109 protein-coding genes (2 of these 109 running past the window's edge) are annotated in these 115,343 nt (G+C 66.4%); 66 read left to right on the top strand and 43 right to left on the bottom strand.

The window, feature by feature from the left end; all coding sequences use genetic code 11:
• Positions 1-637, bottom strand: partial view of an acetyl-CoA C-acetyltransferase gene (locus tag EGT50_RS08985; RefSeq protein WP_127953189.1) — the 5' portion only. 581 nt of this gene lie to the left of the window's left edge; 637 of the gene's 1,218 nt are visible here — the first part of the coding sequence; it begins with the start codon at positions 635-637; its stop codon lies off the left edge, out of view.
• A gap of 279 nt (positions 638-916) precedes the next feature.
• Here EGT50_RS08985 and EGT50_RS08980 point away from each other — a divergent pair, with 279 nt between their 5' ends.
• The 3 genes from EGT50_RS08980 (at position 917) to EGT50_RS08970 (ending at position 4,948) form a co-directional block, all read left to right on the top strand.
• Complete coding sequence (locus EGT50_RS08980; protein ID WP_127953187.1) at positions 917-2,302, top strand: cystathionine beta-synthase; 1,386 nt, start codon at positions 917-919, stop codon at positions 2,300-2,302.
• Positions 2,303-2,364: 62 nt separating this feature from the next.
• Positions 2,365-3,507, top strand: a complete 1,143-nt coding sequence (locus tag EGT50_RS08975) for a cystathionine gamma-synthase (RefSeq protein ID WP_127953185.1) — start codon at positions 2,365-2,367, stop codon at positions 3,505-3,507.
• A 109-nt stretch (positions 3,508-3,616) separates the two neighbouring features.
• Positions 3,617-4,948 carry a C40 family peptidase gene (locus tag EGT50_RS08970; RefSeq protein WP_127953183.1) on the top strand — a complete coding sequence of 444 codons (1,332 nt, stop codon included), beginning with the start codon at positions 3,617-3,619 and terminating at the stop codon, positions 4,946-4,948.
• A 73-nt stretch (positions 4,949-5,021) separates the two neighbouring features.
• Here EGT50_RS08970 and greA read toward each other — a convergent pair whose 3' ends face one another.
• On the bottom strand, positions 5,022-5,516 hold the full coding sequence (gene greA, locus EGT50_RS08965; protein WP_127945053.1) for a transcription elongation factor GreA: 495 nt from the start codon (positions 5,514-5,516) through the stop codon (positions 5,022-5,024).
• 249 nt (positions 5,517-5,765) lie between these two features.
• Positions 5,766-6,191 carry a DUF4307 domain-containing protein gene (locus EGT50_RS08960; RefSeq protein ID WP_127953181.1) on the bottom strand — a complete coding sequence of 142 codons (426 nt, stop codon included), beginning with the start codon at positions 6,189-6,191 and terminating at the stop codon, positions 5,766-5,768.
• Positions 6,192-6,392: 201 nt separating this feature from the next.
• Between EGT50_RS08960 and mca the strand changes: the two genes are divergently transcribed.
• From mca to EGT50_RS08945, 3 genes are read left to right on the top strand one after another with little or no spacing between them, the layout of a single operon-like run.
• Entirely contained in the window at positions 6,393-7,271 is an 879-nt protein-coding gene (mca, locus tag EGT50_RS08955; protein ID WP_127953179.1) for a mycothiol conjugate amidase Mca, read from the top strand.
• Entirely contained in the window at positions 7,271-7,576 is a 306-nt protein-coding gene (locus EGT50_RS08950) for a hypothetical protein (RefSeq protein WP_127953175.1), read from the top strand. The genes mca and EGT50_RS08950 overlap by 1 nt, the downstream gene beginning before the upstream one ends.
• Before the next feature lie 10 nt (positions 7,577-7,586).
• Positions 7,587-9,608 carry a thioredoxin domain-containing protein gene (locus EGT50_RS08945; protein WP_127953173.1) on the top strand — a complete coding sequence of 674 codons (2,022 nt, stop codon included), beginning with the start codon at positions 7,587-7,589 and terminating at the stop codon, positions 9,606-9,608.
• A gap of 64 nt (positions 9,609-9,672) precedes the next feature.
• Here the strand turns inward: EGT50_RS08945 and EGT50_RS16995 are convergent, their stop codons facing one another.
• The 3 genes from EGT50_RS16995 to trhA form a co-directional block, all read right to left on the bottom strand.
• Positions 9,673-9,834 carry a hypothetical protein gene (locus EGT50_RS16995; protein WP_164873370.1) on the bottom strand — a complete coding sequence of 54 codons (162 nt, stop codon included), beginning with the start codon at positions 9,832-9,834 and terminating at the stop codon, positions 9,673-9,675.
• Positions 9,835-9,945: 111 nt separating this feature from the next.
• Entirely contained in the window at positions 9,946-10,083 is a 138-nt protein-coding gene (locus EGT50_RS16990; protein WP_164873369.1) for a hypothetical protein, read from the bottom strand.
• Between the two features lie 117 nt (positions 10,084-10,200).
• Positions 10,201-10,881 (bottom strand): PAQR family membrane homeostasis protein TrhA, encoded by a 681-nt coding sequence (gene trhA, locus EGT50_RS08940; protein ID WP_127953170.1) that lies wholly within the window; start codon positions 10,879-10,881, stop codon positions 10,201-10,203.
• 116 nt (positions 10,882-10,997) lie between these two features.
• Between trhA and EGT50_RS08935 the strand changes: the two genes are divergently transcribed.
• Together EGT50_RS08935 and EGT50_RS08930 are read left to right on the top strand one after the other, a co-directional pair.
• Positions 10,998-12,029, top strand: a complete 1,032-nt coding sequence (locus tag EGT50_RS08935) for an RNA-guided endonuclease InsQ/TnpB family protein (protein ID WP_127953167.1) — start codon at positions 10,998-11,000, stop codon at positions 12,027-12,029.
• Positions 12,030-12,238: 209 nt separating this feature from the next.
• Entirely contained in the window at positions 12,239-13,006 is a 768-nt protein-coding gene (locus tag EGT50_RS08930; RefSeq protein WP_127953164.1) for an isoprenyl transferase, read from the top strand.
• Positions 13,007-13,012: 6 nt separating this feature from the next.
• On the opposite strand, the gene EGT50_RS08925 is transcribed toward EGT50_RS08930, so the two are convergent.
• On the bottom strand, positions 13,013-13,642 hold the full coding sequence (locus tag EGT50_RS08925) for a TetR/AcrR family transcriptional regulator (RefSeq protein WP_127953161.1): 630 nt from the start codon (positions 13,640-13,642) through the stop codon (positions 13,013-13,015).
• A 145-nt stretch (positions 13,643-13,787) separates the two neighbouring features.
• Between EGT50_RS08925 and EGT50_RS08920 the strand changes: the two genes are divergently transcribed.
• Both EGT50_RS08920 and EGT50_RS08915 read left to right on the top strand, forming a co-directional pair.
• Complete coding sequence (locus EGT50_RS08920) at positions 13,788-15,122, top strand: flavin-containing monooxygenase (RefSeq protein WP_127953158.1); 1,335 nt, start codon at positions 13,788-13,790, stop codon at positions 15,120-15,122.
• A complete protein-coding gene (locus EGT50_RS08915; protein ID WP_127953155.1) occupies positions 15,119-16,258 on the top strand; it encodes a serine hydrolase domain-containing protein in 1,140 nt (379 codons plus the stop codon). Before EGT50_RS08920 ends, EGT50_RS08915 begins: the two co-directional genes overlap by 4 nt.
• A 51-nt stretch (positions 16,259-16,309) precedes the next feature.
• On the opposite strand, the gene coaA is transcribed toward EGT50_RS08915, so the two are convergent.
• Positions 16,310-17,242 carry a type I pantothenate kinase gene (coaA, locus tag EGT50_RS08910; protein WP_127953151.1) on the bottom strand — a complete coding sequence of 311 codons (933 nt, stop codon included), beginning with the start codon at positions 17,240-17,242 and terminating at the stop codon, positions 16,310-16,312.
• A gap of 176 nt (positions 17,243-17,418) precedes the next feature.
• Here coaA and EGT50_RS08905 point away from each other — a divergent pair, with 176 nt between their 5' ends.
• The 4 genes from EGT50_RS08905 (at position 17,419) to kstD (ending at position 23,435) form a co-directional block, all read left to right on the top strand.
• Positions 17,419-18,648, top strand: coding sequence for a DUF885 domain-containing protein (locus EGT50_RS08905; RefSeq protein ID WP_127953147.1), 1,230 nt, complete (start codon positions 17,419-17,421; stop codon positions 18,646-18,648).
• Between the two features lie 58 nt (positions 18,649-18,706).
• Positions 18,707-20,017: a serine hydroxymethyltransferase gene (gene glyA / locus EGT50_RS08900; RefSeq protein ID WP_127953144.1), complete on the top strand. Its 1,311-nt coding sequence runs from the start codon at positions 18,707-18,709 to the stop codon at positions 20,015-20,017.
• 303 nt (positions 20,018-20,320) lie between these two features.
• On the top strand, positions 20,321-21,631 hold the full coding sequence (locus EGT50_RS08895; RefSeq protein ID WP_127953142.1) for a PhoH family protein: 1,311 nt from the start codon (positions 20,321-20,323) through the stop codon (positions 21,629-21,631).
• Positions 21,632-21,731: 100 nt separating this feature from the next.
• Complete coding sequence (kstD, locus tag EGT50_RS08890; RefSeq protein WP_127953139.1) at positions 21,732-23,435, top strand: 3-oxosteroid 1-dehydrogenase; 1,704 nt, start codon at positions 21,732-21,734, stop codon at positions 23,433-23,435.
• Between the two features lie 43 nt (positions 23,436-23,478).
• On the opposite strand, the gene EGT50_RS08885 is transcribed toward kstD, so the two are convergent.
• The 4 genes from EGT50_RS08885 to glpX form a co-directional block, all read right to left on the bottom strand.
• Positions 23,479-23,916 carry a limonene-1,2-epoxide hydrolase family protein gene (locus tag EGT50_RS08885; protein WP_127953136.1) on the bottom strand — a complete coding sequence of 146 codons (438 nt, stop codon included), beginning with the start codon at positions 23,914-23,916 and terminating at the stop codon, positions 23,479-23,481.
• Complete coding sequence (locus tag EGT50_RS08880) at positions 23,913-25,505, bottom strand: serine hydrolase (protein WP_127953133.1); 1,593 nt, start codon at positions 25,503-25,505, stop codon at positions 23,913-23,915. Before EGT50_RS08880 ends, EGT50_RS08885 begins: the two co-directional genes overlap by 4 nt.
• A 63-nt stretch (positions 25,506-25,568) precedes the next feature.
• Positions 25,569-26,978 (bottom strand): class II fumarate hydratase, encoded by a 1,410-nt coding sequence (locus EGT50_RS08875; RefSeq protein ID WP_127953130.1) that lies wholly within the window; start codon positions 26,976-26,978, stop codon positions 25,569-25,571.
• An 86-nt stretch (positions 26,979-27,064) separates the two neighbouring features.
• The gene (glpX, locus tag EGT50_RS08870; protein WP_127945007.1) at positions 27,065-28,105 is read right to left on the bottom strand and encodes a class II fructose-bisphosphatase; all 1,041 of its coding nucleotides are present in this window, start codon (positions 28,103-28,105) and stop codon (positions 27,065-27,067) included.
• A 178-nt stretch (positions 28,106-28,283) separates the two neighbouring features.
• Between glpX and EGT50_RS08865 the strand changes: the two genes are divergently transcribed.
• Positions 28,284-28,853, top strand: coding sequence for a DUF4245 domain-containing protein (locus tag EGT50_RS08865; RefSeq protein ID WP_164873368.1), 570 nt, complete (start codon positions 28,284-28,286; stop codon positions 28,851-28,853).
• Between the two features lie 12 nt (positions 28,854-28,865).
• Here EGT50_RS08865 and EGT50_RS08860 read toward each other — a convergent pair whose 3' ends face one another.
• From EGT50_RS08860 to EGT50_RS08850, 3 genes are read right to left on the bottom strand one after another with little or no spacing between them, the layout of a single operon-like run.
• A complete protein-coding gene (locus tag EGT50_RS08860) occupies positions 28,866-29,132 on the bottom strand; it encodes an exodeoxyribonuclease VII small subunit (RefSeq protein WP_127953125.1) in 267 nt (88 codons plus the stop codon).
• 6 nt (positions 29,133-29,138) lie between these two features.
• Positions 29,139-30,404, bottom strand: coding sequence for an exodeoxyribonuclease VII large subunit (gene xseA / locus EGT50_RS08855; RefSeq protein ID WP_127953121.1), 1,266 nt, complete (start codon positions 30,402-30,404; stop codon positions 29,139-29,141).
• Positions 30,401-30,994 (bottom strand): lipid droplet-associated protein, encoded by a 594-nt coding sequence (locus EGT50_RS08850; protein ID WP_127953118.1) that lies wholly within the window; start codon positions 30,992-30,994, stop codon positions 30,401-30,403. The genes xseA and EGT50_RS08850 overlap by 4 nt, the downstream gene beginning before the upstream one ends.
• 98 nt (positions 30,995-31,092) lie before the next feature.
• On the opposite strand from EGT50_RS08850, the gene EGT50_RS08845 reads away from it, so the two are divergent.
• The gene (locus tag EGT50_RS08845) at positions 31,093-32,097 is read left to right on the top strand and encodes a 4-hydroxy-3-methylbut-2-enyl diphosphate reductase (RefSeq protein ID WP_127953115.1); all 1,005 of its coding nucleotides are present in this window, start codon (positions 31,093-31,095) and stop codon (positions 32,095-32,097) included.
• Positions 32,098-32,180: 83 nt separating this feature from the next.
• On the opposite strand, the gene EGT50_RS08840 is transcribed toward EGT50_RS08845, so the two are convergent.
• Positions 32,181-32,987, bottom strand: coding sequence for a DUF6542 domain-containing protein (locus EGT50_RS08840; RefSeq protein ID WP_127953111.1), 807 nt, complete (start codon positions 32,985-32,987; stop codon positions 32,181-32,183).
• Between the two features lie 150 nt (positions 32,988-33,137).
• Between EGT50_RS08840 and EGT50_RS08835 the strand changes: the two genes are divergently transcribed.
• The gene (locus EGT50_RS08835) at positions 33,138-34,334 is read left to right on the top strand and encodes a metallophosphoesterase family protein (protein ID WP_127953109.1); all 1,197 of its coding nucleotides are present in this window, start codon (positions 33,138-33,140) and stop codon (positions 34,332-34,334) included.
• Positions 34,331-37,312 carry an AAA family ATPase gene (locus tag EGT50_RS08830; RefSeq protein WP_127953106.1) on the top strand — a complete coding sequence of 994 codons (2,982 nt, stop codon included), beginning with the start codon at positions 34,331-34,333 and terminating at the stop codon, positions 37,310-37,312. The genes EGT50_RS08835 and EGT50_RS08830 overlap by 4 nt, the downstream gene beginning before the upstream one ends.
• Here the strand turns inward: EGT50_RS08830 and EGT50_RS08825 are convergent.
• Positions 37,309-38,553: an AI-2E family transporter gene (locus EGT50_RS08825; protein ID WP_127953922.1), complete on the bottom strand. Its 1,245-nt coding sequence runs from the start codon at positions 38,551-38,553 to the stop codon at positions 37,309-37,311. The two genes, EGT50_RS08830 and EGT50_RS08825, sit on opposite strands and share 4 nt — an antisense overlap.
• A gap of 182 nt (positions 38,554-38,735) precedes the next feature.
• Between EGT50_RS08825 and EGT50_RS08820 the strand changes: the two genes are divergently transcribed.
• From EGT50_RS08820 to ychF, 5 genes are all read left to right on the top strand, one after another.
• Positions 38,736-39,233, top strand: coding sequence for a hypothetical protein (locus EGT50_RS08820; protein WP_127953104.1), 498 nt, complete (start codon positions 38,736-38,738; stop codon positions 39,231-39,233).
• Positions 39,234-39,329: 96 nt separating this feature from the next.
• Positions 39,330-39,761 (top strand): MarR family winged helix-turn-helix transcriptional regulator, encoded by a 432-nt coding sequence (locus EGT50_RS08815; protein ID WP_127953100.1) that lies wholly within the window; start codon positions 39,330-39,332, stop codon positions 39,759-39,761.
• Between the two features lie 67 nt (positions 39,762-39,828).
• Positions 39,829-40,416 (top strand): class I SAM-dependent methyltransferase, encoded by a 588-nt coding sequence (locus tag EGT50_RS08810; protein ID WP_164873367.1) that lies wholly within the window; start codon positions 39,829-39,831, stop codon positions 40,414-40,416.
• 67 nt (positions 40,417-40,483) lie between these two features.
• Positions 40,484-40,915 (top strand): CD225/dispanin family protein, encoded by a 432-nt coding sequence (locus EGT50_RS08805; protein WP_127953093.1) that lies wholly within the window; start codon positions 40,484-40,486, stop codon positions 40,913-40,915.
• Positions 40,916-40,989: 74 nt separating this feature from the next.
• A complete protein-coding gene (gene ychF / locus EGT50_RS08800) occupies positions 40,990-42,069 on the top strand; it encodes a redox-regulated ATPase YchF (RefSeq protein ID WP_127953090.1) in 1,080 nt (359 codons plus the stop codon).
• A 747-nt stretch (positions 42,070-42,816) separates the two neighbouring features.
• On the opposite strand, the gene EGT50_RS08795 is transcribed toward ychF, so the two are convergent.
• The 5 genes from EGT50_RS08795 to EGT50_RS08775 form a co-directional block, all read right to left on the bottom strand.
• A complete protein-coding gene (locus tag EGT50_RS08795) occupies positions 42,817-43,092 on the bottom strand; it encodes a hypothetical protein (RefSeq protein WP_127953087.1) in 276 nt (91 codons plus the stop codon).
• Between the two features lie 387 nt (positions 43,093-43,479).
• Positions 43,480-43,878, bottom strand: coding sequence for a YbaB/EbfC family nucleoid-associated protein (locus tag EGT50_RS08790; protein ID WP_127953084.1), 399 nt, complete (start codon positions 43,876-43,878; stop codon positions 43,480-43,482).
• Between the two features lie 57 nt (positions 43,879-43,935).
• Positions 43,936-44,493: an LppA family lipoprotein gene (locus tag EGT50_RS08785; RefSeq protein WP_127953081.1), complete on the bottom strand. Its 558-nt coding sequence runs from the start codon at positions 44,491-44,493 to the stop codon at positions 43,936-43,938.
• On the bottom strand, positions 44,493-46,178 hold the full coding sequence (locus tag EGT50_RS08780; protein ID WP_127953078.1) for an alpha/beta hydrolase: 1,686 nt from the start codon (positions 46,176-46,178) through the stop codon (positions 44,493-44,495). Before EGT50_RS08780 ends, EGT50_RS08785 begins: the two co-directional genes overlap by 1 nt.
• Positions 46,179-46,484: a type VII secretion target gene (locus EGT50_RS08775; RefSeq protein WP_127953075.1), complete on the bottom strand. Its 306-nt coding sequence runs from the start codon at positions 46,482-46,484 to the stop codon at positions 46,179-46,181.
• A 533-nt stretch (positions 46,485-47,017) separates the two neighbouring features.
• Here EGT50_RS08775 and EGT50_RS08770 point away from each other — a divergent pair.
• From EGT50_RS08770 to EGT50_RS08730, 9 genes are all read left to right on the top strand, one after another.
• Positions 47,018-48,538, top strand: coding sequence for a xylulokinase (locus EGT50_RS08770; protein WP_127953072.1), 1,521 nt, complete (start codon positions 47,018-47,020; stop codon positions 48,536-48,538).
• A gap of 597 nt (positions 48,539-49,135) precedes the next feature.
• Complete coding sequence (locus EGT50_RS08765) at positions 49,136-50,863, top strand: multicopper oxidase family protein (RefSeq protein ID WP_164873366.1); 1,728 nt, start codon at positions 49,136-49,138, stop codon at positions 50,861-50,863.
• A gap of 336 nt (positions 50,864-51,199) precedes the next feature.
• Positions 51,200-52,981, top strand: coding sequence for a DUF3556 domain-containing protein (locus EGT50_RS08760; RefSeq protein ID WP_127953066.1), 1,782 nt, complete (start codon positions 51,200-51,202; stop codon positions 52,979-52,981).
• A complete protein-coding gene (locus tag EGT50_RS08755; protein ID WP_127953063.1) occupies positions 52,978-54,399 on the top strand; it encodes a phytoene desaturase family protein in 1,422 nt (473 codons plus the stop codon). The genes EGT50_RS08760 and EGT50_RS08755 overlap by 4 nt, the downstream gene beginning before the upstream one ends.
• Positions 54,396-55,673: a PucR family transcriptional regulator gene (locus tag EGT50_RS08750; RefSeq protein ID WP_127953060.1), complete on the top strand. Its 1,278-nt coding sequence runs from the start codon at positions 54,396-54,398 to the stop codon at positions 55,671-55,673. The genes EGT50_RS08755 and EGT50_RS08750 overlap by 4 nt, the downstream gene beginning before the upstream one ends.
• 51 nt (positions 55,674-55,724) lie before the next feature.
• Positions 55,725-55,976, top strand: coding sequence for an FBP domain-containing protein (locus tag EGT50_RS17390; RefSeq protein WP_127953058.1), 252 nt, complete (start codon positions 55,725-55,727; stop codon positions 55,974-55,976).
• A 21-nt stretch (positions 55,977-55,997) separates the two neighbouring features.
• Positions 55,998-57,194, top strand: coding sequence for an RtcB family protein (locus tag EGT50_RS08740; protein ID WP_127953055.1), 1,197 nt, complete (start codon positions 55,998-56,000; stop codon positions 57,192-57,194).
• 393 nt (positions 57,195-57,587) lie between these two features.
• Complete coding sequence (locus tag EGT50_RS08735) at positions 57,588-58,157, top strand: mismatch-specific DNA-glycosylase (protein ID WP_127953052.1); 570 nt, start codon at positions 57,588-57,590, stop codon at positions 58,155-58,157.
• Between the two features lie 101 nt (positions 58,158-58,258).
• Positions 58,259-58,861, top strand: coding sequence for a methyltransferase family protein (locus EGT50_RS08730; RefSeq protein WP_127953049.1), 603 nt, complete (start codon positions 58,259-58,261; stop codon positions 58,859-58,861).
• 71 nt (positions 58,862-58,932) lie between these two features.
• On the opposite strand, the gene EGT50_RS08725 is transcribed toward EGT50_RS08730, so the two are convergent.
• On the bottom strand, positions 58,933-60,630 hold the full coding sequence (locus tag EGT50_RS08725) for a fumarate hydratase (protein WP_127953047.1): 1,698 nt from the start codon (positions 60,628-60,630) through the stop codon (positions 58,933-58,935).
• 539 nt (positions 60,631-61,169) lie between these two features.
• Between EGT50_RS08725 and EGT50_RS08720 the strand changes: the two genes are divergently transcribed.
• The gene (locus tag EGT50_RS08720) at positions 61,170-61,931 is read left to right on the top strand and encodes a CPBP family intramembrane glutamic endopeptidase (protein ID WP_127953044.1); all 762 of its coding nucleotides are present in this window, start codon (positions 61,170-61,172) and stop codon (positions 61,929-61,931) included.
• A gap of 7 nt (positions 61,932-61,938) precedes the next feature.
• Here EGT50_RS08720 and EGT50_RS08715 read toward each other — a convergent pair whose 3' ends face one another.
• From EGT50_RS08715 to EGT50_RS08700, 4 genes are all read right to left on the bottom strand, one after another.
• Entirely contained in the window at positions 61,939-62,859 is a 921-nt protein-coding gene (locus EGT50_RS08715) for a bifunctional helix-turn-helix transcriptional regulator/GNAT family N-acetyltransferase (RefSeq protein WP_206615785.1), read from the bottom strand.
• 77 nt (positions 62,860-62,936) lie between these two features.
• Positions 62,937-64,121, bottom strand: a complete 1,185-nt coding sequence (locus tag EGT50_RS08710) for a CaiB/BaiF CoA transferase family protein (protein ID WP_127953041.1) — start codon at positions 64,119-64,121, stop codon at positions 62,937-62,939.
• The gene (gene oxc / locus EGT50_RS08705) at positions 64,118-65,818 is read right to left on the bottom strand and encodes an oxalyl-CoA decarboxylase (protein WP_127953038.1); all 1,701 of its coding nucleotides are present in this window, start codon (positions 65,816-65,818) and stop codon (positions 64,118-64,120) included. The genes EGT50_RS08710 and oxc overlap by 4 nt, the downstream gene beginning before the upstream one ends.
• 339 nt (positions 65,819-66,157) lie before the next feature.
• On the bottom strand, positions 66,158-67,627 hold the full coding sequence (locus EGT50_RS08700; RefSeq protein ID WP_127953035.1) for an FAD-dependent oxidoreductase: 1,470 nt from the start codon (positions 67,625-67,627) through the stop codon (positions 66,158-66,160).
• Positions 67,628-67,847: 220 nt separating this feature from the next.
• Between EGT50_RS08700 and EGT50_RS08695 the strand changes: the two genes are divergently transcribed.
• The 3 genes from EGT50_RS08695 to EGT50_RS08685 all read left to right on the top strand — a co-directional run bounded on the left by EGT50_RS08695 (position 67,848) and on the right by EGT50_RS08685 (position 70,152).
• The gene (locus EGT50_RS08695) at positions 67,848-68,819 is read left to right on the top strand and encodes a restriction endonuclease (protein WP_127953032.1); all 972 of its coding nucleotides are present in this window, start codon (positions 67,848-67,850) and stop codon (positions 68,817-68,819) included.
• A gap of 150 nt (positions 68,820-68,969) precedes the next feature.
• The gene (locus EGT50_RS08690) at positions 68,970-69,704 is read left to right on the top strand and encodes a DUF1906 domain-containing protein (protein WP_127953029.1); all 735 of its coding nucleotides are present in this window, start codon (positions 68,970-68,972) and stop codon (positions 69,702-69,704) included.
• Positions 69,705-69,795: 91 nt separating this feature from the next.
• Positions 69,796-70,152 (top strand): hypothetical protein, encoded by a 357-nt coding sequence (locus tag EGT50_RS08685; protein ID WP_127953025.1) that lies wholly within the window; start codon positions 69,796-69,798, stop codon positions 70,150-70,152.
• 181 nt (positions 70,153-70,333) lie between these two features.
• Here the strand turns inward: EGT50_RS08685 and EGT50_RS08680 are convergent, their stop codons facing one another.
• The 3 genes from EGT50_RS08680 to EGT50_RS08670 all read right to left on the bottom strand — a co-directional run bounded on the left by EGT50_RS08680 (position 70,334) and on the right by EGT50_RS08670 (position 72,084).
• Complete coding sequence (locus EGT50_RS08680; protein WP_127953022.1) at positions 70,334-70,573, bottom strand: maltose regulon activator MalT; 240 nt, start codon at positions 70,571-70,573, stop codon at positions 70,334-70,336.
• A gap of 342 nt (positions 70,574-70,915) precedes the next feature.
• Positions 70,916-71,254 carry a hypothetical protein gene (locus EGT50_RS08675; protein ID WP_127953019.1) on the bottom strand — a complete coding sequence of 113 codons (339 nt, stop codon included), beginning with the start codon at positions 71,252-71,254 and terminating at the stop codon, positions 70,916-70,918.
• A gap of 101 nt (positions 71,255-71,355) precedes the next feature.
• The gene (locus tag EGT50_RS08670; RefSeq protein ID WP_127953913.1) at positions 71,356-72,084 is read right to left on the bottom strand and encodes an Rv1157c family protein; all 729 of its coding nucleotides are present in this window, start codon (positions 72,082-72,084) and stop codon (positions 71,356-71,358) included.
• Between the two features lie 359 nt (positions 72,085-72,443).
• Here EGT50_RS08670 and EGT50_RS08665 point away from each other — a divergent pair, with 359 nt between their 5' ends.
• Positions 72,444-73,727, top strand: coding sequence for a mannosyltransferase (locus EGT50_RS08665; RefSeq protein ID WP_408014620.1), 1,284 nt, complete (start codon positions 72,444-72,446; stop codon positions 73,725-73,727).
• Here EGT50_RS08665 and EGT50_RS08660 read toward each other — a convergent pair.
• Positions 73,669-73,959, bottom strand: coding sequence for a 4a-hydroxytetrahydrobiopterin dehydratase (locus EGT50_RS08660; protein WP_127953016.1), 291 nt, complete (start codon positions 73,957-73,959; stop codon positions 73,669-73,671). The two genes, EGT50_RS08665 and EGT50_RS08660, sit on opposite strands and share 59 nt — an antisense overlap.
• Before the next feature lie 33 nt (positions 73,960-73,992).
• Between EGT50_RS08660 and EGT50_RS08655 the strand changes: the two genes are divergently transcribed.
• The gene (locus tag EGT50_RS08655) at positions 73,993-74,394 is read left to right on the top strand and encodes a (deoxy)nucleoside triphosphate pyrophosphohydrolase (RefSeq protein ID WP_127953013.1); all 402 of its coding nucleotides are present in this window, start codon (positions 73,993-73,995) and stop codon (positions 74,392-74,394) included.
• Between the two features lie 24 nt (positions 74,395-74,418).
• Here the strand turns inward: EGT50_RS08655 and EGT50_RS08650 are convergent, their stop codons facing one another.
• A complete protein-coding gene (locus EGT50_RS08650) occupies positions 74,419-74,601 on the bottom strand; it encodes a hypothetical protein (RefSeq protein ID WP_127944867.1) in 183 nt (60 codons plus the stop codon).
• A gap of 378 nt (positions 74,602-74,979) precedes the next feature.
• Here EGT50_RS08650 and typA point away from each other — a divergent pair, with 378 nt between their 5' ends.
• The 4 genes from typA (at position 74,980) to EGT50_RS08630 (ending at position 80,148) form a co-directional block, all read left to right on the top strand.
• Positions 74,980-76,875 (top strand): translational GTPase TypA, encoded by a 1,896-nt coding sequence (gene typA, locus EGT50_RS08645; protein WP_127953010.1) that lies wholly within the window; start codon positions 74,980-74,982, stop codon positions 76,873-76,875.
• Between the two features lie 108 nt (positions 76,876-76,983).
• Positions 76,984-78,777 carry an ABC transporter family substrate-binding protein gene (locus tag EGT50_RS08640; RefSeq protein ID WP_408014619.1) on the top strand — a complete coding sequence of 598 codons (1,794 nt, stop codon included), beginning with the start codon at positions 76,984-76,986 and terminating at the stop codon, positions 78,775-78,777.
• A gap of 35 nt (positions 78,778-78,812) precedes the next feature.
• On the top strand, positions 78,813-79,733 hold the full coding sequence (gene mshB / locus EGT50_RS08635; RefSeq protein ID WP_127953007.1) for an N-acetyl-1-D-myo-inositol-2-amino-2-deoxy-alpha-D-glucopyranoside deacetylase: 921 nt from the start codon (positions 78,813-78,815) through the stop codon (positions 79,731-79,733).
• A 7-nt stretch (positions 79,734-79,740) separates the two neighbouring features.
• A complete protein-coding gene (locus EGT50_RS08630) occupies positions 79,741-80,148 on the top strand; it encodes a hypothetical protein (RefSeq protein WP_206615784.1) in 408 nt (135 codons plus the stop codon).
• A gap of 38 nt (positions 80,149-80,186) precedes the next feature.
• On the opposite strand, the gene EGT50_RS08625 is transcribed toward EGT50_RS08630, so the two are convergent.
• Both EGT50_RS08625 and EGT50_RS08620 read right to left on the bottom strand, forming a co-directional pair.
• On the bottom strand, positions 80,187-81,725 hold the full coding sequence (locus EGT50_RS08625; protein ID WP_127953001.1) for a PH domain-containing protein: 1,539 nt from the start codon (positions 81,723-81,725) through the stop codon (positions 80,187-80,189).
• Positions 81,722-82,198, bottom strand: coding sequence for a PH domain-containing protein (locus EGT50_RS08620; RefSeq protein WP_127953904.1), 477 nt, complete (start codon positions 82,196-82,198; stop codon positions 81,722-81,724). Before EGT50_RS08620 ends, EGT50_RS08625 begins: the two co-directional genes overlap by 4 nt.
• Positions 82,199-82,335: 137 nt before the next feature.
• On the opposite strand from EGT50_RS08620, the gene EGT50_RS08615 reads away from it, so the two are divergent.
• The 8 genes from EGT50_RS08615 (at position 82,336) to EGT50_RS08580 (ending at position 92,065) form a co-directional block, all read left to right on the top strand.
• Entirely contained in the window at positions 82,336-82,545 is a 210-nt protein-coding gene (locus tag EGT50_RS08615; RefSeq protein WP_127952998.1) for a hypothetical protein, read from the top strand.
• A gap of 118 nt (positions 82,546-82,663) precedes the next feature.
• On the top strand, positions 82,664-85,201 hold the full coding sequence (locus tag EGT50_RS08610; protein ID WP_235870681.1) for a bifunctional FO biosynthesis protein CofGH: 2,538 nt from the start codon (positions 82,664-82,666) through the stop codon (positions 85,199-85,201).
• Between the two features lie 181 nt (positions 85,202-85,382).
• Positions 85,383-85,706: a ferredoxin gene (gene fdxA / locus EGT50_RS08605; protein WP_127944842.1), complete on the top strand. Its 324-nt coding sequence runs from the start codon at positions 85,383-85,385 to the stop codon at positions 85,704-85,706.
• A 33-nt stretch (positions 85,707-85,739) separates the two neighbouring features.
• A complete protein-coding gene (gene dapC, locus EGT50_RS08600) occupies positions 85,740-86,840 on the top strand; it encodes a succinyldiaminopimelate transaminase (RefSeq protein ID WP_408014629.1) in 1,101 nt (366 codons plus the stop codon).
• A gap of 112 nt (positions 86,841-86,952) precedes the next feature.
• The gene (gene pruA / locus EGT50_RS08595) at positions 86,953-88,602 is read left to right on the top strand and encodes an L-glutamate gamma-semialdehyde dehydrogenase (protein ID WP_127952988.1); all 1,650 of its coding nucleotides are present in this window, start codon (positions 86,953-86,955) and stop codon (positions 88,600-88,602) included.
• The gene (locus tag EGT50_RS08590) at positions 88,599-89,567 is read left to right on the top strand and encodes a proline dehydrogenase family protein (RefSeq protein ID WP_127952985.1); all 969 of its coding nucleotides are present in this window, start codon (positions 88,599-88,601) and stop codon (positions 89,565-89,567) included. Before pruA ends, EGT50_RS08590 begins: the two co-directional genes overlap by 4 nt.
• 26 nt (positions 89,568-89,593) lie before the next feature.
• Positions 89,594-91,000 (top strand): acyl-CoA synthetase, encoded by a 1,407-nt coding sequence (locus EGT50_RS08585; protein WP_127952982.1) that lies wholly within the window; start codon positions 89,594-89,596, stop codon positions 90,998-91,000.
• Between the two features lie 30 nt (positions 91,001-91,030).
• Positions 91,031-92,065: an NADP-dependent oxidoreductase gene (locus EGT50_RS08580; RefSeq protein ID WP_127952979.1), complete on the top strand. Its 1,035-nt coding sequence runs from the start codon at positions 91,031-91,033 to the stop codon at positions 92,063-92,065.
• Between the two features lie 44 nt (positions 92,066-92,109).
• Here EGT50_RS08580 and EGT50_RS08575 read toward each other — a convergent pair whose 3' ends face one another.
• The 3 genes from EGT50_RS08575 to dapD all read right to left on the bottom strand — a co-directional run bounded on the left by EGT50_RS08575 (position 92,110) and on the right by dapD (position 95,334).
• Positions 92,110-92,919, bottom strand: coding sequence for an enoyl-CoA hydratase (locus tag EGT50_RS08575; protein WP_127952975.1), 810 nt, complete (start codon positions 92,917-92,919; stop codon positions 92,110-92,112).
• Positions 92,920-92,998: 79 nt separating this feature from the next.
• Positions 92,999-94,321: an amino acid permease gene (locus EGT50_RS08570; protein ID WP_235870680.1), complete on the bottom strand. Its 1,323-nt coding sequence runs from the start codon at positions 94,319-94,321 to the stop codon at positions 92,999-93,001.
• Between the two features lie 59 nt (positions 94,322-94,380).
• The gene (gene dapD / locus EGT50_RS08565) at positions 94,381-95,334 is read right to left on the bottom strand and encodes a 2,3,4,5-tetrahydropyridine-2,6-dicarboxylate N-succinyltransferase (RefSeq protein ID WP_127952970.1); all 954 of its coding nucleotides are present in this window, start codon (positions 95,332-95,334) and stop codon (positions 94,381-94,383) included.
• A 116-nt stretch (positions 95,335-95,450) separates the two neighbouring features.
• Here dapD and dapE point away from each other — a divergent pair, with 116 nt between their 5' ends.
• From dapE to EGT50_RS08515, 10 genes are all read left to right on the top strand, one after another.
• Entirely contained in the window at positions 95,451-96,548 is a 1,098-nt protein-coding gene (gene dapE, locus EGT50_RS08560) for a succinyl-diaminopimelate desuccinylase (RefSeq protein ID WP_127952968.1), read from the top strand.
• An 18-nt stretch (positions 96,549-96,566) separates the two neighbouring features.
• Positions 96,567-97,385 carry an LOG family protein gene (locus EGT50_RS08555; RefSeq protein WP_127952964.1) on the top strand — a complete coding sequence of 273 codons (819 nt, stop codon included), beginning with the start codon at positions 96,567-96,569 and terminating at the stop codon, positions 97,383-97,385.
• Complete coding sequence (locus tag EGT50_RS08550) at positions 97,382-97,939, top strand: LOG family protein (RefSeq protein ID WP_408014618.1); 558 nt, start codon at positions 97,382-97,384, stop codon at positions 97,937-97,939. The genes EGT50_RS08555 and EGT50_RS08550 overlap by 4 nt, the downstream gene beginning before the upstream one ends.
• 17 nt (positions 97,940-97,956) lie before the next feature.
• A complete protein-coding gene (locus EGT50_RS08545; protein ID WP_127952957.1) occupies positions 97,957-99,729 on the top strand; it encodes a long-chain-acyl-CoA synthetase in 1,773 nt (590 codons plus the stop codon).
• A gap of 30 nt (positions 99,730-99,759) precedes the next feature.
• The gene (gene folP, locus EGT50_RS08540) at positions 99,760-100,671 is read left to right on the top strand and encodes a dihydropteroate synthase (protein WP_127952954.1); all 912 of its coding nucleotides are present in this window, start codon (positions 99,760-99,762) and stop codon (positions 100,669-100,671) included.
• A complete protein-coding gene (locus EGT50_RS08535) occupies positions 100,668-101,636 on the top strand; it encodes a glucosyl-3-phosphoglycerate synthase (protein ID WP_127952951.1) in 969 nt (322 codons plus the stop codon). Before folP ends, EGT50_RS08535 begins: the two co-directional genes overlap by 4 nt.
• Before the next feature lie 12 nt (positions 101,637-101,648).
• Positions 101,649-101,990: a DivIVA domain-containing protein gene (locus tag EGT50_RS08530; RefSeq protein WP_127952948.1), complete on the top strand. Its 342-nt coding sequence runs from the start codon at positions 101,649-101,651 to the stop codon at positions 101,988-101,990.
• Positions 101,990-102,589, top strand: coding sequence for a DNA-3-methyladenine glycosylase I (locus EGT50_RS08525; RefSeq protein ID WP_127952945.1), 600 nt, complete (start codon positions 101,990-101,992; stop codon positions 102,587-102,589). Before EGT50_RS08530 ends, EGT50_RS08525 begins: the two co-directional genes overlap by 1 nt.
• A gap of 151 nt (positions 102,590-102,740) precedes the next feature.
• A complete protein-coding gene (locus EGT50_RS08520) occupies positions 102,741-102,908 on the top strand; it encodes a DUF3117 domain-containing protein (RefSeq protein ID WP_003931055.1) in 168 nt (55 codons plus the stop codon).
• A 133-nt stretch (positions 102,909-103,041) separates the two neighbouring features.
• On the top strand, positions 103,042-103,905 hold the full coding sequence (locus tag EGT50_RS08515; RefSeq protein ID WP_127952943.1) for a putative RNA methyltransferase: 864 nt from the start codon (positions 103,042-103,044) through the stop codon (positions 103,903-103,905).
• A 12-nt stretch (positions 103,906-103,917) separates the two neighbouring features.
• Here EGT50_RS08515 and glgA read toward each other — a convergent pair whose 3' ends face one another.
• A complete protein-coding gene (gene glgA / locus EGT50_RS08510; RefSeq protein WP_127952940.1) occupies positions 103,918-105,090 on the bottom strand; it encodes a glycogen synthase in 1,173 nt (390 codons plus the stop codon).
• A 98-nt stretch (positions 105,091-105,188) separates the two neighbouring features.
• On the opposite strand from glgA, the gene glgC reads away from it, so the two are divergent.
• A complete protein-coding gene (gene glgC, locus EGT50_RS08505; protein WP_127952937.1) occupies positions 105,189-106,403 on the top strand; it encodes a glucose-1-phosphate adenylyltransferase in 1,215 nt (404 codons plus the stop codon).
• Between the two features lie 3 nt (positions 106,404-106,406).
• Here the strand turns inward: glgC and EGT50_RS08500 are convergent, their stop codons facing one another.
• Positions 106,407-107,039: an O-methyltransferase gene (locus EGT50_RS08500; protein ID WP_127952934.1), complete on the bottom strand. Its 633-nt coding sequence runs from the start codon at positions 107,037-107,039 to the stop codon at positions 106,407-106,409.
• A 269-nt stretch (positions 107,040-107,308) separates the two neighbouring features.
• On the opposite strand from EGT50_RS08500, the gene sigE reads away from it, so the two are divergent.
• The 4 genes from sigE (at position 107,309) to tatB (ending at position 110,445) form a co-directional block, all read left to right on the top strand.
• Positions 107,309-107,956 carry an RNA polymerase sigma factor SigE gene (gene sigE, locus EGT50_RS08495; RefSeq protein ID WP_127952931.1) on the top strand — a complete coding sequence of 216 codons (648 nt, stop codon included), beginning with the start codon at positions 107,309-107,311 and terminating at the stop codon, positions 107,954-107,956.
• 14 nt (positions 107,957-107,970) lie between these two features.
• The gene (locus EGT50_RS08490; RefSeq protein ID WP_235870655.1) at positions 107,971-108,330 is read left to right on the top strand and encodes a zf-HC2 domain-containing protein; all 360 of its coding nucleotides are present in this window, start codon (positions 107,971-107,973) and stop codon (positions 108,328-108,330) included.
• A gap of 101 nt (positions 108,331-108,431) precedes the next feature.
• Complete coding sequence (locus tag EGT50_RS08485; protein ID WP_127952928.1) at positions 108,432-109,940, top strand: S1C family serine protease; 1,509 nt, start codon at positions 108,432-108,434, stop codon at positions 109,938-109,940.
• Between the two features lie 79 nt (positions 109,941-110,019).
• Positions 110,020-110,445 carry a Sec-independent protein translocase protein TatB gene (gene tatB / locus EGT50_RS08480; protein ID WP_127952924.1) on the top strand — a complete coding sequence of 142 codons (426 nt, stop codon included), beginning with the start codon at positions 110,020-110,022 and terminating at the stop codon, positions 110,443-110,445.
• Positions 110,446-110,461: 16 nt separating this feature from the next.
• Here tatB and EGT50_RS08475 read toward each other — a convergent pair whose 3' ends face one another.
• The 4 genes from EGT50_RS08475 to EGT50_RS08460 all read right to left on the bottom strand — a co-directional run bounded on the left by EGT50_RS08475 (position 110,462) and on the right by EGT50_RS08460 (position 114,608).
• Positions 110,462-111,598 (bottom strand): Mrp/NBP35 family ATP-binding protein, encoded by a 1,137-nt coding sequence (locus tag EGT50_RS08475; protein ID WP_127952920.1) that lies wholly within the window; start codon positions 111,596-111,598, stop codon positions 110,462-110,464.
• 35 nt (positions 111,599-111,633) lie between these two features.
• A complete protein-coding gene (locus EGT50_RS08470) occupies positions 111,634-112,596 on the bottom strand; it encodes a lytic transglycosylase domain-containing protein (RefSeq protein WP_127953898.1) in 963 nt (320 codons plus the stop codon).
• 214 nt (positions 112,597-112,810) lie between these two features.
• Complete coding sequence (locus tag EGT50_RS08465) at positions 112,811-113,341, bottom strand: DUF1003 domain-containing protein (RefSeq protein ID WP_127952916.1); 531 nt, start codon at positions 113,339-113,341, stop codon at positions 112,811-112,813.
• A complete protein-coding gene (locus tag EGT50_RS08460; protein ID WP_127952913.1) occupies positions 113,334-114,608 on the bottom strand; it encodes a magnesium transporter MgtE N-terminal domain-containing protein in 1,275 nt (424 codons plus the stop codon). Before EGT50_RS08460 ends, EGT50_RS08465 begins: the two co-directional genes overlap by 8 nt.
• A gap of 56 nt (positions 114,609-114,664) precedes the next feature.
• On the opposite strand from EGT50_RS08460, the gene EGT50_RS08455 reads away from it, so the two are divergent.
• Positions 114,665-115,343 carry the 5' portion of an HpcH/HpaI aldolase/citrate lyase family protein gene (locus EGT50_RS08455; RefSeq protein WP_127952909.1) on the top strand. It continues 284 nt past the right edge of the window, so only the first 679 of its 963 coding nucleotides appear in the window; the start codon lies at positions 114,665-114,667; the stop codon falls past the right edge of the window.

The following is a 115,343-nucleotide window of genomic DNA, read 5'->3' as shown; positions in this document are numbered from 1 at the left end:
CACGCTCGAAGAAGCCTGCCTTGATGGCCTCCTCGGCGCGGTTCTGCGACCGGACGCCCCACTGGTCCTGCTCCTCGCGGGTGATGCCGGTCAGCTGTGCGACGTTCTCGGCGGTCTGGCCCATCGCGATGTATGCGTCGGGGGCAATTCCGTCCTCGCGCGGGTCGTGCCACTGCACGCCGCCCTGTGCGGCGACCGTGGTGCGCTCCATGGCGTCGGCGAAGAACGGGTTCTTCGTGTCGGGCAGGGAGTCCGAGTTTCCGGCCGCGAAACTCGACACGGACTCGACACCGGCGGAGATGAAGACGTCGCCCTCGCCGGCCTTGATGGCGTGCAGCGCCATGCGGGTGGTCTGCAAGGACGACGAGCAGTAGCGGGTGATGGTGGTGCCGGGCAGGGTGTCGTAGCCCAGCTTGATGGCCACGATACGACCCATGTTGAACCCGGCCTTGCCGCCCGGCAGGCCACAGCCCAGGAGCAGGTCGTCGATCTCGGCGGGATCGAGCTCGGGGACTTTGGCGATCGCGGCGGCGACCATCTGCGCGGCGAGATCGTCTGGACGCATGCCGGCCAGCGTGCCCTTCATGGCACGGCCGATCGGCGAGCGGGCAACGGAGACAATGACTGCCTCGGGCATGGGAACTCCTTCTGCGATTGGTCTCTTCGATCATTGAACTTACGTTGCCGCTGTGAGATCTCAACGGGCCACCTCCCAGCTCGGCCTGCAGGAACGACTTCACGCGGGTTTCAGGGCCGCGAACAGCCTGTGAACTGGAGAAACAGGCCCCATGCCGAAATGTATTGTGCATCGTGTGGGGACAGGCACCCGGCCCACCGCGCGCAGGGGCACCCCTGGACGAACCGGCTTGTCCCGATCCGGTCGGCGTGTCCGATTCCGATCTGGGAACATGGGACCATGCGCATTGCGGATCATGTCGTCGACCTCATCGGCAACACCCCTCTCGTCAAGCTGTCCTCCGTGGTCGGCGAGGGCTACGGGTCGGTTGCGGCGAAGGTCGAGTACCTCAACCCGGGCGGCAGCTCCAAGGACCGCATCGCGGTCAAGATGATCGACGCCGCCGAAGCGTCGGGCGAGCTGAAGCCCGGGGGCACAATCGTCGAACCCACGTCCGGCAACACCGGCGTCGGCCTGGCGCTGGTCGCGCAGAAGCGCGGCTACCGGTGCGTGTTCGTCTGCCCCGACAAGGTCAGCGAGGACAAGCGCAACGTGCTGCGTGCGTACGGGGCCGAGGTCGTGGTGTGCCCGACCGCGGTGGCACCCGACCACCCCGACAGCTACTACAGCGTCTCCGACCGTCTTGTACGGGAGATTCCCGGCGCGTGGAAGCCCAACCAGTACGCCAATCCGGGCGGCCCGGACAGCCACTACGAGACCACCGGTCCGGAGATCTGGCGCGACACGAACGGCAAGGTGACGCACTTCGTTGCCGGTGTCGGCACGGGCGGCACCATCACCGGGACCGGCCGCTACCTCAAGGAGGTCTCCGGCGGCAAGGTCAAGATCGTCGGCGCCGATCCCGAGGGTTCGGTCTACTCGGGCGGCACCGGCCGGCCGTACCTGGTCGAGGGTGTCGGCGAGGACTTCTGGCCCAGCGCCTACGACCCGAGCGTGCCCGACGAGATCATCGCTGTGTCCGACGCAGACTCGTTCGATATGACGCGCCGCCTCGCCCGCGAGGAGGGTCTGCTGGTCGGCGGCTCCTGCGGTATGGCTGTCGTCGCGGCCCTCGAGGTCGCCAAGCGTGAGGGTCCGGACGCGCTCGTGGTCGTGCTGCTGCCGGACGGCGGCCGCGGCTACCTGTCGAAGATCTTCAACGACGAGTGGATGGCTTCCTACGGCTTCCTGCGCACCCCGCTCACCGGTGACGCCGCCGAGCCGACCGTCGGGCACGTGCTGCGCGGCAAGTCCGGTGAGCTTCCCGACCTGGTGCACACGCATCCGGGCGAGACGCTTCGCGATGCGATCGAGATCCTGCGCGAGTACGGCGTTTCGCAGATGCCCGTCGTCGGGGCGGAGCCGCCGGTCATGGCCGGCGAGGTCGCGGGCAGCGTGTCCGAGCGAGACCTGCTGAGCGCGGTCTTCGAGGGCCGCGCGGCGCTGGCAGACCCGGTCGAGAAGCACATGTCCAAGCCGTTCCCGATGATCGGTGCGCAGGAGCCGGTGTCGGCTGCCACGAAGGCCCTGGGTGACACCGACGCCCTCATGGTGGTCGACGACGGCAAGCCGGCCGGGGTCATCACCCGACACGACCTGCTCGGGTTCCTCAGTTCCGGAGCCTGACCGTCGGTTGGACGGGTACATCGCGGATTCGGTAGTAGAAGGCGGTCGCTAGGCTGGTCGGCATGAGTGAGCAGGGTTTCTCCACCAGGGCCGTCCACGCCGGATACGAGCCCGATCCGCAGACCGGCGCCGTCAACGTACCGATCTATGCCAGTTCGACGTTCGCGCAGGACGGTGTCGGTGGCATGCGGGGCGGGTTCGAGTATGCGCGCACCGGCAACCCGACGCGTCAGCCGCTCGAGGCCAACCTGGCCGCACTCGAGTCGGGCACGTTCGGGCGGGCGTTCGGATCCGGGATGGCGGCCACGGATTGTGTCCTGCGGTCGTTGTTGCGTCCCGGTGACCATCTGGTCATCCCCGATGACGCCTACGGTGGCACGTTCCGCCTCATCGACAAGGTGTTCACACAGTGGGGGATCGAGTACACCCCGGTCGCGGTGTCCGATGTCGATGCGGTTCGCGCCGCGATCCGTCCGAGCACCAAGCTTGTGTGGGTCGAAACGCCGACAAACCCGCTCCTCAACATCGGCGACATCGCAGCGACCGCAGAGGTGGCGCACTCGGCTGGGGCGAAGTTGTTGGTGGACAACACCTTTGCGTCACCGTACTTGCAGCAACCACTGGCATTGGGCGCGGACATCGCGCTGCACTCGACGACCAAGTACATCGGTGGGCACTCCGATGTGGTGGGCGGGGCGCTCGTGACCAGCGACGAGGACCTCGACGCCAAGTTCGCCTTCCTGCAGAACGGCGCGGGTGCGGTGCCCGGTCCATTCGACGCGTTCTTGACGATGCGCGGTATCAAGACCCTCGCACTACGTATGGAACGGCACAGCGACAACGCCGAAAAGATCGTCGATCTGCTGTCGGGGCACTCGGCGATCGGCCAGGTCACCTACCCGGGTCTGGAGTCGCATCCCGGTCATGTGGTGGCGGCCAAGCAGATGCGCCGCTTCGGAGGCATGATTTCGGTGCGGTTGAAGGGCGGCAAGCAGGCCGCGCTCGACTTCTGCGCACGCACGCAGATCTTCACGCTCGCAGAGTCACTCGGCGGCGTCGAGTCGCTCATCGAGCATCCGGGTGCGATGACGCACGCGTCCACCGCTGGTTCCGCACTCGAGGTGCCGGAGGACCTGGTGCGCCTGTCCGTGGGCATCGAAGATGCGACGGACCTGCTTGCCGACATCGAGCAGGCTCTGGGCTGATCGGCTTCCGACTCGAAGGGCCGAGTGTTTCCCGAATCTCGCCCGCGACAGTCGGATTGCCCGATACCGTGTGTGTTCTCAGAACAACGCACGAGTCCAGGAACGGTGAATGTCATTGGATCCCACAGCCATTATCGTGGCCATCACCGCAGCAGCAGTTGCAGCAATACAGGGAACCGATGTTCCAGTGCCCGTCAAAGATTATGCCGCCGATACGATTCAGGCCATCGATCAGCTAGCGCCCGATTTGGGAGAGCAAGTCGACAGCCTGATCGGGTTGCTGCCGTCGGAGGTGCGGCCGCAGGCCGAGCGGGCTCTCGTGGACTTCGCGTCGACCATTCCCGGCGTCCGGGTCCCTGATCCCCCGACGCCGGAAGCCCTTGCAGCCGAAGCATCTCCGGAACATGCCACACCGGCGGCCGCTGCACCGGTCGTTCGGGTGCCCGCACCCATTGCCGGCCCGGTTGTGACGGTGCCCGCGGTCGGCAGCAGCGAGCTAGCGTCCCTTCCTGCGATCCTGCCGCCGAACATGACTCTGGGGCAGGTGGGTTCGGTCGCGGTGTTCGCGCCGTGGCTGAAGAAGGCGGGGGAGATCTGCGACGGCGTCAACACGCCTACCCTGGCGGCGCTGTTCGCCGTGGAAAACGACTTCCGCTACGGTCCGACGGCGCCTGTGTCACTCGCCGGCGGTCGCGGCCCAGCCAAGTTCATGCCCAGCGAGTGGTCCAAGTACGGCAGGGACGCCGACGGTGACGGCACCGCCGAGATTCTCGGTGTTGCCGATTCCGTCATGGCGGCCGGACACATGTTGTGCGACAACTACGCTCAGATGGACACCTGGAAGAAGGAGGGCCTGGTCGCGGGCGACACCCTCGACCTCGCACTCGCCGCGTTCAACGCCGGCACCCGCGCGGTCCGCAAGGCGGGCGGTGTCCCGTCCGGCATCGATGACGCCGCCGACCAGAGTGGCCCGTACGTCCAGGCGATCCGCGGATCCGAGGAGCAGTTCGAGACGTTGCTGTCGCCGTTCGCGAACTCGAGCCTCGACATCAACCTGCCGACTGCCGGGATCGGCGGTGCGGCCGTCCAACTGGCGATGCGGTTCCTCGGCCTGCCGTACGTGTGGGGCGGTGGGGACATCAGCGGACCCACGATGGGCGGGTTCGACTGCTCGGGTCTGACGTCGGCGGCCGTGTTCGCGGCCAGCGGCGGCAAGATAGTCCTGCCGCGCACGTCGGAGGAACAGTGGGGGGTCGGCACCGAGGTCCCGATAGCCGCCGCGCAGCCTGGCGATCTGGTGTTCGGCAACTGGCAGGAGGACGGTCCCAGCCATGTCGGTGTCTACATGGGCAACGGCCTGATGGTCCACGCCCCGACGTTCGGTGAGGTCGTCAAGATCGGCCCCGTCCTAGCGGAAGTGAAGGCGCGCCGGGTGCTCTGACCAGGCCGCCGGAACGCGAGAACCCCGGTCCGGGCAAGTTGCCCGAGCCGGGGTTCCTCGTACCGGTCTCCGATCAGGCGTGGTACGGCTCCGCGCTGACGAGAGTGACCTTCATCAGGCTGCCGTTGGGCAGGGTGTACTCCCGAGTCTCGCCCACCTTGGCGTCGATAAGCGCGCCGCCCAGCGGGGAGTTCGGCGAATAGACCTCTAGCTTGTCGTTGCGGGCGCCCTCCTCGCGGGTCGCGATGAGGAACGTCTCGGTGTCGGTCTCGTCGCCGTCGTAGTAGACCTTGACGACCGAGCCGGGCAGCGCTATGCCCGACTGCGTCGGAGCCTCGCCGACCTTCGCGTTGTTCAGCAATTCCTGCAGTTGGCGAATGCGCGCCTCCTGCTGGCCCTGCTCTTCCCGCGCAGCGTGATAGCCGCCGTTCTCCTTGAGGTCGCCCTCCTCGCGGCGTTCGTTGATCTCGGCGGCAATGACCGGACGATTGGCGATGAGCTGGTCGAGCTCAGCCTTGAGCCTGTCGTGAGACTCCTGAGTAAGCCAGGTCACCTGGGTCTCGGTCATTGTCGATCACTCCTTCGTAAGTCGAAGCCCTCGTGCTGTTCTCCCCCCGGGCAGATCGCTGCGAACAGCAACGACCAACGGGCAGGCCGTTCCAGTCCGTGGCGAAGATCCCCCAGCACGCCTACCTCGTGAGCAGACTCGTCCTGCCGTCAATGCAGCAATACACGGCTCCAGTGGAACCGTGCATCGATCCATTTTAGCACGCGACGGGCCGTCGAACCGCGAAACAAGGACCGGTCGGTCCGGTCCTCAGCCCGCGTGGAGATAGCCTGGGACGTCCAGACTACATCCGTATAGATCACCCATCGCCGGTGGTTGCGAGGCCTGGACGGGGGCTGTGACTTTGACCGTCGAATCCGTCGATGGTGCGATGTACACCTCGCGGCGACCGGTCTCGGATCCGTCCTTCGAACGGGTGCGGATGATGCACACCGCCGGCTGCGACGGGTCGTCGCGGGTGACGGTGAACTCGATGTCCATCGTGCGGTTGTCGATGATGTCGAAGTAGATCTGCTTTCCCTCGATCTCGTTGACAGCGAACTTGTTGTAGCCAATGAAGGCGATGCCGATGCCGGCGACAACCACCAGCCCCGTGAGCACCCATTTGACCCAGGTCCCCGACCGAAGTGTTCTGGGCGCGGATCCGTAACGGTCGGTGGGAGGTGTACTGCTCATCACTTCGCTCTCGAGCGGGTTCGGTGGTGCACAATGGGCCGTCGGGGTCGGGATACCGTGCGTAGCAGGGGTACGACCGACCCTTGTGGGTGCCAGGTGGAACTATAGGGGAAGGACGACCAGGCGCCGCACGAGGTGGCGGTCGACCGCTACAGGTGACACGCCACGACGGTGACACGCGAAGCTGAGGTGAAGACACACGTGAGCGGATTCCGACTCATGGCCGTTCATGCCCATCCCGACGACGAGTCGAGCAAGGGCGCTGCGACGATGGCTCGCTACGCCAGCGAGGGCAACGAGGTCCTGGTGGTAACCCTGACGGGCGGTGAACGTGGAGACATTCTGAACCCCGCGATGGACGTGCCTGGGATCCGCGAGCGGATGCATGACGTGCGTCGTGAGGAGATGGCCGAGGCCGCCCGCATCCTCGGGGTGCAGCAGATGTGGCTCGGGTTCGTCGACTCCGGTCTGCCGGAAGGTGACCCCACGCCGCCACTGCCCCCGGGGTGCTTCGCGCTCGAGCCGCTCGAGGTGCCCACCGCGGCGCTGGTGAAGGTGATCCGCGATTTCCGTCCGCATGTGATGACCACGTACGACGAGAACGGCGGCTACCCGCACCCGGACCACATCAAGTGCCATGAGGTCTCGATGGCCGCGTTCGAGGCGGCGGCTGACCCCGAGCAGTTCCCCGATGCCGGGAGGCCGTGGGAGGTCAAGAAGGTCTACTACAACCACGGCTTCATTCGGAAACGCCTGGTCCTGTTCAAGGAGGAGTACGAGCGTCGTGGGGAGGAGTTCCCCATGGCGGAGTGGCTCGCGAAGTGGAAGACCGAGCAGGGTGACTTGATGGCGCGCGTGACGACGCAGATCCAGTGCGGCGACTTCTTCCCGCAGCGGGACGACGCCCTACGCGCCCACGCCACGCAGATCGACCCGAACGGCTCTTTCTTCGCCGTACCGCTGGATATTCAGCAGAAGATCTGGCCGACAGAGGAGTTCGAACTCGCCAAGACACGGGTGCATACGGCCATCCCGGAGGACGACTTCTTCGCGGGCATTTCGAAGGATGAGACGCAGTGATGACGACGTTGGCAATGACGACGTTGGCGGGGGAATTTCTCGCGCAGGGTACCCCGAGCAACCCGTCGGGTCCCGAGTTCGGCAAGGCTTCGCCGCTGGGTTTGGTGCTCATCGTGGCGCTACTGATCGGCACGGTCCTGCTGGTCCGGTCGATGAACAAGCAGCTGAAGAAGCTGCCGGATACATTCCAGCCGGAAAATCCGGAGGCTGATCAGGCGGCCGACGACGGCACGGACCGCGGCGCCACGAGTACCGAGCAGGATCGGCCCACCGAGAACGATCCGCCTGCGAGACCGGCGAGTTAGGGGAGGGGTCGTGTCGCTCGAGCGGAACACCCTAGGTGGCGCGACCAGCCCGTATCTGCGGCAGCACGCCGACAATCCGGTCCACTGGCAGCAGTGGGGTCCGGAGGCGCTCGCCTGGGCCCGCGAGCGAAACGTCCCGATCCTCCTGTCGATCGGGTACGCATCGTGCCACTGGTGCCATGTGATGGCACACGAGTCGTTCGAGGACGCCGATACTGCCGCGGTGATGAACGAGCACTTCGTGTGCATCAAGGTCGATCGCGAGGAGCGCCCCGACCTGGATTCGGTCTACATGAACGCGACCGTCGCGATGACGGGTCAGGGCGGCTGGCCGATGACATGCTTTCTCACCCCGGACGGCGCCCCGTTCTATTGCGGCACCTATTACCCGGCGCAGCCGCGCGGCGGGATGCCCTCGTTCACCCAGTTGCTGAACGCGATCACGGACACCTGGCGCACCCGCCGTGGCGACGTCGACAACGCCGCCGCATCGGTGGTAACCGAACTTCGTCGCAGCAGCGGGGCACTGCCCGCAGGCGGGCCGCCCGTGGACGTCACGCTTCTGTCGGGAGCTGTCGCGAGCGTGCTCCGCGACGAGGATCGCGATCACGGAGGGTTTGGTGGCGCTCCCAAGTTCCCGCCGGCGATGCTGCTCGAGGGTCTGCTCCGCTCGTACGAACGGACCGGCGCCGCGCCGGTACTGCACGCGTCGATGCGCACCGCCGAGGCGATGGCCCGCGGTGGCATCTACGACCAGATCGGTGGCGGCTTCGCCCGCTACTCGGTCGACGCCGAGTGGGTCGTCCCGCACTTCGAGAAGATGCTCTACGACAACGCGCTGCTGTTGCGTTTCTACGCACACCTGGCACGCCGTACGGATTCCGCACTCGCGCGGCGGGTCACCGAAGAGACCGCCGAGTTCATGCTGCGCGACCTACGTACCGGCGCGGGCGCGTTCGCTTCGGCGCTCGACGCCGATACCAATGGCGAAGAGGGCCTGACCTACGCGTGGACGCGCACCCAACTGACCGAGGCGCTCGGACCCGACGAGGGTGCATGGGCCGCGGAGACTTTCGCGGTGACGCAGGAGGGGACGTTCGAACGCGGATCCTCGGTTCTGCAACTGCTCGACGACCCATCCGACGACGCGCGGTTCGCCGACGTGCGGGCACGCCTGTTCGCGGCACGAGCGCGTCGCCCACAGCCGGCACGGGACGACAAGGTGGTCACCGCGTGGAACGGGCTCGCGATCACCGCGTTCGCGGAGGCCGGAGCCACCCTCGACCGACCCGAATGGGTATGGGCGGCAGAGGAATGCGCGCGCGTCCTCCTCACTACCCACGTCGTTGACGGACGACTGCGACGGGCGTCGCTCGCCGGGGTGGCAGGGGCGTCTGCGGGGATCCTCGAGGACTACGGCGCGCTGGCGACCGGACTTCTGGCGCTGCACCAGGTGACGGGCGCGGATGAATGGCTGGATGCGGCAACCGAGTTGCTGGACACAGCGATCGGCCACTTCTCGGACCCCGATCAGGACGGGAGTTGGTTCGACACCGCCGACGACGCCGAAACCCTGGTGAGCCGTCCACGTGATCCGCTCGACGGCGCAACGCCCTCGGGCGGGTCGGTGACGACGGAGGCGCTGCTGACCGCGTCGTCGTTGGTGGGTATGGATCGGTCGACGAAGTACGCAGCGGCTGCGGCGGAGTCACTGGGCCGCGCGGCGGTAGTTCTGCAGCGTGCACCACGGTCTGCGGGGCACTGGCTCGCGGTCGCCGAGGCGTCGGTGCGAGGGCCCCTCCAGATCGCAGTGTCCGAGGACTCGCTGGACTCGCCTTCCGAGCTGGCCAGGCAGGCGCGTCGACTGGCACCCGGCGGCGCGGTCGTGGTTGCGGGTCTAGCCGATTCGATGCCGCTGCTCGCGGATCGGCCGCCGATCGGCGGGGCCCCGACCGCCTACGTGTGCCGGGGATTCGTGTGCGACCGGCCGGTGACCGACCTCGAGGATCTGCGCGAACTCGCCAGTCTGTGAACGGACACGGCCCGTGCAGCGTTGCTGCACGGGCCGTGTCGCGTGGTTGCCCAGGAGGTCCTGGTCAGGACTGGCCGACGGATTGGCCGCCGGACTCGCTGCTGCCGGCGAAGATCTCGCTCACGCTCGCCAGAACGAATTCGATCGACTCGAAGACCGCGATGCTCACGATTTCGATGCTGCCGGGGATGATGGCGAAGATTTCCACTATCGAGCCTGTGTCCATGATCTACCTCCAGGGTTGCGGCAGATCCGATCGTTCGGTCTGCCTGGGATAGGAATGCGCAGTCTTCGCGAGCGAAGCGCGATACCCGTCGCGTGCTACCGCTGTGGTGTTTCAGCTCCCGAAGAAGCCCGGGTACGGCTCGCCGATGGTGATATCCAGGCCGAGCAGTTCGGCGATCGAGGTCATGGGCTTCTCCCTGTAAAGCGGTCGATACGGGTCTTCCGTTTCGCGGGCGAGCTGTGCGTCCAAGCCGAATGGCTTGCACCGCATGAGAGAGTAACAATCAGTCGGTATCGTTGGCGGGATTTCGGCGATTCCCGAATTCGCGTGTCATCCGAATTCGCGTGTCAAAGGCGCCAGTGCGGGCTACCCGAACACCACCAGGTACACCGCAATGAAATGACACAGGGCTGCGATCGCGGTGGCGGCGTGAAAGAACTCGTGATGCCCGAAGGTCCGCGGCCACGGGTTCGGCCACTTGGTGGCGTAGAGCACCGCGCCGACGCTGTAGAAGACGCCGCCGACCGCGAGCAGGACGAGTGGCGCAACGCCGGCCTGGTGGACGAGTTCTCCCGCTACCGGGACGACCGCCCAGCCGAGCAGCAGATACAGGGGCACGCCCACCCAGCGCGGAGCGTGCGGCCACGACATCTTCAGCACGACCCCCGCAAGGGCACCGACCCAGACGACGGTGAGCAGGATCGCACCGGTGTTCGGCGGCAGCGCGAGGAGGCTGAACGGTGTGTAGCTACCGGCGATGAACAGGAAGATCATCGAGTGGTCAGCGCGCTTCATCCGGGTCCGGGCTTCGACAGTGTGCCAATGGATCCGGTGGTACGTCGTGCTCACCGCGAACAGGCCGCACACGGTGGCGCCGTAAACGGCGGTCGCTATGCCGGCCCGGGCGGACTCGAGAGTGAACGCGAGCGCGATCAGAGTCACGCTCGCGATCGACGCGACCACGAGGGACCAGGCGTGGATCCAGCCGCGCATCCGCGGTTTGACCGGTAAGCCCGACGCGAGGTCGTCGAGTCCCAGAACTGTCATCGAGCACCGCCCGGGACGCCCCCGGCTTCAATCGTGGGGAGGGAAGAGCGGTCAGGTCTTTCGTCCGACATGCGGTTTCTCCTGTTGTGTCGGTGGGGGCGGTTAGTTTTCCGCTCATGGGGGGAGAGGTGGTGCGGTACGCGTATCGTCTGCGCCCCGGCGCGCGGGCCGAGCGTGCGTTGCTCGATGTGTGGCATCGCTGCCGGTTCCTGTGGAACGAGGCCGTCCACCAGCACAAGTTGGGTCAGAAGCCGACGTTCGGGAAGCTGTCGAAACTCCTTACTGCCGCCCGCGGCTCGAACACGTGGCTGCGTAAGGGTTCCCAGGTCGCGCAGCAGCAGACGCTCCGCACCTACAGTCAGGCCCTGGACCACTCGTTCACGGTACGCGGCCGGGGACGGCCGCAGCCAAAGTCGCGTAAGAAGGCATTGCCGTCGCTCGAGTACACCACCCGCGGATTCTCCATCCGGGACCGGAGGCTGGTGCTGTCGAAGGGGGTGAGCGTGCCGGTGGTGTGGTCGCAGGAGCTGCCGTCCACGCCCACTTCCGTCCGGGTGTATCGGGACAGCCTGGGGCACTGGTACGCCTCGTTCGTCGTCCGCCGTGAAGCCCGAACCGCCCCGGTCGTGGACGGTGGAATCGGTGTCGACTGGGGTGTCACCACGACGGCGACCAGCTACCAGCGCGCCCGCCGGCAGGCGGCGAAGCTCCACAAGAAAACGGCCCGGCAAACGAAACACGACTCGCGGGTGTGGGCCAAGAAGGTCGTCGACAACCACCAGTTGATCGCGGTGGAGGACTTCAGACCGAGGTTCCTGGCCCGCTCCACGATGGCCCGCAAGGCCGCCGACGCGGCCATCGGGGCTGCCAAACGAGAACTGATCGACCGTGCCGGGCGGGCCGGACGGAAGGTGGTGATCTTTCAGCCCGCGTACACGACGATGACGTGTTCGAGTTGCTTCGCGAGAGCCAAGCAGCAACTCGAACGCGACGAACGCATCTTCCGGTGCCAGACCTGCGGACACACCGATAGTCGGGACCGGAACGCCGCCAGAGTTGTTCTGGCTGTGGCAGAACGGGGCCACACCAGCGTCGACGGCATAAGTCACTTTCGGCCCCCTCCTAGGTCGGTTGACGGTGCAGCCTGAGCTGGAAATCCCCCGGCTTCAGCCGTGGGAACCGTTAAGACACGCCCCTGTCCCCGGCTCCAACCGGGATCAACCATCAAATGCGGGAACCGTAACCTACGGTGACGTAGGTGCGGTAGGGCAGGCGGGTGAGGCGTGCACGACACTGGGCGGGCGTCGCCGGCACCCGAGGCTCGCGGCGTAGTCTTTGATCCCGTGGTGATGTCCAGGTGAAGGTGCGCGGCCTGCTGTACAGCATCTATGAACGACGGCTCCTTCGCCGGCTCGACGGTTTACAGCATCCGCGCCATGTGGCGGTGATGTGCGACGGAAATCGACGTTGGGCTCGTGAGAACGGGTTCACCGACGTCAGTCATGGTCACCGAATGGGTGCCCGCAAGATCGCGGAACTGCTTCGCTGGTGCGACGCTGCCGGCATCGAGATGGCCACGATCTACCTGCTGTCCACGGAGAACCTCCGCCGCGAGCCGGAGGAGCTCGACACCCTCCTCGAGATCATCACCGAGGTGGTCGAGGAGATTTCCGGCGCGGGCCAGAACTGGAGCGTGAAGATCGTCGGCACTCTCGATCTGTTGCCCGAGGACCAGGCGCGGCGGCTGCGTGAGGCTGCCGAGGGCACGCAGGGCCGGACAGGCACCCATGTCAATGTGGCGGTGGGGTACGGCGGGCGGCAGGAGATCGCCGACGCCGTTCGGGCGCTGCTGCGCGACAAGCTAGGCCAGGGACTCACCGGGGACGACCTCCTGGAGGCCATGAGCGTCGAGGGCATCGAAGGCCACCTCTACACGTCGGGTCAGCCGGATCCCGATCTGGTCATCCGTACGTCGGGGGAGCAGCGCCTGTCAGGGTTCCTGTTGTGGCAGAGCGCATACTCCGAGATCTGGTTCACCGAGGCCTACTGGCCGGAGTTCCGGCGTGTCGACTTCCTCCGCGCGCTGCGCGACTACGCAGCCCGGCACCGTCGCTTCGGAGCTTGAGAGCCCTCACGCGTGTGGCGGCGTGAGGGCCGGGAACCAGATGTCGGTGAGGACCTCCGCGGCCTCGTCGCGGGAAATTTCGATCGTGCCCTGCACGGCCCATCGGGTGAAGAACCGCTCCAGTTGGGTAACCAGCAGTTGGATCCGTAGTCGGGCCTCGCGCTCACGGTCATCGCCCCAGCGCGCCAGGTAGGACGGCATCGCATCCGGCAGCGCCGCGATCGCCTCCCTTGCGGGCTCCCGGAAAGCCGGCTCGAGGACCAGCGCCTCGTCCCAGGCCGGCAGGATCGCCCGGTTGCGGTCGAACCACTCGATGGCTCGCTCGATCCACTGCGTGAACTCCTCCCGCGTTGCGTTGTCGAGCACTGCGTCGAGGTCGGCGTAGACCGACACCGGCCTCGGGTCCATCGACTCGGAGCCGATTTTGCGGAGGATGTCGGTCTTGCCGGAGAAGTGCAGGTAGAACGTACCGCGGCTGCAGCCGGCCGCGGTCGCGATGTCCTCGATCTTCACGGCTGCGTACCCGTTGGCTGCGAACAGTTCTCGGGCGCAGTCGAGGAGGCGCCGTCGTGTCTGCCGCTTCTGTTCGGCCCGCAGCGTCGGTTTGGTCCTGGGCACCCCATGAATCTGGTTCACCGCATACCTCCGATTGCATCGTACGGACGCGCTCGATTCGACCTTCGGCCGTTCGCTTGACAGTGTGTCAGCGAATCCGGTTCTATGACGTAAATCACATCGAATGCGATGTCCGATTCGAACTCGATCGACGGGAGGTAACTGAATGCCCCAGCTGCCCACAGTGTGCATCATCGGTGCCGGCTGTTCTGGCTTCACCACGGCGAAACGCCTCAAGGATCATGGCATCCCGTACGACTGCTTCGAGGCGTCCGACGACGTCGGTGGCAACTGGTATTACAAGAATCCGACGGGGATGTCGGCGTGCTACGAGAGCCTGCACATCGACACGTCGTCGACGCGTCTTCAGTTCGAGGACTTCCCGGTCCCCGCGGACTGGCCGCATTTCCCACACCACTCGCTGATGCACAGCTACTTTCGCGACTACGTTGAGAAATTCGATCTGCGCGACACCATCACATTTCGGACGATGGTCCAAAAGGCTGAGCGTCTCGAGGACGGTCGATGGTCTGTCACTCTCGACAACGGCGACGTCCGCACGTACGACGCGCTCGTCGTGGCAAACGGTCACCACTGGGACCCGCGGATGCCTGAGTACCCGGGCAAGTTCGACGGCCAGGTAATCCACAGCCACGAATATCTCAACGCCCTCGATCCGATAGACATGCGTGGCAAGAACATCGTGGTGGTCGGCATGGGCAACTCGGCGCTGGACATCGCGTCGGAGCTGTCGCACCGGTCGATCGCAGCGCACGTGTGGGTATCCGCGCGGCGGGGGGTCTGGGTCCTCGCGAAGTACCGGGAAGGCATGCCGGCCGACAAGATGATGATGCCGCCGTGGATGCCCAGGAAGCTGGGATTGGCGATCGCCCGGCGCAAGATCAAGAAGGCGCTCGGCCGAATGCAGGACTACGGTCTGCCCGAACCCGACCACGAACCGCTCAGCGCGCATCCGTCGGTGAGTATCGACTTCCTCGCCAAGGCAGGATCAGGTGATCTGACGTGCGTTCCGGCGATCGAAGCGCTCGACGGTGACCATGTTCGGCTCGTCGACGGACGTCGGATCCCCGCCGACGTCATCGTGTGCGCGACCGGCTACAAGATGAGCTTCCCCTTCTTCCGTGATCCGGCGTTGAATCCCGATGACCAGCACCGTTTCCCGCTGTTCAAGCGGATCATGCAGCCTGGCACCGACAACCTCTTCTTCATGGGCCTCGCCCAGTCATCCCCGACGATCGTCAATCTCGCCGAGCAGCAGAGCAAACTGGTGGCCGGAGTGCTCACAGGCGCGTACACGCCGCCCTCGGACGACGAGATGCGCCAGATCATCGCCGTCGACGATGCGGCCAGCCTCGCGCAGTACTACCAGGCGCCGCGGCACACCATCCAGGTCGACTTCGCGCGGTATGTGCGCGACCTGAAGAAGGAGATCACTGCCGGCGAGAAGAGGGCTCAGCGCACCCCGGTGGGTGTCCGGTGACCGCCGCCGAGGGGTTCGCGGCTTCCGAGTTCGACTGTCTCCGAGATCTGTTGCAGCGCAACCTGGAAGACGGCACCGACGTCGGAGCCTCGGTGTGCGTCGTGGTCGACGGGGAGACCGTGGTGGACCTGTGGGGTGGCGTCTCGGACGTCGATACCGGCGGGCGCTGGGTCAAGGACACCATCGCCAACACGTACTCGCTGACGAAGACGATGACCGCGCTCGTGGCCCTGCTGCTTGTCGACCGCGGGCAACTCGATCTCGAGGCTCCGGTCGCTCGATACTGGCCGGAGTTCGCAGCGAACGGCAAGGAGGGCGTACTGGTGCGCCATATCCTCGGCCACACATCCGGAGTGAGCGGTTGGCAGCAGTCGGTCACGATCGCAGACATCTGTGAGGCCGTCCGCTCGGAAGATCTGCTCGCGGAACAGGCGCCGTGGTGGCAGCCCGGCACGGCGTCCGGCTATCACGCGACCAACTACGGGCACCTGGTGGGCGGCATGCTTCGTCGGATCACCGGGGTGGGCCTCGGCGAGTTCTTCGCTACCGAGGTCGCAGAGGCCTGCGGCGCCGACTACTTCATCAGCACGCCCGTCGACGTCGACCCGAGGATCGCTCCTCTGATCGCACCACCGCCAACGGGATTCGATTACTCGGCGTTGCCGCCCGACGGCGTCTTCGTCAAGACGATGACGAATCCGATGATCCCGGTGCCGGAGACATCGAGCCGGATGTGGCGCGGCGCGGAGATCGGCGCTGTGAACGGCCATGGCAACGCGCGGTCGGTAGCCCTCATCCAATCGGTTGTCTCGCACGGCGGGAAGACCTTGTCGGGGGAGCAGTTGCTGCGACCCGAGACGGTAGACCGGATCTACGACGTGCAGGCCGACGGCGTCGACCAGGTACTCGGTGTGCCACTGCGTTTCGGCCTCGGGTACGCGCTGTCGGCTTCACCCGTCTACCCGTCGATCCCCGAAGGACGGGTCTGCTGGTGGTCCGGGTACGGCGGGTCGATAGTCGTCAACGACCTCGACCGCAGGATGACGTTCGCGTACGTGATGAACAAGATGACCCCTCAACTCCTGGGTGCACCGCGCACTGAGGAGTATCTCGCGCAGGCCTACGCGGCGCTGTAGACCCGGGTGTCCTTTGCGTCTGGAGGGGGGCGCAAAGGACACCCTTCTCGGTCAAAGCTTGCGCAGGCGCAGGCGGTTGATCGTGTGGTCGGCATCCTTGCGTAGCACCAGCGTCGCACGCGGACGGGTGGGCAGAATGTTCTCGACCAGATTCGGCCGGTTGATGGAGTTCCAGATGTCCTCGGCAGCGAGCGTCGCGTGCTCGTCCGAGAGCGCGGCGTAATGGTGGAAGTGCGCGTTCGGGTCGGAGAAGGACGTCTTGCGCAGCGCCAGGAAACGCTTGATGTACCAGTTCTCGATGTCCTCGATCCGCGCGTCGACGTAGATCGAGAAGTCGAAGAGATCCGAGACCATCAGTCGTGGACCGGTCTGCAGCACGTTTAGACCCTCGATGATGAGGATGTCGGGCTGCCGAACGAGGTGGTACTGGCCGGGCACGATGTCATACGAGACGTGCGAATACACCGGCGCTGCAACCTCTTCCGCACCGGACTTGACCTCGGTGACGAACCGTAGCAGTTTGCGGCGGTCGTAGCTCTCGGGAAAACCCTTGCGGTGCATGATGCCCCGGCGGGTCAGTTCGGCGGTGGGGTAGAGGAATCCGTCGGTGGTGACGAGGTCTACCCGCGGGTGATGTTCCCAGCGGGCGAGCAGCGCCTGCAGCACACGGGCGGTGGTCGACTTGCCGACCGCCACGCTACCGGCGACGCCGATGACGAACGGCACCTGACGATCGGGGTGCTTCTCCCCGAGGAAGGTCGCGGTAGCGGCGAACAGGCGCTGGCGGGCGGCGACCTGCAAGTGGATCAGACGAGCGAGCGGAAGATAGACCTCGGCAACCTCGTCGAGGTCGATCTGTTCACCGAGGCCTCGGAGCCCGACGAGCTCTTCGGCAGTGAGAACGAGCGGTGTCGACTTGCGGAGCTTTCGCCACTGCTTGCGGTCGAACTCGACATAGGGACTCGATTCGCTCACCCGCGCCATCGCCGCTCCTCCCGCGAGAGGGTCGTTGCTTGCGACCGGTCCATGCGCGTGCTGGGGGAAGGCAGGTGCATAGGGCAAATTGTGCTCGCAGCCACACACGCCTGCTGCGGCGGGTCCGGATCACGGCGGAAACCACAGGTGAGCGACCAGGGCCCGCACCGGCTAGGGTCCCGACCATGGAACCGGACGAATTGGTACGCGACTACCTTCTGCTGGGTCTGAAATTCGACCGCCTCGAGGAGGGCTTCGTCGATGCCTACACCGGCGACCCGGCCCTTCGCCAGCAGGTGGAGAACGAGCCGACGCCCGATCCCCGTCGGCTGGCTGCGGACGCTCGTGCGCTGCGCTCCGATCTCGCATCTGCGGGGCTCGCGGGAGAGCGCACCCGTTTCCTCGACGCCCATCTGACAGCGCTGGAGTGTTCGGCACGCAAGTTTGCGGGCGACGACATCGGCTTCGTCGACGAGGTCTCGGCCTACTTCGACGTGCGAATCGAAGTGGGCAACGAGGACGAGTACCGCGAGGCGCACCGCCGCATGGACGCCGTCCTGCCTGGTCCGGGGACGCTTGTCGAACGGATGGAGGCGCATCGGGCGGCCGACCGTAACCCGCCGAACCGGCTGCGCGAGTGTGTCGAGGCGTTCAACAGCGCGCTGCGGGACCGGGTGCGCGTGGAGTACACGCTGCCCGAGACCGAACGGGTCGATTACGAGGTAGTCGGTGACAAGCCGTGGTCCGGGTTCAACTACTACCTCGGCGGATACCGGTCCACCGTCGCGATCAACTCCGATCTCGACCAGCAGATGGCGAACCTGCCGCGGTTGATCGCACACGAGTCCTACCCGGGTCACCACACCGAGCACTGCCGCAAGGAGACCGGTCTCGTCGGGACCGGACAACTCGAGCAGACGCTCTTCGTCGTCAACACCCCGCAGTGCCTCATGGCTGAGGGGTTGGCGGACCTGGCGTTGGAATCGGTCATCGGTCCGGGGTGGGGTCGGTGGGCGCAGGAGATCTACGCCGATCTGGGAATGCGGTTCGACGGCGAACGAGCCGAGCAGTTGTCCGCGGCGGCGAGTGGGCTGCTGTCGGTGCGACAGGACGCCGCGCTGATGCTGCACGACCGCGGCGCGAGCCCGGAGAAGGTCGAGGCGTTCCTGCAGCAGTGGACGCTGTCGAGTCCGAAACGCGCGAAGCAGAGCCTGCGGTTCTTGTCCTCGCCGCTGTGGCGCGCCTACATCAGCACCTACGTGGAGGGCTACCGGCTGCTCGGGAGTTGGCTGGCGCAGACGCCGGTCGGCTCGCAGCGGTCCGCGCGGTTCAAGCGGCTGCTCGACGAACCTCTCACACCGGGCGCGCTCCGCGATGAGGTCGCCAGCGGTGGCGGAGCCGCGTTGGGGCGCTGACAGGCTTGTTCCCTAGACTGGGGGCGATCCTTTCGCAATCCAGCCTGGAGATTCGCTGATGACTGCCGTGCCTGCTGCCGACGTGAACACCGCGTCCCTCGCCGAACTGGACCCTGAGGTCGCCACCGCGATGGCGGGAGAGTTGTCGCGTCAGCGGGACACCCTCGAGATGATCGCATCCGAGAACTTCGTTCCGCGCGCCGTCCTCGAGGCCCAGGGCAGCGTCCTGACCAACAAGTACGCCGAAGGCTACCCGGCCCGCCGCTACTACGGCGGCTGTGAGTTCGTGGATGTCGTCGAGGACCTCGCACGCAACCGCGCAAAGGAGATCTTCGGCGCCGACTTCGCGAACGTCCAGCCACACGCCGGCGCACAGGCCAACGCGGCCGTGCTGATGGCGCTGATGAACCCGGGCGAGAAGCTGCTCGGTATGGACCTCGCTCACGGCGGCCACCTCACGCACGGCATGAAGCTGAACTTCTCGGGGAAGCTGTACCAGGTCGCGTCGTACGGGGTCCGCGAGGACACGAATGTCGTCGACATGGATCAGGTCCGCGACATCGCGCTTGCCGAGCGTCCCCAGGTGCTCATCGCGGGATGGTCCGCATATTCGCGTCACCTCGACTTTGCATCGTTCCGCTCCATCGCCGACGAGGTCGGCGCCAAGCTGTGGGTCGACATGGCGCACTTCGCCGGCCTGGTCGCCGCGGGTCTCCACCCTTCGCCTGTGCCGCACGCCGACGTCGTCTCCACTACCGTCCACAAGACCCTCGGCGGCCCCCGCTCGGGCATGATCCTGGCCAAGCAGGAGTGGGCCAAGAAGCTCAACTCGTCCGTGTTCCCCGGCCAGCAGGGCGGGCCGCTCATGCACGTCATCGCCGCGAAGGCCGTCGCGATGAAGATCGCCGGCACCCCCGAGTTCAAGGCGCGTCAGGAGCGCACCCTGACGGGTTCGAAGATCCTGGCCGAGCGGCTTGCCGGTGCCGACGTCGCCGGCAACGGCATCTCCGTCCTCACCGGTGGCACCGACGTCCATCTGGTCCTGGTCGACCTGCGCAACTCGCAACTCGACGGCCAGCAGGGTGAGGATCTGCTCCACGAGATCGGCATCACCGTCAACCGCAACGCGGTGCCGTTCGATCCGCGCCCGCCGATGAACCCATCGGGCCTGCGGATCGGCACCCCGGCCCTGGCTACTCGAGGCTTCGGTGAGGAGCAGTTCAAAGAGGTCGCCGACATCATCGCGACCGCGCTCGCCAAGGGCGCCGACGCCGACGTCCCGGCCCTGCGTGCCCGCGTGTCCAAGCTGGCGCAGGACTTCCCGCTCTACGACGGTCTCGAGAACTGGGGACTGCTTTCCAAGGCCTGACACGTTCGAAGGTCTGGCGCCTGCGGGCGTCATTCCCCGTGGCCGCGCGGCGTCGGGCGGATGCCCTCACTCGGCGTTCACCCGACACGCCGCCAGAGTGCACTTCGCGATTCGTCGACAGGCGTAGCCTCGCGGGGTAACAGACGGCAGGGGAAGCCGGCTGTACGGGAGGTCCTGATCGTGCTTGAACTACTCAGTGCGAGGGGGCCGGCACCCGGCCTCCGTGTCGATTGACACATCAGGTTCGGACCGGTCCCATCGAACACGTTTGCGCGGGTGTCACGCAGACGCGAGGAGCCTCACGTGACCGCAATCAGCTCCGTCCGCACCTTCGTTCTGGACACTTCGGTCCTGCTCTCGGACCCGTGGGCCGTTACTCGGTTCGCCGAACACGAAGTGGTCTTGCCGTTGGTCGTCGTTAGTGAACTCGAGGCCAAACGACACCATCACGAATTGGGGTGGTTTGCCCGGGAAGCGCTGCGGATGCTCGACGATCTCCGTCTCGAGTTCGGTCGCCTCGACCGCCCGGTACCGATCGGCTCCACGCGAGGAACCCTCCAGGTCGAACTGAACCACACCGACCCTTCGGTTCTTCCAGTCGGATTCCGTACGGACAGCAACGATTCCAGAATTCTCGCGTGCGCCCTCAATCTCGCCGCGGACGGCAAGGACGTGGTACTCGTCAGCAAGGACATCCCGCTGCGCGTGAAGGCGGGTGCGGTCGGTCTGCCGGCGGACGAGTTCCGGGCCCACGACGTTGTCCTGTCCGGTTGGACCGGCATGGCCGAGCTCGACGTCGCGCCCGGCGTCATCGACCAGCTGTTCTCGGAGAGCGTCGTCGAGGTCGACGAGGCGCGCGAGTTGCCGTGCCACACGGGGATCCGTCTTCTCAGCGGTACCTCGAGTGCACTCGGACGGGTGACGCCGGACAAGCGGGTCCAGTTGGTGCGCGGTGAACGGGAGGCGTTCGGCCTGCACGGCCGGTCGGCGGAACAGCGTGTGGCGTTGGACCTGTTGCTCGACGAGAGCGTGGGAATCATCTCGCTCGGCGGCAAGGCCGGCACCGGTAAGTCGGCGCTGGCGCTCACCGCGGGGCTCGAGGCGGTTCTCGAACGACGCAGCCACCGCAAAGTTGTCGTGTTCCGACCGCTCTACGCGGTGGGCGGTCAGGAGCTGGGTTACCTCCCCGGCAGCGAGACCGAGAAGATGGAGCCGTGGGCGCAGGCCGTCTTCGACACCCTGGACGGTCTCGCCAGCCCCGCTGTGATGGATGAGGTGATGAGCCGCGGCATGCTGGAAGTGTTGCCGCTCACGCATATTCGAGGACGGTCGCTGCACGATTCGTTCGTGATCGTCGACGAGGCTCAGTCCCTCGAGCGCAATGTGCTGCTCACCGTGCTCTCGCGGATCGGTACCGGTTCGCGGGTAGTGCTCACCCACGACGTCGCGCAGCGCGACAACCTGCGCGTCGGGCGACACGACGGCGTCGCGGCGGTCGTCGAGAAGCTCAAGGGACACCCACTGTTCGCGCACATCACTCTCACCCGAAGTGAGCGCTCACCCATCGCCGAACTCGTCACCGAGATGCTCGAGGAGTTCGGGCCGCACCCGTAAGCACTGGTTGGGATCGGTGGCAACGCTGAACACTTGTCCGTGACTGAAACGTGTTCTAGTTTGTGATCACTACATTTCCAGTGCGCACCGAGGGGTGGTCATGGCGGGGAACGCGGGATCGGACGAACAGTTCGACGTTGTCGTGGTGGGAGCCGGCGGCGCCGGCATGGCCGCGGCGATCACGGCCGCCAAGCAGGGGTTGCGGACCGTCGTCGTCGAAAAGTCCCAGTACTGGGGCGGTTCGACGGCGCGGTCCGGCGGCGGTGTCTGGATCCCGGGTAACTCCGTGCTCGAGCGCGATGCCCCCGCCGACGACATAGAGGCTGCGAGGCGTTACCTACACAGCATCATTGGCCCCGGTGTGGACCCGGCCCGAATCGACACCTACATCGATCGCGGTCCGGAGGCGTTGCAGTTCCTCATCGACAACTCGTCGCTGAACCTCGAGTGGGTGAAGAACTACTCCGACTACTACCCAGAGGCTCCCGGTGGACTGTCCACCGGACGTTCGTGCGAGCCCAAGCCGTTCGACGCCCGCGCGCTAGGTGACGATCTCGACACGCTCCACCCGACGTACGGCAAGGCGCCGCTGAACGTCGTTGTGAAGCAATCGGATTACCGCTGGCTCAGCACCGGGCTCCGGCACTGGCGAGGCCCGGTCCGAATGGCTCGTGTCGGCCTGCGCACGTTCGTCGCGAAGGCGCGGCGGCAGAAGCTGATCGGAATGGGTGCCGCGCTCATGGCGGAACTGCTGCTGGGCGTACGGCAAGCGGGTGTCCCGCTGTGGCTGAACACCGGCCTGGTCGACCTGGTGGTCGATGATGGATCCGTGACCGGCATCGTCGTCGATTCCGGCGGTAAGAAGCGCACGCTCCGCGCCAAGTACGGCGTCGTCCTCGCATGCGGTGGCTTCGATGCCAACGAAGAGATGCGCAAGAAGTACCAGCGGGCACCGATCAGTGCGGACTGGACGATCGGGGCACCGTCGAACACCGGTGACGGCATCAATGCCGGTCTGAAAGCCGGCACTGCAATCGATTTCATGGACGACGCGTGGTGGGCCCCGTCCATCCCGCTACCCAAGGGGCCGTGGTTCGCGCTGGCAGAGCGCTCGCTGCCGGGCAGCCTCATGGTCAACGACCGCGGCGAGCGATTCATGAACGAGTCGCTGCCCTACGTCGAAGCGACGCACCGTATGTACGGCGGCGAGTGGGGGCAGGGCGAGGGCCCCGGCGAGAACTTGCCGTGCTGGCTCATTTTCGACCAGACGTACCGCGACCGTTACCTCTTCGCGGGCGTGACGGCCCGGGCTCCACTTCCGCGCCGTTGGCTCGAGAGCGGGGCAATCGTCAAGGCGTCGAGCATCGAGGCACTCGCCGAGAAGATCGGCGTGCCTGCCGACAGATTGACGGCGACGATTCAGCGGTTCAACGGGTTCGCGCGCAAGGGCGTCGATACGGACTTCCATCGCGGCGAGAGCAAGTACGACCACTACTACGGCGACATCACCAACAAGCCCAACCCAAGCCTCGGTGAGCTTTCCAAGGTCCCGTTCTATGCCGCGCAGATGGTGCCCGGCGATCTCGGTACGAAGGGCGGCATCGTCACCGACGTCGCCGGACGTGCCCTGCGTGAGGATGGATCCGTCATCGAGGGGCTGTACGCGGCCGGCAACACCAGCGCTCCCGTCATGGGCCACACCTACGCCGGTCCAGGCGCCACGATCGGGCCCGCTCTCGTCTTCGGCTACCTCGCGGCGCTGGATATCGCGGAGAAGGCGGGCAAGCGGGTCAGCGGCCACTGAAGGGGCCCGACTCGGCCTCGAGGACCGGTGCCACACAGGGCCCCTAAGCGGGGCGCACCCGCCGCCAGAGTTCCCGCGCGGTTGCCGTGATCGTGCCCAGCGCGACGTTGCCCCAGCTGAACCGGTCTCGCCAGACGGTGATCCGGCCGTCGCGCAGCTCGAACGTCCCACGCACCCAGAACGTCGAGCGCACCGGTCCAACCTGCAAGGTGTCGGTGCGGTCGACGAGGACGATGTTGCCGTCCCCTAGGACGTGGTGCATCACCGCATCGAAGCGGAGCCCCGGTCTGTTGGCGAACCGCAGCGCCCGGACGACACTCCGCCGGCCCCGCAGTGTGGGCAGTCCGGTGTTCTGCCAGACGATGTCGGGTGCAAGGTGCTCGACGGCACGGTCGACGTCCAGGTCGGAAAGTGCAGCGAACAACTCCTCGACGACGCGGGCCGACGCGTTGGGCGGATTCGAGTCCTCTGTCGAGTTCACGGTGCGCTCCTGGTGAACGTGCCGAGCCCGTTCGCATCGAAGAACTCGAGCAACAGGGTGTCGTCGGTGAAGGTGGCTTTGGAGATCATGCCGGCTGGGCCACCCTTACGGGCGGGGGCGAAGGTGAACACGTCACCGTCCTCGTAAGTCAGCGGGAACACCAGCCCTTCGGGGCCCATCGTAAGGATCAGAGCGCCGTCGCGTTCGGTGACCTGTGCGGCACCGAAGTAGTCGTTGGCGTATGTGCCGACGTATGTCGCGAGGGGCTGCGGCGGCATCGGTGTAGACAGTGGCGTCTGCCCGGTAGGTGCATCTTCCGGATCGGGCATCGTCGGAAAGGCCTTCTCGTACAGTTCCGCCCAGTCCTGGCGAACCTCACCGAACTGGACCAGGCCGGCGAACTCGGAGGTGAGGGTCTCCGGGACGCCGATCGGTGCGGCATTGGTGAGCGCGACGATAGCGACGTCCGCCGATGGGATCGCGACGAAGCTCGTCGCCGCCCCGAGCGCGAATGCCCCGGAGTGGCTGAGCGTGACGCGCCCGGCCGCGCTGGTGTCTACGTTGAACCCGTAACCGTAGAAGCTCGCGCGGGTGTCGGGGGAGGTCGGCGCCGAAGAGACGTTCTGCGGCGAGATCGCGGGCAGCAGCGATTCGGCGGGAATCAGCTGCCCTCCGTCGGTCTCACCGTTGTCGAGCAGCATCTTCAACCACGCGGCGAGGTCGTTCACCGACGAACTGGCGCCTCCGGCGGGCGACTGTGGGTCGGGATCACGCTCCGCCTGTGCGACGTACGTTCCGTCGACCTTCACGTGGCCCACGGCACGGTTCTCGCGCGCCGCATAGTCCGCGTAACGGGAGCTGGTGGCCGACATGCCCAGTGGTTCGTAGAGTGCCCGCTGTGACAGGGTCGCCCAGTCGGTGTCCGACGCGTTCGCCACGGCCTCGGCAGCCGCGGTGAGGCCGAAGTTGGTGTACGCGTACGAGTTCCGGAACGGGTTGAGCGGGAGCAGGTGCAACCGCTCGAGGATCTGTTGCCGGTCGTAGCCCAGACCCTCGAGTATGTCGCCGGCGTGATCAGGGAGTCCGGAGCGGTGCGCGTACAGGTCGCCGACGGTGACCTGCTCGGTCGCGTACGGGTCGGCGAGCGAAAATCCGGGCACCTTCGCGGCGACCGGGGTGTCCCAGTCGATGACCCCGTTGCCTACCTGATGCGCGACGACGGTCGCCCCGAGCGGTTTCGACAGCGACGCCAACTGGAAAACCGTGTCGGCGTCCACCTCGTCCTGTGATCCGGCCTCGCGGACGCCGAACCCTTTCGCGTACACCGTCGTTCCACCGTGCACGACGGCGACGGCCATGCCCGGGATTCCGGAAGAATCCATGAGGTCCTCGGCGAGCCCGTCGAGCTGGGCGAGGGCGTCCGCGACCGAACCCTTGGGCAGGGGCACGCCGGCGACCTGCGCGGGGTTGACCGGCGTCGCCATCGTTGACGTGAGCGGTGTGTCCGTCGCTGTAGAGGTGCATCCGGCCGTCAGGGTCGCGGCAGCGAAGGCCACTGCAAGCGATCGGTATCGGCGGAGAACGCGCATGTTGGACCTTTTCGTCGTCGGATCGTGGGCGGACGTACAGACAGGTGGCGGAGGGTTTCAGGACTACTCGTCGCGGTCGACGTTCGTCATCGCGAGCACGTCGAGGCGCCGATCGAGTTCCGCTTCGGTGAGGTCGTCGCCGAGCAGGTTCCGGTCGATCACCGTCTGACGGATCGTCTTCCGCTCCCTCAGTGCCTGTTTCGCAACGGCGGCGGCCTCCTCGTAGCCGATCACCGAGTTCAGCGGCGTGACGATCGACGGCGACGACTCGGCGAGCGTACGCAAATGCTCCTCGTCGGCCTCGAGTCCCGCGACGCAGCGGTCGGCGAAGAGTCGCGAGACGTTGGCGAGCAGGCGCAGCGACTCCAGGATGTTGCGTGCCATCACCGGAATGTAGACGTTCAACTCGAACGCACCCGCCGCGCCGCCCCACGCAACGGCGGCGTCGTTTCCGACGACCTGGGCCGCAACCTGCGTGACCGCCTCGGGCAGAACGGGATTGACTTTTCCCGGCATGATCGAGCTGCCCGGCTGAAGATCCGGTAGCCGGACCTCGCCCAGACCGGTCAGCGGACCCGATCCCATCCACCGAATGTCGTTGGCGATCTTGGTCAGCGACACGGCCACAGTGCGGAGCGCGCCGGATGCCTCGACCAGGCCGTCACGCGCGGCCTGCGCCTCGAAGTGATTCCGGGCCGGGGTCAGGGCATCGAGTCCGGTGCTGCGCACCAGCTCCGCGACCACGCGCGGGCCGAAGTCGTCGGGAGCGTTGAGACCGGTCCCGACGGCGGTGCCGCCGATCGGCAGTTCGCCGAGCCGGGGGAGCGTCGCCAGCACCCGTTCCGTACCCGCCTCGATTTGGCGGGCGTAGCCGCCGAACTCCTGACCGAGGGTGACCGGCACGGCGTCCATCAGATGCGTACGGCCGGACTTGACCACCGTCCTCCACTGGGTCGCCTTGCCGAGCAAGGCAAGTCGGAGGTGATTGAGCGCGGGTACGAGATCCGTGACGGCAGCCTCGGTCGCGGCAATATGCGTCGCACTGGGGAACGTGTCGTTCGACGACTGCGACATGTTGACGTCGTCGTTCGGATGGACATCCACTCCCGCCCTCGCTGCGAGGCTTGCGATCACCTCGTTCGCGTTCATGTTCGAACTCGTGCCCGAGCCGGTCTGGAACACGTCGATCGGGAACTGGTCATCGTGTAGGCCGTCGGCGATCGCGTTCGCGGCGACGATGATCGCGTCCGCCTTCTCCGGGGCGAGGAGGCCGAGATCCTTGTTGACCTGGGCGCAGGCCGCTTTCAGCAAGCCCATCGCGCGGATCTGGGCACGTTCGAGACCGCGGCCGGAAATCGGGAAGTTCTCGACGGCACGTTGGGTCTGTGCGCGCCAGAGCGCGTCGACCGGGACCCGGACCTCGCCCATCGTGTCGTGTTCGATGCGGAAACGGGAGTCGGTGGAATCGGTCATGGCCTACACGGTATGCCGCGGGAGGCGAGCGTGGGGTGAGTCGGACGAGCGACCGACGCACCCCACGGCACGAACCACCTGAAACGTCAGGGCAGCGGAGGAGCGGCGTCCTCGTCACCGTCGAAGTTGATCGACGAGAACTCGTGCAGCTTTTCGAGGCGGTGGTAGGCCTCGATCATGCGAACCGTGCCGGACTTGCTGCGCATCACGATCGACTGTGTCGTGGCGCCGCCACCGTAGTAGCGCACGCCCTTGAGCAGATCGCCGTCGGTGACACCGGTCGCGCAGAAGAAGATGTTCTCACCGGTGACCAGTTCCTCGGTCCGCAGGATGCGGTCGAGGTCGTGGCCCGCATCCATGGCCTTCTGGCGTTCGTCGTCGTCCTTGGGTGCCAGGCGGCCCTGCAGGGCGCCACCCACACAGCGCAGCGCGGCCGCGGCGATGATTCCCTCCGGGGTGCCGCCGATGCCGAGCAGCATGTCGACGCCTGACTCGGGACGCGCGGTCGCGATCGCGCCGGCCACGTCGCCGTCGGAGATGAGGCGGATGCGGGCACCGGTCTCGCGGGTTTCACGGATGATGTCCGCGTGGCGCGGGCGATCGAGGATCGTCACGGTCGTGTCGGAGACCGAGCGGTGCTTGGCCCTTGCGACACGCCGGATGTTCTCGGCGACGCCCGCGGACAGGTCGATGACGTCGGCGGCCTCGGGGCCGACCGCGATCTTGTCCATGTAGAACACAGCCGACGGGTCGAACATCGCACCACGCTCGGCGACCGCGAGAACCGCGATCGAGCCCGGGGCGCCCTTGCTCATCAGCGTCGTGCCGTCGATCGGGTCGACCGCGACATCGCACAGCGGGCCATCGCCCCTACCGACCTCTTCGCCGTTGTAGAGCATCGGGGCTTCGTCCTTCTCGCCCTCACCGATGACGACGACGCCCTGCATCGAGACGGAGCTGACCATGTGGCGCATGGCATCGACGGCGGCACCGTCGCCGCCCTCCTTGTCGCCTCGTCCTACCCACCGGCCGGCAGCCATTGCGGCTGCCTCGGTGACGCGCACCAACTCGAGCGCGAGGTTGCGGTCCGGGGCCTCGCGGCGACTCGATGGGGTGCTGGCCGTCATGTGCGGTGCCTCCTGCTGGTGTCACGGTCGGCACGGTGGCCGACACTGCGGAGCGGTCGACCGCGTCGCGGTCGGGCCGTCCATTGGGTGGACGAATCGTCGCGACGATTCTTTCAGAACGCCCACCAGGAGTGGGCTGCTGGGCTACCCTCCCGGCGGAACGGGAATACTGGACATCGTGCCCGAGAAGAAACCCCGCATTTTGCAGAACGGCCGAGACATGGCGTGGTCGCTCATACCGTTGCTGATCGCATGTCTGGTGATTGCGGGTATTGCAAGTCAGTGCTCGTTCAACCTGGGTGGTCCCAAGCCCGGTCCGATTCCCAGCTTCGACGCCGATGCGGCGTTCAGGTACGACGCCCGCGAACTCGGTTTCCCGATCCGCCAGCCGGAGATCCCGGAGGGCTGGACCTCGAACTCGGGTAGCCGGAGCATCGTCACCGGTGACGGCGGTGGGGACTCGAGCAACATCGGCTTCATCACCGAGGCGGGCCGCTACATCCAGTTGACGCAGAGCGACGCGACGGAAGAAGCCCTCGTACCGTTCATCGCCGGTGAACCGCGCTACCTGACCGGCACCGAACAGATCGGCGACCGCACGTGGGTCGTGTTCGGTGGCGACGGTGTCGAGGCGATCTGGGTCAGCGACTTCGGGGACGCGCGGATCCTCATCACCGGGCCGGCGCCCGCGGAGGAGTTCACCAAACTCGCGACGGCGGTCGGCGCGGTCGAGCCGCTGCAGCCGTAGCCGGCCGGACCGCTAGTCGGCGTCGCCTGTGTCTTCGTCCTCGGTGTGAACTTCTTCGGTGTGCGTGAGGTCTTCTTCGGCGTGGGCCAGCGCCTGCTCGACCCGTCGGCGAGCACCCGCGAGGTGCTCTTCGCAGCGCCGGGCGAGTGCCTCGCCGCGCTCCCACAGCGCGAGCGACGCATCGAGGTCCAGACCGCCCTGCTCCAGGGTCTTCACGACGTCTACCAGTTCGTCCCGCGCCGTCTCGTACCCGAGTTCGGCGACATCTGCGTTACTCACGGTTGCTTATGACTCCCTTCCCATAACGGCGGCGCGCACCGCGCCATCGGCCAATCGGACACGGATCTGCGTGCCCGGCGGCGCGTCGTCGACCGACCGCAGCACCTCGGACTCGGCGTCGCCCCCGTCCCCGAAGATCTTCTGTACGACGGCGTAGCCGCGAGCCAGCGTCGCTGCCGGACCGAGCGTCTTCAGGCGTGCCTGCAGGTGCTCGAGGGTGGTGGCTTCCGACGCAATCGAACGGCTCACGTCCCGGCGGCCGGCGTCGCGCAACCGCCCGACTTCCTCTGCTCGGCTCTCGATCGCTTGCAGCGGGTCCGCGAGGACCGGTCGACTACGGAGTTGCTCCACCCGGTGCGACTCGCGTTCCACCCAGTTCCGCAATGCTGCGGCGCTACGTTCGCGCAGCTCGGACACCAGAGCCTGCTCGGCGACTGCGTCGGGCACCACCCTCTTTGCAGCGTCGGTCGGGGTTGCGGCCCGCAGATCCGCGACGTGGTCGCTCAGCGGGCTGTCGGGCTCATGACCGATGGCGCTCACCACGGGCGTCGTGCACGCGACAATCGCGCGGCACAGGGTCTCGTCGGAGAAGGGCAGCAGGTCTTCGACGCTGCCGCCGCCGCGGGCGAGAATGATCACGTCGACGTGGGGGTCGTGGTCGAGTTCGTCGAGGGCCGCGATGATCTGCGGCACGGCGGTGGGGCCCTGCACCGTGGCGTGGCGGACCTCGAACCGGACCGCCGGCCACCGCCGCTGGGCTACGCCGAGCACGTCTCGTTCGGCGGCGCTCGCGCGGGCCGTGATGAGGCCGATAGTGGCTGGCAGAAACGGAAGCGGACGCTTGAGCCGTGGATCGAACAGCCCCTCGGCGGCAAGTAGTGCGCGGAGCCGTTCGATTCGGGCCAGTAGTTCGCCGATTCCGACCGCGCGGATCTCCGTCACACGCAGTGACACGGTGCCGCGACCGGTGTAGAACGACAGCTTGCCGAACATCACGACGCGGCTGCCCTCGGTGAGCGGTACCGGGGCGTCACGAAGCAGCTGCGGCGAGCAGGTCACCGACAGCGACATGTCGACCGACGGATCACGCAGCACGAGAAATGCAGTGCGCGTCCCCGGCCTGGCGTTGATTTGAGTGATCTGGCCCTCGACCCACACACTGCCGAGCCGGTCGATCCACTGCGCGACCTTGGTCGAGACGGTCCGTACGGGCCAGGGATGCTCGGCCGTGCTCGGGGGAGGGCCACCGGAGGCGGGTCGAGCGGAAGTCACTTGGCTTTGGCGGAAGTGATGCGGTTGGCGAGCATGGTCTGGAATGGAGCCCGAGCTGCGGTGCGCTCCTCGTACTCGAGCAACGCTGTCAGGTCCTCCACTGACAGCGACCGCAGCCGCGACCGCAGTTGTGCCAACGTGAGGGATTCGTAGTCGAGTTCCTCGGCGATGTCCGGCACGTCATGGACGGCCGGCGTCGGGTCCACCTTCGATTCCCGGACCGTGTCGTCGACGTCTTCGTTGGTCGGGGTCATCGAGTACAGGGCGAACCGGCCCGGGCTCGAAGTACGGTCGCTGCCAGCCTCACTCTGGTCCTCCGGCGCCTCGACATCGATTTCACCGTCGGTCTCATCCTCGTCGAACACCGCCCACGACGGCTCTTCCTCGGCGCGGTCGAGGAGGCAGAATGCCTGGTCGCCTTTGATGGCGAGTGCCGTGATGGACTGTTGTACCCGCATCGTGGTCTGCAGCACCTGACTGACCGCGGTCATCGGCAGCGTCACAGCGGTGGACGGCAGCCTGCGTGCCTCTTCATAGGCCGTGATGGCCATACCGGCGGCGACGCGCGCCACGAACGGGGGACGGATCATGCTCACAGCCTGCCTTACGTTCGCGTTATTTGGTAGCTGACAGCGCCGATGGTCCGTACTGCGGGATCGGCGAATCGCACGCACCGTACGCTGGTGTCATGTCTTCGGCAGTTCCTCTCAATTTGGGTATCGCACGATCCGCCGATGCTGACGCCGCCGGCGGAGGCAAGCGGGTCCTACTAGCCGAGCCACGCGGCTACTGCGCCGGCGTCGACCGCGCAGTAGAGACCGTGGAGAAGTCGCTCGAGAAGCACGGGGCGCCCATCTATGTGCGCAAGGAGATCGTGCACAACCGACACGTCGTCGACACGCTAGCCGAGCGCGGCGTCGTTTTCGTCGACGAGACCGACGAGGTGCCTGAGGGTTCGGTACTGGTGTTCTCCGCCCACGGTGTGTCCCCCGCGGTCCACGCTGCCGCGGAGGAGCGGAACCTGCACACGATCGACGCGACCTGCCCCCTCGTGACGAAGGTCCACCAGGAGGCCAAGCGATTTGCGCGCGATGACTACGACATCCTGCTGATCGGCCATGAGGGGCACGAAGAGGTCGAGGGCACCGCGGGCGAGGCCCCCGATCACGTGCAGTTGGTCGACGGCCCGGACGCGGTGGAGAACATCACTGTGCGGGAAGGCGCGAGAGTCGTCTGGTTGTCGCAGACGACCCTGTCGGTCGACGAGACGATGGAGACCGTGCACCGACTGCGGCAGAAGTTCCCGCAACTCGAGGACCCGCCCAGCGATGACATCTGCTATGCCACCCAAAACCGTCAGGTCGCAGTGAAGGCCATGGCTCCCGAGTGCGATCTCGTGATCGTGGTCGGCTCGCGGAACTCGTCCAACTCGGTGCGGCTCGTCGAGGTGGCTCTGGGTGCGGGCGCTCGCGCCGCACACCTCGTCGACTATGCCCGCGAGGTCGACCTCGACTGGCTCGACGGGGTGCGGACTGTCGGGATCACGTCCGGGGCGTCGGTTCCCGAGATTCTGGTTCGCGGGGTGATCGACCTGCTCGCCGAGCACGGATTCGCCAACGTCCAGCCGGTCACCACCGCCAACGAGACGCTCGTCTTCTCCCTGCCGCGGGAACTGCGCGCCGCGCGAACCTGAGGGCGACCCAACATACAACTGGGACCGAACATGCGACTGGCCCCGGGGAACCTGTCGTTCCCCGGGGCCAGTCGTATGGTCCTCTAGCGGTCGATCGGGGGCTCGCGACGGTTGCGGTTGCGAACCTGCGGGCTCGGGCGGGAAGGCACGTCCATCGTCGGGCGGCTGCGGACGGGAATCGAATCGCGCTGGATCGGTTCGCGGCCTCGCCCGATGGGTTCGCTGTAGGCGGTGTCGCGTCGTGCCCTGTCGCGGAGAACTGGCTCGCGGTAACCGCCGCGTGCATTCGATCGGGCTGTCGTGGGTTCGTAGGTCGCTCGGCGAGCCATCGGGTCGTGTACCGAAGACCTGTCCTGCGCCGAGGTGCGGGCCTCTCGGCGATCCGCCGAGGCGCCGGCGCGTCCAGTCCTCGCGGAGGCCCGACTTGTCCGGGAGCGGGCGGGGGCACCTTGGTTCTGACGGGACAGGAACTTCCGCACACCGGCGATCAATACCACCGCGACCGTGGCCGCCAACATCAGGGGGAACCGGTCTACCAGCGGGTACGCGACGTTGAGCGCAAGGTCCCTGAGGCTGGCGCCGTCGGTGTTGGTAAGAAGTTGCTGACCGACTGGCACTGCGACGAACAGCAGCAGGGGAGGCTGGACGACGGTAGTGAAGAGCCCCCGGTAGCGAACGGCGAGAACCGCCACCAGACAGCCGAGGAAATACAGCGCCGAGAACTTCGAGGTCAGTTGTTCACTCCCCGACGTGGCGTCCAACACGAATCCGATGATGGTCAACCCAGCGGCGACCGTGACAGCCCCCAAGGCGGATATGCCGGGAACAGAGGGGAGGGCCGATCGCTGGTCGAGCGGCACCCCGGAACGAGCACGTTGGGTTGAAGACACACCTCGAGGGTAGTCGCTCGAGGCCGGCTTACTCGCCCGGCGGGACCGCTCGAGGCCGTGTTTTCACTGAGATCAGACGGTGTGGCCGGACCAGCGACCGACATGTCCGGTTCTCGGTGATGTCGGCCGGGTGCTCTACCGTCGTTCGTCATGAGGGTCCTGCACACATCCGACTGGCATGTTGGGCGCACCTTCCACGGCGTCGACCTCCTCGCCGACCAGGCGGGGGTGCTCCAGGCGATTGCCGACCTGGTCGTCGATCGGTCCGTCGACGTGGTCGTGGTCCCGGGGGATGTGTACGACCGTTCCATCCCCAGCGCCGACGCGGTGGAGGTTTGCAACAGGGGCTTCGAGGCGATCCGCGCAGCGGGTGCGGTGATCGTCGCAACGTCGGGCAACCACGACTCGCCGGCCCGACTCGGTGCCGGCGCGTCCTTCGCGGCAGCCGGCGGCCTCCATCTGCTCACTCGGGTGAGCGCGCTGGACATGCCAGTGCTGCTTGACGACGAACACGGTCCGGTCGGGTTCTACGGCATCCCGTACCTCGAACCCGAGATCACCCGAGCCGAACTGGGGGCACCGCAGGCGCGGTCCCACGCCGACATCCTCGACGTCGCTATGTCGCGGATCCGGACGGACCTGGGCACGCGCCGGGCTGAGACGCCCGGTCTGCGTTCGGTATTGCTGGCGCATGCGTTCGTCGTCGGCGGGGAAGCAACCGGGTCGGAGCGGTCGATCTCCGTCGGTGGTGTCGAGACGGTATCGGCATCCGCGTTCGACGGCGTCGACTACGTCGCGCTCGGACATCTGCATTCGCCGCAGACTTTGGCCGAGAACGTCCGATACAGCGGATCTCCGTTGCCGTACTCGTTCGGGGAGCGCTCGCACCGGAAGGCGGTCTTGCTCGTCGACATCGATGCCGCCGGGCTCGCCGGCGTCGAGCGCATCGACCTGCCTGTGGTGCGTGGGCTCAGTCAACTCACCGGAACGCTCGACGAGTTGCTGCACGACGAAGCACTCGAGGCTGTGGAGGACCACTACGTGTCGGCCATCCTCACCGATCCGCTGCGCCCCGTCGATGCGATGCGGGCGCTGCAATCGCGGTTCCCATACGCCGTTCACATGGAATGGCAACGGCCCGAGGGTAATCCAGAACTCAGGTATCGCGATCGGGTTCGTGGACGTTCGGATCTCGAAGTGGCGCAGGGTTTCCTGTCGGATGTGCGAAGCCAGGCCAGCGTGGGTGAGACGCGACTACTCGAGGAGGCGCTACGTAGCGCGATGGCGGAGGAGGCCGTGTCGGTTCGCTCGGATGATCCGCTCGACGCGGCCGAGGTGCCCGCGTGAGACTGCACAGGCTCGAGGTCACGGCGTTCGGCCCCTTCGCTGACACCGTCGAGGTCGATTTCGACGAACTGGGCGCGGACGGGCTGTTTCTGTTGCACGGGCAGACCGGTGCCGGCAAGACGACGATCCTCGACGCAGTCGCATTCGCCCTCTACGGCACCGTGCCAGGTGCTCGCAAGGAGGGGAAACGGCTGCTGTCGGACCACGCGCCGGTCGGCTCCGTTCCGACAGTGACGCTCGAGGCGACGATCGGGGGAAGGTCCTTGCGCATCACCCGCAGCCCCGAGTACGAACGCCCCAAGAAGCGTGGTGCGGGCACGCTCACCGAGAACGCGAAGGCGACTCTCAACTGGCTGGATGGCACCGGCGAGAATCTGTCCCGCATACCGGATATCGCTCACGAGGTCGAGCGTCTGCTCGGCATGACCTCCGACCAGTTCTTCCAGGTGGTGCTGTTGCCGCAGGGGGAGTTCGCCAGGTTTCTGCGAGCGGACAACGAAGACCGCGGCAAGTTGCTCGAGAAGCTCTTCGACACCACCCGGTTCAAGTCCGTCGAAGACTGGTTCGTCGACGAGAGAAGGAAGGGCGCGGCGCAGGTCGAGGAACACCGCAGACGGGTGGACATGCTGGTGGCACGGGTATCGACGGCGGCGGGGATCGAGGCCGGGGCCGATGGTGATCCCCTCGGCTGGGCCCGGCGGCTGTTCGATCAGGCCGTGGAGACGGCGGAGCTGACGGCGACGGAATTGGCCCAGGCTCGCGCTGCGGACGGGAAGGCACGTGCCGCGGCAGCGGAGTCCAGGCGGGTCCGTGAGCTGCAGCTTCGAGGCGAGCGGGCCCGAACCGAACTGGCTGAGCTCGAGGCCGGGGCATCCGAGCGGGATTCCCTGGCGATGGAGGCAGATCGCGCCGCACGGGCCGCGGTGGTCGCGTCCGCGGTCTCCGACGCCGACGCCGCGGCGAGCGAAGCCGAGTCCGCTTTGTCGGATGCCCGCATGGTCTCCGACCGGCTCGAAACATCCGAGCACGGTTCAGGGTTGGTGGCGAAACTGTCTTGGCCGCAGGCGGATGCCGATCGCAACGCGATCCGCACGCAGGCAGGGGAGTGGTCCGCCGAAGTGGTCCGCCTGGACTCGTTGCTCGGTGAGGCGCGCGAGATGGAACGACTCGAGCGCGACCTGGCCGCGATGCGTCTGCGCAGTGCGGATCTGACGCGGCGTGCCGACGAGTTGGCGACCGCACGTGATCGGTGGCCCGAGGAACTGGCCACGGCCGAGGACGCTGCACGCCGTGCTGAGCAGGCGCAGGCGTCGATGCAGACGCTCGAGGAGGCGGCCGCCCGTGCTGCCGACGCCGCCGCTGCTGCCGACGAACTGGTTTCTGCGACAACGGCACTGGAGGAGCGCCGCGGGGCCGTGGTCAGCGCCCGCGACAGGCACCAGAATGCGCGGGAGCGGCTGCTCGACCTGAGGGAACGACGGATCGCGGGCATGGCCGCCGAGTTGGCCGCCCAGCTCGTCGACGGCGAGAAGTGCGCGGTGTGTGGATCCCTCGACCATCCAGCGCCCGCCCGCCCGGAGGGCGCGACCGTCACCAAGGACGACGAGGAGGCAGCCCGCCGCGCGGAGCAACAGGCTGCGGCTGTGCTCGAAGAGGAGACGGCACTGCTGTCCCAACAAGAACGGGCCGTAGAACTGCTTTCCGGGCGCAGTGGTGACGGTGACCGCGCGGAGCTACGGCGGCGGCACCAGGACGCCGCAGCCGCGGTCCTGCAAGCGCGGTCGGTGGCGGCCGACCTTGCCCGGGCCGCCGCGTCGGTGAACGAACTCCGTTCCCTCGGTACAGAGTTGGACGAGCAATCCCGCGCGACCGACACCGAACGAACCGCTCTCGACACCCGCATCGAGTCATCCGATCAGCAGGTTGCGGCGCTGCGGGCCCGGATGCTGGCGGCCGCCGGAGGTGACCGTAGCGTGCAGGTGCGGCGGGACCGCCTAGACGACCTGGCGACGCAGGCCGCGCTGTTGCTCGATGCTCGGGACAGGGCCGCAACGCTCGATGCGACCGCCCGCGACCTGGGTGCGCGCGCGCGGGTCGCTGCGACCGAGGCCGGGTTCGGGTCACTCGCTGAAGCGCAAGCTGCGGTTCGCCCGGCCTCGCGGCTCGGTCAGATCGAGGAGGTCCTCACCGCGGCCCGGGACCGCCTCGCGGGTGTCCGAGCGGTGCTGGCGGAACCTGACGTCGTGTCGGTCGCGGGGCTCGAACCGGTCGACACTTCTTTGCCCGAGACCCTTGCGCGCGAGGCCGCGTCGGCTGTAGAGATCGCCGCGGCGTTCGCAGCGGAGTCCGAGACCCGTCGTGGGAACCTCGAGCGACTCGTCTCCCAGCTCGAGGAGACCATGACTGAGCTGGGGCCGGTACTCGCCACCCACCAAGAACTCGCCGATCTCGCGGAGGTAGTGGCGGGGCGCGGCCAAAATTCACGCAAGATGTCGCTGCGCTCCTACGTGCTCGCGTCCCGGCTCGAGGAGGTCGCGATGTCGGCATCGGTGAGGCTGCGCCGCATGTCCGCCGGCCGGTACGAGTTCGTTCATTCAGACGCGGCGGGTTCGCGAGGACGCCGCGGTGGACTGGGCCTCGACATCCGTGACGACTACACCGGCGTCGTTCGGTCGGCAAAGACGCTGTCCGGCGGCGAGTCGTTCCTGGCGTCACTGTCCCTGGCGCTGGGCCTCGCCGACGTCGTAGCAGCCGAGTCGGGTGGTGTGGTGCTCGACACGATGTTCATCGACGAGGGGTTCGGCACGCTCGACGCCGACACCCTCGATCTGGCGATGGGTGTCCTCGACGAGTTGCGGGCGGGTGGTCGCGTGGTCGGAATCGTCAGCCACGTCGACGAGATGCGACAGCGGATCCCGAGCCGGCTACACGTGGTGCGGGGCCGGACCGGGTCCACGTTGGAGATGATCGCCAGCTAGCCGCGGGCGGCCCCGGACGAGTTCGTGCTCGGGCCCGAGTCACCGACCGGCGACGGCTCGGCGACCGGCGACGATTCGGTGGCTGGGGACGGTTCGGCGGTGTCCACCTCGCCGTCGCCGTCGTTGGAGGTGCCGCTGCGGTCCGCGTTCCCGTCGGCAGCATCCGACAGCTTGTCCTCCTCGAGCCGGCGATCGACCTGCTCTCCCAGGTAGCGGACCACGACCGCGGCCACCGCCGCGACGGGAACGGCGAGGAAAGCGCCGACGATGCCGAACAAGGCGCCGCCGGCCGTCACGGAGAGCAGCACCACGACGGCGTGGAGCTTCATGCTCTTGCTCTGCAGCACCGGCTGCAGGACGTTCCCTTCGATCTGCTGGACGGCGATGATGATCGCGAGCACGATCAGCGCGGTCGTCAGACCGTTCGCCACCAGCGCCACCAGGACGGCGAGAGCACCGGCGACGAACGCACCGACGATCGGGATGAAGCCACCGATGAACGTGAAGATCGCGAGCACTGGGGCGAGTGGGACCCCGAGAATCAGCAGGCCCGCACCGATGAACACGGCATCGATGAGGCTCACGAGAGCCTGGGTGCGGATGAAGCCGCCTAGCGTGTCCCACATCCGGACGAGAACTTCTTCGAGGTGCCGTCCGGCACGCCCGCCGCCGACGCTGTGCAGCCACGGGATGAACCGGGGCCCGTCCTTGATGAAGAAGAAGCAGAGCACGACTACCAGGCCGAGGGTGATGAGCATCGATCCGGCACTGGTGACGCCGCTGAAGACACCGGACGCGATGGCGGTGCCGCTCTCTTGCACCTTCGTCGTGATCGCGCTGATGGCCGTGTCGATCTGCTCGTCCTGCAGGTTGATCGGCGGTCCCTTGAACCAGTCCTGCACCTGCTGGATACCCTCCGTCGCCCTGTTCGCCAACTCGGGTGCCTGGGCGACGACGGACGGCACGATCAAGGCGACGACGCCGCCGAGCAGCGCGAAGAACCCGAGCATCGTGATGGACGCGGCACCGGCTGGGGGTACGCCACGCTTTGTGAGGGCACGGGCGGGTGGCCAGAGCACGGTGGAGACGACGATCGCCAACAGCACTGGGAGGGCGATCACCCACAGCTTCTGGAGAACCCAGCCGACCACGATCGCCCCGACCGCAATCGCGGCGATACACAGAGACCACTTCGCAAGCCACATCCCGCCGGCGCCGATGACCTCGCCGCGGTCACGCATGCGGGTGCGCGGGGCGGGCTGGACGATGTTCTTGAGGCTCACAGGGCGTGGGTCCTTCCGGGACGTCGGGTGACGCTCATCCTCGAATCTACGCATTTGTGCCGGTCGGCGTGTGCAATCGATCCGGTCACGGACCGGTTAAAGACGACAATCGCCCTGGGAGGCACCGCTAGGATCCGCCCATGGGGAGAATCATGGGGAAGACAGCTGCAACGCTTGTGACCGCCTCAGCTCTCTTTGTCGCCGTCGCCGCGTGTGCGGACAACGGGGGCACGTCAGAGGAGACCAGGGAGAAGATCAGCTCCGCGGTCACGGCCACGCCAGAGCCAGGACCCGCCGAGGCGCTGCGCTCGAGCGTCCAGGCAACGGCATCGGAGCTGGTGTCGAGCATCCAGGCAACGGCGTCGAGCCTCGTGTCGGGCATCGGTGAGGCCTGGGACGATGCCAAGTTGTCCGCGTTCGTCGCCACGTTCCGGACAGCGTACCCGAGCCTGTCGAGCGACCGTGACGACGAGTCGATCGAGTCGATCGTCGAGGAAACGTGCGCCGACATCGGCTCCGGTGCCAGCACCGAGGAGCTGGTTGCGAAGGTCACCCAGACCGCGACGAACAACGGCACCGCTCCGACCGAGGACCAGGCCAACCGCATCCTGCAGTTGGTCAGGCCGGCGTGCCCGTAGGCGCGAGCGACGACGAGAGTCACGGGGCGTACCCTGTCGGCGTTGTGAGGCCGTGCATGCGCCTGCAGCAGTCGGAGCGAAGGGACGTCCAGCAGAATGAGCGCGGATCCGGTCACCGAACTCGAGGCCGAGTTGGTAGATCTGTGGCGGCGTGGACGGATTCAATCCCGTCAGCGCGCGAGGTCGATTCACCCCAAACTCGATCCCGCGTGCTATCCGCTCTTGATGATCCTCGCGCGAAGCGACGCGGTCCCGATGTCGACGCTGGTGGCCAAGTTGGGCGTGGAGAAGTCGACGCTGACCCGGCAGATCGACGCGGTGGTACGCCTGGGACTCGTCGAGCGTAGCCCGGACCCGCAGGACGCCCGCGCACGCCTGGTTGCGCTCACCGATCCCGGGCGCGTCCAAGTGGCGGAGGTGCGCGAGTCGGCTATCGCGAGCTGGCGCGAGCGGCTGTCACGGTGGGATCCCCAAGACGTCCGACAGTTGACGATGCTGCTGCGACGCTTGGCGGACTGTACGAACTGAACCGGTCGAGGATCCGGAAGCAGCGGTCGGTGCCAGTGGCCTTTTACGGGGGCCTATTGTGAGCTGCATGGCCGAGACCCGATGGCAGCGTGAACGATCCGCGTCGGACTCTCACGCGTACGTCGCGCGGTTCGCGCAACTCGAAGCGGACGGGGTGGACCTTCACGGCGAGGCACGGGCGCTGGATGCGATGCTGCCGCGCGGTGCGCGCGTTCTCGACGCTGGTTGCGGTACAGGGCGACTCGGTGCCGAATTGGCTCGACGCGGCCACCGGGTTACGGCCGTCGACCTGGATCCCGTTCTCGTTGCCGCGGCCCGCGAGCACCCGGAACTGATGGTCCACGAGGCGGACCTCGCTACGCTCGACCTGCCGGGGGACCGGTTCGACGCAATCGTCGCTGCGGGCAACGTGATGATCTTCGTCGCGCGGGGCACCGAGCGGCAGATCCTGACACATTTCGCGGACCATCTGGTGCCCGGCGGCATCTTCGTGGCCGGGTTCGCGACCGACTACGAGTACAGCGTCGACGAGTTCGACTTGGATCTCGCCGCGGTCGGTCTGATGCTCGAACAACGTTACGCCACATGGGATCTACGGCCCTGGCACGAAGGCGCGGACTGGGCGGTCACGGTTGCTCGAAAAGCCGGGGGCTGACCGATACGTCTGGTTTCCGATACCTTCTGTGCCGACGAATCGTTGACAACGGAGGGGACATCAAGACATGTCGGAACCGACGATGAACACCGGACCCGAGGGTTCGCCGAACGACCAGCACGGGAGTTCAGCGAGCTACGCCCAGCAGCCGTATCCCGGTGTGCCGCAGTACACGACCGGCCAGCCGGCGGCTCAGTACGGCGGACCACCGCCGCTGCCGCCGTTGAACGCCGGGTGGGCCGCGGCCTCGATCATTTTCTTCTGGCCGCTCGCGTTCGCTGCGTTCAACCACCTGCATTCGATCTTTCCCAGGTGGTCGATGGGCGACTACCAGGGCGCGCAGTACGCGTCGGATCGGGTCAGGGCGCTGGGCCAGATCTCGTTGGGGATCGCGATCGCGCTCTTGGTGCTGTACGTGCTCTTCATGATCGTCGTATTCGGTTTCTTGGCCATCGACGAGGTGAGCACCACCACTGGCTACGACGTCTACAACTCGTAGTCGGTGGCTGTAGTCGGCGGCCAGACGCGGCCGACCACAGCCCCCGAGCCGTGACGCCGTAGAATCCCTATACCGTGAGCCTTACCCTCGGAATCGTCGGACTGCCCAACGTGGGCAAGTCGACCCTCTTCAACGCGATGACCCAGAACGACGTGCTCGCTGCGAACTACCCGTTCGCCACGATCGAGCCCAACGTCGGACTGGTCGAATTGCCGGATCCGCGGCTCGACAAGCTGGCCGAGATCTTCGGTTCCGAGCGCATCCTCCCTGCCACCGTGTCGTTCGTCGATATCGCCGGGATCGTCAAGGGCGCCTCCGAAGGAGCGGGTCTGGGCAACAAGTTCCTCGCCAACATTCGTGAGGCCGACGCCATCTGCCAGGTCGTTCGCGTATTCGCTGACGACGACGTCGTGCACGTCGACGGTCGTGTCGATCCGGCGTCGGACATCGAGGTGATCGAGACCGAGCTGGTGATCGCCGACATGCAGACCCTCGAGAAGGCGTTGCCGCGGCTCGAGAAAGACGCGAAGAAGAACAAGGACCTCAAACCCCAGCACGAGGAGGCGCTGCGGGCGCAGCAGATTCTCAACGAGGGCAAGACCCTGTTCAGCGCGAAGGACACGCTCGACTTCTCGCTACTGCGTGAGCTGCACCTGCTCACCACGAAGCCATTCCTGTACGTGTTCAACGCCGACGAGTCCGTGCTGACCGACGAGGCGAGGGTCGCCGAGCTGACAGCCTCCGTCGCGCCGGCCGACGCCGTGTTCCTCGATGCGAAGGTCGAGCAGGAACTCCTCGAACTCGACGAGGAAGACCGCCAGGAGATGCTCGAGTCGATCGGCCAGTCCGAGCCCGGACTGCACGCCCTCGCTCGCACCGGCTTCCATACCCTCGGCCTGCAGACCTATTTGACGGCCGGCCCGAAGGAAGCGCGCGCGTGGACGATCCACAAGGGCGACACCGCTCCACAGGCCGCCGGCGTGATCCACACCGACTTCGAGCGCGGCTTCATCAAGGCCGAGATCGTCTCCTTCGACGACCTCGTCCAGGCTGGCTCCATGAACGCAGCTAAGGCCGCCGGCAAGGTGCGCATGGAAGGCAAGGATTACGTCATGAAGGACAGTGACGTCGTCGAATTCCGCTTCAACGTTTAGAGTCCCTGGCCAGAGGGCTATTTTCGGCTCTCGGTCCGCAGTAGAGCCGGCAGAGGCCCGGAAAAGTTCGTCGACAGCGTTGCGGGTTCTATCGTTCGTGTTCGGCCCGCCGCCTGTCGTGTCTTGCGCAACGGTAGCCGAGAGAGTTCTGATGCCACGGTTGGCCGTCGTTCTCGCCGGGGAACAACCAAGCGTCCGGGTGACCGCCAATGAACAGGCGCACATGCTTGGCCAGTACCTCCAAGCGTCCATCAGGGGCAGGCATAGTGCACCCACCCCCCTTCGCCGACAATGTCGACGGCACGGTGTCGGTGGTCGCGATCGATGGCATCACCGACACACCGCCGACCGGATCGCCGGGCAACCTCCTCGGCTACCTCGGTTCCGGAACCCAACCCGGCACACCACACCCGGAACGTGGCCGCCTACCTCCACCCGGTGGGCTGCGGCCACACACTTGTCACCACCCACCTAGCCCCTGCCCACACCACGCAGGGATCTGCCCCGTTCGGTGATCACCGCAGCAAAGCCCTCGCACTCGCCTGCCGGCAACCAAACCGATATGGCCGGACAGGACACGAACTCTTTCCACACCCCAAGACCCGACCAGCGCCGACCACCAGATCACCCCGGTCCCCACCACGAGGCCGGGGTGATCTGAATGGCAGACCGCGAGCCATCCCGCCCGTCCGAGAGCTGCCCGGTCAAACCGCTTGGCAGCGTTCAGATGTCAGGGCTATCCGTGGATCAGGATACGGGCGCGGGTGGAGGAGCCAGACGTCGGATGCGGTAGTGCGGGTAAAGGGCAACGGAGAGGGGGACGACGCACATGTAGACGACGACGCCCCAGAAGAATCCCCCCGACGGAAAGGCAATCGTCGCGAAGATCCAGAGAAGAGTCAGGGTAACCACTGGAATCAAAACAAGCACGGTAGCCGCTGTGTACCAGCGGGCGACGAGTTCGTTCGCCTTGCGTGTCAGTTCGGGACTCTCACGCACGGCGTGGGACGCCTTGTAGTTCATTTTTTCGAGGGCCGTTCCTCGAAATCCTCTATACGCTTGCCAGGCGAAAATCACTGCCGTGCCCAGGAATGCAAGCGGCGGGGACCAGTCATTTCCCATCAGCGATTCCCGCTCTCGCTGAACCGCAGGAAGTTTCGCGGAGCTACGGTCGCAGCAGCGACGGTCAGCGATCTCCGGATCGAACGCATCATCAAAGCCCTCCCGAACTCGGGTCCATCGACAACCCGACGCGCAGAACCTAGCAAGCGGTCGTTCGGACAAGCAAGTAATGTCGGGCATTTCTAGGCAATGGCACCGAAGTCCGGTGCCGCCTTCTCCTTGTGCCCGGCATGCTCGCCGACCTCGCCCAGAGGCCCGAACAACTCGTCTGCGGCTGGATCGCTGTTGTCAGTCGCTCCGGAGGACCGACCTGGTGGCGTAGTAGGCGCCCTCGTCTTCCTCAGGTCCTGGGTGGTGGGGCGGCGTTACGGGGGCGTTCGTGCCTGTTCCGGCGATGACCTGCGCGACGCGGGGGTCGGCGGCTAGCTCGTCACGAATTGCCTGTGCCGCTTTCCCCGCCTCGGCGCAAGCCGCGCGGTGGGTGTCGGTGATGATCGTGGCGAGCGCGGCGGCGCCTTCCGCGAGGGCGGTGTCGGTGATGGTCAGTGCAGTGATGTGGCCGGCGGCATCGACTTCAGCGGTGACGTGCCCGCCCGCGGATTGGGCCCGCCCGCGCACGAGCGTCACCGCCTCGTGGACGCGCCGTGCTTTCGCGGCGAGGTCGTCGAACGGTGCGCTGCCGGTCATGGTGTCGCTCCCGTAGTCGTCGGGCGGAGTATCGGGCGGGGTGCTGTGGTCGACGCGTCAGGGCGTCGGGTCGGCCCGCTCGGCGGGGAGGCGGCAGCCGGTCTGGGCGCTGATGACGGCACGCACGTTCGATCCGAAGGCGATCCGGGTGCCGTCCTCGCTGGTGAGTACCACGTCGTGATCGCCGGGCTTGTCGACGCGCACGGTCAGCTGGGTGATGCCGAGGGGGGCGGCGATGTCGCGGGCGGCCTGGAGTATGCGGGGCCAGTCGGCGTCGGAGATCGGGGTGAGGGACACGTACATCTGCAGGCGGATCTCGAGCCCGTCGGTCTTGGCGAACGCGCCACCGCAGCCGGACTGGGTCCGGTCGCGTCGCCACTCCCACTGCAGTTCCGGCGCGAGGGCTGTTGCGGCATCGGCGATCTGCACCACCGTCTCCGTGATCTGCTGTTCGGTGTCCTCGAGTGAGGGCAGGGTGGGCAACAGGGCAGCGGCTTCGGCGATTTCGTCGTCGGTGTGGTTGTAGGGGTTGTCCATGAGATCTCCGCATCCGGTGGTCAGGATGGTCAGGGTCGTTGCCAGCGCAGCGAGCCGTGGGAGGGTGCGTCGGTTCATCAGCGCACCACCTTTTCGGGTAGTCCGGCCACGATCACTGCCATGTTGTATCCGGACATTCGAAGATCCTTCTCGTTGTCGCCGAGTCGTGTGTATTCACTGTGGGAGTGGACGCCGTCGCGCGCTACGCCGTCCGGGCTGGTGCCCGCGTTGACGGAGAGTTGTTCGAAGTCGGCGGTGCTGGGGTCGGGTCCGAACCGGTGCGTCTTGCCGACCTCGGGGACGAAGCGGTCCCCGTCGGCCTCCATCACGTAGCCGTGTCCTTCGGCGAGGCCGAGGTCGGATTCGTCGTCGGCGTTGATGCCGGGTGATCCGTAGAACACGGCGTCGTCGACGGGTTGGCCGGGTCCGGGATCCTGGAGGGCCAGACCGGTGGTCAGGGATCCGTAGGAGTGTCCGAGGGCGGTGATGTGCGGGTCCGGTTGTGTGGAGGCGACATCGAGGCCGTCGTAGAACCCGGCGAGCTTCGCGGCGCCCGCAGTCGCCCGATCGGTCTGGGCCACGTCCAGGCCGCCGCGTACGAGGTCGAGGGCTCCCGGGCCGGTGGTCTGCGGCGGCTCGTACCCCAACCACGCGATGCTCGCCACGGTCTCGTCGCGACCGACGCGTTCGAGTTGCTCCTCCGCCTCGATCTGCAGGTACTCCGCCTCTTCGACCATGTCCGCGAAGGAGTCGTCGATGTTGGTGTTCAGTCCGGGGGTGGTGACGGAGATGTGGTCGGCGGTGTCGGGATCTCCGACGGCGAACGCGGCCATACCGCGTTCGCCGGACTGCAGGTCGAGCAGCATCAGTCGGCCGTCGGGGTTGTCTGCCACGATGCGCTCGATCTCGTCGAGGTCGCGCAGTTTCTGCTCGGTGTACCAGAGCGCCGCGTCGTCGTTGGTGAACGTGCCCCCGAAGCGGTTCTCGTCGAGGTTCGCCTGCAGGCGGTCGCGTTCGGCTTCGAGGCGGGCCCGTTCGTCGTCGAACCGGTTGACGTTGGCCTCGTGTCGCACCGCGGCCGGGATACCATCACGGTTGCCGACCCAGTCCGGGTGCTCGTCGATGATCCGACGTCGCTGTTCCTCGGTGAGCGAGTCCCAGTACTCCTTGTTGTCGGCGGCCGAGACACCGGGTACTGGTTCGGGCAGCGGGTCGGTTCCGAGGCTCCCCACTCGGGCCTCGAAGGTGTCGCCGAGCTGGGCGGTCGCGGCGTCCAGGGCGGCGCCGGCGCGGGCGTCGAGTTCGCCGACCATGGCCAGAGCGGAGGTCAGCCTAATCTCCAATACCTTCGCCTGTTCGCCCAGTTGCGCCTGAATCAGCAAGTCGGCGAACGGGTTACCGCTGGCGAACGGTGGGGCGGTCACCCGGCCATCGTCGGCGACTGCGAATCCGGAGGCGATCGCCTCGTCGGCGACGGCAAGGGCCGTGAGTCGGGCGGGACCGATCGAGGCCGCGGCATTCGTCAACGCGTCGGCCTGCGCGGTGACCGCTGTCGCGATGCGGCGCGCCGCGTCCTGTTCTGTCGCACAGCGTGATTCGGCTGCCTCGGCGGCAGTGCCCTGCCAACTCGACAGGACGCCTACAAAGTGCGATCCGGTCGCGTTCATCGTGTCGCCGAAGGTGCGGTTCGATGCGGCGACGGCGGTCCCGGCGGCGGCGAGTTCGTCCGGATGCCACGCGCGCAACTGCGACAGCGTGACCACCTAGAGGTTCCCGGCCATGGCGTCGAGATTGAGGCGGAAGGCGGCGTCGGCGTCGTCGTAGCTGCGGGCGTTCGCCTCCGCGGTGGTTGCCATCTCGCGCAGCCGCTCGGCAGCATCGCGGTAGGACCTGAGGAGCGGGTGCCCGGCACGGGCCGCGGCCGCACCGACCGACGACCCCGGCATCGCGGCGGCGGCGGCGTCGATCCGACCGGACGGGTCGACGCCTGAGATCCGATCGGCCTCGCCCGTCAACGACGCAGCGAGCGAACGCAACGCCTCGGTGTCGACACCCAGCTGATCTCCCAATGCACCCCTCCGAGTCCTTCTGCGCCATGCGCGTACCACGCATGGCTGCTCGGGCTCGCAGCGGAGCCCTGTCTGGTCCGACGCAGCCCGGCCGCAAACGGTTCCACCACTGTCGCCGCGGGTTGGTGATGGGTGTTCGGCCGCGGTCGATCGGGAAGAAGATAGTTGGTCGACGGAGAGTTCCGGTTCCGACGCGGGCCTCGAGGTGATCGCTCCCGGGCCCGGTCAGCGTGTTCTCACACCGCCCCGGCATTGGAAGACGTCACGGTCCGTCCGCAGAGCGTCCGCAGCAGGTTCGCGAAAGGCCATCGCTTGCCAACGGGGCCAACGTTCGAATGCGCTGGTCAACCGTGCTCACCAACAATCCCCATCTTCTGCAAACGCGCAGGAGATAGTTCCGATACAACGTATAAACCCCAGTTCAGCGGCCGATTCTGGGTCGAGCTGGACAACCGAGCCTCGCGTTCGCCAGCGAGCTTCGAGTGGAGTTCGACGCGCTCGGAACCGCGCTGGGCCGGAATAGGCTGGCACTTGTGCAGAAGCTGATCTCGCTGGACATCGGCACAAGCGGAGCCAAGGCGGCGCTCGTGGCGCAGGATGGCCGGCTGCTGGCGAGCGGCTATGCCAGCTACGAAACGCACAACCCGGCTGACTACCGCGTCGAGCAGGAGCCACAGGCGTGGTGGCGGGCAACGCAGGAGGCCCTCGCTCAGGTCGGAGCGAGGGCGAACCTGGCTGCCGCAGCTGACCTGGCGGGAATCACACTGAGTGGGCAGATGCAGGACCTGATTCTTGTCGGTGCTGATGACACAATTGGGCGCGCCATCTTGTACTCGGATACACGTTCACGTTCCGAAGCCGAGGAAATTTCTTCGCGGATTGGTGCCGACAGACTGATACGCATTACTGGAAACACACAGGATGCGTCGAGCTTGTTGGCCAAGTGGCGGTGGTTGGATATACACGAGCCAGACCGATTGGCCGCGTCGCGCACTATGCTCTTCGGCGCGCACAGCTATATAGCTTGGCGGCTGTGCGGCAATGCCAGTTGCGATCACACGACGGCCAGTACTACCGGTCTCCTCGATTTGGGCAGCAATGCGTGGGCGACGGACCTCCTGGAGATGCTGGGCTTGGACAGGCAAAGGCTCCCGAGGTTGACGCCGGCGGGCGAGAGTATCGGCACACTCTCGGCTTTGGCGGCACGGACCTTGATGTTGCCACCTGATCTGCCCGTATTCACGGGTGCCGGTGATCTGGCGGCGACGACCGTGGGTGTCGGTGCGGGGGAACCTCATCGCTTCTACTGCTACCTCGGTACCAGTGGTTGGATCGCATCCACGCCGCCGGACTCAGCCGAATCTTCGTGGGCAACTGCGGAAAGCGGCGTCTTCACCCTGCGTCATCCGGACTTGCAACGGGTCATCCGGGTCGCGCCCATGCTCACCGCGGGGGGCAACCTCGATTGGGCGGGGGCCGAGATCGCGAACAACGAAGGCTATGCCAGTCACAACGCAACCGCGGCGAGCGCTCCGGTCGGCAGCAACGGCGTGATCTATCTGCCCTACCTCGCCGGTGAACGTTCCCCTTTTCGTGATCCGAACGCCCGTGCGTGCTATATCGGCCTCTCGAACCAGACGACACGTGCGGATCTGATCCGCGCGGTGATGGAAGGCGTTTCCTTCGCCTATCGTTCGCTATTCGAGCTCCTGGGCGCGAACGCGGAGAAACTGTACGTGGTCGGCGGTGGTGCGAAGTCAACGCTCTGGATGCAAATACTGGCGGACGTCATGGGTCATGACATCGAGGTAGTGGCGGAGCCCGAGAATGCCGCGGTCCGCGGCGCTGCCATCATCGCCGGCCGTGAGCTTGGATGGTATAAGACGTATGCGCCGCCGGATCATTTCCCCGTAGCCCGTTCGTACCAGCCACAGGAATCGAGCGCCGCCGTATATTCGTCGCGGTACTCGATTTATATGGACCTTTCGCTGCAGCTTAGAAGTGCATTCGGAAAGATATCGGACTTGGGTATTTCTTCACCGCCGCCGGCCTGAACGAAGAACTTGAATCGCCGCTTCGCCGGCGGTGCCCGACTGACGGCCCTTGTCTCGACACCCATGGGTAGGTACTCCCGGATCAGTCCGTTCGTAAGGGTCAGTACCTTGGTGTTCGGGTTCGTCGGTGGTCCGCACCTGACTCAGGGCAGGGTTAGGACATAACTGGAGTTTCCGGATTCAGGCCTGATTCAGGACATTGATGACGATAGGTGATCGGCCAACGTTGCGTGTAGACACGGCGCGCGTGTAGGCCGCAATGCGTACGCAGCGCGCGGTCGGCCCGCTCGAGCGGTGTTATCCTCGACCAGGTAAGTGGGCGTGGTTGCGTTGAATCAGAAATGATGCTTGCCCGTCGTTGTGGTTGGAGAGTTCATGACGAAAAGGCCGAACCCGAGATCCGTGAATCCGGCCATAGCGCGACGAACATTCTTGACGGGATCAGTCGCGACCGGGGCCCTCATCGGACTCAGCGTTTCGGCGTGCGACTTCTCCTCTGAAACCAGCGAGGGTGCAAACCCGGTAACGCTACTGGATCCTGCGACTCAGGCGAAGTTTGTAAATGCGTTGCCAATGCCGTCCAGGATCTACCTGGATATGGGTGCTGCTCTGACGATGCCGATAAAGGAGACGGTGCAATGGACTGGGCTGCGGGCACCCGATGGCGGCGAGATTCTGACCAACTTTTACGGATTTGAGCACCAGGGTGCGGTTACTTCACCCGGGCCGACCATTATTGCCCGGTCCAATGAGACAGTTCATGTCGAGTGGCAGAATCAATTGCCGAACGATGCTCCCTACATTCTGCCGATAGATCTGACTCTCCATATACCGGACCTCGACGAGTCCACACCACAATTCACCGGAGAGAAGCCGGTCGTTATCCACTTGCACGGCGGCCATACGGAACCCGAGAGCGACGGCAACCCGGATGCGTGGTACACACAAGAGTATCGATCAGCCGGCCATGATTGGGATAAGCCCGTCTATTCCTACGACAATTCACAGGAGGCAGCGGGTTTATGGTATCACGATCATGTCGTGGGAATGACGCGGCTAAATGTATATGCGGGGCTGTTCGGGATGTATCTGATCAGGGATCGGAATGAAGACCGCCTGATCGACGGAGCTATCATTCCCGATGATGGCCACATGCTCGAGATCGCCATACACGACGCATTGTTCGACGAAGCCGGAAATCTGTACTACCCGGGTCGGCACGGTGAGCCCATCAATCCCATCATCAGGAAGGAGATCGCGAACAACTGGCCGGATCCGACGGTACTCGACGAATTCTTCGGAACCCACATTCTCGTGAACGGGATGGCCTGGCCGAAGGTCGATCTGGAGCCGAACAGGTACCGCCTGCGACTGCTGAACGGTTCCAGTTCTCGCAGCTACGTTCTCGAGTTCGACAACGGCATGGATTTCTTCCAGATCGGGACCGATGGGGGTTTCTTGAACCAGCCGGTTCGCCTCACGCAGCTGGTTGTGGCGCCGGCAGAGCGCATGGACATCGTTGTCGACTTCACCGATCACGCCGGCGAGCAGGTAGTCCTGAAGAATCTTGGGCCGGAATCGCCCTTTCGCGGTTTCGTGGAGCCCGCCGACCCCGCCGGCTCCACAAGACTGGTCTACAACCGGGGCGGCGGTCTGGCCCTTATCGATGGTTCGGACGGGCTCGCCCCCATCGCCGATCCTGAATCAACCGGTTTGGTAATGCGTTTCGATATCGGCGAGGAGGCGACAGGGCCTACCCTGCAGGCCGAGAATTTCGGTCCATCGGTCCCGCTGCGTGAACCGCTCGAGGTCCTAGCCAATCCTCGGACGGTCAGACAACTCGTGTTGTTCAACCTGCGCGACGACATCGGTAGGACTCTGGTGCTGATGGGGACTATGGAGTCGGGTTCGTTGTTCTACATGGATGAAATTACCGAGGTTATACCCCAGGGGTCTACCGAGATCTGGGAGATCTACAACACTACGGCAGCGGGGCACCCGATCCATATTCATCAGGTCCAGTTCGAAGTGGTGAACCGTCAAGAATTCGATGGCGACCTTGCCTTCCGGACTCAGCAATTCATGAATGATCCAGAACGCACCTTCCAGGGGGCGACCCTCGATTTTCACGGTTTGAACGGCGACCCGATTCCTCCTCAGCCCAACGAGCAGGGCCGAAAGGACACCGTGCTGGCGCTTCCTGGACAGGTCACCCGTCTTGTCGCCCATTTCGATAGGCCGGGTGACTACGTCTGGCATTGCCACATCGTGACTCATGAGGACTACGACATGATGCGCAGGTTCCAAGTGACACCGAATTCGTAGCCCCAGCGGCTCATCCCTGCTGGACCGGGCTGTACGCGGCGCGCAAGGCTAGGTGCGGTGCATCGGCTCGCTTGTGCTCCCCGCACAAGGCGGATCGACAACTCTGATCTGACGGCATATGGCGTAGGTCACACCCTCTCCATAGGGTTCTGACGAAGCTCCTTCGCAGCTCGAATCGAGGATGCCCGCCCCGCCCCGGCTCGTGTCTCGGTGTCTCGATGCTTGCGAGTCGGAAGCCTCGGTCGGCGCGAACAGACCTGTCTCCGTTCAGAATCCGGCCCCAGACCAAACCGTGTTCGGTTCAACAGCCGGATTCCACCCCAGCCAAGGATTGCTATGAGTTTCACCAAACCGGACCTGCCGGACGTCGATCTCGAAACCTTCGAGAAGAAACCGCACCTCGAGCGGATGAAGATCCTGTCGCAGCACTGGGCTGAGTACGGCTTCGGTACACCTTGGGCCATCCCCCTGCTCTACGTGGTGAAGATCGCGTTGTACGTCTTCCTCGGTGTCGTGTTCGCCAGCTTCACCTCTGGATTCGGTGGGTTCTGGGATGTCGCCTCATTCTGGACAGAGCCGATCTTCTACCAGAAGATGCTGTTGTGGACGATGCTGTTCGAGGTTCTCGGCCTGGGTGCGTCTTCCGGTCCGCTTGCTTTCCGGTTCACGCCGCCGATCGGCGGCATGCTGCATTTCGCGCGTCCGAAGACACTTCGAATGCCGCCGTGGCCCGGAAAGGTCCCGTTCACGCGGGGATCGGCCCGAACCTGGTTCGATGTAGCGCTGTACCTTGGCATCGTCGCCAACCTGGTGATCCTCCTTCTGTCTGACGGGGTCACCAAAGAGGGGCAGCCGGCGGATAGCGTCGGACTCCTCGACCCTCGACTGCTGTGGCCGTTGATCGTGATGCTCGTGGTCATCGGCCTCCGGGACAAGATCGTCTTTCTGATTGCGCGGAGCGAGCAGTATTGGGTGGCCGCGGTATTCTTTGCCGTCCTGCCTTACGTCGACATGATCGTCGCGCTCAAGCTCATCGTGTGCACGGTTTGGTTCTGGGCAGCGTTCTCCAAGCTCGGACGGCACTTCAGCTTCGTGGTTACGGCGATGCTCAGTAACGCCCCGTGGCTTCGGTCGCCGCGGCTGAAGCGCAAGCTGTACCGGAACTTCCCCGACGACCTCCGACCCTCGAAGCTTGCCGCCGTGGTGGCGCATCAGGGCACCGTAATCGAATTCGCCGTCCCGGTGATCCTGCTGTTCTCGACGAACCGGACGCTCACACTTGTCACGATCGCTGGAATCGTGTTCTTCCATTTGGTGATCGCCTCGATGTTCCCGCTGGCGGTTCCCTTGGAGTGGAACATCTTCTACTGCTTCAGCGCGGTTTGGTTGTTCGGCCTTCACATGCCGCCCGAGTTCGGTGTCACCGCCGTTTCTCCGCTGTTGCTCGCACTGCTCGTTGGTGGATTGTTCCTATTCCCGATCCTCGGCAACTTTCGGCCGGACAAAATCTCGTTCCTCCCTTCGATGCGGTACTACGCAGGCAACTGGGCAACAACTCAATGGGCGTTCCGCAAGGGCACTGAATCTCGCCTGAACACTCACATCGTCAAGGCGGCCCCCACCCAGATCGACCAGCTCACTCCGCTGTACGGCCGTGAGGTCGGGGAGATCCTCCTGCAGAAGACCGTGGCTTGGCGTTCGTTGCACAGCCAGGGCCGCGCCCTCAGCACGCTGATCGGACGAAACGTCGACTCATACGACAACTACGACATCCGAGAGGGCGAGCTCGTCGCTGGTGCGCTCCTCGGTTGGCAGTTCGGTGACGGGCACGTACACAATGAGCAGTTCATGCGGGCCATCCAGGAGCGGTGTGGGTTCGCTCCGGGTGAAGTCATCGTTGCCTACGTCGAGTCCCAGCCGATCCATGTCGCGCGACAGGAGTACCGCGTGTACGACCTCGCCCTCGGCGAGATCGAACGTGGCTATGTCAAGTTGTCCGACATCATCACGCCGCAGCCGTGGCTCGAGTCGGGTCCAGTTCCCGTAACCTCGACACGGACCGAGGAAAACTCCTCTGGTTGGTCGGCAAGTGTCCAGAAGGATTCGTCGAAACGATGACGACGGCGGTAGTGGTCGGGGCGGGTCCGAACGGTCTCGCCGCGGCTATCACGCTCGCCCAGCGGGGGATCGAGGTGACGGTGCTCGAAGCCGCGGAGACCATCGGCGGCGGGACCAGCTCCACCGAGCGCATCCTCCCCGGGCTGTTGCACGACGATGGGGCCGCAGTGCATCCCATCGGGCTCGCGTCCCCGTTCTTCCGCAGCCTGGACCTTCCCGCGCACGGGGTGGAGTGGGGTTGGCCCGAGGTGGATCTCGCTCACCCTCTCGACGGTGGTCGTGCCGGCGCGATGCTTGCGTCGCTGGACGCGACCACCATGCACCTCGGCCCGGACGCGGCGCGATGGCGCAGGCTGTTCGGCCCTCTGGCGAGGGGGTTCGACGAACTGGCGGGTGAGGTCCTGCGACCGCTGCTGCACCTACCGCGGCATCCCGTGCGTCTGGCACGGTTCGGTTCGGCCGCTCTGCTTCCTGCAGATGTGTTGGGACGCATCTGGCGGACCGAGGAAGCAGCCGCCCTGTTCGCAGGCAATGCCGCTCACGGGTGGCGCCCACTCAGTCGACCAGCGACCTCTGCATTCGCGCTCATGTTCACGGCGATCAGTCACCGCTACGGCTGGCCGGTCGTCAGAGGCGGTTCCATCCGGTTGGCCGAGGCTCTGGCGAAGGTGCTCACCGGACTGGGCGGCCGAATCGAGACAGGGAACCGGGTGCGGTCTCTGAACGAGATTCGCTCCGCCGACATCGTGATGCTCGATTTGGAACCGGGAGCGGTCGCAGATCTGGCCGGGGACGAGCTTCCAACGTCGGTGCAGCGCGCCTACCGGCGGTTTCGTCGGGGTCCTGCCGCGTTCAAGGTAGATCTAGCCGTTGAGGGCGGAGTGCCGTGGCGTGACGAGTTCAGTGGTCGCGCCGGCACCGTTCACGTGTGCGGATCTGCCTCCGAGGTTGCAGTTGCTGAACACTTGATCAACAACGGTCACATGCCGGAACGTCCGTTCGTGCTCGTCGCACAGCAGTACCTTGCCGATCGGCAGCGCTCTGTCGGTGACGTCCACCCGGTCTACGCCTATGCGCACGTACCACACGGCTACACCGGCGATGCAACGGAGGCGATCATCGCGCAACTCGAACGATTCGCACCGGGCACGCGTGACCGCATCGTCGGTCTGCACACCCGCAGCCCGGGCGATCTCGAGCGACACAATTCGAATCTCGTCGGCGGCGACATCATCGGCGGAGCGAACACGGCAACTCAGGTGGTGATGCGCCCGCGCATCACCACCAATCCGTACTACGTCGGAATCCCAGGCGTGTTCATGTGCTCGGCATCGACGCCACCGGGCGCCGGCGTGCACGGAATGTGCGGTCACAACGCCGCCCTGTCCGCGCTCGCGAGGGTCACAAGCGACCGATGACTTCGATTTTCGTCGATTGGGAGCCGGGAGACGAGGCGGCGGCCGCACGCATCGCCGCGTCCATCTTGCCTCACCGCGAGGAGTTCATCGCCTACTTGTTCGATGCGACCGCGAGAGGGGTTCCGGATCTGGTGCGCGACCATGACCAGCGCACTCTTCTATACGCCAGCATCGCGGAGAACACGGTCGTCTTCATCGCGTCTCTGCAAGACGGTGGAGATCCCTCGGTTGCACCGGCGCCTCCGGGAGCGCTAGCTTTCGCAAAGGAACTGGCCCGCAAGGATGTTTCCCTGTCCGCGCTCCTGCGCGCGTACAGGATTGGCCAGGCGAGGTTCACGGCGTTGTGTCTCGACTCGGCCAGCGAGTCGGAGGACATCGACGACCTCACCGCCTTGCGGATCGTCGTCGGCAAGCTGGCGGCGTTCATCGACCACATTTGCGAAGAAGTGGCACGGGCCTACGAAGCCGAACGTGAACGGTGGATCTCGAGCCGGAGCGGACTAACCCAACATCTGGTGAGGCGTCTGCTGGACGGTACCGCGGAGGACGTAACCGAGGCGCAGAAGGCTCTCGCATACGACCTGTCCGGCACGCACATGGCTATCGACATCTCGGTTCCGCCTCCCGGTCCCGGTGAGTCGGACTCGCTCGAACAGGCACGCCAGCTCATCGAATCGATATCACCGCACAACTCGACGATCTCGATTCCGACCGGAGAATCCTGTCTGTGCGTGTGGATTTCGTTCGATCAAGTGCCCGTCGGGTTCGTCGAACAGCTCAGGGAGACTGTCGGTTCGTCAGTTATGCCGATGCAAGTGGTGGTGGGCCTACCGGTCCCGGGGACTCGGGGATTCCAGAAGACGTACCAGCAAGCAAGCCGTCTGCGGTCACTAGCAGCATCGGCAATGCCGAAGCCACCGAAGGTGCTCACCTACAACGATATTGCGCCGATCGCGATGCTCGCGGACGATATCGGCGACGTGAAGGCATTCGTCGCTGAGGTACTCGGGGCGCTCGCGGTCGACACGGTCCGCTCAGAGGAGCTCCGCGAGACCCTGCGAATCTACCTGCGCTGCCATCGCAGCCTGGCCGCGACCGCAGAGTTGATGTCTCTGCACCGCAACACGGTTCGGTACCGCATTCACCAGATCATCGAGGAGTTCGGACACGTGATCGACCGGACTGATCACTACAGCCTGATCTCGGCGCTCGAGATCTGCCGCTGGTACGGGCGCGGTGTCCTCGACTCACCCGGACCTGCCAATCCCGAGTAGTCGGGGGCCACCGCTGGTGTGCGGGCCCGGCTGTCCAACTCCTAAAACACGTTGTGTGACGCTGTAACCGGGCGTACGGTCGCGTTGACTGCGAGCAGGGTAGGGGAGTCCGAACGGGCAGGCGGGGCAGGCGACTGGGTGGGTACCTACATGTGTACGACCCTCGCGTGTTCGCTTTCGGCGTCCGGCAAGAACATGCCCCCTGGGGGGTCCGTACCGAGAAACGGTGTCGCCAGGGCTGAAGGTCGAGCGGGTTCGGCACGACTTGAATGCCTGCGTCGCGCGGTTGTACACCTGAAGTAAGCACACCGATCGGAGAGGACAGTGACACCCACCAGGACCGGCCGCAAGCTGTTGAGCTGGGCGAGCGAGATCGACGGCGGCACCCTGGCGCAGGCATCTGAGACCGCCTCCATGTCGTTCGTCTACCCCCACGTGGCGCTGATGCCGGATGCGCACCTGGGAAAGGGAGCGGCTGTTGGAACGGTGATCCCCACCCGCGGCGCGGTGATACCCGCTGCCGTCGGGGTCGACATCGGATGCGGAATGATCGCTACCCGAACCCAGTTCGACGCTGGCGACGTCGAGCGCGCTCGGAACGCCGGTCGGGCACTCCACACGCTGCGCACGAGGATCGAGGCCGCGATCCCCTTGTCTCCCGGCCACTACAACGCTGCCACGTCCCTCGGAGAGTGGTTCGCAAAGAACAAGATCGCCGAGCTGGAGGACCGGGCGTCGGCGGAAGGCGTCGATCTGTCACACTCCCCGCGCTGGCGCCAGCAGTTGGGCTCCCTCGGCGGCGGGAACCACTTCATCGAGTTGTGTTTGGACGAGCAGGACCGCGTGTGGTTGTTCCTCCATTCCGGCAGCCGGGGAGTCGGGAACAAGATCGCACAGAAGCACATCAAGATCGCACAGGATCGGTGCCGCAGGTGGCATATCAAGTTGCCGAACCGGGATCTCGCCTACCTCGCGGAGGACACACCTGAGTTCGGGGACTACATCCGGGAGTTGCGGTGGGCGCAGCGCTTCGCCTACCTCAATAGGGCCGAGATGATGGACCGCTTCGCTGCGGTGTTCGGTGAGTGGATCGGCGCGCCGGTCCGGGAAGCGGAGAGGATCAACTGCCACCACAACTACACCGAGCAGGAGGAGCACTACGGAGAGACGGTCTGGCTCACCCGAAAGGGTGCCGTCGACGCTCACGAGGGTGTCGCGGCGGTGATCCCCGGATCTATGGGAACGCGCTCGTACGTCGTGGTCGGCAAGGGCAGCAAGTCGGGACTGTGCTCGGCTCCGCATGGGGCCGGACGCCGGTTTTCTCGCTCGGAGGCACGTCGGCGCTTCACGGTCGGCGACCTGGCCGAGCGGATGCGGGGGATCGAATACCGCCACGGAGCCGCGTGGGTCGACGAGATTCCGGACGCGTACAAGGACATCGATGTCGTGATGGACGACGCCGGGGATCTCGTGGAGGTCCGCCACGAACTACGACAGATTGTCAACGTCAAGGGTACTTAAGGGCTGCAGAAAGACGAGAACACCCCGGGCCGGGTCCCGGGGCGTTCGGTCGTGACCGAGCCTTGGGGCTCAGCTGAATTCGAACGTGCTGCCGAAGTCCAGGAAGGTGTCGACAACCCTGGGTCCGAACAGCACAGCGAGCAGCAAGGGGGACAGCGAGTCAAGGTTGAGGTTCATCGTGACCTTTCACGGGCGGGGCCGGCCGAACGTTACGCGATCGAAATATAGCGCACACAGTGGATGGACAGAAGGGACTTGACGGTGGAATTTGGACATTCATCCAAATGTTCGGGAGCGGCTCACATCGACGTGCCAGCGAGGTGAGGGGCTCGTCCTCTTGAACGGGCACTGACGGGTTTGATCGGTGCGCGACCGGTGCGGTTCGCTGGTCACATGGGATTCAGCCGTGCCGAACTCGAGTCATTCCGGGACGCGGAGGTTCCGGACCTGATCGGTCCGGACTGCCGGCTGTTGTTCGTCGGCGTCAACCCCGGATTGTGGACGGCCGCGACCGGTGCGCACTTCGCGCGTCCCGGGAACCGCTTCTATCCGGCCCTACAGCGCGCCGGGATCATCGACCGGCCGATCGACCCCACCGCCGGAATGTCGGCCGCGGACCGGGGTCTGCTGGTGTCCCGTGGCGTCGGCATCACGAATCTCGTCCCGCGCGCGACTGCTCGGGCCGACGAGCTGACGCCCGCCGAGCTCCGCGCAGGTGGCGCGAGGCTGCGTGTCCTGGTTGCGGAGCTGCGCCCCCGCGTCGTCGCGGTAGCCGGTATCACCGCCTATCGGGCGGCGTTCGGAGCTCGAAAGGCCTCGAAGGGACGCCAGCCTGAGGAGTTCGAGGGTGCTGAGTTGTGGGTGGTTCCCAACCCGAGCGGCCTCAACGCCCACGACACCGTCGACTCGCTCGCCGAGGCGTACCGCGCGGCCGCGGTCGAGGCTGGCGTGGTATCGGACTGAGGACACGACATAGCCCATTCCTGCCGTGTGCGCTTCGACGCCGGGACACACTCGGAACATGGAGGAAGCCACACAGGTGCGCAAGGTCGAGGTGATGGCTGGTGGGTGACGCCGCATCGGCGATGCCTTTGTTCGCGACCGACTCGGTTGCGGCGGTGATGCTCGTCGCGGCGTTTCTGGCAGTGCTGCTCCTCGAGTTCCGGATCGGGTGCACTCATAGGAGTGCCGGCTCGACTCGGGACTTGCGGACGAGCGTCGCCGTCGGGCTCGGGCTCGTGACCGTCTATCTGGGCGGCGGGGCGGTGGCCGTCCTGTCCTCGAAGACTGTGATCACCGACGACGCTTGGTGGTATTTCTGGGGTGGTCTGGCCATGGCTTTCGTGGGACAGGCGTTGCGGCTCAGAGCGGTCCACGAACTGGGGGCGTCGTTCACGTTCTGGGTACAGACGGTGCCGGGGCAGCGGGTCGTCGACACCGGTCTCTACAGTCATATTCGGCACCCGTCGTACACGGGCGCATTGGTGTGCGCGCTTGGGTTCACTGTCGCATATACGAATTGGCTTTCGCCGCTGACCGTGCTCGCGCTCGCGGCCGCCTACGTCGTCCGCATCTCATACGAGGAGCGGGTGCTCGTGGACGGGTTGGGCGAGCCGTACCGCCAGTACATGCGCCGGACGAAGCGGCTCGTTCCGTTCGTGCTGTGAACCAAGCCGAAGGCCCGGCGGAGTGAATGCTCTACCGGGCCTTCGAGTTTCGGGGAGATGCGCGCGTCAGCTCACAAGCCGGGGCGTTTGCCGACAGTCAAGGTGACCTCGCCGGTGTGAGCGAAGAAGTCGTTGCCCTTGTCGTCGACGACGATGAACGCCGGGAAGTCCTCGACCTCGATCTTCCAGACTGCCTCCATGCCGAGCTCGGGGTACTCGATGACCTCGACCTTCTTGATGCAGTCCAAGGCCAGACGAGCCGCTGGGCCACCGATGGAACCGAGATAGAAGCCGCCGTGCGTGGCGCACGCGTCGGTCACCTGCTTGGAGCGGTTTCCCTTGGCCAGCATGATCATCGACCCGCCGGCGGCCTGGAACTGCTCGACGTACGAGTCCATGCGGCCGGCTGTGGTGGGGCCGAACGAGCCCGACGCCATCCCGTCCGGGGTCTTGGCCGGGCCGGCGTAGTAGACAGGGTGGTTCTTCAGGTACGCCGGCATGTCCTCGCCGGCGTCCAAGCGCTCCTTGATCTTCGCGTGCGCGATATCGCGGGCGACAACCAGCGGGCCGGTCAGTGACAGGCGGGTCTTGACCGGGTGCTTGGACAGCTCGGCCAGGATTTCCGGCATCGGCTTGGTGAGGTCGACCTTGACGGCGGCGCCCTTGCCGGTGCCCGAGACGCCGTCGGTCTCCGAGTCGAGCTGGGCATCTGTGACCTCCGGCAGGAACCGACCGGGGTTGAACTCCAACTGCTCGAGGAAGACGCCCTCGGGCGTGATCTTCGCCTTGGCCTGGCGGTCTGCAGAGCACGAGACGGCGATCGCGACAGGCAGCGATGCACCGTGACGGGGGAGACGGATAACACGCACGTCGTGGCAGAAGTACTTGCCACCGAACTGTGCACCGATGCCGATCTTCTGGGTGAGTTCGAAGACCTGCTTCTCCAGCTCGAGGTCGCGGAAGCCTCGGCCGGTGATCGCGCCCTCGGTGGGCAGCTCGTCCAGGTAGTGCGCCGACGCGTACTTCGCGGTCTTGAGCGCGAACTCCGCGGAGGTGCCGCCGACGACGATCGCCAGGTGGTACGGCGGGCAGGCCGCGGTACCGAGCGAACGAATCTTCGCCTCGAGGAACTGCATCATCGAATCCGGGTTCAGGATGGCCTTGGTCTCCTGGTACAGGTACGACTTGTTGGCCGATCCTCCGCCCTTGGCCATGAACAGGAACTTGTAGGAGTTCTCGTGGCCCTTCGCAGTGTCCGCGTACAGCTCGATCTGCGCAGGCAGGTTGTTGCCGGTGTTCTTCTCCTCCCACATGGTGAGGGGAGCGTTCTGTGAGTAGCGCAGGTTCAGCCTGGTGTACGCGTCGTACACGCCGCGAGCGATCGACTCCTCGTCGTCGCCCGGGGTGAGCACCTGCTGTCCGCGCTTGCCCATCACGATGGCGGTGCCGGTGTCCTGGCACATCGGCAGCACGCCGGCCGCGGCGATGTTCGCGTTCTTCAACAGGTCCAGCGCGACGAACTTGTCGTTGTCGGAGGCCTCGGGATCGTCGAGGATGCTCGCGACCTGCTCGAGGTGGTCGGTGCGCAGATAGTGGGAGATGTCGTGGAGCGCCGTCTCGGTGAGCAGGCGCATGGCCTCGGGTTCGACCTTCAGGAAGGTGCGTCCGTCGGGCCCTTCGACGGCGGACACCCCCTCCGTGGTGAGCAGTCGGTACTCGGTGGGGTCTTCACCGATCGGCAGCAGGTCCTCATAGAGGAATTCGGCCATCATCTCTCCCTAGTGCGGTTGGGCGGCGCCCGTGGGTCGTCGAATCGCTGCGTTGCCAGGTCATTTACCCTGAGTGAGGATCCGTCGGCGGGTGCGCATCTCCGGCCACTGCAGCCACGACTAGAGCCGTCGCACGCAACCTGCGAGTCTGTGCACCCACTCACGTTATCGACCGGGCGCGTCGCGGCTCCGGGCACCCCTGTCCGCCGGAGCGTCACGACGACAGTTTGTTCCGGGGGTTGAGGTGCGGCGGTGAATCGTCGAACCAACAACGGGTACTGCTGAATTCGGGGCAGCTTCTTCGGGATGCTCGTCAATCAATTGCGTTCCAAGTGGGGGCGAGGAGTGACTGATTCGGTGACGTTCCCGTGGCACGCTGAAGTCGTCGGTTGTCTCGTCGGTTGTCGCCGCGTGTGTGTGCAAGCTCACCGCACGTCCCTCGTTGGGCAGGCGTACGCTCGCTGGAAATAACGGACAGGTTACGATCAGTGGTTCTCTCGGTACCGGGTGGATCGCAGAGAACTGGAGCTGCTCAGCGCATGATCCTTGCCACTCAGACCGCGGGAGCCGGATCCTCGACGGGTATTCACCGGATTCGCGTGTGGCACGCTTGGCTGGACGTGGCCGTGGTGGTGGTTGTGCTGGTTGCGACCAACCTGATCGCGCACTTCACGACCGTCTGGGCGAGCATCGCGACGGTCCCCATCGCCGCCGCCACCCTCGTCATGTTGAGCCGTCGTCGAGGACTCGCTTGGTCGGAGTTGGGGCTGTCCCCACGGCACTGGCGCAAGGGCACGCTCTACTCCCTGGCATCCATAGGCCTCGTGCTTGCCGTCATCGGGATCGGCATCGCCCTCCCCATCACGCGCCCGTTCTTCATGGCCGATCGCTACGCCACCATCTCCGGTGCGCTCGTCGCGTCGATGATCGTCATCCCGCTCCAGACGGTGATCCCTGAGGAACTCGCCTTCCGGGGCGTACTACACGGGACTTTGTCGCGCGTCTCCGGCGTCCGTGGCGTGTTCGCGGCAGGCTCGCTGCTCTTCGGCCTGTGGCACATCGTGTCGTCGATGGGTCTTACAACGGGCAACCGTGGCCTGACGGAGATCCTGGGCGGAGGACCGCTCGGGCAGGCGCTCGGCATCGCTGGTGCCGTCGCCGCGACCGCAGTCGCCGGTTTCGTCTTCACGTGGCTTCGCCGCCGCAGTGGGAGCCTGCTGGCGCCGATCGCGCTGCACTGGTCACTCAACGGCGCCGGTGCGCTCGCCGCCGCACTCGTCTGGCACGCGTCGCTGGGGTGACCCGAGGTCAGAGGGCCCGCGACCAGTACTCGCTGACGAGGTCCTGTCCGAAGTGGTATTCGGGCTCTCGGTGGTCGATTCGGAATCCAGACTTCGCGTAGATCCGTCGCGCGGCAGTAAGTACCTCGATGGTCCACAACATGATCCGGTTGTAGTCGGATTGCTTGGCGAAACGTAGGCTCTCGTCCACCAACCGAGTGCCCACCCCCATATTGCGGGCCGACGGGTCGACGAACAGTAGGCGCAGCTGAGCGGTGGCTGCCTGATCGGTCGCGACGCAGAACACGCAGCCGATCCGTTCGCCGTCCAGCTCGGCGATCCACGCCGCTTCGCGACTGCCGTTGCGCTCAGCGAAGTCGGCGACGATCTTGGTCACGGTCACCTCCAGCGTTGCGTCCCACTGGTACTCGCGGGCGTAGATGGAACCGTGCTGCTCGATGACCCAGCCCAGATCGCCAGGATCCGGCGCACGGAGTACGAGATCCGCAGACCGGACCTGCTTGCCCAGCGCACGGCGGATCCGCGCCATCGCCTCGACGAGTTCCCGGCGCTGTGTCCGTCCGAGGGAGGACAACAAGGCATCGGTTGCGCGATCCCGCGCAGTGTCGAGCTCCGTGAAGGCATCACGACCGTGCTGCGTCAGGAAGACGCGTTGGCCAAGACTTTCGGTGACCGGCGCCTCGCTGCCGACGAGTCCGGCGTCGGCGAACTGGGAGAGCACTTTGCCGAGGGATCCAGCATCCTGTCCCAGCTCACGGCTGAGGTCGGCTACCGGCACGCTGCCGTGACTTGCGAGTTCGTCCAGAACACATGCTTCGGTGAGGCTGAACGGAGAGCTTTCCGGTGCGAGTGGCTCCAGCCCTACAGCCCGCGTGTAGAAGCGGTTGAATTCTCGGACTTCCGAAACCAGCGGGTCGATCGGTGCCATATCCGCCACTGTCGACTCGGCGATTGCAGCTGTCAAACAAGAGTTATGGAAATGTGTCGCGACTTCGTCCACCGGTGTCACGCATCGGGGCGGGGTGCGAACTCCCGCCGGAGCAGCTCCCCGCAGTCGTCCAGGTCCGGAGATGGAATCGTCGCGCCGACCGAATCCCACGTGCCGAACTTGAGCGGTGTTCCCGTAACGTCGAACCCGCCAACGTTCTTGATCATGCCGCGTACCGCGATCTGGTCGAGTTTGCAGGTGTCCTCGATGTTGAGGACCATTCCGACCGGCACGCCCGCATCGACCAGGCGGCCGCGCCAGCGTTCGCAGGTGTCGGTGCGCAGCACCTTCTCCATCGCTGTCTTCAGTTCGACATGGTTGGCACACCGGTCGACGTTGGTGGCGAACCGTGCGTCGGCCGGTAGGTGTGTCAGGCCCATTGCATTGCACAAGGTTTCGAACAGACGGTCGTTGCCGACGGCGATCGCGATCGGTCGATCGCTGCATTCGAAAGTGTCGAACGGATACATGAACGGGTGCCGGTTACCCAGGCGCGTTGGGCGGACACGGCGCCCGAGAACGTCCATCAGGCACTGTTGCATCAAGACAAAGGTGCTGTCGAGCATCGCGATGTCGACCGTCGTTCCGCGGCCGGTACGTTCCCTCGCGACGAGGGCGGTGACGATGCCGCAGTAGCCCATGACCCCGCCGGCGATGTCCGAGATCGACGTGCCGACCCTCGTCGGGCGATCATCCGGCCAACCGGTGGCGTCCATGATTCCCGCCAGCGCTTGGACAACCGTGTCGTAGGCCGGTTCCTCATGCATCGGGCCGTACTGGCCGAACCCGGAGATCGAGCACACGATCAGCCGGGGATGCTGCGCGACGAGGTCATCAGGCGCAAGGCCGAGCCCGGCCATCACTCCCGGGCGGAAGTTCTCGACCACCACGTCGGCGTGCTTGATCATCGACCGCACCAGTGCCATGTCGTCCGGATCCTTCAGGTCCACCGCGATGCTCTCCTTGCCGACATTCGCCAGCCTGTAGTACTCGGAGCTGCCGTCGTCGGCGAACGGGCCCATCTGACGGGTGTCGTCACCGACGCCCGGTCGTTCGATCTTGATGACCCGGGCGCCCGCGTCGGCGAGCATTCGGGTGCAGGTCGGTCCGGCGAGCACCCGGGTGAAGTCGACGACCGTAATTCCCTCGAGTGCTTGCGGTTTGGTGGGATCGAGGTATCCACCGGGATCGCGTTCCGTCATGGTTCCTCCTCGCGGGCCGGTCGATTCAGCATCTGCAGATGGCCGCTTTCGGTGCCGACGGCCGGGTCGATCACGCAGTCGATCAGCGCCGGGGCCGCGGTGGTGAGTGCCGACCGGAGCGCCGCCGCCACCTGGGCCGGCGTCTCGGCGTGGTATCCGATGCCACCGAAAGCCTCGATCAACGTGTCGTACCGACTCGAGTGCAGCAGCACCGTCGGTGCCGGGTCGTCGGAGTGGGCGTTGACCTCGTCGCCGCGATAGACCCCGCCGTTGTTGAACACGATCACGACGACCGGCAGTTTGTACCTGCAGATCGTCTCGATCTCCATGCCGCTGAAGCCGAACGCGCTGTCTCCCTCGATCGCGACGACGGGCTCGCCCGTCTCCACGGCTGCGGCGATCGCGTACCCGAGGCCGACGCCCATCACGCCCCAGGTCCCCGCGTCGAGCCGATGCCGGGGTGCGTAGATCGGAATGATGTTGCGCGCGCTGTCGAGGGTGTTCGCGCCCTCGCTGACGACGATCGCGTCACGGTGGTCGTCGAGGACGTCTCGGATCGCGCGCAGCGCGACCGCGAAGTCCATCGGGTGCACGTCCGCGTGCAGCTGCGCGTCCATTCTCTTGATGTTCGCTCGCTTGCTTGCCTCGATCTGCTCCCGCCACTCGGGCACCGGGGCGATACGGCTCCGGCGGATCGCCGCGAGCAGTGCGGCAACGGACGAAGCGATGTCCCCGAGTACCGGTGCCTCGATCGGGCGGTTGCTGTCGAACTCGGTTGCGAAGATGTCGAGTTGGATGAAACGCGCATCCGCCGACCACCGCGGTGGTCGCCCGTGGTCGAGCAGCCAGTTCAGGCGCGCACCGATCAGGACCACGACGTCGGCGCGAGCCAACACCAGCGATCGTGCGGCCGCCGCCGACTGGGGATGGTCGTCGGGCAGAAGCCCTTTCGCCATCGACATCGGCAGGAACGGCGCACCCGTTGCCTCGACGAGCTCGCGTATCACGGCGTCGGCGCGCGCGTACGCCGCTCCCTTCCCGAGAACGATCAGCGGGCGTCGTGCCTGCTCGAGCAAGGCAACCGCCCGGTCGACCGATTCGGGTGCCGGAATCTGGCGCGGGGAAGGATCGACAATCTGTGGCGGCGGCGTGCGTACAGCAGACGCGCTCAGGACGTTGGCCGGCAGATCGAGGTACACGCCGCCGGGCCGACCGGAGACAGCGGCGCGGATCGCCCGGCCCACCCCCACGCCGATCAGCTCGGGGGAGTCGACGCGGTATGCGGCCTTCGTGAACGGGCGTGCCGTGGCCACCTGGTCGAGTTCCTCGTAGTCGCCCTGCTCGAGGTCGACGATCGCGCGGTCACTCGATCCGCTGATCTGGATCATTGGGAAGCAGTTGACGGTCGCGTTCGCGAGCGCCACCAGACCGTTGAGAAAGCCTGGCGCCGACACCGTCAGGCAGATGCCGGGGCGCCCGGTGAGATAGCCCGCGGCCGCGGCCGCATGACCGGCGGCCTGCTCGTTGCGGAAGCCCAGGTAGCGCACGCCCCGGTCCTGCGCGGTCCGGGCGAGATCGGTGACCGGGATTCCGACGACCCCGTAGATCGTCGAGACGCCGTTGGCGGTGAGCGCATCGACGACGAGGGTGTTCCCCTCGACGGACTCGGACTCGGACTCGGACTCGGGCTCGGTCATGAGTGCATCCCCGAAACGGCTGAACTCCGCCCCGAGGGCGGCGGTCTTCCACGAGTATCCCCCCGCGCGGCGGTGCCGGTCAGCCCGTGAGGCCAGGCCGGACCGAAACGTCGGACATGCCCGGATGTCGGCTCTCTGTGCGATCGAAGAAGCAGCGAGACACGTTGGCGGAGATCGCGGTCAGTCTTCTCGAGGGCTCCTCCGTCGTGCGATCGGACCTAGGTGTCCGGCGCTCGGCGGAGGGGATCGCGAACTGGTGCGGACTGCGGTGATGCTGATCCACGGTGACGGGGTCAGCCCGGCCCGACCGACCGGGCGTACCCGCACATCTCCTCGGAATCAACCTCTCGCGGCGCTGATACCCGCGCGACGACCGAAGAAACTGCCGTCGCCGAGGGACGTGCCGCTGGCGTAGCCCCACGCACACACGCCCGAGGTGCAGCGGCCGGCCGCGAACAGGCCGGGAATCGGGTCGCCCGAGACGTGCAGGACCTCGGAGTCGGTGTTGGTGCGCAGGCCGCCGAGCGTGAAGCCGGCGGTGAAGTTGCGCAGGTCGAGCGCGGCCACGGGCGAGCCGATCGGCTTCACCCACTCGGGCTTCTTGCCGAGCACCGGGTCCTGCCCGGTGGCCGCGTGCTTGTTGTAGACCTCGACGGTGGCCTGCAGCGTCCCCTCCGGCAGGCCCATCTCCGACTCGAGTTCTTCGACGGTCTCGGCGACCCACGTGGGCTGGAACCGGAAGAAGGGCGTCGCCGTCGGGGTGGTGTTCGCCTCCTCGTAGGCCTCCTCGTCGATGATCAGGTAGGCCTGATTGTCGTTCTGCAGCAGCGTGAGCTGGCCGATGCGGCCCGGGTAGGTGTCCTCGTTGACGTACCGCTGGCCACGTCCGTTGACCAGGATGCCGCGGACCATCATCTGTGGATCACCGAAGAACGCGACCTCGGTGGCGTCCATGTGGGCGAGGTCGGCGCCGAGGGCCTGGGCCATGCGGATCGCACGGCCGTCGTGCTCCTCGATCGCCGCAGCGGGACGTCCGATCAGCCGCGGCGCGAACGCCTCGACCATCTCTTTGTTGTACGCGAAGCTGCCGGTGGCCAGCACCACGCCTTTGCGGGCTCGCACGAAGACATCCTTGCCGTACTGCTTTGCCTGCACGCCCACGACGCGCCCGGATGCGTCGGTGATCAGCGTCTGCACACGCATGTCGTACTGCGCCTGCACGCCCAGTGCGGTCGCCGTATCGACGAGGGGCTTCATCAGCATGTAGCCGCCGCCCTTCTCGCCGACCTTCTTGTCGGCCATCTGCGGGATGTGCCCACGCGGAGCGGGAGTGGCGATCGTGCTGAACGGGGCCGAGTTCTCGCCGCCGGAGTACATCAAGCCATCGTCGAAAGGGGTCTCCCAGCCGGGCTGGCCATAGAAGCTCTCCTTGAAGGGCACGCCACATTCGACCAGCCAGTTGTAGTGGTCGACGCTGCCTTCGCAGTAGTCGGTGATCTTTTCTTCGTCGGCGCCCGGGCCGAGGGCCGCCATCATGAAAGTCTTCATGTTCTCGGGTGTGTCCTCGAAGCCGAGGGCCTTCTGCAGCGCGGTTCCGCCACCCAGGTAGATGAACCCACCGGCCAGGGAGGCCGCGCCACCCCAGCCGCCGGCCCGCTCGAGAACCAGGACCTCGGCGCCGGCGCGGGCGGCCTCAACCGCGGCGCTCGCGCCGGCGACGCCGTAGCCGGCGATCACGACATCGGCCTCGTAGTTCCACGTGTCGATGGTCTCGGCGGACAGGGGACGAACGGAGGTGGCCTCGGCCATGGAGCTGGTCCTTTCGGCATGCGACTAAGTAGAACGTGTTCCTGTTCCAGTATCGCCGCTACAGCCGGTCGGCGCGCCCGAATCGTCGGACTCTCTGGTCGAGTACGCGGAGTTGCCTGGTCGCATTCCGGTGCCACCAGATTCGATGCCGCACGGACCAGCCGATAACATCCAGGTCGGCTGAGAATCCGGTGTCGAACGGCCACCGACCGACGGTGGGATGGGAGCGGGTGTGCAGGTGCAGGAGCGACAGGGTGGGGACGTCGCCGGTCAGGCGGATCTGATCGCCCAGCTCCCCCCGTATACCGATTTGCTGTGGCCCACACTGCAGGCGCTCATCGCGCTCGGTGGATCGGCGTCCAACAACGAACTCGACGGCGCGGTCGTGGAACGTGAGGGCTGGTCACCCGAGGTGCAGGGGATTCTCCACGGCTCCGGGCCGGGGACAGAGGTCGAGTACCGATTGGCCTGGGCGCGTACGTATCTCAAGGGAATGGGTCTACTCGCCAACAGTCGTCGAGCGGTGTGGAGTGTGACCAAACGTGGACGCGAGGTGACCGAGAGCGACATCCGTCCGCTGCTCGCGGCGTTCACTGCCGACAAGCGACGGCAACGTCTCAACCGCAAGGCCAGCGCTCCCGACGAACAGGATCTTCCGCCGTCGGATTCGTCCGCGGAGGCGGAATCGGACACGGTGTACGGCGAATCCGACGACACGATCGAGTGGAGGGCCGTACTGCTCGAGGAGATCCTGCGGATGTCGTCGACAGCCTTCGAGCGACTCATCCAGCGTCTGTTGCGTGAGGCAGGCTTCTCGAGCGCGACCATCACCGCTCGCGGGGTCGACGGTGGCGTCGACGGCATCGGCATGTGCCAGATCTCGTTGTTGAGCTTTCCCGTTGCCTTCCAGTGCAAGCGGGCCAGTGGCAGCGTCGGCGTCGGCGCCGTGCGCGACTTGCGCGGCGCGATGGCCGGCCGCGGCGAGAAGGGCCTGCTGATCACGACGGGAACCTTCACGAGCGAGGCGCGGGCCGAGTCCAGTCGCGATGGCGCGCCACCGGTCGACCTCATCGACGGTGACCGGCTGTGCGACCTTCTCAAGGAGCATGCTCTCGGCGTGCGGACGACGACGCGCGTGGTCGAGGACGTCGCGGTGCAGACCGACTTCTTCGCCGGCCTCGAGTCCGACTGACGACTTCGGTCATGGAGTCACCGATGTGACTGACGGGACCCGAGTGGCTGTGGTGAAATAGGCCTCGAATCCAACAGCGGCAGGGCGGACTGGGCCCGCGGGCTCCCGGTGACGGCACTGCCGGATGTCCCCCGGTCATGCGAGGTTGCGATGCGGGTTTCCAGGCGAGGGCTGTTCAAGATCGTGGCGGCCGGTTCCGCAGCTGCCGGCCTGTCCGCAGCCGCGGGCCCGACGATCGCAAGCGCAGGACCGGCGACGCTGGTCGACTACTCGGCGGGGGTGCCGTCCCCGTTCGGCATTCTCTTGGCTGGACATGTCGGTGCCATCCGATATGTCTCCGACCGGCGTCCCGGCGCAGAATGGATGCTCGGCAAGCCGATGCAGCTCGGCGAGGCGGCGGCGATGGCAGCCTTCGGGCTCCAGATCGTTTCCTGCTACCAGTTCGGCAAGGGAGAAACAGCGGACTGGCGCGGCGGCTACGACGCCGGTGTGCGCCATGCAAACCGCGGCCTCGAGCTGCATCGTGCCGCGGGGGGACCCGAGAACTGCCCGATCTACGCATCCATCGACGACAATCCGTCCGGATGGGAGTTCGACAACCTGATCGCTCCGTATCTGCGTGGCTGGAGGAGCGTGATGGGGCATTCGAATGTCGGTGTCTATGCGAACTCGCCGACCATCGATCGCTGTCTGCGCGCGGGCCTGGGCGAGTGGTTCTGGCAGCACGACTGGGGAACGCCGGCAGGCTACGTGCATCCTGCCGCGCACCTGCACCAGTTCGAGATCGACAAGCGGAAGATTGAGGGGATCGGCGTCGACCGCAATTGGATCCTCAAGCCCGAGTACGGGCAGTGGTCGACTCGCAACCCGTACTTCCTGTCGTAGCCCTTCTGTCGTAACCGCTGCATGTCCGGTCCATGACCGGGTTCCCGGTCGGCGTGTCGGTCCAACAGATGCCCAAAGCTAAGGTAAGGCCATGTCTGTCCTCTACAACATCTTCGTGGCCGTTCATTTGCTGGGCATGGCTGCGATCGTCGGTGGCTACCTGTCGGTTCTGAATGCTCCCCGGATCAGTGAGGTGATGGTCTGGGGCGCGCGAATCCAGTTGTTGTCCGGTTTGGTGATCGTCGGCATGGGGGAGTCCATCGCCTCGCTGGACAAGGACTACGACAACGCCAAGATCGGCGTCAAGCTGTTGATCGCCTTGGCCGTCGTCGCGGTCGCCGAGATCGGCCGTGCGCGGCAGAAGCGGGGCGAGGGCAACCCGAACCTGGCCCATGTCGTTGGCGGCCTGGCAATCGTGAACACACTGATCGCAGTGCTCTGGACCTGACTCTTCGTCTACCCAACCGGATGGGCGCCCTCCGCAACGAGGGCGTCCATCGGTATTCGGGGCTGAGGCCCTCCCGGCTCGGGGTCCTCACGGCTCGGGCGAGTCATCCCCGCGCGGGCGAACGCTCGTGACAATCTCACTCAAAGAGCGGGAACGCCGTTTCGCCGGATTCGGTTGACTTTCACGTTCCGTGAAACTCCGTCCACTTCCCGAACGGCGGTGGCCCCTCGCCCAGTACCTTGAGGGCGTGAGCGGGGGTTCCGGTCTCCTCGTCGTCGTGTTTGACGTGCATCCATTGGTACCCGGCGAGCACGTGTTCCTCAGCCGTGGACTGGCTGATGACGACGTGATCGCCGTTCGGACGCTCTTCGAGAGACCAACCGGAGTCGGATCCCAGCACCCACCACTTCTCTTTGCTCATGGCCGTGACTCCTTGGAGTGACTTCACGATGCCACCCCAACGCTACCGCACCCGTGAGAGGGTGAAACGGGCCGAGATGCTCCTGCGATATGCAGTGTGGGTCCGGCCGGCGAACCGGTTCGGATAGTGGAAACAGTCCGAAAACCACTACGACGTGGAGGGTCTCGTGGAAATTCTCATCAACCTGCTGTACGCGATCGCTGCAAACCTCTACATGGGCTCCTCGGAAGGCAGCTCTTCGGCCGGCGCCCAGCAGACGCAGACTCCCCAGACTCCGTAGGGCCAGACTTCGTAGCGCGAGGAGGGACAACTACCCAGGACTGCCCTGCGAGATTGCGAGGGCTAGGACTGCACGTGTCGTGTGGTCGACACGGTGAGGTCCGGTTCGTCGGGTACGACCACAAGAGTCGGACGTTGCTCAGGGGAGTGTCCCACCGCGCGCCAGGACATCAGCGACCACCTCGACAGGCCCGACATCGCTGATCCGACACTTGCAAACGACAGCGACGACAGTGCCGACGCGGCCGACCCGATGGACCCGATCGACAGGATCGAGCCGATACTGCCGATCGACAGGATCGAGCCGACGCTTCCTATCGACAGGATCGAGCCCTCCGAACGAATCGACAAGATCGACCGCCGCGACTTCCAGGAACGGATCGACTGCGTGTTGTCGGTCATTCCTCGGTTTACCACGAACCGATGGGTCCACAACAGCAGACAGCGGTGAAAGCAAAGGTCCCGCCGAATAGTCGGCGGGACCTTCGCGGCAAACGTGTGTTCTATGCGACCGTGAACATTCCGACAGTCGGCAGGAAACTGCACGTGATCGGCTCCGAACCCTCAGGTTCGGTGGTCAGCGAACCCGAGATGGTGGCGAGGACACGGCCCGGACCGGTATCGGCGATCGCCGAGAGCGTGGCGGGGCCGTCCGGATTGATTCGCGCCTCCGTAGTGAGGTCCTGCGTCGCGCTTCGCCCGTTGTCGATGTTGATCCACGTCACCGTCATGCCCTGATTCTCAGCGGCCCGCTCCGTGCCGAGCGCCGTGAAGACGAAGCCGGCCTGACCTGCGCCCGGCCCGGGCGGAGGCAGCTGCGCCGGCCCAGGGACCGCGAGCGCGGTACCGACCGAGTCGCCCGACGGAGCGATGCAACCCTGGCCGATGGTCGGGTAGAGGAACTGTGCGATCACAGGGCCGTTCTGGGGTATCTCCGGTCCGCCACCGCCACTTCCGTCGAGGAAGGTGATGATGCTCTCGAGAGTGGACTCCAGCTCCGGCGGCAGGTTCGCGCCCTCCAGAAGCTCGCGGGCCTGGGCCAGCAGGTCAGCTCGGGCATCGACGTCGTTGAGATCCGGCGCGTCGGCCACGAGGCCCACGATCGCGGGGGCGAGGGTTGCCAGCGTGTCGATCGAGACGCCCTCGGGGGGTGTGGGCTGCGCGGTCGCGTTGGCCGGGACAGCGAGTGCCGCGGCGGCCGCAACTGCACAGGCAGTAATCGCTCGTCGCATTCCTCGGTTACGAATCACGGTTTCCCCATCCTTGTCGTTCAGACAACTGCGGTGCAGCATCGGCCCACAGAGCGGGCTTTGCGTCCTACTCGGTCGCCGGTCACTTTAGGGATCGACCCCCGGTGTGTACAGACTCATACGTCGGTTCGATAGTGACCAGCGTCGCGAGGAGTCTATGCAACCTGTGACGTGACTGCCATCGCCTGGTGACCATATCCCGTTACGTATGGGGAAAATATGATCCTTGATGCAACTGTTACGGATGAGGCGAGAATTTCGAGCGGTTGTTCGGGTCGGGTTAGGCTGACACGACACCTGGTCCTTCCCGCCGCTGTGCCGCACTGGGTGCGTCCAGCCACATGTCCACGGGAGAACGCCAGCCAGTGCCACTGCTTTCACGCGCCGACCGGGCGCACATGGCGTTCCACCGGCTCCTCCGGTGGGCGCCGCTGATACTTGCCTTGTCGGTGTTGGCCAGGCTGTTGTGGACGATCCTCACGCCCAACGGCACCAATTTCGTCGATCTCCACGTCTACGTCGACGGATCGGCCGCCCTGCTTCACGGTGACCTGTACGCGTTCACGTACTCGGTGGACACGCCCGACTTCCCGCTCCCGTTCACCTATCCGCCGTTCGCGGCCTTGGTGTTCCTGCCACTGCACTACCTGCCGTTCGGGGTGGTCGGCCTCGGCTGGCTGGTGGGTACCGTCGTGGCGCTGTACTGGGTGATCCGAATCAGCCTCGAACTGCTGATGGGCGAATCCGCACGTGAACCCCGCTGGCGGCATGTCGCGATGCTGTGGACCGCGCTCGGCGTGTGGAGCGAGCCGGTGCGGACGACGCTCGACTATGGCCAGGTCAACGTGTTCCTGGTGCTCGGGGCGATGCTCGCGGTCCGCAGCACCAGGTGGTGGGTGTCCGGCGGGATCGTCGGCGTCCTTGCCGGGGTCAAGCTCACACCAGCGGTCACCGGGCTGTACTTCCTCGCGCAACGACGCTGGCGCACGGCGATCTTCTCGGGCGTGGCGTTCGCTGGCACCGTCGGCGTGAGCTACCTCGTGATCGACGACGAGGCTCGCGACTACTTCACTTCCAAGTTCGGCGATGCCGACCGGATCGGACCCGTCGGATCGGCGTGGAACCAGTCGCTGCGCGGTGCGCTCAGTCGCCTCGTCGGTCATGACGTCGGTACTGGGGCGATATGGATCGCGGCTGTCGTGGCCGCCTTCGCGCTGGGCTTCCTGGCGTGGCGTGCACTCGACCGCGAGGACCGGCTGGGCACCCTGGTGCTCGTGCAACTCTTCGGGCTGCTGGTATCACCGATCTCCTGGGTGCACCACTGGGTGTGGGTGCTCCCTATGCTGATCTGGCTCGTGCACGGACCATATGGACGGCAGCTCGGCACCCGTATCGTCGCGGCGAGCTGGCTCGTGGTCACCGTTGTCGGCGTGCCGTGGGTTCTCCAGCAGTTCGAGGATGACTCGATTTCACGCCCGGGCGCGCTCGCGTGGGCCGCAGCGGTCAACGTCGTCGGTGCTTTCGTCGTCTTCGCTTGGGTCGCCTACGCCGGTCGCCGGCACCGCGTCACGCCGACGCAGCCAGCTCGTCGATCCGGCGAGCCAACTCCAGATCCGATTTCGTGATGCCACCGGCGGAATGCGTCGACAACGTGTAGGTCACTCTGCGCCAGCGGATATCCATGTCCGGGTGGTGATTCATTGACTCCGCGGCTTCCGCGACCCGGTCGACCAGTGCTATCGCGGCCGGGAAGCTCGATGATTCGACGGTCCGGACCAGAGTGGCGCCGTCGCGGCGCCAGTCCGGCAGACCCGTGAGTGCCGTTTCGATGTCGGTGTCGGACAGCAGCTCGGCCATACCTCATGATGGTGCGATGTCGAGAGAACCGCAATGACCACGGGGACCCGCGACCGCGAGGTTGTCGCGGCCGCTGTGATCCGGGACGGGCGGCTGTTGCTCGCCCAGCGCACCCGCCCCCCCGAACTGGCGGGGCTGTGGGAACTGCCGGGCGGCAAGGTCGAGCCCGGAGAAACCCCCGCCGACGCCGTACATCGCGAACTGCTCGAGGAACTGGGTGTCGAGGTGGCAGTGGGGGAGCGGGTCGGGGCTGACGTGCCCCTGCGCGACGGCTTGGTACTGCGCGCGTACCGGGCCGAACTGCTCCGCGGGACGCCCCGAGCTCTCGACCACGCGGCGTTGTGTTGGGTCGATGCCCGGGAGCTGCATGAGATCGCGCTCGTCGACAACGATCGCGACTGGCTGCCGGACCTCGTCAGACTCCTCGGTGAGTGACTCAGGTTCTCAGGCTGCGGATCCTCAGGCCGCGCGAGCCTTCTTGAGCCCCTTTTTCAGTTCCTTCTTGGTCGCGCCCTCGTCCTCGAGCTTCTTCATGCGCATGATCACGACCGGGCATTTGAGGCAGCGTGTCTTCTTCCGGCAGCACTTCTTCTTGGGCTTGAGGCCAGACACCTTGCTGGCCTTCACCTTCCCCTTGCCCATGTGGCGAGCCTGACCTTCCTCCGAATGCGACGCCCAGTCCGTTGTCGCGTGAGGTTAGCGTACCCTCATTCAGTGGCCGCGGGCAGTGGCCCGGGGTCGACCGTGAGATAACTGACAGGACGTCCGCAGGCGGTGGCCCACATCACGATCCGCAGGTCGGCGGTGGTGATCGCGGGCAGCGATGTGAGAACCGCCGCCGCGGGCGGGTAGGGTGTTCGCTGGCCGCCATCCCTCCTTCGGCGCACATGTCGTGACTTCTGCGCGACGTTCGGTGCCCTGGGGTCGCGAATGGGAATCACGCATGCGCGCAACGGCAGCCCAATGCCGTGCGACACCAAACTCGCGTGGTCCCCGTCAGTAGCCAGGAGAACGCCCCGCGTGAGCACCACCAAATTCCGTAACGTCGCCATCGTCGCGCACGTCGACCATGGCAAGACCACCCTCGTCGACGCCATGCTGCGCCAGTCCGGCGCCTTCGCTGAGCGCGCCGAGCTGGTCGACCGCGTCATGGACTCCGGTGACCTCGAACGCGAGAAGGGCATCACGATCCTCGCGAAGAACACCGCGGTCCACCGCCACAACTCGGACGGTTCGGTCACCGTCATCAACGTCATCGACACCCCCGGTCACGCGGACTTCGGCGGTGAGGTCGAGCGCGGCCTGTCGATGGTCGACGGCGTCGTGCTGCTCGTCGACGCATCCGAGGGCCCTCTGCCGCAGACCCGTTTCGTCCTGCGCAAAGCGCTCGCGGCGTCGCTGCCGGTGATCATCGTCGTGAACAAGACGGATCGCCCGGACGCGCGGATCGAGGAGGTCGTCACCGAGACGCAGGACCTGTTGCTCGACCTGGCATCCGACCTCGACGACACCGCCGCCGAGGCCGCCGAGGCGATGCTGGACCTGCCGGTTCTGTATGCGTCGGGCCGTGAGGGCCGCGCGTCGCTGACTCGTCCCGAGAACGGTCAGGCTCCGGCTGACGAGAACCTCGACGTGCTGTTCCAGGTGCTGATGGACCATGTCCCGGCGCCGAAGGGTGATGCGACCGCGCCGCTGCAGGCCCACGTCACCAACCTCGACGCGTCGGACTTCCTTGGCCGCCTCGCGCTCGTCCGCATCCACAACGGCGAGCTCCGCAAGGGCCAGAACGTGGCGTGGATGCACGCCGACGGCACCAAGACCGTCAAGATCACCGAGCTGCTGAAGACGGTCGGCGTCAACCGGGAGCCGGGCGAGGTCGCCGTCGCCGGTGACATCGTCGCCGTCGCCGGAATCCCCGAGATCATGATCGGCGACACCCTCGCCGACACCGAGAACCCCGTCGCGCTGCCGACGATCACCGTCGACGAGCCGGCCATCTCCGCGGTCATCGGCACGAACACCTCGCCGCTGGTCGGCCGTGTGAAGGGGCACAGGCTGACGGCCCGCATGGTCAAGGCGCGCCTGGACTCCGAACTGGTCGGAAACGTCTCGCTGCGCGTCCTCGACATCGGCCGCCCCGATGCGTGGGAAGTGCAGGGCCGCGGCGAGCTGGCGTTGGCCATCCTCGTCGAGCAGATGCGCCGCGAGGGCTTCGAGCTGACCGTCGGCAAGCCGCAGGTGGTCACCAAGCTGGTCGACGGCAAGGTGCACGAGCCCTTCGAGGAGCTCACCGTCGACGCGCCAGAGGAGCACCTCGGTGCGATCACCCAGCTGCTGGCCAACCGCAAGGGCAAGATGGTCCAGATGTCCAACAATGGTGCCGGCTGGGTGCGGATGGAGTTCATCGTCCCGGCCCGCGGCCTGATCGGATTCCGGACCGACTTCCTCACCGAGACCCGCGGCACCGGCATCGCCAATGCTGTCGCCCACGGCTACGGGCCGTGGGCCGGCGAGATCCGCGCCCGCCACACTGGTTCGTTGGTCTCCGACCGCGCGGGCTCGGTGACGCCCTTCGCGATGATCCAGCTCGCCGACCGGGGCACGTTCTTCGTCGAGCCGGGTGCGGACACCTACGAGGGCCACGTCGTGGGGATCAACCCGCGCGCCGAGGACCTCGACATCAACGTCACCCGCGAGAAGAAGCTCACCAACATGCGTTCCTCGACCGCCGACGTCATCGAGACGCTCGCCAAGCCGATCACCCTGAGCCTCGAGGAGGCCATGGAGTTCTGCGCGGGCGATGAGTGCGTCGAGGTCACGCCCGAGGCGATCCGGGTGCGCAAGGTGCACCTGAACGCCACCGAGCGTGCCCGTGAGCGTTCGCGTCAGAAGGCTCGTGACAAGGCCGCACTCTGAAGTGGGTAACGGTTTTCTCGTGCGCTGTGCGAGGCTGAATCCTTGTACACCGCGCACGGCTGTGGTGTCCGCTCGCCGTGCGATTTCGCAGGGAGGGGAGGATCGATAGTGGCGCTGTACCGGAATGCGGGGGCTGGGGGGCGTCGCGCGGCCGCAGCGATTGCGGTCGGTGTGGTGCTGACCGCCGCCGCGTGCACCGCCAATCCGCCGCCCCCCGTCGAGAGCACCGACAGCCTCAGTCCCACGACCACCGTGACCGCCAGGAACACAGTGGTCGTCGCGATCGACAACGTCGGCACTGGATTCAACCCGCATCTTCTCGCCGATCAGTCGCCCGTGAACTCCGCAGTCAGTGCGCTTGTTCTGCCCAGCCCGTTCCGGCCGGTGCTCGACCCGGCGCACCCGGGTATCACGGACTGGGTGCTCGACCCGTCTGTGCTGGTGTCGGCGACCCTCGAGCCGCCGACACCCGAGGCGCCGTCGACGATCATCTACCAGTTGCGCAACGAGGCTCAGTGGTCCGACGGCGCGCCGATCGCCGCTGAGGACTTCCGGTACCTGTGGCAGCAGATGATCAGTCAGCCCGGGGTCGTCGACCCCGCCGGCTACGGGTTGATCGAGGATGTCGAGTCGTCCGGCGGCGGCAAGACCGTCACCGTCAAGCTCACGGCGGCGTATCCCGCGTGGCGCCAACTGTTCGCCGACCTGCTGCCGTCGCACCTGGTGAAGGACTCGCCGGGCGGGTTCGCGCGGGGACTGTCGGACAGCATCCCGGTGTCCGGTGGCCTGTTCCACATGAAGTCGATCGACCGTGGCAGGGACGAGATCGTGCTCGAGCGCAACGACCGATTCTGGGGCCCTCCCGCCGTGGCCGACGAGATTCTCATGCGCCGCGGTGGGTCGCCGGCGCAGCTGGCCGATTCCATGCGATCTGGTGACACACAGGTGGCGCGACTCCACGGAGGGTCCGGGACGCTCGCTCAGCTGTCGGTGATCCCGGGCGTGCGCACGGGCACCGAGCTGCAACCACGGGTGCTGACGGTGACGCTCAACGGCCGGGTCGCACAGCTGGCAGACGTAGGGGTACGCAGGGGTCTGTTCGGGTTGCTCGACGCGAACCTGCTCGCGACCGTCGGTGCGGGCAGTCAGTCGTCGGCGAAAGCCGCGCGGGCTCAGGTATTGGCACCCTCCGACCCCGGTTATGTACCCACCGCCCCGGAGGCGCTGGCGCGCGATGAAGCGTCGAGCCTATTGGCGGCGGCCGGATACCAGTCGGTGCCGGACCGCACGGCCCCAGCAGATCCAGAGATCCTGACGCGGGGCCGCTTGATGCGTGGAGACGAGCAGCTGACCTTGGTGATCGGTGCACCGGAAAACGACCGAACGGCCATCGCGGTCGCGAACACGGTGGCCGACCTGTGGCGAGGGGCGGGCATCGCGGCCTCCATCCGGGTGCTGCATGGTGAGGATCTCTACGGCGACGCCTTGTCGGCCGGAACCGTCGATGCGGTGGTCGGGTGGGAGCGCGCCGGAGGAGACCCGGCGACCTCTCTTGCGTCCCGCTTCGGGTGTCTGCCGTTGACCCCGCTGGGAACTACTCCCGGATCGCCGACCGTCGCGTCGGAATCGGGACCTGCGCTACGGGCTCCGAGCAACCTCTCGGGCCTGTGCGATCCGGTGCTGCAGCCCGCGATCGACGAGGCGCTGCGCGGACAGGGCGACGTGCTGCAGGTTATAGAGGAGGCCGAGCCGCGCCTGTGGGATCTCGCGGCGGTGCTGCCGGTGTTGCAGGACAACACCGTCGTCGCGGCAGGACCCGGGGTGGACGGCGTGGAGCTGAGCGGCCCGGTGCAGGTCGGGATCTTCGCGGATGCCGGCACGTGGGCACGGATCTTGCAGTGAGTGGATCCTGAAGTGAGCGAGGGGAAGCGGGTTCGGTGAGCGGTCGACGCATCCTGTTCGTACACGCGCATCCCGACGACGAGACCCTGACTACGGGTGGCGCGATAGCCCGCTGCGCTTCGGACGGTGCCGAGGTCACGGTCCTCACCTGCACTCTCGGTGAGGAGGGTGAGGTGATCGGTGACCGGTGGGCCGGGCTCGTCGTCGATCGCGCCGATCAGCTGGGCGGCTACCGGATCCTCGAACTGACCCGTGCGTTGCGGGCGCTGGGTGCGTCCGCGCCCCGATTCCTGGGCGGCGCCGGTCGCTGGCGGGATTCGGGGATGGCGGGTACAGCGTCGGCGGCCAACCCGCGGGCGTTCGTGAACGCCGATCCGGACGAGGCGGTGGGCGCGCTGGTCGCGGTGATCCGCGAATTGCGTCCGCACGTCGTGGTGACCTACGACCCGGCCGGTGGGTACGGCCACCCCGATCACGTTCAGACACACCGCTTCACGACGGCGGCCGTGGAGGCTGCGGGCACCGACGCGTTCCCCGAGGCGGGTGCCCAGTGGGAGGTCGCGAAGTTCTACTGGACCGTCTCCGAGCGGGGAGCACTCGAGGCGGGAATCTCCCGGATCGGCGAGATCCCCGCCGGGTGGACGATGCCCGAATCCGGCCAGTTGCCGAGCGTGCCCGATTCCACGGTGACGGCAGCGGTGAACGTCTCGCCGGTGATGGAGGCGAAGCTGGCGGCGCTGCGCGCCCACGAGACACAGGTGACGGTGGCGCCGTCGGGATCCGAGTTCGTGTTGTCGAACCTCGTCGCGCAGCCGATCCTGAGCGAGGAGCACTTCGTGCTTGTCCGCGGGCAGGCCGGCCCTGTCGACGAGCGCGGACGTGAGGCGGACCTGTTCGCTGGCGTTTCCTCACCGGTCCCCACCCAGCGTGATGCGGGCGGCGGTCATGGCGGATGATCGAAGCGTGACCGCTCCGAGCTCCACCGAAACCCTGCCGACCGTCGCCGAGAGCCGGACGACGTTGGCCCTGCTCACGTTGGATGGGTTCCTGTGCGCGGTCCTGACGGTGCTGTTCCTGCCGGCGTACATCGGGACGGCGCCGTTCCCGGTGTCGATCCTCGTTGCCGCGGGAGTGAATCTGCTGCTCGTTGTCGGGGCCCGGCAGTTCACCGATCGGGTGCTCGTCGCGGCTTTGCCGCTCTTCGGGTGGCTGTTCGGGTTCGGAATCTGCACGATCGGTGGACCGGGCGGCGACGTGTTGGTCTTCGAGGACTGGCGAACACTGCTGCTGTTCGTCGCGGCCATCCTGCCCGCGGGCGTGTACCTGTTCCGGGTGCAGGTGGACTCGATCTTCGCGCGCGCTCAGAGCTGATCGTTCGCGCGCGCTCAGAGCTGATCGTTCGCGCGCGCTCAGTGCTGATCGTTCTGATCGCGAAGCCAGATGTCTCCGGCGCCGGGTGTGACCGCCTCGACGAGCGCCCAGGCCCAGTCGGCCGGAAGGTCACGAACGGAGTATCCGCCGATGCCGGCGGGAGTGGCCGCGACCACCGTGGCTAGACCCGCGCGACGCTGGAAGAACGTCTGCCGCACCGTCCACCCGATGATGCCGGCGGCCTCGAGGCTGTTGCGTCGGCGGTCCAGAGAGCCGTTGCGGGTGATCAGCCAGCCCGGCAGCACCGCGTGGCCGAGCCCGCGGTAGCGGTCCCACGCCAGCCCCGCCCCTCCGACGGCCAGCACCACGACCCCCGCCCATGCGGGCCACGGCACGTGCCCGCCGGTGGCGAGGACGCCGGCCGCGATCACGGCGGCGAGGGCCGCGGGCCACAGGGCTCGCGTGTATCGCTTTCGACGGGCGGCCGGTCCGTGTGCGACGAGCGGGGCGTCGGCCTGCCGGTCGTCGCCGAGGACGGTCGCCATCACGCGGGCTGCCTCGGTGCGCGGGCTCTGCGGCAGTAGCAGCGACGACTCGCGGCTCTCGGCGCTGACGCCGGTCATGATCGCATCCAGCGCGGCGCCGCCCGCCAGGCGCAGCAGCAGTGGCTCCTTCAGCGTCGTCCCGCGCAGGCGGGCGCGGTCGAGGGTGGTCTGTCGCGTCCGCAGCAGACCGCGGCTCACATGCAGGGTTCGACCGTTGTCGGTGACCGTCATGTTTCCGTAGGTAATGAGATACCGCACGCACGCGAGGACGGTCGCGACGACGAACAGGGCAATCAGCGCGAACAACCCGAGGACGGCCAGGGCAAGTGCCCCGGCGTGTTCGGCGGAATCGAACCCGTTCTCGAGCACCGGTACGTCGGCGATCCGATCTTGGAGGCCGTACTGGAAGATCACGCCGACGAAGGCGCCGATCGCGATCAGACCGGTGACGGAGAACGGGGCGTAGCGCACCCACGATGCGGACCAGTGCCCGATCTCGCGGCCGGGTGTGGCTGGTGCGGCGGCGTCCTCCGCTGCGGTGGTCCGGTCGTGCCCGGCCAGTAGCGCGGCGCGCATGTCCGGCACGAGCGACGCGTCGAGGGCGTTGAGTTCGAACCGATCCTCGTCGCGGGCGCTTTGCCGTCCGGTCCCGATCCGCAGCACGGCCAGCCCCAGCAGGCGGTGCATGACCCCGGCCTCGACGTCGACGGATCGGATGCGGCTGCGCGGGACCGAGAGCACCTTCTTCTGGAACACCCCGCGACGCAGTTGCACGTGGACGGGTCCGACGCGGTAGGTCGTGGTGACCCAACGCAGCACGCCGTGCGCGACGAGTGGGGCGACAACTATCAGTCCCCAGTAGTAGTTGCCGCTGCTGCTGCCGAGGATCCACGACACCACGACGACCGGCAGCAGCGCGAGGATCTCGTTTACCGGATGCACGATCAGCATCCGCTTGTCGAGGCGTAGCCACGGCTGGTCTTCCTCGGCCGCGAGGGCTGCCGCTCCGGACGATTCGACGGGGACGCTCACGTGGCGTCTCCGGCGTTCGAGCCTGCGATCTCGGTCAACCGAGCGACCGTGCGATCCGCAGTTTCCTGATCCAGGGCGACGATCTTCACGGCACCCGCCGACGACGCCGTCGTGACCGTCACCGTGGCGAGTCCGAGCATCCGGTCGACCGGTCCGCGTTCGGTGTCGACGGTCTGCACCCGCGAGATGGGTGCGATCCGGCGCTCCTGGGTGAACCATCCGGACCGGGTGTAGACGGCGGTCTCGCTGATCTCCCACCGGTGCACCCGGTACCGCCAGAGCGGGACGACGGAAATGTGGACCACCGCCAGCACGATCGTGGCCGCGAGGACGACACCAGACACCCATCCCGGCCACCATCCGATGATCGCGACGACGGCTTGGGCGACGAACACCGGGAGCCACAGAAGTACGGCATTGATCGCCCACAACAGCCTGGCCTTGGTGCTCGGCCGCCACGCGGGGTCGGCCATTGTCACTGGTCGCTCGGATCGTGCCGGGTCCGGAGAAGGGAACACAAGCTCACGACCTTATCCTGCCCGAGTCGTGGCTTATGGTGGAGGATGCCCCTGACGACCGTAGGAGTGCGCTGAGACGGGAGGTGGTCGTGATGGTTGCATACGAGACCGAGAACACCGGGGGCGAACCGGTGTCCGCGAACGTGTCCGAGGCTGACCTCGTCGAGCAGCTCACGCCGGCCGAGACCGACGACGAGCAGGACGAGTCGACACCACCGCCGACGCCGCTCGAGGTCGATCCCGCCGACGCGGCCGAACAGCGCCGAAGCGTCCCTGTCGACGAGGACTACCCCCACGCATAGGCGGACTTCGCGAGAACCCTGGTGGCAGTCACCCCGGTCGGTGGCGCATGATCGACGGGTGAGTCACTCGAGCGATGCCACCGACCAGTCCACGTTCTCGCCGGTTCCGGGGCGTCAGATGCCCTCTGAGACTCCGTCCGCGAGTGCGATGCGTCGGGTCCTGCGCCGGGCCAGGGACGGTGTGACGCTCAACGTCGACGAGGCGACAAGGCTGTTGCACGCGCGCGGCGCCGACCTCGACGATCTGTGCGCATCCGCCGCGAGGGTACGGGACATGGGCTTGGATGCCGCGGGTCGCCCGAACACCGTGTCGTACTCGCGCAAGGTGTTCATCCCGCTGACCCGTCTGTGCCGCGATAAGTGCCACTACTGCACGTTCGTCACGGTGCCGGGCAAACTGCGCGCCGCGGGCCAAGGAATGTATCTCGAGCCGGACGAGGTTCTCGAGATCGCTCGTCGGGGCGCCGAAATGGGTTGCAAGGAGGCGTTGTTCACGCTCGGCGACCGACCTGAAGACCGTTGGCCGGAGGCGAAGCAGTGGCTCGACGAGCGCGGCTACGACTCAACACTCGACTACGTCCGGGCGATGGCGATCCGGGTGCTCGAGGAGACGGGTCTGCTGCCGCACCTGAATCCGGGCGTGATGAGCTGGGAGGAGATCTCGCGCCTCAAGCCGGTCGCACCGTCGATGGGGATGATGCTCGAGACCACTTCCAAGCGGCTGTTCACCGAGAAGGGGGAGTGCCACTACGGCAGCCCCGACAAGGATCCCGAGGTGCGGCTTCGGACGCTGACTGATGCGGGCCGGTTGTCGGTACCGTTCACGACCGGCATCCTGGTCGGGATCGGCGAGACGCACGCCGAGCGCGCCGATTCCATCATGGCGATCCGCAAGCTGCACAAGGCCTTCGGTCACGTGCAGGAAGTGATCGTGCAGAATTTCCTCGCCAAGCCCGACACTGCGATGCGAGGTGCCCCCGACGCAAATCTCGAGGAGTTCCTCGCGACCATCGCCGTCGCGCGACTACTGCTCGGTCCGGGCATGCGGATCCAGTCTCCGCCGAATCTGGTCTCGCACGAGGAGTGCCTCGCGCTGATCAAGGCCGGCGTGGACGACTGGGGCGGTGTCTCGCCGCTCACCCCCGACCACGTGAATCCCGAACGGCCTTGGCCGAATCTGGATACTCTCGCCGAGATCACAGCGAAGGCCGGGTACACGCTCGTGGAGCGGACGGCGGCGCAGCCCCAGTACGTGCTGGCCGGACACCCGTGGATCGACCCGCGGATCGGCGCCCATGTCCGGGCGCTCGCGGACCCCGACACCGGACTGGCCCGTGAGGGTGTGAAACCGGAGGGGCTGCCGTGGCAGGAGCCCGACGAGGAATGGGCGTCGTCCGGCCGGATCGACTTGAACACCGAGATCGACACGAGTGGGCGTAACACCGAGACCCGCTCGGATCTCGGCAGTGCATTCGGCGACTGGGACACCGTTCGGGAGCAGGTCCTCGAGCTGGGCCGAACGGCTCCGGTGCGCGTCGACACCGACGTCCTCTCGGCGTTGCGCCGTGCCGAACGGGACCCCGGGAGCCTGTCCGACGACGAGTACCTCGCTCTCGCGACCGCGGACGGGGACGGGCTCGAGGCCGTCGTCGCGCTCGCAGACGCGCTGCGCCGGGACGCCGTCGGCGAGGATGTCACATATGTCGTGAACAGGAACATCAACTTCACGAACATCTGCTACACCGGGTGCCGGTTCTGCGCCTTCGCTCAGCGCAAGGGTGACGCCGACGCGTTCACGCTCTCGGCGGAGGAAGTCGCCGACCGTGCGTGGGAGGCGCACGTGGCAGGGGCTACCGAAGTCTGCATGCAGGGCGGCATCGACCCCGAGCTGCCGGTCACCGGGTACGCCGACTTGGTGCGGGCGGTCAAGCGGCGGGTTCCGTCGATGCACGTGCACGCGTTCAGCCCGATGGAGGTCGTCAATGGTGCATCCCGCGGCGGTCAGAGCATCCGCGACTGGCTGATCGAACTGAAGGCCGCCGGACTCGACACCATTCCGGGAACCGCGGCCGAGATCCTCGACGACGAGGTGCGGTGGGTGCTGACCAAAGGCAAGCTGCCGACGTCGGCGTGGATCGACGTCATCACCACCGCGCACCAGGTGGGGCTTCGCTCGAGTTCGACGATGATGTACGGCCACGTGGACAGTCCCAGGCATTGGGTCGGCCACCTGCGGGTGATCCGTGGAATCCAGGACGAGACAGGAGGTTTCACCGAGTTCGTGCTCCTGCCGTTCGTGCATCAAAGTGCCCCGCTGTACCTGGCGGGGGCGTCCCGACCGGGACCGACGCGCCGCGACAACCGGGCGGCGCACGCGCTGGCCCGGATCATGCTGCACGGACGCATCGACAACATCCAGACGAGCTGGGTCAAGCTCGGTGTCGCCGGCACCCAGGCGATGCTTCAGGGTGGTGCGAACGATCTCGGCGGCACACTGATGGAGGAGACCATCTCTCGGATGGCCGGCTCGCAGCACGGATCGGAGAAGACGGTCGAGGAGTTGCGGGCCATCGCCGCCGGGATCGGCCGTCCGGTTCGGGAGCGGACGACGACCTACGCCCTTCGCGAGCCCACGTCTGTGTTGCCGCTGGTCTGACGACCGTGTTGCGGTCGGCCTGACGACGCAGGTCCCGTCCCCTGCATGAGGGCACCCTCACCGACTCGTCGTGGCCGCAACGCTTCATACTGGACCCTCCGGATGTTCGTCGGGCTCGAGCCCGAGAGCCGGCTCGCCGAGGCGCCCAGGCGCCCGTGTCAGAAAGGCAGGGAGAGCAGCAGTGACCTACGTGATTGCCGAACCGTGCGTCGACGTGATGGACAAGGCCTGCATCGAGGAGTGTCCAGTCGACTGCATCTACGAGGGCGGTCGCATGCTCTACATCCATCCGGACGAGTGCGTGGACTGCGGTGCGTGTGAGCCCGTCTGCCCCGTCGAAGCGATCTTCTACGAGGACGACGTCCCGGACCAGTGGACCAGCTACGTCACCGCGAACGTCGACTTCTTCGACGATCTCGGTTCGCCGGGCGGCGCCGCGAAGCTCGGCAAGGTCGACTACGACCCGCCGATGATCAAGGCCCTGCCCCCCATGGGCGACGACTAGGTCGGAACGGTTCGAGGAAGATCAGTGCCGCGCATCCCCCGCAAGTCACCAGCGAAGGCCCTGCCGGATTTCCCGTGGGACTCCCTCGCGTCCGCGAAGCAGAAGGCGCAGTCGCATCCCGGTGGGATCGTGAACCTGTCGGTCGGCACGCCCGTCGATCCGGTCGCGCCGGTCATCCAGGACGCGCTGGCGTCGGTCGCAGCGGTGCCCGGGTATCCGACGACGCACGGCACCGACGAGCTGCGTGGGGCCGCGTCAGCGTCGCTGGCACGGCGCTACGGCGTGGTCAGTGTCGATCCCACGGCGATCCTGCCTGTGATCGGCACCAAGGAGGCCATTGCGTGGCTGCCAACCCTGCTCGGGCTCGGCGCGGAGGACCTCGTGGTGATTCCCGAGGTCGCCTATCCCACCTACGAGGTGGGCGCTCTGCTCGCCGGTGCGCGAGTGCTACGCGCCGACGGAACCGCGCAGTTGGGGCCGCAGACGCCGGCACTGATCTTCGTCAACTCCCCGTCCAATCCGACGGGCAAGGTGCTCGGTGTCCCGCACCTGCGCAAGGTGGTCGAGTTCGCTCGCGAGCGCGGCGCGATCGTCGCCTCCGACGAGTGCTACCTGGGCCTGACCTGGGAGGACGAGGCCGTGTCGATCCTCGATCCGCGGGTGTGCGGCGGCGATCACACCGGGCTGCTGGCGATCCATTCGCTGTCGAAGACCTCGAATCTGGCCAGCTACCGGGCCGGCTTCCTCGCGGGTGACCCGGAGCTGGTTGCCGAACTGCTCGAGGTGCGCAAGCACGCAGGCATGATGATGCCGACGCCGATCCAGGCTGCGATGGCGGCGGCCCTCACCGACGACGAGCAGGAGCGGGAACAGCGCGAGCGCTACCGGCGACGTCGCGAGATCCTGCTGGCCGCTGTCCGCGGGGCGGGCTTGTCCGTCGACAACTCGGAGGCCGGCCTGTACTTGTGGGCCACCCGCGGCGAGGCCTGCCGCGACACCGTCGACTGGTTCGCCGAGCGTGGCATCCTGGTCGCGCCTGGCGACTTCTACGGCCCGCGGGGCCTCGAGCACGTGCGGATCGCACTCACCGCGTCGGATGAGCGTATCGCGGCGGCCGCGAGTCGACTCGGCTGAGTGCGGTGAGTCACCGGCAGGTGCGGTGACCCGCTGAACCCCCTCGCGCCGGCCTGTCTCGGCGTAGCCTGAGCTTGGTTGCAGTCTCTTGGCTCTGGCTGAGGAGGGCAGCATGGATGCCGTCACACAGGTACCGGCGCCGCGCAACGAGCCGGTGCACTCATACGCGCCGGGAAGCGCCGAGCGCGATCGTCTGAAGGCGGCGCTCGCCGCGCACACCGCCTCGGCGATCGAGATTCCGCGCGTGATCGGCGGCAACTACCGTTTCGGCGGCGGTGAAGTTCGGGAAGTGGTTCAGCCTCATCGTCATTCGTCTGTCCTGGCGACGTTCGCAAACGCGACGTACGACGACGCCTCCGCGGCGATCGAGGCGGCGATCGCAGCGGCGCCCGAGTGGCGTGGAATGCCGTTCGACGAGCGAGCGGCGGTCCTGTTGCGCGCCGCCGATCTCTTGTCCGGAACCTGGCGCGAGAAGGTGGCTGCGGCGACGATGTTGGGGCAGTCCAAGTCGGTGCAGCAGGCCGAGATCGACGCGCCGTGCGAATTGGTCGACTTCTGGCGGTTCAACGTGCACTTCGCCCGCCAGATCCTCGCGGACCAGCCGATCTCGTCGCCGGGCGTGTGGAATCGGCTCGAGTACCGGCCGCTCGAAGGGTTCGTCTACGCGATCACCCCCTTCAATTTCTCGGCCATCGCCGGCAACCTGCCGACCGCCCCGGCCCTGATGGGCAACACGGTGATCTGGAAACCGTCTCCCACGCAGACCCTCGCCGCCTACTGGACGATGAGACTGCTCGAGGCGGCCGGTATGCCGCCCGGAGTGATCAACCTGCTCACCGGGGACGGTGCCGCGGTTTCCGATGTGGCGCTGCGTGACCCGCGACTGGCCGGGATCCACTTCACCGGATCGACGGCGACGTTCCAGCACCTGTGGCGGGAGGTGGCCGCGAACATCGAGAACTACCATGGCTACCCGCGTCTGGTGGGCGAGACCGGAGGCAAGGACTTCGTGGTCGCGCACTCGTCGGCCGACCCCGCGACTCTGTCGACCGTCCTCATCCGGGGGGCGTTCGAATACCAGGGGCAGAAGTGTTCGGCGGCATCTCGCGCGTATATCCCGCGGTCGGTATGGGCCGGGATGAGGGATCAGTTCCTCGCCGAGGTCGACGCCCTCACCTACGGTGACGTCACCGATCTCGAGAACTTCGGCGGCGCGCTCATCGACCGCCGCGCCTACGACAAATCCGTCGCGGCGATCGAGCGGGCACGCGCTGCCGACAGCGTGCAGATCTCTGTCGGCGGCAAGTACGACGACAGCGTCGGCTACTTCGTGCGGCCCACCGTGCTGCTCGTCGACGATCCGCACGATGAGGCGCTGCGGAAGGAGTACTTCGGCCCGATCCTGTCGGTGCACCTGTACGACGACTCCGCGCCCGGCGCGTTCGCCGACATCCTCACGGCCGTGGACAGCGCGGCACCCTACGCACTCACCGGCGCCGTCGTCGCGGAAGACCGAGCAGCGGTCGAACAGGCCTCGGCAGCACTGCGCTACACGGCCGGGAACTTCTACGTCAACGACAAACCGACCGGAGCGGTGGTGGGGCAGCAGCCGTTCGGAGGGGCTCGGGCATCGGGTACCAACGACAAGGCGGGATCGCCGCTGAACCTGCTGCGATGGGTCTCGGCGCGCACGATCAAGGAGACGTTCGTCCCGCCGACCGACTACCGCTACCCGCACATGGAGTCCGAGGACGGGCGATGACGCCCGGTGTCGTGTCGAATCCACTGCGGCCGGCCCTTCTCGCCGCCGCCCGCTCGGAGCGCGTGAAGAATGCGGTCCTGCGTGCGCCGGTCACCAGGTCGATCGTGCGACGGTTCGTCGCGGGGGAGACGCTCGACGACGCGATGGCCGCGGCAACGACCCTGCTCGCTGCCGGCCGCTCGGTGAGCATCGACTACCTCGGTGAGGACACGCTCGACGTAGAGGAGGCTCGCAATACCGTCGTCGCGTATCTCGCGTTGATCGCCGAACTCGGACGGCTGCCCCAAGCCGGGGCGGGCGGGGTCCGTCCGCTCGAAGTGTCGGTGAAGCTCTCCGCGCTGGGGCAGGGGCTGCCGGTGGACGGAGAGAAGATCGCGCTCGACCACGCGCGCACCATCTGCGCGGCTGCTCAGACGCACGGGGTGTGGGTCACAGTCGACGCCGAGGACCACACTCGCACCGACTCCACGTTGTCGATCGTCGGCAGCCTGCGCACGGACTTCCCGTGGCTCGGCACCGTGCTGCAGGCGTACCTGCGGCGAACCGAGGGTGACTGCCGCGACCTGGCAGGAGCCGGCTCGCGGATCCGGCTGTGCAAGGGCGCATATCGGGAACCGGAGTCGGTGGCCTACCGGTCGCGCGCCGAGGTAGCTGCGTCGTATATGCGCTGTCTGGCGATTCTGATGCGCGGCGACGGTTACCCGATGGTCGCGACGCACGACCCGAGGATCATCGGCTCCATCGACGAGTTGTTGTGGGAAACCGGAAAGGGCGTCGACAGTTTCGAACATCAGATGCTGTTCGGTATTCGTGACCTCGAGCAGGGACGACTGGTCGACGCCGGACGCCGGGTCCGGGTCTACGTGCCGTACGGGAGTCAGTGGTACGGCTACTTCATGCGCCGCCTCGCGGAGCGGCCGTCGAATCTGTGGTTCTTTATGCGCTCGGCAGCCACGCGCAGCTGACGCCGTGATGTGAGAAGGTAGGCGACGTGCTGCTCAGTTCGATCGAACCCCGCGCGGTCGCGCGCGGCGACGACATTCCGGACGCGATCCGGGTAGGAGACACCACACTCTCCCGTACCGACATCGTCGGTGCCGCCGGGGCCTTGGCCAAGCGCCTAGCCGGCGTCCAGCGTGTCGCGCTGCTCGCGACACCATCCGCGTCGACGGTGATCGCGGTGGTCGGCAGCCTTACCGCCGGTGTCACGGTCGTGCCTGTGCCCCCGGACTCCGGTCCGGCCGAGCGCGAGCACATCCTCACCGATTCCGGTGCGCAGGCGTGGCTCGGGCAGGCTCCCGACGACAGCTCGCTCCCGGTGGTCCCGGTTCGGTTGCACGCCCGTGACTGGCACAGCCACCCCGAGCCGCCCCCCTCGACGATTGCCTTCGTGCTCTACACCTCCGGCACTACGGGTGCGCCGAAAGGCGTCCTGCTCAGTCATGGCGCGATCGCCGTGGGCATCGACGCGCTGGTCGAGGCGTGGGATTGGACACCGAATGATGTCCTGGTGCACGGGCTTCCACTGTTCCATGTACACGGACTCATCCTCGGTCTGATCGGCGCGCTGCGGGTCGGCAGCCCCATGATCCACACCGTCAGGCCGACGCCGCACGCATACGCCGAGGCCGCCGCCGCCGGTGGCACGCTGTTCTTCGGCGTACCGACTGTGTGGTCACGGATCGCAGAGGACCCCGAGTCCGCCCGTGCCCTCAGCGGCGCGCGGCTCCTCGTGTCGGGCAGCGCGGCGTTGCCGGTGCCGGTGTTCGAGCGGCTACGCGAGCTCACCGGCCTCGCGCCGATAGAGCGGTACGGCATGAGCGAGACGCTGCTGACTTTGACCACCCGCGTCGACGGCGAGCGCCGCCCCGGTTGGGTGGGCTTGCCGGTCCGCGGCGTCCAGACGCGTCTGCGCGACGAACGAGGAGCGGACGTCCCGCACGACGGCGAGAGCTTCGGCGGGCTCGAGGTTCGTGGACCGATGTTCTTCGACGGGTATCTCAACCGCCCCGACGCGACCGCCGAGTCGTGGACCGAGGACGGGTGGTTCAAGACCGGTGACGTCGCCGCGATCGACCCGGGCGGCTTCCACCGGATCGTCGGTCGTGAGTCGACCGACCTCATCAAGTCCGGCGGGTTCCGCATCGGTGCCGGTGAGGTGGAGACGGCGCTGCTCGGTTTCCCGGGTGTGCGGGAGGCCGCCGTCGTCGGGCTGCCGGACCCCGACCTCGGCCAGCGAATCGTGGCGTTCGTCATCGGCGACGGACTCGACGAGACCACGTTGATCGACCATGTCGCTTCGCAGTTGTCGGTGCACAAACGGCCGCGGGAGGTCCGCATCGTCGAGTCGTTGCCGCGCAACGCGTTGGGCAAAGTACAGAAGAAATTGCTGACCTGAGAATGTGATCGACCGGCGTATGGTCGGGGCATGAGCGCTGTCACAAGCACACGCGTCGTTCTCGCTTCACGGCCGCACGGCGAGCCGACGCAAGACAACTTCCGTACCGAGACCATCGAACTGCCGGACCTGGCCGATGGGCAGGTTCTGCTGCGTACCGTGTACCTGTCGCTCGACCCGTACATGCGCGGCCGGATGAACGACGCCAAGTCGTATGCCCCACCGGTCGAGGTGGGCGATGTCATGGTCGGCGGGACGGTCTCGCAGGTCGTCGAGTCGCGCAGTCTACGAATCGAGCCCGGAGCCTACGTTCTCGGGTACACCGGCTGGCAGTCCCACGCGGTGGCCGACGTCAACAGCCTGCGTGCTGTCGATCCCAACCGCGCACCGCTGTCCACGGCCCTCGGTGTGCTCGGCATGCCCGGGTTCACCGCGTACGCGGGTCTGCTGAAGATCGGCCGTCCCAAGCCCGGCGAGACCGTCGTCGTGGCTGCGGCGGCGGGTCCGGTCGGGTCGGCCGTCGGGCAGATCGCGAAGATCCACGGGGCTAGGGCCGTCGGGATCGCCGGCGGAGCGGAGAAATGCGCGTACCTGCGCGACGAACTCGGGTTCGATGCAGCCATCGATCACCGCGCCGAGGACTTCGCCGACCAGCTGAAGGCGGCGGTACCGGACGGCATCGACGTCTACTTCGAGAACGTCGGCGGTCCTGTCACCGCCGCTGTGCTCCCGCTGCTCAACTTCTTTGCGCGTATTCCGGTGTGCGGGTTGGTGTCACAGTACAACCTCGTATCGGCTCCCGAGGGGCCGGACCGGCTACCTGCCTTCATGGGTCTGGTCCTGACCAAGAGCCTCACTGTTCGCGGCTTCATCCAGTCCGAGTTCATCCAGGAATTGTCCGGAGACTTCGAACGTGACGCCTCCAAGTGGCTCGCCGAGGGACGGCTCAAGCACCGGGAGGATGTCGTGGACGGATTGGAGAAGGCGCCGGACGCGTTCATCGGAATGCTGCACGGCAAGAACTTCGGGAAGCTGGTCGTGCAGGTAGGACCGGAACAGGACTGACCGACTGGGATCCGCGCCGATCGCGGCCTACCGGCCTGCCCGGCTTATCGGGTGTCCCGGAAGACCGGATCCCGCTTCTCCCGCCGGGCCAGGGTGGCCTCCTCGAAGTTGTCGGTCATCAGTCGAATCATCAACTGGCCGAGTCCTTCCTGGTTCATGTGCTGGGACATGGACGACGCGTCCAGGCTCGACCACAGGGTGCGCTTGGTCAGTTCGATGCCGGGCCGGGAGAACATCGCGATCCGCTGCGCCAGGTCGAACGCCTCCTCCAGCAGATCCTCGCCGGCGACGATGCGAGACACGAGACCGATCCGCGCAGCCTCGTCGGCGTCGATGTCGCGTCCGGTGAGCATGATCTCGAACGCGCGGGACGACCCGATGGCCCGCGGCAGCAGGTAGCTCAGGCCGAGCTCGCTCGCGGTGAGGCCGTTGTTGATCCCGGCCGCACGGAAGTACGCTTCGGGTGCGGCGAGCCGGATGTCGGAGGCCAGTGACAGGCAGAATCCGCCGCCGATCGCGGCACCGTTGATCGCCGCGATCACCGGCTGGTGCATGCGACGCAACGTGAGTACGACGTCGTCGAGCATCTCCATCGCGCGCAGCGCGACCGTCGGCCGGGTCAGCCCGTCTATGTGCGGCGGGCTGCCCGCCGAGGTCTGGTCGGCTCCGGAGCTGAAGCCGCGGCCTGCGCCGGTGATCACGACGGCCCGAACCGAGTTGTCGTTGCTGATGGCCTCGAGCGATTCCCGAAACGGCACCATGACGTCGAACGCCATTGCGTTCATGCGTTCCGGGCGGTTGAGGGTCACCAACGCGACGTTCTCGCGCGGTCGTTCGACGACGATGAAGCTCAACGGATCTCCTACAGGTGAAGGGTCGACGTGCGCCGACCCTACGTCGCGAGGTCGTCCGATGTGCCCGTTTTCGCGGGGTTCAGCGCGCCGTCGCGGCCGCGGGTTCGCGTGCACGGCGACGCGAATTGATCAGTGACAGTCCGAAGATCACTAGGACTAGCACCAGCGTGGAGATCAATTGCTTGCGCGCGTCTCCGTCGAAGGCCATCAGCACGACGAAGGCGCCGAGCAGGGCCAGAGTCAGATAGCTCAGGTAGGGGAACAGCCACATCCGCACGGACAGCTTGCCCTCGCGCTCCAACTTCGGGCGCAGGCGCAGGTGAGCGACGACGATGAACACCCAGATCACCAGTAGCGCCGCGCCGACGGAGTTGAGCAGGATGCCGAGCAGTGAATCGGGCAGCAGCCAGGTCAGCAGGACACTGACGAAGCCGAAGAACACCGACAGCCAAACCGCATTGGTGGGGACCCCGGACTTCGACAATCTTGTGAGCGCAGCGGGCCCGTCGTTGCGCCGTGCCAGCGAGAACGCCATACGGGACGTGCCATAGACCTGGGCGTTGAACGCCGACAGCAGCGCGATGACGACGACCAGTTCCATCAGGCCGGAGACATACGAGATGTTCGCCTGGTCGAGAACTGCAACGAAGGGTCCGCTCTGGAGTGCCGGGTCGTTCCAAGGCAGCAGCAGCACCATGATCGCGATCGAGCCGACGTAGAAGACGCTGATCCTCCAGACGACGCTCCGCACCGCGGTCCCGATTGCACGCTCGGGGTCCCTCGACTCGGCCGCTGCGATGGTGACGATTTCGATGCCGCCGAATGCGAAGGCCACGACGAGCAGACCCGCGGCGATCCCGGCGAAGCCGTTGGGCATGAACCCGCCGTCGCCGAGGAGATGGGTGAACCCGACCGGCTCGGTACCGGGGAACAGGCCGAACACCAGAAGCACGCCGATGACGAGGAACCCGATGATCGCGGCGACCTTGAGCGCAGCGAACCAGAACTCGAACTCTCCGAAGTTGCTCACCTTCGCGAGATTGACGACCGCAAAGAAGGTCACGAATACCAACGCGATGACCCACTGTGGGACGGAGGGAAGCCACTGGCTGACGATCGCCGAGGAGCCGACGATCTCGGCACCCAGCACCATGATCAGCATGAACCAGTACAGCCAGCCCATGACGAAGCCGGCCCATTCCCCGATGCCGATGCGCGCGTAGTGCGAGAAGGATCCACTTGCTGGCAGAGCGGCCCCCATCTCGCCGAGCATGCGCATCACACACACGACGACGAAACCGGCAACGAGGTACGAGATGAGGACCGCGGGACCAGCTTTCGCGATCCCGACCCCGCTCCCGAGGAAGAGACCGGCTCCGATCGCCGACCCGAGGCCCATCATCGTCAGATGACGGACCTTCAGGCCGTGTCGCAGGTGGACCGGGGTGGCTGTGGTGCTCACTAGTCGTTCGCGTGCAATGCTTCGTTGAGTTCGACGCCGGTGCCCTTCCAGGGCACAACCTCTACGGTGCCCGACACCGAATTACGGCGGAACAGGATGTTCGACTTGCCGCTGAGGTCGGCGGCCTTGACCACCGTGCCGTCCGGGCCCGTCACCTTGGTGCCGGCGGTGATGTAGAGGCCGGCCTCGACGACGCAGTCGTCGCCGAGCGAGATACCCAGGCCGGAGTTCGCTCCGAGCAGGCAGCGCTCGCCGACGGAGATGACCTGCTTGCCGCCACCGGACAGGGTGCCCATGATCGATGCACCGCCGCCGACGTCGGAGCCGTCCCCGACGAGGACGCCGGCAGAGATGCGGCCTTCGACCATCGAGTTGCCGAGCGTGCCCGCGTTGAAGTTGACGAAGCCCTCGTGCATGACGGTGGTGCCGCTGGCCAGGTGCGCGCCGAGGCGGACACGGTCGGCGTCGGCGATCCGAACCCCGGACGGGACCACGTAGTCCACCATGCGGGGGAACTTGTCCACGCCGAACACGGCGACTGGGCCACGGATCCGCAGGCGCGAGCGGACCAGTTCGAAGCCGTCGACCGCGCACGGTCCGTAGTTGGTCCACACGACGTTCGCGAGCAGGCCGAAGATGCCGTCGAGGTTGATCGTGTGCGGCTGCACCATGCGGTGCGAGAGCAGGTGGAGACGCAGGTAGGCGTCGTGCGCGTCGGCCGGCGCTGTGGACAGGTCGGCGATCGTCGTGCGCACCACGACCTGATTGACCTCACGGGCCTCGTCGTGGCCGGCCAGCAGCGCGAGATCCGACGGAATGTCGGTGCCCTCGAGCGCGACGGTTCCGTTCTCCTCGAACTCGCCCATTTCGGGGGCGGGGTACCAGGTGTCGAGAACCGCGCCTGACTCGGTCACGTTGGCGACGCCTACTGCAGATGCTCCCTGTGCACTCACGGGACCACAGGTTACGCGAGCGGATGCACGGGCCCAGGGGCGGTGAGCCGATTGTGACCACGGCCCGAAGTTCCGACCGGTCGGGCAGCGTGGCCCGATTGCCCTAACCTGGGATCGTGAGCCTGCTGGATCTGCGTGCCGACCCGATCGATCTGACCGCCGCACTGGTGGATATACCGAGTGTGTCCCACGACGAGCGAGCGATCGCCGACGCGGTCGAGGCCGCATTGCGGGAGCAGACCTCGGGGTTCGAGGTGATCCGCAATGGAAACGCGGTGCTTGCCCGCACGAACCGGGGTCTGCCGAGTCGAGTGCTGCTCGCCGGGCACCTCGACACGGTGCCGATCGCCGACAACGTGCCGAGCCGTCGGACGAACGACGAGCGTGGTGACCTGTTGCACGGTTGCGGCACCGCCGACATGAAGTCGGGCGATGCGGTGTTCCTGCACCTTGCCGCCACGGTCACGGACCTCGCACATGACCTGACGCTCGTGTTCTACGACTGCGAGGAGATCGAGGCGCAATACAACGGGCTCGGCCGAATCGAGAATGAACTTCCGGATTGGCTGCAGGCCGACGTCGCGATCCTCGGCGAGCCCACGGCCGGTCTCATCGAGGCGGGCTGCCAGGGAACCTTGCGGGTGCGACTGACCGCGGCGGGCGTCCGGGCCCACTCCGCGCGCTCGTGGCTCGGTGACAATGCGATCCACAAGCTTGCCCCGGTCCTCGAGCGGCTTGCGGCGTACGAGGCGCGGTCGGTGGACATAGACGGCTGCGTATATCGCGAGGGGCTGTCGGCGGTGCGAATCTCGGGCGGGGTCGCCGGCAACGTCGTGCCCGACGCCGCGCAGTTGGACGTCAACTTCCGGTTCGCGCCGGACCGTAGTGTCGAGGGGGCGATCGCGCACGTGCGCGAGGTGTTCGATCCGTCGGCGCTCGGAGGGCTCGAGCTGGGCTTGGAGGTCACCGACAGTTCGCCCGGGGCGCTGCCCGGGCTGTCCGACCCAGCGGCAGCGGCGCTGATCGGCGCAGCGGGCGGACACTACCGCGCCAAGTACGGGTGGACGGACGTCTCGCGCTTCTCGGCGCTGGGGATTCCAGCAGTCAACTACGGACCGGGCGACCCGAACCTGGCGCACAAGAGGGACGAGCACGTCGCGGTCCACCAGGTCACCGAGGTGACGCGTGTGTTGCGTGGGTACCTGAGCGCATGAGCGCCTAGCCTGACCAGCATGGCACCCGAGAGGAAGACCGGAGAGGGACGACGCGGAGACAGCCGCGCCGACACCTCGGTGGAACATCGTGGCCCGGTCATGTTGCGGCGCGACCGCAAGGCCGACGCCGCGAACTCCGATCGGAAGCTGCTCGACCAACGCGGTCCGACCGACTGGGTGCACACGGACCCGTGGCGTGTGCTGCGCATCCAGAGTGAGTTCATCGATGGCTTCGATGCGCTCGCGGAGGTTCCGCGTGCCGTCTCCGTGTTCGGGTCGGCGCGTGTCGGTGAGGGTCACGCCGAGTATGCGCTCGCTCGCGAACTCGGTGCCGCGCTGGTACACGCCGGGTACGCGGTGATCACCGGTGGCGGGCCAGGACTCATGGAGGCGGCGAACCGAGGTGCGTGCGAGAGCGGCGGATTCTCCATCGGTCTCGGGATCGAGTTACCGTTCGAGGAGCGGCTCAACGACTGGGTCGACCTCGGCATCAACTTCCGGTACTTCTTCGCGCGCAAGACGATGTTCGTGAAGTATTCGCAGGCATTCATCTGCCTGCCCGGTGGATTCGGCACGCTCGACGAGCTGTTCGAGGCACTCACTCTGGTGCAGACCCGCAAGATCACTCGGTTCCCGATCATTTTGGTGGGCACCGAGTTTTGGTCAGGGCTCGTGGACTGGCTCCATTCTGTGCTAGAAGGAGCCGGTAAGATTTCGTCGGGCGACTTCGACCTCATCCACCTCACCGACAGCGTCGACGAGGCTGTACGTATCGTCGTGGAGTCGCAGCAAGGTGTGGACGAAGCGGCACTTCTGGGAGATGAAGACGAGTGGTGAGCGGCGAGAAGTCCGGCGAGAAGTTCGCTGTTTGCGTGTACTGCGCCTCTCTGTCAGTCGACGCGCGATTCCTGGAGTTGGCCTCCGAGGTTGGTACCGCGATCGGTCGCCGCGGATGGCAACTGGTATCCGGCGGTGGCAATGTCGCGATGATGGGCGCTGTCGCGGCAGCGGCCCGTGCGGCCGATGCGCCGACGGTCGGTGTCATTCCGAAAGCGTTGGTGCACAAAGAAGTTGCTGACGTCGATGCAGACGAGCTGATCGTCACCGACACGATGAGGGACCGCAAGCGGATCATGGAGGACCGCGCCGACGCGTTCATCACGCTGCCCGGAGGGATCGGCACGCTCGAAGAGTTGTTCGAGACGTGGACGGCAGGGTATCTCGGTATGCACCACAAGCCGGTGGTGATGCTCGATCCCTTCGACCATTTCCGCCCGCTGCTGCACTGGCTCGAAGACCTGAAGGCTGAGGGCTTCGTCTCGCAGCGAGCGCTCGACCGGTTGATCGTCACCGGTGACGTCGAGGCCGCGTTGGACGCTTGCACGCGTTGAGAGTGGTGGGGATGTAAATGAGTTCAGACGCCGCTTCGGCTATCGGTCTTCTCGAGTTGGCGCGGCGACTGCCGGGGATGGCGACCGAACTCCCCGGCCTGGCGCGCGGGGCGCTGGGTTTGCTCCGCAAGCCCGAGGACCCTGTATCCATCGGCCGCGTCTTTCAGGACGTGGCGCGCCGGCAACCGCATCATCCGTTCATTCGGTTCGAGGGCGAATCCATCACATACGGTCAGGCGAACGCTCGGGTCAATCGCTACGCGGACGTCCTCGCGCGAAACGGTGTCCGCCGCGGCGACGTCGTCGCGATCCTGGTGAAGAACCGCCCCGAGACCCTCCTGGTGACGCTGGCGACGGTCAAGCTCGGTGCGGTCGCGGGAATGCTGAACCACAACCAACGCGGCGACGTCCTCGCACACAGTCTGTCCCTGTTGGACAGCCGCGTGCTCGTGGTGGGTGAGGAGTGCGATGAGGCTCTTGCATCACTTGACGGTGAGACGCACGCGCAGACAGTGCTGTGGAGTGTCGAACTCGACCGGGCAGCCGAGGACGCGGACGCGTCGAATCCCGCTGTGTGCGATCGTATCCAGGGAACGGATCGCGCCTTCTACATCTTCACCTCAGGTACCACCGGGCTACCGAAGGCCAGTCTGATGAGTCACCATCGCTGGCTGAAGAGCATGTCGGGGATCGGCGCGATGGGAGTGCGCCTGCGCCGCAGCGACACTCTCTACTGTCCGCTGCCTCTGTACCACAACAACGCCCTCACGGTGTCGCTGTCGTCGGTGCTCTTCGCGGGCGCGACTTTCGCGATCGGGCGCAACTTCTCCGCCTCCCGATTCTGGGACGACGCGAAGGGCAACCAAGCCACCGCATTCGTCTACATCGGTGAGGTGTGTCGCTACCTGCTGAACCAGCCACCCACGCCGGCTGATCGGGACAACGACATCCGACTCGTCGTCGGAAACGGATTGCGCCCGGAGATCTGGACCGAGTTCACCGAGCGGTTCGGCATCGACCGTGTCGCCGAGTTCTACGGAGCGAGCGAGTGCAATATCGCGTTCATCAATGCGCTCGGCGTCGAGCGCACCGCGGGACTGTGCCCGCTGCCGTATGCAGTGGTCGAGTTCGATCCCGACAGTGGCCGCGCCCGACGCGCAGCCGACGGACGTCTGACGCGGGTGGGGACCGGCGAGGTGGGGCTGTTGCTGTCCAAGGTCACCGATCGCTCTCCCTTCGACGGGTATACCGATCCTGAAGCGACCGAGAACAAGCTTGTCCGAGATGGCTTCGAGAACGGTGACTGCTGGTTCGACACCGGCGACCTGGTCCTACGCCAGGGTTTCATGCATGTCGCGTTCGTCGACCGTCTCGGCGACACCTTCCGCTGGAAGGGCGAGAACGTCGCCACAACCGAGGTCGAGGGTGCACTGTCCGCGTACCGCGCGATCGAACAATCCGTCGCGTACGGCGTCGCGATTCCCGGAGCCGACGGCAAGGCCGGCATGGCCGCGGTGACGTTACGTCCCGGCCATCAGTTCGACGGACATCGACTCGCGACGATCTTGTTCGATCGGCTGCCAGGGTATGCGATCCCGCTGTTCGTGCGGGTTGTCGATTCGCTCGAGGTGACGTCGACTTTCAAGAGTCGCAAGGTGGACCTGTGCCAGGAGGGTTACTCGTCGACCGTCGAGCGGCTGTACGTTCTCGCCGGCCGGACCGGAGGTTTTGTACCTGCGTACGACGGCTACGCCCGTGCTGTCGCCGAGGGTGATGCTCCCGGGGCGTAGCGCCATCTCGGCCGTGCGACCATGGGGGGCATGGCACCCCGCCCTGCCTCCGATGACGACTCGGCCGACAGCCGCGTCGTCCTGCCGACGCTGTGCGGCAGGCCGGTCGCGACCGATCGAGCGCTCGTGATGGCGATCGTCAACCGCACTCCGGACTCGTTCTACGACCACGGTGCCACGTTCGCCGACGAGGCGGCCATGGCGGCGGTCGACCGTGCGGTCGCTGAGGGGGCGGACCTCGTCGACGTCGGCGGAGTCAAGGCCGGCCCGGGTGCCGTGGTGGACAGCACGGAGGAGATCCGACGGGTGGTCCCGTTCGTGGAGGCCATCCGCTCGCGCCACCCCGATCTGATGATCAGTATCGACACATGGCGAAGTGAGGTCGCCAGACTCGCGTGCGGTGCGGGCGCAGACCTCGTCAACGACACGTGGGCGGGTGCGGATCCTGGGCTGGTCGAGGTTGCCGCGGAACTGCGTGCCGGGATCGTTTGCTCCCACACCGGGGGTGCCGAGCCGCGCACCCGCCCGCACCGGGTTCGCTACACCGACGTGGTAGCCGATGTCGTCGACGAGGTCGTGCAGGCTGCCGATCATGCGGTGCGATTAGGGGTGAAGCCGGACTCGATCCTGATCGACCCAACCCACGATTTCGGGAAGAACACCTTTCACGGGCTCGAATTGTTGCGTCGTGTGAAAGATCTCGTTAAGAGCGGATGGCCCGTGCTGATGGCGCTCAGCAACAAGGACTTCGTCGGGGAGACTTTGGGGGTGGAACTGGACGAGAGGTTGGAGGGCACGCTCGCGGCGACCGCGCTGGCCGCCGCCGGTGGCGTTCGTGTGTTTCGTGTCCACGAGGTTGCCCAGACCCGGCGCGTGGTCGACATGGTCGCCGCGATCATGGGTACCCGGCAGCCCGCCCGCACCGTACGGGGGTTGGCGTGAGCATCACCGAGGTTTCGAGCACGTGGACGGATGTCAACAGTTGGGATCACCCCAGCTGGAGCATCGCCGAACTCGAGCGGGCCAAGGCGGGCCGCACGGTGTCGGTCGTGCTACCTGCGCTCAACGAGGAGAAGACGGTCGCCGGGGTCGTCGGCACGATCGAGCCGCTTCTCGGTGGACTGGTCGATGAATTGATCGTGCTCGACTCCGGATCGTGCGACGCGACGGCCGAGCGTGCCACGGCTGCGGGGGCGACGGTCATCAGCCGTGAGCAGGCAGTCCCCGGTCTGCCGCCGGTCCCGGGCAAAGGCGAGGTGCTGTGGCGCTCGATCGCCGCGAGCACGGGTGACCTGATCGCGTTCGTCGACTCCGACCTCGTCGAACCCGATCCCGCCTTCGTTCCCAAACTGCTCGGCCCGTTGCTCACCGTGAACGGGATCCACCTGGTCAAGGGATACTATCGGCGTCCGCTGCGGGTGAGTGGTGCCGAGGATGCGAACGGTGGCGGCCGGGTCACCGAATTGGTCGCCCGGCCCATGCTTGCGGCGCTACGCCCCGAGCTGACATCTGTGCTGCAACCACTCGGCGGTGAGTATGCCGGGACCAGGGAACTGCTGTCGTCGGTGCCGTTCGCGCCGGGATACGGCGTCGAGATCGGACTGCTTCTCGACACCTACGATCGGCTGGGACTCGCCGCGATCGGACAGGTCAACCTGGGCGTGCGCAAGCATCGCAATCGACCGTTGTCCGAACTCGGCGTGATGAGCCGACAGATCATCGGCACGATGCTGCGCCGGTGCGGGGTGGAGGACAGTGGTGCCGGGCTGACACAGTTCGTCGCGGACGCCGGCTCGTTCGTCCCGGCGCGTACCGACGTCTCGCTCGACGACCGCCCACCGATGAGTACGGTCCGCCCGGTGTTCCGCCGCGGACCCGCCCGGGGCGTGCGTGTCGGAGGCTCGTGACAGTATCGGGTCATGCTGACGGTCCTGCTGTACCTGTTGATCATGGTGCTGGTCGGTGGCCTGCTCTATCTCGTCGTGAGCATGGTGTTCGGTCGTTCCGAGGAATTGCCCCCGCTGCCCGCCGGTACCACCGCGACGGTGGTGCCTGCGGAAGGGGTCACCGGGGCAGACGTACGCGCGTTGCGGTTCCAACAGACCTTGCGTGGGTACAAGGCGAGCGAAGTGGACTGGGCGCTTGACCGTCTGGGGCGGGAGATCGACTCTCTGAGAGCCCAATTGGCCGCTCGCATCGACGCGGGTACGGGTGGCGGTCCCGAGAATTCGGGTGAGTCCAACCGTACGGAGTCGGAGTGATGAGCGAGGTTGCGGGGGATAGGGTTTCGTCGGTGGACGGACGGACCCGCTGCCCATGGGCGGTCGACACCGACGGCTCGCGGATCTACAGCGACTACCACGATTTCGAGTGGGGGCAGCCGCTCCACGGTCGCACGGCGCTGTTCGAGAAGCTCTCCCTCGAGGCCTTCCAGTCCGGACTGTCCTGGATCACGATCCTGCGCAAGCGAGAAGCGTTCCGTAAGGCATTCGCAGGCTTCGACCCCGAGAGCGTGGCGGCGTTCACCGACGACGATGTCGAGCGCTTGTTGGGCGACGAAAGGATCGTCCGCAACCGGGCGAAGATCGAGGCCGTCATCGGTAATGCGCGCGCGGTACTCCACCTCGCCGACACCGATCTCGACACGTTGCTGTGGTCGTTTGCCCCACCGCGCCGCGCGCGGCGGTACGAGCGACTCGACGACGTGCCCGCAGTCACTGCGGAATCGAGGGCGATGGCCTCCGAGTTGAAGCGCCGCGGTTTCCGTTTCGTGGGCCCCACCACGGCGTATGCGCTCATGCAAGCCACCGGGATGGTCGACGACCACCTTGCATCTTGCTGGGTCGAACCTCGTCGATGACGGCGTCTGATTTGCGCCGTTTTTGGCTCCTCGCTACCCGGCGACCCACTCGATAGGGAAGAATGGACCACAGGCCTCGCCGACTGAGGTGGGGCACCCACGGTAACTCGACGCGCTAGTGAATCCGGCGCAGATGTGGAGGGAGCAGAGGATGGCGGCCATGAAGCCCCGGACCGGGGACGGTCCCCTCGAGGCAACCAAAGAGGGACGAGGGATCGTCATGAGGGTTCCACTCGAGGGCGGCGGACGTCTGGTCGTCGAACTCACCCCGGAGGAAGCTGCGGCTCTCGGAGACGAGCTCAAGGGTGTCACCAGCTGACAGGGATCTACTCTGTGGCGTTGCGGCCGGGTCGATTCTTCGACCCGGCCGCCGCCTGTAGCTCACGATCCGTACCAGCTGACAAGCGGGCCAGCTGACTATCCGAGCGGCTTCCGGAAAGGCGGCAGTACAGGTGCTTGCCGACGTGTGCGAGCTTCTCGCGTGCCCCCAGTGCGGCGATGAACTGGATCTGCTCGACGGCGCGCTGGTCTGCGCGCGCGGCCACAGCTTCGATGTGGCCCGCCAGGGCTACGTCACACTGCTGACCGGTTCCGCGACGAAATTCACCGGCGACAGTCCCGAGATGATCTCCGCTCGCAGTGAATTCCTCGACGCGGGCCATTTCGATCCCCTGATTTCCGCGGTCGCTGACGCCGTCGTGCTGACGGCCAAGGAGGCTGGGTGCCATGACAAACCGCGCCTCCTCGAGATCGGTTCCGGTACCGGTCACTATCTCGCACGGGCGCTCGATGCGATTCCAACCGCACAGGGCATCGGCATCGACCTCTCCAAACCGGCCGCGCGGCGACTGGCCCGCGCGCATCCACGCGCCGCCGCAGTAGTCGCCGACGTTTGGCGGCAGCTGCCGGTTCGCGACCGTGCCATGACACACGTGCTCTCGGTTTTCGCTCCGCGCAACGTTGCCGAGATCGACCGCGTGCTCGCCGACGAGGGCACTCTCGTCATCCTCACGCCGACCGATCGTCATCTCGTCGAACTCGTGGGCCTGCTCGGAATGATTCGGGTCGACGAACGCAAGGTGGAGCGACTCGGTGAAACGGTGGCCGGCCGATTCGAACGCATCGAGCGGACCCCAGTGGAGATCCGGATGATGTTGTCGCACCACGATGTCGAGAACGTCGTCGGCATGGGTCCGTCAGCCCGCCACCGCAGCCCCGCACAGCGCGCGGAGGCGATCGCTGCTCTTCCCGAACGATTTCCGGTGACGGCCTCGGTCGTGGTGTCGGCCTATCGTCGAGCCGCCTCACCCGACTGAGCCGACCGATCGCTACCGCCGGCCGAGCACGTCGGCGTATACGTCGAGGGTCTGTCTGGCGATCCGAGACCACGAGAACTCCGCCGTCGCGCGCAGACGTCCCGCACGGCCCATCGTCGCCGCGCGGCCGGGGTCGGTGGCCACCTCGTTCACTGCCGCCGCCAGTGCGCTTTCGAAGGCTTCGGTCTCGTACGAGTTGTAGTGGACCAACCGGCCGGTGACGCCGTCCTGCACTACCTCCGGGATACCACCGACGTCGGACGCCACGACGGCCGTCTCGCACGCCATGGCCTCGAGATTGACGATGCCCAACGGCTCGTACACCGAAGGGCACACGAATACTGTTGCTGCGGAAAGAACTTCCCGAATCCGCTCGGTTGGAAGCATGTCGCGGATCCAGAAGACACCATCGCGGCGAGCTGCGAGTTGTGTGACGGCAGCCTCCGTCTCGGCCGCGAGTTCCGGAGTGTCCGGTGCGCCTGCGCACAACACCAGTTGGATCGACGGGTCGAACTCGTGGGCCGCGGCGACGAGGTGGCTGAGCCCCTTCTGGCGGGTGATCCGGCCGACGAACGCGACGATCGGGCGGTCCGGGTCGACGCTGTTCGCCGCCAGTAGTGATCGGGTCCCGGGGGGAGGTGGCCCGGGAAACCATGCTGCGGAGTCGATCCCGTTGTGTACCACGTGGACTCGTGTGGGGTCGATCGCCGGATACGTGGACAGGACGTCCGCTCGCATGCCGGCACTCACAGCGATGACCGCGTCGGCGTGCTCCATGGCATTGCGCTCCGACCACGAGGAGACGCGGTAGCCACCACCGAGCTGGTCAGCCTTCCAAGGGCGCCGTGGCTCGAGCGAGTGCGCAGTCACGACGTGGGGGATGTCGTGCAGTTCGCCCGCCAGGTGGCCTGCCAGCCCCGTGTACCACGTGTGCGAGTGCGCGACGTCCGCCTCAGCAGTGGCGTGCGCCATCCGCAGCCCGGCGGAGAGCGTGAGGAGGGCAGGGTTGGCGCCGGTCAGGGCGGGGTCGGGACCGTGGACGATGGCACCGTCGCGGGGCGCGCCCATGCAGTGCACGTCGACATCGCACAGGCTGCGCAGGTGCGCGACCAACTCGGTGACGTGGACGCCCGCACCGCCGTAGATCTCGGGGGGATATTCCTTCGTCATCATCGCGACCCGCACCGGCTAAACGTAACCGCAGGAACCCGTTCCGGCCAGCGGCGCGGGGCGTGCCCCCGGCAATGCTGGCGACCGTCGAAGGCGGCGGATAGGTTGACGGTGTGAGGAGTTCGCCCCATGTGCTCGGGATCGTGCTCGCCGGAGGCGAGGGTAAACGTCTGTACCCGCTCACTGCTGACCGGGCTAAACCCGCCGTCCCCTTCGGGGGTGCGTATCGCCTGATCGATTTCGTGCTCAGCAACCTCGTAAACGCCGGTTACCTGCGAATATGCGTTCTCACCCAGTACAAGTCTCACTCGCTCGATCGGCACATCTCACAGACCTGGCGGTTGTCCGGGTTCGCGGGTGAGTACATCACCCCTGTGCCGGCGCAGCAACGCCTCGGCCCGCGCTGGTACACGGGCAGCGCTGACGCGATCTTCCAGTCGCTCAATCTCGTCTACGACGAGGACCCGGAGTACATCGTCGTCTTCGGAGCCGACCACGTGTACCGGATGGATCCTGAACAGATGGTGCAGCATCACATCGACTCGGGCGCCGGGGTGACCGTCGCCGGCATCCGGGTTCCGCGCAGCGAGGCGTACGCGTTCGGCTGCATCGACAGCGACGAATCCGGTCATATCACCCAGTTCCTCGAGAAGCCCGTGCACCCACCGGGCACCCCCGACGACCCCAACGCGACGTTTGCGTCGATGGGCAACTACGTATTCACCACGAAGGTGCTGGTCGACGCGATCCGTGCCGACTCCGAGAACTCCGACTCCGACCACGACATGGGTGGCGACATCATTCCCGCGCTCGTCGAGGCGGGGGTCGCGTCGGTCTACGACTTCAAGAACAACGTGGTACCTGGGGCGACGGACCGTGATCGCGGGTACTGGCGCGATGTCGGGACGATCGACGCCTTCTACGACGCGCACATGGATCTCGTGTCCGTCCACCCCGTGTTCAATCTCTACAACCGGCGCTGGCCCATCCGCGGCGGCGGCGAGAACCTTGCTCCCGCCAAGTTCGTCCAGGGCGGACTGGCGCAGGAGTCCGTCGTCGGGGCGGGCTCGATCCTCTCGGCAGCCACAGTCCGGAACTCGGTTCTCAGTTCCAACGTCATGGTCGACGACGGGGCAACAGTCGAGGGCAGCGTCCTGATGCCCGGCGTCCGGGTCGGCCGGGGTGCCGTGGTGCGCCGCGCGATCCTCGACAAGAACGTCCTGGTTGGTGAGGGTGAGATCATCGGCGTCGACCTCGAACGGGACCGCCAGCGCTTCGCCGTCAGCAACGGCGGTGTTGTGACGATCGGAAAAGGCGTCTGGATCTAGACCTCACAAGCGGGCGGCGCACAACAGGCCGTCGCCCACGGGGAGCAGGGCCCGGGTGAGCCGATCGTCCTCGGCGATCGCGCGAGCGGCGTCCCGGACGGCGACCGTGGCCGCGTCCCGCTGGCGGAGATCGGCGACGCGGCCGCCGAGCAGCGCGTTGTGCAGCACTATCACGCCGCCCGGTCGCAGAAGGCGCACGCCTTCGCGCACGAAGTGCGGATGGTCGGCCGGTGAATTGTCGATGAAAACCAGGTCGTACGCCGAATCGGCGAGTCGAGGCAGGACGTCGAGTGCCCGTCCCTTGATCAGCCTCGTGCGCGAGGGCGCGATACCCGCGGACCGAAACGCCTGTTTTGCCGCGTGCTGGTGCTCGGGCTCGCTATCGATCGTGGTGAGGACGCCGTCCTCCCGCATGCCGCGAAGCAACCACAGACCACTGACGCCCGCGCCCATACCGACCTCGACAACGGTCTTTGCGTCGAGCATCTTCGTGAAGAGCGCGAGTGCGGCACCGACTGCGGGTGGTACCGGGGCGGCGCCGAGTTCGGTCGCACGATCACGTGCCGTGGTCAGTTTCTCGTCCTCGAGGATCGTGTCCTCGGTGTGGGTGAGAATCCGTTCGACGTTGGTGTACACGCTGTAGAGGCTAGCTCTGCCGTGCAGTGGAGTCGCCAAGGCTCGCTCGGGCGACATTCTCAGGTGCCGCTCAGGTTGTTCATAGTGCTCACATATCGGGGCACGACAAGGTTAGGTGCAGCGCCGGACGACTAGACCGCACGGCGTGAAGATCACAGACCGATCTCTGCGGACGGTTTGGGAACAATTTCGTGCTCTCGGGAGTTGACCCTCAAACAATCCGAAGTCTCGTGGTCCGCGGTCCTGAGTAGGAGGATCCACCCATCCACATGATCAACGCCGAACGCACGCTCCCCATAGCCGCCGATGGACCCGCCGTTGCGGGCACCGATTCAGGCGTAGCCGCGGCCGGCACGGCCGCGTTCGATGCCACCGGTGACAAGTCCGCGATGCCCTCGTGGGACGAACTGGTCCGAGAGCACGGCGACCGGGTGTACCGGCTGGCCTACCGTCTGTCGGGTAACGCGCAGGACGCCGAAGACTTGACCCAGGACACATTCATCCGGGTCTTCCGCTCGCTGCAGAACTACCAGCCCGGGACGTTCGAGGGCTGGCTGCACCGCATCACCACCAACTTGTTCCTGGACATGGTGCGCCGCCGCAACCGCATCCGGATGGAAGCGCTGCCCGAGGACTACGACCGCGTCCCCTCGGACTCGCCGAACCCGGAAGAGATCTATCACGATGCGAGACTGGCGCCTGACCTGCAGTCGGCGCTCGACTCGCTGGCGCCCGAGTTTCGTGCTGCAGTCGTCCTTTGTGACATCGAAGGACTCTCCTACGAGGAGATCGGTGCCACACTGGGAGTCAAGCTGGGTACTGTACGCAGCAGGATTCACCGTGGACGGCAAGCTCTGCGCGAGCACCTGGCTGCGAATGGCAAGGTTGACACCGACCGGACCGGTGTCGGCTATTGATTCAGGAGGGTTCGATGACGCAGGCGCGCAGACCTCGTCGGTTCGGCTCGACCGAACACTTGGCGAGTGAGGCGATCGCCGCGTATGTCGACGGCGAACTCGGCATGAACGCCTACGTGCGTGCCTCCCACCACCTGTCCTTGTGTCCTGACTGCGCGGCGGAGGTAGACGCGCAGCAGCAGGCGAGGGTCGCGTTGCGCCGGGTCGCTGGGGAAATGTCGATGCCCAGTTCGCTGCTAGGGCTGCTCAGCGACATCCCACGGTGTCATCCCAGCCAGGAGCCCGCTCCCAGCCAGAGCGAGGTGCCGGGCATCATCTCTTTCGATCAGGGCAGCGATCCCGCTCGACTTTGGCCCTTCCGCCGTCGCCGCTGACGTGGCGTCGGTGCTGTCCTGACGTGCCGTCGGTGTTGCCGCGTGGACGAATCGGCGATACTGGCAAGCGTGACTGACGCAGACGAGGGGGACTAGCGCGCGTGACGTCGGATTCGACAGCCCCGGGAGCGGGGGACGGCGCGGAATCGGCTCCGTCCACAGGACCGGATCGTCCGGAGCAGCCCAGGTTGGCCCCACGTCCGGTCTATCGCCCGCACGTCGACCCCGCCGCCGAGGAGGCGTTCGGCCGCCCGTCGGACGTGACCAGTTCGTTCGGTCAGCGAACCCCACTGCCCGACCGGCCACCTGTCCAAGCCGGTCGCCCGGACGCCGTCCTTGCCGAGGCGTTCGGCCGTCCCGATGGCGAGGCGAACTCGCTTCAGCGCGGACCCGAGGTCGATCCCGTTCCTTCCGAGGACCCGCCTGCGGGTGATCCGTGGCGTGACCCGTCCGCGCCGGTCCGGCTCGGTGCCCCGGCCGAGGGGCCGACAACGCCACCGCAGCAACCGGAAGCACCCAAACTGACTGTGCGGGAAGTGCTGTTCGGGGAACGCGTCGAACGCAAAGCGCTTGCGGCCCTGGGAGCGATCGCTCTTGTGATCGGACTGGTCGGGGGCCTGGTCGCAATAGCCGCGACGACCGACCGGGGTTCCCTCACCAACAGGAACGTCACGCTCTCGCAGTCCGGGAGCGGCGACGACGTACCGGACAGTCGGATTGCCGAGGTCGCCGACGCAGTGCTGCCAGCGGTGGTGTCGATTCAAGTGGCGAACGATGACCAGTCCGGGACTGGATCGGGTGTCGTGATCGACGGCGGCGGCTACATCGTCACCAACAACCATGTCATCTCGATGGCAGCAACCGATCCGGAGACCTCGACGATTCGGGTCACCTTCTCGGACGGCACGAAGGTGCCGGCGCAGATCGTGGGACGTGACACCAAGACGGATCTTGCGGTCCTGAAGACCGATGTGCAGAACCTCACTGTCGCCGAACTCGGTAGGTCGTCAGACATCCGGGTGGGGCAGGACGTCGTTGCCGTGGGTTCGCCTCTCGGGCTCAACAAGACCGTGACCCGCGGAATCGTCAGCGCGCTCAACCGGCCAGTGCGGCTGAGCGGCGAGGGCACCGACACCGACGCGGTCATCGACGCCGTGCAGACCGACGCCGCGATCAACCCGGGTAATTCCGGCGGGCCCTTGATCGACATGGAAGGGCGGGTCATCGGAATCAACTCGGCGATCCGCTCCGAGAGTGGCGGCTCGGTGGGTCTCGGATTTGCCATCCCCATCGATGACGTCACCTCGGTGGCTCAGCAACTGATTCGAGACGGGGTAGTCCGCCACACGCAGATCGGGGTCAACACCCGTACCGTCATCAACGACGCCACCAGCGGTGCCGAGGTCGCGAACGTGCAGGCCGGTAGCCCCGCGGAGAAGGCGGGCATCGTCGAGGGCGATGTAATCGTCAAGGTCGGCGACCGGACCGTCGCCAGCTCGGACGAGCTCGTCGTCGCCGTCCATGACCAAAAGGTCGGCGAGCCGGTTCCGATCCAGCTGATTCGCTCCGGGCGTCCCGTGGATGTCGAAGTCACACCGACATTGGACTGACCGGTCGCTCCAGGAGAGGTTCATGTGATATTCGGGATGAGCGCGAGCGCTTCTGGCTGCGACCACGTACCCTAGACCCGTGTTTGGCAACATCGGCTGGGGCGAGTTCATGGTGCTCCTCGTGGCGGCGCTTGTGATCCTGGGACCTGAGCGGCTGCCGGGTGCCGTCAGCTGGGTGACCAAGACCATGCGTCAGGTTCGTGACTACGCCAGCGGCGCAAGCAAGCAGCTCAAGGACGAGTTGGGCCCCGAGTTCGAGGACCTGCGCAAACCGCTGTCCCAGATCAACGAGTTGCGCGGTATGTCGCCGCGCGCGGTCATCACCAAGCATCTGCTCGACGGAGATGACTCGATCCTGACAGGCGACTTCGACAGCCCGCCGAGCACCAACGGCTCCACGCCTTCCGCGCCGTCGGCCAATGCTTCTTCCGGAGCTTCCACCGCGCCCCAGTCGAAGCCCCTCGCGGCAGGAGAACGTCCCCCGGTCGATCCCGACGCGACGTAGTCGCAGCGATCGCCTACTACAGGTGCCGGACGGTGTCGATACCGAGGGACATTCCGGCCAGGCCGCGCGCCCGAACCGACAGCTTGTCCGCTATCTCCCGCAACGCGGCGCCGGCCGGAGAGTCGGGAGCGTCGAGTACGATCGGCACGCCGGCGTCGCCGCCCTCGCGGACCGCCTGCTCGAGCGGAATCTGGCCCAACAGGGGAACGTTCGCGCCCACTGCCCGGGTGAGACGGTCGGCGACGGCCTGACCACCACCCGAACCGAAGACGTCCATGCGGGTGCCATCGGGCAGTTCCATCCACGACATGTTCTCGACGACGCCGGCGATCCGCTGACGGGTCTGTAGCGCGATGGCGCCGGCTCGTTCGGCGACCTCAGCGGCGGCCTGCTGCGGCGTGGTCACGACGAGGATCTCGGCGCCGGGTATGAGCTGGGCGACAGAAATGGCGACGTCACCCGTGCCGGGCGGCAGGTCGAGCAGGAGCACATCCAGATCTCCCCAGAAGACGTCCGCCAGGAACTGCTGCAGCGCGCGGTGCAGCATCGGTCCGCGCCACACCACCGGCGTGTTGCCTTGGGTGAACTGGGCGATGGAGATCAGCTTCACGTCGTGCGACTGCGGCGGCATGATCATCCGCTCGACCTGGGTCGGCTTGGCGTCGGTGCCGAGCATGCGCGGCACCGAGTGGCCGTAGATGTCGGCGTCGAGCACGCCGACGGACAGTCCCTTCGCCGCCATCGCGGCCGCCAGGTTGACGGTGACGCTCGACTTTCCGACACCGCCCTTGCCGGACGCCACCGCGTACACACGAGTAAGCGACCCTGGCTGTGCGAACGGGATCACCGGTTCGGTGGAGTCTCCACGAAGCGCGCGGCGCAGTTCGGTTCGCTGTTCATCGCTCATCACGTCAAGTTCGACGCGCACGGTGCCGGCTCCCTCGACATCGGCGACGGCCTTGGTCACCCGTTGTGTGATCTCGGTCCGCAGTGGGCAGCCGGCCGTGGTCAGGTAGATGCCGATGTCGACGCTGCCGTCGCCACCGATATCGATGCTCTTGACCATGCCCAGTTCCGTGATGGGTTTACGGATCTCGGGGTCCTGCACCTTGGACAGTGCGGTGCGGACGGCGGTCTCGGTCAGGGCTGCCATACCCCCCATGGTAGGCGGCGCGGTGCGGACGGCCGTCAGCGAGTCGGGCCGGCCTCCGGCGTCGGGGCGGGCGGAGGGCAGAGGATCAGACACGGCAATTGTGGGAGTCCGGGTATGGCGGGAAGGGGCATCGGCGCGGGAACCGGAGCGGGGGAGGTTTCGACGGTCGGTGACGGGGGAGGGGTCGTCGGCGCCGGGACCGCGGCGGCGACATCCACCGGGTCGGCAAGGCGCTGCGGCGGCGAAGGCGTCCCAGGTACCGCCGCTGTAGCGCCGGCGCCGTAGGCCGCCGACCACGAGAGCACGCTCGCCTCGTACGACGTCGAGTTGTTGTACCGGAGCACGGCACGTGACTGTTGTTCCGGATCACGCAGATCCAGGCCACCCGAGCACAGGTACCGGGCAGCGGAGAGGGAGGCGTCGAAGACGTTGTTCGGATCGGCGACACCGTCACCGTTCCCGTCCGAGGCGAACCGTGCCCAGGTACTCGGAATGAACTGCATGGGGCCGACGGCACGGTCGTGGACCGGATCGCCGTCGAGGACGCCGAGGTCGGTATCGGTAATGATCTCGTGGCCGGCCAGGTGGCCGTCGAGGGTCGGGCCGAGGATTGGCGTCACGGTGGTTCCCGCGGCGTCCGTCCGTCCGCCGCCGGCGTGGCCGGACTCGATCTTCCCTATGCCGGCCAGAAGGTTCCAGGGCAGGCCGCAGCCCGGTTGGGTGCTCGCTGCGGCCAGTTCGGCCGAACGGTAGGCGTTGAGGACGATCTCCGGGATGCCGAGGGGGCCGACAGCGGCTGGAACGGGCACGGCCTGGGGCGCCGAACGCGAGGGCGACCTGCCACCGGAGGCCGCCACCGATCTGGCGGTGCGCAGTTGACGCTCAGGTCGCGGTGCCGCGGGTACCAGTCCGACCGTCGGGATCAGGGCGGCCTGTCCCGCCGTGGCCTCCGCACCGGCAGTCAACGACGTCGAGCCGATGGCGAGTGGGTTGGACATGCCACCCGAGGATGATGCTGTCGTCACGAATCCGGCAAGAACGATGGCGAACACACTGACAGCTCCACGGGCACGCACTCCCTCGACCCCTCCTTGCAGAAACCTGCATCCACAGTCACGCAACACATTCCGAGCGTTCTGCGGGAATATCTCGGCGATGCTCGCACACGTTACCTATCGGTCATGTGCCGTGCGGCGGGACCGCGCCGTCGGGCTACTTCCTGCCGGTCGGCGGTCTCGGACCGGCGGCGGAGTCGATCTCGTCCTCGCCGTGCTCCCGATCGACGAGCAACTGACGGATGTCGTCGAGTTCGCGTCTGAGGTAGTCGCGGGTCGCCACCTCGCCGACGGCCAGCCGCAGGGCCGCCAGTTCGCGCGCGAGGAACTCGGTGTCGGCCTTCGTCTGCGCCGCGCGTGCGCGGTCCTCCTCGAGCGAAACCCGGTCGCGGTTCTCCTGCCGATTCTGGGCCAGCAGAATCAGGGGAGCGGCGTACGCGGCCTGCGTCGAGAAGGCGAGGTTCAGCAAGATGAACGGATAGGGATCCCACTGCAGCCTCACCGCGAACACGTTGAGGGAGACCCACACGACCACGACCACGGTCTGCATCACCAGGTAACGCCCGGTGCCGAGGAACCGCGCGATGCTCTCGCTGACCCGGCCGACGGCCTCGACATCGATGTGGAATCCCAGGCCCCGCGTGCCGCGGGGGGTCTCGAGGCGCTGGCGACCGTTCAGTTCACTCATCGTTGGACTCCTCCTCACGCCAGTCGGAGGGCAGGAGGTGGTCGAGGGCGTCGTCGACCGTTACGGCCCCGAGCAGATGGTGTTCGTCGTCGACGACCGGTGCGCACACCAGGTTGTAGGTGGCGAAGTAGCGCGTGACCGTTGCGAGCGAGTCCTCGGGATCGAGGCGGGGGAGGCCGTCGTCGAGGATGCCGCCGACGAGGCTTGCCGGGGGCTCGCGCAGCAGCCGCTGCAGGTGCACGCATCCGAGATATCGTCCTGTCGGGGTCGCGGTGGGCGGCCGGACCACGAAGAGCATGCTGGCGAGTGCCGGCGTCAGATCGGCGTTGCGGGCCCGGGCAAGGGCCTCGGCAACCGTGGTCGACGGAGTGAGCGCCACAGGCTGCGGCGTCATCAGACCGCCCGCGGTGTCCGGTGAGTGTTCGAGCAGGCGGCGGACTGGTTCGGAATCCTCTGGGTCCATCCGCTGCAGCAGCGATTCGGCGTCCGTCTCGGGCAGCCCACCGAGCACGTCCGCGGCGTCATCGGGATCCATCGCCTCGAGCACGTCGGCGGCACGTTCTTCCTCGAGGTGCAGCAGCAGGTCCGTCTGGGCGTCGGCGGGCAGTTCTTGCACTACGTCGGCCAGGCGTTCGTCGTCGAGCGCCAGCGCCACCTCGTGGCGACGCTTCTCCGGTAGTTCGCGCATCGCGTGTGCCACGTCCGCCGCGCGCATGCCCTCGAACTGCATCAGCAGTTGGGAGACGCCCTGGCCGGGCATCGCGAGCGTGGTCGAGGTCAGCCCGTGGACATGTTGCCAGTCCACGATGTGAATCGCCGAGCGCCTGCCGAGCCGACCGCGAGAGGTGCGGACCGCGACACGGGAGACGACCCAGTCCCGGGTGCGGGTCAACTCGATGCCGAGATCCACGATGACGACGTCCGATCCGATTGCCTCGACGACCTCCGGGTCGTCGGTGGTGACGCGGGAGTCGAGGACCTGGGCGAGGGCGAGCACCTCGGTCGGGCGCTGATCGAACCTGCGCAGACTCACGTTGCCCGTCTTGAGGGTCACCGAGCCTGGTTCGATCGCGGTGACCCGCAGCATCGGTACGAAAATCCGCTTGCGCGTGAACATTTCGATGACAAGGCCGAGAACCCGCGGCGGCTGGCGGCCCACCCGAATCGTGAGCACCACGTCACGGACCCGACCGATCGACTCGCCGTCGGGTCCGAGAACCACCAGGCCGGCGAGCCTGGCTGCGAATACCTTGTTCACAGCTGCCATGATGAAAAGGCTAAGTCCTTGTCTGGTGATCCACTGAATTTGGAGGGTTGTGGACCATGTCCTCTCGTTTGCGGCCGCGCCGGTCAGTGCTGGCTGTGCCCGGTTCGAGCCGCAAGATGATCGACAAGGCCAAGGGGTTGCCGGCCGACGAGATCTTCCTCGATCTCGAGGATGCCGTCGCACCGATCGCGAAGGCGGAGGCGCGTGAGCGCGTTGTCGACGCATTGAACGAGGACGGTTGGGGCGACCAGATCAAGGTGGTGCGGGTCAACGACTGGACCACCGAATGGACCCATGTCGACGTTGCTACCGTCGTCGGCGGCGCTGGTGGGAACATCGACGCGATCCTGCTCCCAAAGGTGCCCGACGCGAGCCACGTCGAGGCGCTCGATCTCCTGCTGACGCAGATCGAGAAGTCCGCCGGACTCGAGGTGGGGCGCATCGGTATCGAACCGCAGATCGAGAACGCGATCGGTTTGACGAACATCAACGCCATCGCGGCCGCTAGTCCGCGCGTACAGACTCTCGTGTTCGGTCCCGCTGATTTCATGGCGAGTATCAACATGCGGACACTCGTCGTGGGCGAGCAGCCCGAGGGCTACGACCGCGGTGACGCTTACCACCACATCCTGATGACGATCCTGATGGCCGCGCGCACGCACGACCTGCAGGCCATCGACGGACCCTACCTTCAGGTCCGCGATGTCGAAGCTTTCCGCCGCTCCGCGCAGCGCA

The organism is Rhodococcus xishaensis (genome assembly GCF_004011825.1).
Taxonomy (GTDB): domain Bacteria; phylum Actinomycetota; class Actinomycetes; order Mycobacteriales; family Mycobacteriaceae; genus Prescottella; species Prescottella xishaensis.
This window is presented reverse-complemented; position numbering and strand designations above follow the sequence as displayed.

Bases quoted from the DNA above. Each gene is read 5' to 3' on its own strand.
- EGT50_RS08875 (WP_127953130.1), bottom strand. From the start codon at position 26,978: ATGACCGATTCCACCGACTCCCGTTTCCGCATCGAACACGACACGATG.
- EGT50_RS08615 (WP_127952998.1), top strand. From the start codon at position 82,336: ATGGTTGCATACGAGACCGAGAACACCGGGGGCGAACCGGTGTCCGCG.
- EGT50_RS08810 (WP_164873367.1), top strand. From the start codon at position 39,829: ATGGCCGAGACCCGATGGCAGCGTGAACGATCCGCGTCGGACTCTCAC.
- EGT50_RS08490 (WP_235870655.1), top strand. From the start codon at position 107,971: ATGACGCAGGCGCGCAGACCTCGTCGGTTCGGCTCGACCGAACACTTG.
- EGT50_RS08755 (WP_127953063.1), top strand. From the start codon at position 52,978: ATGACGACGGCGGTAGTGGTCGGGGCGGGTCCGAACGGTCTCGCCGCG.
- trhA (WP_127953170.1), bottom strand. From the start codon at position 10,881: ATGACAGTTCTGGGACTCGACGACCTCGCGTCGGGCTTACCGGTCAAA.
- EGT50_RS08555 (WP_127952964.1), top strand. From the start codon at position 96,567: ATGGCACCCGAGAGGAAGACCGGAGAGGGACGACGCGGAGACAGCCGC.
- EGT50_RS08950 (WP_127953175.1), top strand. From the start codon at position 7,271: ATGACGACGTTGGCAATGACGACGTTGGCGGGGGAATTTCTCGCGCAG.
- EGT50_RS08850 (WP_127953118.1), bottom strand. From the start codon at position 30,994: ATGATCCGTCCCCCGTTCGTGGCGCGCGTCGCCGCCGGTATGGCCATC.
- EGT50_RS08710 (WP_127953041.1), bottom strand. From the start codon at position 64,121: ATGACGGAACGCGATCCCGGTGGATACCTCGATCCCACCAAACCGCAA.
- EGT50_RS08820 (WP_127953104.1), top strand. From the start codon at position 38,736: ATGGGGAGAATCATGGGGAAGACAGCTGCAACGCTTGTGACCGCCTCA.
- EGT50_RS08685 (WP_127953025.1), top strand. From the start codon at position 69,796: ATGTCTGTCCTCTACAACATCTTCGTGGCCGTTCATTTGCTGGGCATG.
- EGT50_RS08465 (WP_127952916.1), bottom strand. From the start codon at position 113,341: ATGAGTGAACTGAACGGTCGCCAGCGCCTCGAGACCCCCCGCGGCACG.
- pruA (WP_127952988.1), top strand. From the start codon at position 86,953: ATGGATGCCGTCACACAGGTACCGGCGCCGCGCAACGAGCCGGTGCAC.
- EGT50_RS08960 (WP_127953181.1), bottom strand. From the start codon at position 6,191: ATGAGCAGTACACCTCCCACCGACCGTTACGGATCCGCGCCCAGAACA.
- EGT50_RS08785 (WP_127953081.1), bottom strand. From the start codon at position 44,493: ATGAACCGACGCACCCTCCCACGGCTCGCTGCGCTGGCAACGACCCTG.
- EGT50_RS08765 (WP_164873366.1), top strand. From the start codon at position 49,136: ATGGGTGCTGCTCTGACGATGCCGATAAAGGAGACGGTGCAATGGACT.
- EGT50_RS08520 (WP_003931055.1), top strand. From the start codon at position 102,741: ATGGCGGCCATGAAGCCCCGGACCGGGGACGGTCCCCTCGAGGCAACC.
- EGT50_RS08835 (WP_127953109.1), top strand. From the start codon at position 33,138: ATGAGGGTCCTGCACACATCCGACTGGCATGTTGGGCGCACCTTCCAC.
- EGT50_RS08475 (WP_127952920.1), bottom strand. From the start codon at position 111,598: ATGGCAGCCCTGACCGAGACCGCCGTCCGCACCGCACTGTCCAAGGTG.
- EGT50_RS08790 (WP_127953084.1), bottom strand. From the start codon at position 43,878: ATGACCGGCAGCGCACCGTTCGACGACCTCGCCGCGAAAGCACGGCGC.
- folP (WP_127952954.1), top strand. From the start codon at position 99,760: ATGGCACCCCGCCCTGCCTCCGATGACGACTCGGCCGACAGCCGCGTC.
- EGT50_RS08725 (WP_127953047.1), bottom strand. From the start codon at position 60,630: ATGGCCGAATTCCTCTATGAGGACCTGCTGCCGATCGGTGAAGACCCC.
- EGT50_RS08935 (WP_127953167.1), top strand. From the start codon at position 10,998: ATGGGGGGAGAGGTGGTGCGGTACGCGTATCGTCTGCGCCCCGGCGCG.
- EGT50_RS08680 (WP_127953022.1), bottom strand. From the start codon at position 70,573: ATGAGCAAAGAGAAGTGGTGGGTGCTGGGATCCGACTCCGGTTGGTCT.
- EGT50_RS08715 (WP_206615785.1), bottom strand. From the start codon at position 62,859: ATGGCACCGATCGACCCGCTGGTTTCGGAAGTCCGAGAATTCAACCGC.
- EGT50_RS08720 (WP_127953044.1), top strand. From the start codon at position 61,170: ATGATCCTTGCCACTCAGACCGCGGGAGCCGGATCCTCGACGGGTATT.
- coaA (WP_127953151.1), bottom strand. From the start codon at position 17,242: ATGGCGCGGGTGAGCGAATCGAGTCCCTATGTCGAGTTCGACCGCAAG.
- EGT50_RS08460 (WP_127952913.1), bottom strand. From the start codon at position 114,608: ATGGCAGCTGTGAACAAGGTATTCGCAGCCAGGCTCGCCGGCCTGGTG.
- EGT50_RS08735 (WP_127953052.1), top strand. From the start codon at position 57,588: ATGGGATTCAGCCGTGCCGAACTCGAGTCATTCCGGGACGCGGAGGTT.
- EGT50_RS08760 (WP_127953066.1), top strand. From the start codon at position 51,200: ATGAGTTTCACCAAACCGGACCTGCCGGACGTCGATCTCGAAACCTTC.
- EGT50_RS08620 (WP_127953904.1), bottom strand. From the start codon at position 82,198: ATGGCCGACCCCGCGTGGCGGCCGAGCACCAAGGCCAGGCTGTTGTGG.
- EGT50_RS08525 (WP_127952945.1), top strand. From the start codon at position 101,990: ATGAGCGAGGTTGCGGGGGATAGGGTTTCGTCGGTGGACGGACGGACC.
- sigE (WP_127952931.1), top strand. From the start codon at position 107,309: ATGATCAACGCCGAACGCACGCTCCCCATAGCCGCCGATGGACCCGCC.
- EGT50_RS08665 (WP_408014620.1), top strand. From the start codon at position 72,444: ATGTCCACGGGAGAACGCCAGCCAGTGCCACTGCTTTCACGCGCCGAC.
- EGT50_RS16995 (WP_164873370.1), bottom strand. From the start codon at position 9,834: ATGGACACAGGCTCGATAGTGGAAATCTTCGCCATCATCCCCGGCAGC.
- EGT50_RS08530 (WP_127952948.1), top strand. From the start codon at position 101,649: ATGCTGACGGTCCTGCTGTACCTGTTGATCATGGTGCTGGTCGGTGGC.
- EGT50_RS08655 (WP_127953013.1), top strand. From the start codon at position 73,993: ATGACCACGGGGACCCGCGACCGCGAGGTTGTCGCGGCCGCTGTGATC.
- EGT50_RS08470 (WP_127953898.1), bottom strand. From the start codon at position 112,596: ATGTCCAACCCACTCGCCATCGGCTCGACGTCGTTGACTGCCGGTGCG.
- EGT50_RS08650 (WP_127944867.1), bottom strand. From the start codon at position 74,601: ATGGGCAAGGGGAAGGTGAAGGCCAGCAAGGTGTCTGGCCTCAAGCCC.
- EGT50_RS08590 (WP_127952985.1), top strand. From the start codon at position 88,599: ATGACGCCCGGTGTCGTGTCGAATCCACTGCGGCCGGCCCTTCTCGCC.
- EGT50_RS08700 (WP_127953035.1), bottom strand. From the start codon at position 67,627: ATGGCCGAGGCCACCTCCGTTCGTCCCCTGTCCGCCGAGACCATCGAC.
- EGT50_RS08880 (WP_127953133.1), bottom strand. From the start codon at position 25,505: ATGCGCGTTCTCCGCCGATACCGATCGCTTGCAGTGGCCTTCGCTGCC.
- EGT50_RS08690 (WP_127953029.1), top strand. From the start codon at position 68,970: ATGCGGGTTTCCAGGCGAGGGCTGTTCAAGATCGTGGCGGCCGGTTCC.
- EGT50_RS08570 (WP_235870680.1), bottom strand. From the start codon at position 94,321: ATGATGGGCCTCGGGTCGGCGATCGGAGCCGGTCTCTTCCTCGGGAGC.
- EGT50_RS08905 (WP_127953147.1), top strand. From the start codon at position 17,419: ATGGAACCGGACGAATTGGTACGCGACTACCTTCTGCTGGGTCTGAAA.
- EGT50_RS08980 (WP_127953187.1), top strand. From the start codon at position 917: ATGCGCATTGCGGATCATGTCGTCGACCTCATCGGCAACACCCCTCTC.
- oxc (WP_127953038.1), bottom strand. From the start codon at position 65,818: ATGACCGAGCCCGAGTCCGAGTCCGAGTCCGAGTCCGTCGAGGGGAAC.
- EGT50_RS08580 (WP_127952979.1), top strand. From the start codon at position 91,031: ATGAGCGCTGTCACAAGCACACGCGTCGTTCTCGCTTCACGGCCGCAC.
- greA (WP_127945053.1), bottom strand. From the start codon at position 5,516: ATGACCGAGACCCAGGTGACCTGGCTTACTCAGGAGTCTCACGACAGG.
- EGT50_RS08825 (WP_127953922.1), bottom strand. From the start codon at position 38,553: ATGCGTGACCGCGGCGAGGTCATCGGCGCCGGCGGGATGTGGCTTGCG.
- EGT50_RS08545 (WP_127952957.1), top strand. From the start codon at position 97,957: ATGAGTTCAGACGCCGCTTCGGCTATCGGTCTTCTCGAGTTGGCGCGG.
- EGT50_RS08795 (WP_127953087.1), bottom strand. From the start codon at position 43,092: ATGAACTACAAGGCGTCCCACGCCGTGCGTGAGAGTCCCGAACTGACA.
- EGT50_RS08610 (WP_235870681.1), top strand. From the start codon at position 82,664: ATGCCCTCTGAGACTCCGTCCGCGAGTGCGATGCGTCGGGTCCTGCGC.
- EGT50_RS08975 (WP_127953185.1), top strand. From the start codon at position 2,365: ATGAGTGAGCAGGGTTTCTCCACCAGGGCCGTCCACGCCGGATACGAG.
- glpX (WP_127945007.1), bottom strand. From the start codon at position 28,105: ATGACGGCCAGCACCCCATCGAGTCGCCGCGAGGCCCCGGACCGCAAC.
- kstD (WP_127953139.1), top strand. From the start codon at position 21,732: ATGGCGGGGAACGCGGGATCGGACGAACAGTTCGACGTTGTCGTGGTG.
- EGT50_RS08660 (WP_127953016.1), bottom strand. From the start codon at position 73,959: ATGGCCGAGCTGCTGTCCGACACCGACATCGAAACGGCACTCACGGGT.
- EGT50_RS08675 (WP_127953019.1), bottom strand. From the start codon at position 71,254: ATGACCGACAACACGCAGTCGATCCGTTCCTGGAAGTCGCGGCGGTCG.
- EGT50_RS08970 (WP_127953183.1), top strand. From the start codon at position 3,617: ATGTCATTGGATCCCACAGCCATTATCGTGGCCATCACCGCAGCAGCA.
- glyA (WP_127953144.1), top strand. From the start codon at position 18,707: ATGACTGCCGTGCCTGCTGCCGACGTGAACACCGCGTCCCTCGCCGAA.
- EGT50_RS08670 (WP_127953913.1), bottom strand. From the start codon at position 72,084: ATGCGACGAGCGATTACTGCCTGTGCAGTTGCGGCCGCCGCGGCACTC.
- EGT50_RS08750 (WP_127953060.1), top strand. From the start codon at position 54,396: ATGACTTCGATTTTCGTCGATTGGGAGCCGGGAGACGAGGCGGCGGCC.
- EGT50_RS08695 (WP_127953032.1), top strand. From the start codon at position 67,848: ATGGGAGCGGGTGTGCAGGTGCAGGAGCGACAGGGTGGGGACGTCGCC.
- EGT50_RS08845 (WP_127953115.1), top strand. From the start codon at position 31,093: ATGTCTTCGGCAGTTCCTCTCAATTTGGGTATCGCACGATCCGCCGAT.
- EGT50_RS08805 (WP_127953093.1), top strand. From the start codon at position 40,484: ATGTCGGAACCGACGATGAACACCGGACCCGAGGGTTCGCCGAACGAC.
- EGT50_RS08920 (WP_127953158.1), top strand. From the start codon at position 13,788: ATGCCCCAGCTGCCCACAGTGTGCATCATCGGTGCCGGCTGTTCTGGC.
- EGT50_RS08815 (WP_127953100.1), top strand. From the start codon at position 39,330: ATGAGCGCGGATCCGGTCACCGAACTCGAGGCCGAGTTGGTAGATCTG.